At 33.4% G+C, this 90,514-nt stretch carries 80 protein-coding genes; 41 read left to right on the top strand and 39 right to left on the bottom strand.

Going from position 1 to position 90,514, the window contains the following annotated elements; translation table 11 throughout:
- Positions 1 to 2,637, bottom strand: a 2,637-nt coding sequence (locus tag FLACOL7796_RS09410) for a TonB-dependent receptor (RefSeq protein WP_173970544.1), incomplete at its 3' end; no start/stop codon positions are given.
- A 395-nt stretch (positions 2,638 to 3,032) separates the two neighbouring features.
- Positions 3,033 to 4,028: an NAD(P)H-dependent glycerol-3-phosphate dehydrogenase gene (locus FLACOL7796_RS09405; RefSeq protein ID WP_173970543.1), complete on the bottom strand. Its 996-nt coding sequence runs from the start codon at positions 4,026 to 4,028 to the stop codon at positions 3,033 to 3,035.
- 172 nt (positions 4,029 to 4,200) lie between these two features.
- On the opposite strand from FLACOL7796_RS09405, the gene FLACOL7796_RS09400 reads away from it, so the two are divergent.
- A complete protein-coding gene (locus tag FLACOL7796_RS09400; protein WP_173970542.1) occupies positions 4,201 to 6,690 on the top strand; it encodes a toxin-antitoxin system YwqK family antitoxin in 2,490 nt (829 codons plus the stop codon).
- A gap of 257 nt (positions 6,691 to 6,947) precedes the next feature.
- Here FLACOL7796_RS09400 and FLACOL7796_RS09395 read toward each other — a convergent pair whose 3' ends face one another.
- Together FLACOL7796_RS09395 and FLACOL7796_RS09390 are read right to left on the bottom strand one after the other, a co-directional pair.
- Positions 6,948 to 8,105: an iron-containing alcohol dehydrogenase gene (locus FLACOL7796_RS09395; RefSeq protein WP_173970541.1), complete on the bottom strand. Its 1,158-nt coding sequence runs from the start codon at positions 8,103 to 8,105 to the stop codon at positions 6,948 to 6,950.
- A 160-nt stretch (positions 8,106 to 8,265) separates the two neighbouring features.
- Positions 8,266 to 9,030 (bottom strand): type 1 glutamine amidotransferase domain-containing protein, encoded by a 765-nt coding sequence (locus tag FLACOL7796_RS09390; protein ID WP_173970540.1) that lies wholly within the window; start codon positions 9,028 to 9,030, stop codon positions 8,266 to 8,268.
- 85 nt (positions 9,031 to 9,115) lie between these two features.
- Between FLACOL7796_RS09390 and FLACOL7796_RS09385 the strand changes: the two genes are divergently transcribed.
- From FLACOL7796_RS09385 to FLACOL7796_RS09310, 15 genes are all read left to right on the top strand, one after another.
- Positions 9,116 to 10,021 (top strand): LysR family transcriptional regulator, encoded by a 906-nt coding sequence (locus FLACOL7796_RS09385; RefSeq protein WP_173970539.1) that lies wholly within the window; start codon positions 9,116 to 9,118, stop codon positions 10,019 to 10,021.
- A 68-nt stretch (positions 10,022 to 10,089) separates the two neighbouring features.
- Complete coding sequence (locus FLACOL7796_RS09380) at positions 10,090 to 10,461, top strand: PKD domain-containing protein (RefSeq protein ID WP_173970538.1); 372 nt, start codon at positions 10,090 to 10,092, stop codon at positions 10,459 to 10,461.
- A 112-nt stretch (positions 10,462 to 10,573) separates the two neighbouring features.
- The gene (locus tag FLACOL7796_RS09375) at positions 10,574 to 11,266 is read left to right on the top strand and encodes an NUDIX hydrolase (protein WP_173970537.1); all 693 of its coding nucleotides are present in this window, start codon (positions 10,574 to 10,576) and stop codon (positions 11,264 to 11,266) included.
- Between the two features lie 74 nt (positions 11,267 to 11,340).
- Positions 11,341 to 12,168 carry a ribose-phosphate diphosphokinase gene (gene prs / locus FLACOL7796_RS09370; protein ID WP_173970536.1) on the top strand — a complete coding sequence of 276 codons (828 nt, stop codon included), beginning with the start codon at positions 11,341 to 11,343 and terminating at the stop codon, positions 12,166 to 12,168.
- The gene (locus FLACOL7796_RS09365; protein ID WP_173970535.1) at positions 12,165 to 12,983 is read left to right on the top strand and encodes a TIGR02452 family protein; all 819 of its coding nucleotides are present in this window, start codon (positions 12,165 to 12,167) and stop codon (positions 12,981 to 12,983) included. Before prs ends, FLACOL7796_RS09365 begins: the two co-directional genes overlap by 4 nt.
- A 75-nt stretch (positions 12,984 to 13,058) precedes the next feature.
- On the top strand, positions 13,059 to 13,394 hold the full coding sequence (locus tag FLACOL7796_RS09360; protein WP_173970534.1) for a hypothetical protein: 336 nt from the start codon (positions 13,059 to 13,061) through the stop codon (positions 13,392 to 13,394).
- 2 nt (positions 13,395 to 13,396) lie between these two features.
- Positions 13,397 to 14,257, top strand: coding sequence for an NUDIX hydrolase (locus FLACOL7796_RS09355; protein ID WP_173970533.1), 861 nt, complete (start codon positions 13,397 to 13,399; stop codon positions 14,255 to 14,257).
- A gap of 198 nt (positions 14,258 to 14,455) precedes the next feature.
- Positions 14,456 to 15,535, top strand: coding sequence for an adenylosuccinate synthetase (locus FLACOL7796_RS09350; RefSeq protein ID WP_173970532.1), 1,080 nt, complete (start codon positions 14,456 to 14,458; stop codon positions 15,533 to 15,535).
- A 12-nt stretch (positions 15,536 to 15,547) separates the two neighbouring features.
- On the top strand, positions 15,548 to 16,075 hold the full coding sequence (locus FLACOL7796_RS09345; RefSeq protein ID WP_173970531.1) for an NADAR family protein: 528 nt from the start codon (positions 15,548 to 15,550) through the stop codon (positions 16,073 to 16,075).
- 5 nt (positions 16,076 to 16,080) lie between these two features.
- On the top strand, positions 16,081 to 17,538 hold the full coding sequence (locus FLACOL7796_RS09335) for an O-acetyl-ADP-ribose deacetylase (protein WP_317168336.1): 1,458 nt from the start codon (positions 16,081 to 16,083) through the stop codon (positions 17,536 to 17,538).
- Positions 17,539 to 17,542: 4 nt separating this feature from the next.
- Positions 17,543 to 18,091 (top strand): RNA 2'-phosphotransferase, encoded by a 549-nt coding sequence (locus tag FLACOL7796_RS09330; protein WP_173970530.1) that lies wholly within the window; start codon positions 17,543 to 17,545, stop codon positions 18,089 to 18,091.
- Between the two features lie 39 nt (positions 18,092 to 18,130).
- Entirely contained in the window at positions 18,131 to 18,970 is an 840-nt protein-coding gene (locus FLACOL7796_RS09325) for an ADP-ribosylglycohydrolase family protein (RefSeq protein ID WP_173970529.1), read from the top strand.
- Between the two features lie 15 nt (positions 18,971 to 18,985).
- Positions 18,986 to 19,546, top strand: coding sequence for a 2OG-Fe(II) oxygenase (locus FLACOL7796_RS09320; protein WP_173970528.1), 561 nt, complete (start codon positions 18,986 to 18,988; stop codon positions 19,544 to 19,546).
- 3 nt (positions 19,547 to 19,549) lie between these two features.
- Positions 19,550 to 20,281 (top strand): metallophosphoesterase family protein, encoded by a 732-nt coding sequence (locus FLACOL7796_RS09315; RefSeq protein ID WP_173970527.1) that lies wholly within the window; start codon positions 19,550 to 19,552, stop codon positions 20,279 to 20,281.
- Between the two features lie 141 nt (positions 20,282 to 20,422).
- A complete protein-coding gene (locus FLACOL7796_RS09310; RefSeq protein ID WP_173970526.1) occupies positions 20,423 to 21,892 on the top strand; it encodes a nicotinate phosphoribosyltransferase in 1,470 nt (489 codons plus the stop codon).
- A gap of 260 nt (positions 21,893 to 22,152) precedes the next feature.
- Here FLACOL7796_RS09310 and nadD read toward each other — a convergent pair whose 3' ends face one another.
- From nadD to FLACOL7796_RS09285, 5 genes are all read right to left on the bottom strand, one after another.
- On the bottom strand, positions 22,153 to 22,758 hold the full coding sequence (gene nadD / locus FLACOL7796_RS09305; RefSeq protein ID WP_173970525.1) for a nicotinate (nicotinamide) nucleotide adenylyltransferase: 606 nt from the start codon (positions 22,756 to 22,758) through the stop codon (positions 22,153 to 22,155).
- 68 nt (positions 22,759 to 22,826) lie between these two features.
- Positions 22,827 to 23,249 (bottom strand): DoxX family protein, encoded by a 423-nt coding sequence (locus tag FLACOL7796_RS09300; RefSeq protein ID WP_173970524.1) that lies wholly within the window; start codon positions 23,247 to 23,249, stop codon positions 22,827 to 22,829.
- A gap of 74 nt (positions 23,250 to 23,323) precedes the next feature.
- A complete protein-coding gene (gene gmk, locus FLACOL7796_RS09295; RefSeq protein WP_173970523.1) occupies positions 23,324 to 23,899 on the bottom strand; it encodes a guanylate kinase in 576 nt (191 codons plus the stop codon).
- A 95-nt stretch (positions 23,900 to 23,994) separates the two neighbouring features.
- Complete coding sequence (locus tag FLACOL7796_RS09290) at positions 23,995 to 24,855, bottom strand: YicC/YloC family endoribonuclease (protein ID WP_065448735.1); 861 nt, start codon at positions 24,853 to 24,855, stop codon at positions 23,995 to 23,997.
- Between the two features lie 398 nt (positions 24,856 to 25,253).
- On the bottom strand, positions 25,254 to 25,607 hold the full coding sequence (locus tag FLACOL7796_RS09285) for an arsenate reductase family protein (protein ID WP_173970522.1): 354 nt from the start codon (positions 25,605 to 25,607) through the stop codon (positions 25,254 to 25,256).
- A 78-nt stretch (positions 25,608 to 25,685) separates the two neighbouring features.
- On the opposite strand from FLACOL7796_RS09285, the gene FLACOL7796_RS09280 reads away from it, so the two are divergent.
- On the top strand, positions 25,686 to 26,141 hold the full coding sequence (locus FLACOL7796_RS09280; protein ID WP_173970521.1) for a DinB family protein: 456 nt from the start codon (positions 25,686 to 25,688) through the stop codon (positions 26,139 to 26,141).
- A gap of 40 nt (positions 26,142 to 26,181) precedes the next feature.
- Here the strand turns inward: FLACOL7796_RS09280 and FLACOL7796_RS09275 are convergent, their stop codons facing one another.
- The 14 genes from FLACOL7796_RS09275 to uvrC form a co-directional block, all read right to left on the bottom strand.
- Entirely contained in the window at positions 26,182 to 26,679 is a 498-nt protein-coding gene (locus FLACOL7796_RS09275) for a septal ring lytic transglycosylase RlpA family protein (protein ID WP_173970520.1), read from the bottom strand.
- Between the two features lie 88 nt (positions 26,680 to 26,767).
- Positions 26,768 to 27,190 carry a hypothetical protein gene (locus tag FLACOL7796_RS09270; protein WP_173970519.1) on the bottom strand — a complete coding sequence of 141 codons (423 nt, stop codon included), beginning with the start codon at positions 27,188 to 27,190 and terminating at the stop codon, positions 26,768 to 26,770.
- 105 nt (positions 27,191 to 27,295) lie between these two features.
- Positions 27,296 to 30,142: a TonB-dependent receptor gene (locus tag FLACOL7796_RS09265; RefSeq protein ID WP_173970518.1), complete on the bottom strand. Its 2,847-nt coding sequence runs from the start codon at positions 30,140 to 30,142 to the stop codon at positions 27,296 to 27,298.
- Positions 30,143 to 30,461: 319 nt separating this feature from the next.
- Positions 30,462 to 32,105, bottom strand: a complete 1,644-nt coding sequence (gene pgi / locus FLACOL7796_RS09260) for a glucose-6-phosphate isomerase (RefSeq protein ID WP_173970517.1) — start codon at positions 32,103 to 32,105, stop codon at positions 30,462 to 30,464.
- Between the two features lie 130 nt (positions 32,106 to 32,235).
- Positions 32,236 to 32,985, bottom strand: coding sequence for a hypothetical protein (locus FLACOL7796_RS09255; RefSeq protein ID WP_173970516.1), 750 nt, complete (start codon positions 32,983 to 32,985; stop codon positions 32,236 to 32,238).
- A gap of 32 nt (positions 32,986 to 33,017) precedes the next feature.
- Positions 33,018 to 33,638 carry a hypothetical protein gene (locus tag FLACOL7796_RS09250; protein WP_173970515.1) on the bottom strand — a complete coding sequence of 207 codons (621 nt, stop codon included), beginning with the start codon at positions 33,636 to 33,638 and terminating at the stop codon, positions 33,018 to 33,020.
- 16 nt (positions 33,639 to 33,654) lie between these two features.
- Positions 33,655 to 34,260: an SMI1/KNR4 family protein gene (locus FLACOL7796_RS09245; protein WP_173970514.1), complete on the bottom strand. Its 606-nt coding sequence runs from the start codon at positions 34,258 to 34,260 to the stop codon at positions 33,655 to 33,657.
- Between the two features lie 59 nt (positions 34,261 to 34,319).
- On the bottom strand, positions 34,320 to 35,540 hold the full coding sequence (locus FLACOL7796_RS09240; RefSeq protein ID WP_173970513.1) for a peptidoglycan DD-metalloendopeptidase family protein: 1,221 nt from the start codon (positions 35,538 to 35,540) through the stop codon (positions 34,320 to 34,322).
- Between the two features lie 22 nt (positions 35,541 to 35,562).
- Entirely contained in the window at positions 35,563 to 36,504 is a 942-nt protein-coding gene (locus FLACOL7796_RS09235) for a tryptophan 2,3-dioxygenase family protein (RefSeq protein WP_173970512.1), read from the bottom strand.
- A complete protein-coding gene (locus FLACOL7796_RS09230) occupies positions 36,504 to 37,274 on the bottom strand; it encodes a DUF3108 domain-containing protein (RefSeq protein ID WP_173970511.1) in 771 nt (256 codons plus the stop codon). The genes FLACOL7796_RS09235 and FLACOL7796_RS09230 overlap by 1 nt, the downstream gene beginning before the upstream one ends.
- A gap of 299 nt (positions 37,275 to 37,573) precedes the next feature.
- A complete protein-coding gene (gene hppD / locus FLACOL7796_RS09225) occupies positions 37,574 to 38,734 on the bottom strand; it encodes a 4-hydroxyphenylpyruvate dioxygenase (protein WP_173970510.1) in 1,161 nt (386 codons plus the stop codon).
- Positions 38,735 to 38,905: 171 nt separating this feature from the next.
- The gene (locus FLACOL7796_RS09220) at positions 38,906 to 40,063 is read right to left on the bottom strand and encodes a homogentisate 1,2-dioxygenase (protein ID WP_173970509.1); all 1,158 of its coding nucleotides are present in this window, start codon (positions 40,061 to 40,063) and stop codon (positions 38,906 to 38,908) included.
- A 308-nt stretch (positions 40,064 to 40,371) separates the two neighbouring features.
- Positions 40,372 to 42,741, bottom strand: coding sequence for a patatin-like phospholipase family protein (locus FLACOL7796_RS09215; protein WP_173970508.1), 2,370 nt, complete (start codon positions 42,739 to 42,741; stop codon positions 40,372 to 40,374).
- 9 nt (positions 42,742 to 42,750) lie between these two features.
- On the bottom strand, positions 42,751 to 44,544 hold the full coding sequence (uvrC, locus tag FLACOL7796_RS09210) for an excinuclease ABC subunit UvrC (protein WP_173970507.1): 1,794 nt from the start codon (positions 44,542 to 44,544) through the stop codon (positions 42,751 to 42,753).
- Positions 44,545 to 44,687: 143 nt separating this feature from the next.
- Between uvrC and FLACOL7796_RS09205 the strand changes: the two genes are divergently transcribed.
- Both FLACOL7796_RS09205 and FLACOL7796_RS09200 read left to right on the top strand, forming a co-directional pair.
- The gene (locus FLACOL7796_RS09205) at positions 44,688 to 45,668 is read left to right on the top strand and encodes a succinylglutamate desuccinylase/aspartoacylase family protein (protein WP_173970506.1); all 981 of its coding nucleotides are present in this window, start codon (positions 44,688 to 44,690) and stop codon (positions 45,666 to 45,668) included.
- On the top strand, positions 45,655 to 46,224 hold the full coding sequence (locus FLACOL7796_RS09200; RefSeq protein ID WP_173970505.1) for a 5-formyltetrahydrofolate cyclo-ligase: 570 nt from the start codon (positions 45,655 to 45,657) through the stop codon (positions 46,222 to 46,224). The genes FLACOL7796_RS09205 and FLACOL7796_RS09200 overlap by 14 nt, the downstream gene beginning before the upstream one ends.
- 171 nt (positions 46,225 to 46,395) lie before the next feature.
- On the opposite strand, the gene FLACOL7796_RS09195 is transcribed toward FLACOL7796_RS09200, so the two are convergent.
- The 8 genes from FLACOL7796_RS09195 to FLACOL7796_RS09160 all read right to left on the bottom strand — a co-directional run bounded on the left by FLACOL7796_RS09195 (position 46,396) and on the right by FLACOL7796_RS09160 (position 55,799).
- Positions 46,396 to 47,145: a tetratricopeptide repeat protein gene (locus FLACOL7796_RS09195; protein ID WP_173970504.1), complete on the bottom strand. Its 750-nt coding sequence runs from the start codon at positions 47,143 to 47,145 to the stop codon at positions 46,396 to 46,398.
- Between the two features lie 139 nt (positions 47,146 to 47,284).
- On the bottom strand, positions 47,285 to 49,048 hold the full coding sequence (locus FLACOL7796_RS09190; RefSeq protein ID WP_173970503.1) for a BatD family protein: 1,764 nt from the start codon (positions 49,046 to 49,048) through the stop codon (positions 47,285 to 47,287).
- Between the two features lie 101 nt (positions 49,049 to 49,149).
- Positions 49,150 to 49,920 carry a tetratricopeptide repeat protein gene (locus FLACOL7796_RS09185; protein ID WP_173970502.1) on the bottom strand — a complete coding sequence of 257 codons (771 nt, stop codon included), beginning with the start codon at positions 49,918 to 49,920 and terminating at the stop codon, positions 49,150 to 49,152.
- Positions 49,921 to 49,965: 45 nt separating this feature from the next.
- The gene (locus FLACOL7796_RS09180; protein WP_173970501.1) at positions 49,966 to 51,000 is read right to left on the bottom strand and encodes a vWA domain-containing protein; all 1,035 of its coding nucleotides are present in this window, start codon (positions 50,998 to 51,000) and stop codon (positions 49,966 to 49,968) included.
- 73 nt (positions 51,001 to 51,073) lie between these two features.
- Positions 51,074 to 52,075, bottom strand: a complete 1,002-nt coding sequence (locus FLACOL7796_RS09175) for a vWA domain-containing protein (RefSeq protein WP_173970500.1) — start codon at positions 52,073 to 52,075, stop codon at positions 51,074 to 51,076.
- Positions 52,075 to 53,709 (bottom strand): hypothetical protein, encoded by a 1,635-nt coding sequence (locus tag FLACOL7796_RS09170; protein WP_173970499.1) that lies wholly within the window; start codon positions 53,707 to 53,709, stop codon positions 52,075 to 52,077. The genes FLACOL7796_RS09175 and FLACOL7796_RS09170 overlap by 1 nt, the downstream gene beginning before the upstream one ends.
- Before the next feature lie 141 nt (positions 53,710 to 53,850).
- Positions 53,851 to 54,714: a DUF58 domain-containing protein gene (locus FLACOL7796_RS09165; RefSeq protein WP_173970498.1), complete on the bottom strand. Its 864-nt coding sequence runs from the start codon at positions 54,712 to 54,714 to the stop codon at positions 53,851 to 53,853.
- Positions 54,715 to 54,794: 80 nt separating this feature from the next.
- Positions 54,795 to 55,799: an AAA family ATPase gene (locus FLACOL7796_RS09160; RefSeq protein WP_056248441.1), complete on the bottom strand. Its 1,005-nt coding sequence runs from the start codon at positions 55,797 to 55,799 to the stop codon at positions 54,795 to 54,797.
- A 223-nt stretch (positions 55,800 to 56,022) separates the two neighbouring features.
- Between FLACOL7796_RS09160 and FLACOL7796_RS09155 the strand changes: the two genes are divergently transcribed.
- The 4 genes from FLACOL7796_RS09155 (at position 56,023) to FLACOL7796_RS09140 (ending at position 59,558) form a co-directional block, all read left to right on the top strand.
- Positions 56,023 to 56,895 (top strand): aldo/keto reductase, encoded by an 873-nt coding sequence (locus tag FLACOL7796_RS09155; protein ID WP_173970497.1) that lies wholly within the window; start codon positions 56,023 to 56,025, stop codon positions 56,893 to 56,895.
- A 15-nt stretch (positions 56,896 to 56,910) separates the two neighbouring features.
- Positions 56,911 to 57,417, top strand: a complete 507-nt coding sequence (locus tag FLACOL7796_RS09150; protein WP_173970496.1) for a GNAT family N-acetyltransferase — start codon at positions 56,911 to 56,913, stop codon at positions 57,415 to 57,417.
- Between the two features lie 103 nt (positions 57,418 to 57,520).
- On the top strand, positions 57,521 to 58,273 hold the full coding sequence (locus FLACOL7796_RS09145) for an SDR family NAD(P)-dependent oxidoreductase (RefSeq protein ID WP_173970495.1): 753 nt from the start codon (positions 57,521 to 57,523) through the stop codon (positions 58,271 to 58,273).
- 133 nt (positions 58,274 to 58,406) lie between these two features.
- The gene (locus tag FLACOL7796_RS09140) at positions 58,407 to 59,558 is read left to right on the top strand and encodes an ATP-binding protein (protein WP_173970494.1); all 1,152 of its coding nucleotides are present in this window, start codon (positions 58,407 to 58,409) and stop codon (positions 59,556 to 59,558) included.
- A gap of 96 nt (positions 59,559 to 59,654) precedes the next feature.
- Here the strand turns inward: FLACOL7796_RS09140 and FLACOL7796_RS09135 are convergent, their stop codons facing one another.
- The 3 genes from FLACOL7796_RS09135 to FLACOL7796_RS09125 form a co-directional block, all read right to left on the bottom strand.
- On the bottom strand, positions 59,655 to 59,963 hold the full coding sequence (locus FLACOL7796_RS09135) for a hypothetical protein (RefSeq protein WP_173970493.1): 309 nt from the start codon (positions 59,961 to 59,963) through the stop codon (positions 59,655 to 59,657).
- 10 nt (positions 59,964 to 59,973) lie between these two features.
- Positions 59,974 to 60,450 (bottom strand): DUF6932 family protein, encoded by a 477-nt coding sequence (locus FLACOL7796_RS09130; protein ID WP_173970492.1) that lies wholly within the window; start codon positions 60,448 to 60,450, stop codon positions 59,974 to 59,976.
- A gap of 94 nt (positions 60,451 to 60,544) precedes the next feature.
- Positions 60,545 to 61,288 carry a DUF3298 and DUF4163 domain-containing protein gene (locus FLACOL7796_RS09125; protein WP_173970491.1) on the bottom strand — a complete coding sequence of 248 codons (744 nt, stop codon included), beginning with the start codon at positions 61,286 to 61,288 and terminating at the stop codon, positions 60,545 to 60,547.
- Between the two features lie 105 nt (positions 61,289 to 61,393).
- On the opposite strand from FLACOL7796_RS09125, the gene FLACOL7796_RS09120 reads away from it, so the two are divergent.
- Positions 61,394 to 62,536, top strand: a complete 1,143-nt coding sequence (locus tag FLACOL7796_RS09120; protein ID WP_173970490.1) for a cystathionine gamma-synthase — start codon at positions 61,394 to 61,396, stop codon at positions 62,534 to 62,536.
- Positions 62,537 to 62,622: 86 nt separating this feature from the next.
- Here the strand turns inward: FLACOL7796_RS09120 and FLACOL7796_RS09115 are convergent, their stop codons facing one another.
- Entirely contained in the window at positions 62,623 to 63,417 is a 795-nt protein-coding gene (locus FLACOL7796_RS09115) for a THC0290_0291 family protein (protein WP_173970489.1), read from the bottom strand.
- A 326-nt stretch (positions 63,418 to 63,743) separates the two neighbouring features.
- On the opposite strand from FLACOL7796_RS09115, the gene gdhA reads away from it, so the two are divergent.
- From gdhA to FLACOL7796_RS09080, 7 genes are all read left to right on the top strand, one after another.
- A complete protein-coding gene (gene gdhA, locus FLACOL7796_RS09110; protein WP_173970488.1) occupies positions 63,744 to 65,087 on the top strand; it encodes an NADP-specific glutamate dehydrogenase in 1,344 nt (447 codons plus the stop codon).
- 131 nt (positions 65,088 to 65,218) lie between these two features.
- Entirely contained in the window at positions 65,219 to 67,501 is a 2,283-nt protein-coding gene (porZ, locus tag FLACOL7796_RS09105; RefSeq protein ID WP_173970487.1) for a type IX secretion system anionic LPS delivery protein PorZ, read from the top strand.
- A 75-nt stretch (positions 67,502 to 67,576) separates the two neighbouring features.
- Positions 67,577 to 68,290, top strand: a complete 714-nt coding sequence (recO, locus tag FLACOL7796_RS09100; protein ID WP_173970486.1) for a DNA repair protein RecO — start codon at positions 67,577 to 67,579, stop codon at positions 68,288 to 68,290.
- 132 nt (positions 68,291 to 68,422) lie between these two features.
- Complete coding sequence (locus FLACOL7796_RS09095) at positions 68,423 to 70,513, top strand: outer membrane protein assembly factor BamB family protein (protein ID WP_232067339.1); 2,091 nt, start codon at positions 68,423 to 68,425, stop codon at positions 70,511 to 70,513.
- Positions 70,506 to 72,266 (top strand): Atg14 domain-containing protein, encoded by a 1,761-nt coding sequence (locus FLACOL7796_RS09090; protein ID WP_232067338.1) that lies wholly within the window; start codon positions 70,506 to 70,508, stop codon positions 72,264 to 72,266. The genes FLACOL7796_RS09095 and FLACOL7796_RS09090 overlap by 8 nt, the downstream gene beginning before the upstream one ends.
- A gap of 204 nt (positions 72,267 to 72,470) precedes the next feature.
- A complete protein-coding gene (ileS, locus tag FLACOL7796_RS09085) occupies positions 72,471 to 75,872 on the top strand; it encodes an isoleucine--tRNA ligase (protein ID WP_173970484.1) in 3,402 nt (1,133 codons plus the stop codon).
- A 7-nt stretch (positions 75,873 to 75,879) separates the two neighbouring features.
- Positions 75,880 to 76,260 (top strand): TraR/DksA family transcriptional regulator, encoded by a 381-nt coding sequence (locus FLACOL7796_RS09080; protein WP_007807070.1) that lies wholly within the window; start codon positions 75,880 to 75,882, stop codon positions 76,258 to 76,260.
- 246 nt (positions 76,261 to 76,506) lie between these two features.
- Here the strand turns inward: FLACOL7796_RS09080 and FLACOL7796_RS09075 are convergent, their stop codons facing one another.
- Both FLACOL7796_RS09075 and FLACOL7796_RS09070 read right to left on the bottom strand, forming a co-directional pair.
- Positions 76,507 to 76,887, bottom strand: coding sequence for a hypothetical protein (locus tag FLACOL7796_RS09075; RefSeq protein ID WP_173970483.1), 381 nt, complete (start codon positions 76,885 to 76,887; stop codon positions 76,507 to 76,509).
- Positions 76,888 to 76,920: 33 nt separating this feature from the next.
- Complete coding sequence (locus FLACOL7796_RS09070; protein ID WP_173970482.1) at positions 76,921 to 77,277, bottom strand: roadblock/LC7 domain-containing protein; 357 nt, start codon at positions 77,275 to 77,277, stop codon at positions 76,921 to 76,923.
- Positions 77,278 to 77,454: 177 nt separating this feature from the next.
- Here FLACOL7796_RS09070 and FLACOL7796_RS09065 point away from each other — a divergent pair, with 177 nt between their 5' ends.
- The 8 genes from FLACOL7796_RS09065 (at position 77,455) to FLACOL7796_RS09030 (ending at position 88,375) form a co-directional block, all read left to right on the top strand.
- Positions 77,455 to 77,679 (top strand): hypothetical protein, encoded by a 225-nt coding sequence (locus FLACOL7796_RS09065; RefSeq protein WP_173970481.1) that lies wholly within the window; start codon positions 77,455 to 77,457, stop codon positions 77,677 to 77,679.
- Between the two features lie 124 nt (positions 77,680 to 77,803).
- Positions 77,804 to 78,403: a lipoprotein signal peptidase gene (locus tag FLACOL7796_RS09060; RefSeq protein ID WP_173970480.1), complete on the top strand. Its 600-nt coding sequence runs from the start codon at positions 77,804 to 77,806 to the stop codon at positions 78,401 to 78,403.
- 164 nt (positions 78,404 to 78,567) lie between these two features.
- A complete protein-coding gene (locus tag FLACOL7796_RS09055) occupies positions 78,568 to 81,726 on the top strand; it encodes a UvrD-helicase domain-containing protein (protein ID WP_173970479.1) in 3,159 nt (1,052 codons plus the stop codon).
- 81 nt (positions 81,727 to 81,807) lie between these two features.
- Positions 81,808 to 83,001, top strand: coding sequence for a glycine C-acetyltransferase (kbl, locus tag FLACOL7796_RS09050; protein WP_173970478.1), 1,194 nt, complete (start codon positions 81,808 to 81,810; stop codon positions 82,999 to 83,001).
- A 113-nt stretch (positions 83,002 to 83,114) separates the two neighbouring features.
- Positions 83,115 to 84,578 carry an OmpA family protein gene (locus FLACOL7796_RS09045; protein WP_173970477.1) on the top strand — a complete coding sequence of 488 codons (1,464 nt, stop codon included), beginning with the start codon at positions 83,115 to 83,117 and terminating at the stop codon, positions 84,576 to 84,578.
- 63 nt (positions 84,579 to 84,641) lie between these two features.
- The gene (locus FLACOL7796_RS09040) at positions 84,642 to 87,407 is read left to right on the top strand and encodes a PD-(D/E)XK nuclease family protein (protein ID WP_173970476.1); all 2,766 of its coding nucleotides are present in this window, start codon (positions 84,642 to 84,644) and stop codon (positions 87,405 to 87,407) included.
- Positions 87,408 to 87,455: 48 nt separating this feature from the next.
- Entirely contained in the window at positions 87,456 to 87,704 is a 249-nt protein-coding gene (locus FLACOL7796_RS09035; protein WP_173970475.1) for a hypothetical protein, read from the top strand.
- Complete coding sequence (locus tag FLACOL7796_RS09030) at positions 87,701 to 88,375, top strand: ATP-binding cassette domain-containing protein (RefSeq protein WP_173970474.1); 675 nt, start codon at positions 87,701 to 87,703, stop codon at positions 88,373 to 88,375. Before FLACOL7796_RS09035 ends, FLACOL7796_RS09030 begins: the two co-directional genes overlap by 4 nt.
- 7 nt (positions 88,376 to 88,382) lie before the next feature.
- Here FLACOL7796_RS09030 and FLACOL7796_RS09025 read toward each other — a convergent pair whose 3' ends face one another.
- On the bottom strand, positions 88,383 to 88,532 hold the full coding sequence (locus FLACOL7796_RS09025) for a hypothetical protein (protein ID WP_173970473.1): 150 nt from the start codon (positions 88,530 to 88,532) through the stop codon (positions 88,383 to 88,385).
- A gap of 282 nt (positions 88,533 to 88,814) precedes the next feature.
- Between FLACOL7796_RS09025 and FLACOL7796_RS09020 the strand changes: the two genes are divergently transcribed.
- Both FLACOL7796_RS09020 and FLACOL7796_RS09015 read left to right on the top strand, forming a co-directional pair.
- Positions 88,815 to 89,135 (top strand): roadblock/LC7 domain-containing protein, encoded by a 321-nt coding sequence (locus FLACOL7796_RS09020; protein ID WP_173970545.1) that lies wholly within the window; start codon positions 88,815 to 88,817, stop codon positions 89,133 to 89,135.
- Positions 89,136 to 89,153: 18 nt separating this feature from the next.
- On the top strand, positions 89,154 to 89,528 hold the full coding sequence (locus FLACOL7796_RS09015; protein WP_173970472.1) for a hypothetical protein: 375 nt from the start codon (positions 89,154 to 89,156) through the stop codon (positions 89,526 to 89,528).
- Positions 89,529 to 89,605: 77 nt separating this feature from the next.
- On the opposite strand, the gene FLACOL7796_RS09010 is transcribed toward FLACOL7796_RS09015, so the two are convergent.
- The gene (locus tag FLACOL7796_RS09010; RefSeq protein WP_173970471.1) at positions 89,606 to 90,382 is read right to left on the bottom strand and encodes an alpha/beta fold hydrolase; all 777 of its coding nucleotides are present in this window, start codon (positions 90,380 to 90,382) and stop codon (positions 89,606 to 89,608) included.
- Between the last annotated feature and the right edge of the window lie 132 nt (positions 90,383 to 90,514).

The following is a 90,514-nucleotide window of genomic DNA, read 5'->3' as shown; positions in this document are numbered from 1 at the left end:
AGTGGCAATTTTTGATAAAATTTTATTGTCATAATCATCATAATAATAGGGTTTAAGATTTAAAAAGTTAGTTGCATATAATGAAGCACTGAAACCATTTAAAAAATCTTTTGAAACTCTTAAATGAAGGTTATGAAGTATGTTTGGTATCTTAGATTGAGTTTCGTTTCTTACTTTAATCAAATGCCCATATTTTTGAATATTAGTCCTGTCTTCAACAGGAATTTCGTGATAAACAAGTTCTGAGTCTAAATATCCATTAGGATAATTACTAGTTTGGGTTTTAGTATTCTGTAATAAAATATGTTCCGTTCTCAAGGAAATAAGTAATCCAACAGCAGGTATATGATAATTAAAATTAAAGCTAGTTGTGAAGCTATCCATTATACCATCTTGTGGATTGTAAACTCCGTATCTTTCAGCAGAAGTAAGACTTGCAGAAGATTCGTATTCTTTAACATCTGAAAAATCTTTTGTATGCGTGTATGAAGCATTCATGCTTACATCCAAATTAAGAGATTTAATTTTTTTGAAATTTATGGTAGTTTCTATACCAGTATCTTCTGAACTACGGTCGTTTGTCAGACTGTTATTCATGTAGTAAAATTTTTCAGTGCCAACAATGTTGTAGTTTGGAATTTCTGTACCGGTTACAATGATTTCGGCTTTTGGAATTACTCTATAGACAGGGACTTTTTGACCAGAAAAACCATTATAAAGCTTATTATAATATCCGGTTAAATTAACGGAGGCAAAAGGTAATTTTATATCTAATCCCGCTTCTGTTCGATATGCTTTACTTGGCTTTAGGTTTAAATTGTCTCCCGGAGTTATGATAGTTTGAATCCAGGCTTTTTGATAAACACCCGGATAAGTATAAATACCACTACCAATTAATTTATCGATATAACGATCTCCGGTGTATAGTTGGTTTAAAGACGGAGCTTTTGATGAAAGGCCTAATCCTGCACGTAATCTAAATGTTTCATTAAGTGTATAAGATGAATTTACACGGGGCTGTAATGAAATATTTCCCATTTGATTATCAAATCGTACTCCTAAATCAAGATTTAATATTCGTTCGTCTTTAAATTTTTTAAATATTCTGTCTTCGAAATAAGTAGAAATTTGATATTCTGTTTTTGAGTTAGTAAAGCTATAGTCTCTAAAACCAATGGTGCTGTTTCCTTCTCTCGAAAGAGTATAAAAATTCAACATTTCCTGGGTAGCATTTTTTCGTCCTTCACCTCTGTTTACGCTTGTTCTGTGCGAAACTCCAAGAACCAGACTGTGAATCCAATTCGATTTATTTGTTAGTGTTTTTGTAGTTTCAAGAGTAAAAAATGTTGAAATAGGAATACCTTCTACTGTACTTACACTAGTATATTGTGATGGAACAATAATGGCCTCATGTATTCCTTCTTCTTGAGTATCAGTTGCTGCAGAAGGTGAAGTATTCATCCATTTATCTCTTCTGGAAAATTGTCGGTCATAGCTAAGACTTGCATTTACATTAATTCCGTCAACCCATAAGTTTTTGGGTTTCCACATTAAATTATTTGAAATAGAAAAACCTTTTTTTTCGTTTTTTATGACTTGAGCGCTGATATCATCCGGATCACTTTTAGAGTTATCAAGATTCATTCGAAATGAAGTATTTACCGTGTTTTTTATAGTAGCATCATTATTCTTATATTGCCAGGATATGTTTCCGTTTATTCTTTCATAATTCAAAATATTGTCTCTCGGATCAGCTTTAGAATCGAGATAATTAATTCCAAAATTCATCGAATTATTTAAATTGAATTTTACTCCTTTTGTCAAATTAAGTTCAGATGTCGCATCTCTGATGGATGCAGAAACCCGGTAAGGACTATTTCCTACCTTTGTTGTTATTAAAACAAGCCCCGAAGTTAAATCACCATACTTTGCAGAAGGAATTCCCTGAATAACTTTTATTTCTTCAATATTATTAGTAGATATTTCTCTTAAATCAACTCCTCTATTTGTATTCGTAAAAGTGTTTCCTTTTATACCAAAATCATCTGCAAGACCTGAATTTGGATTTAAGGCCTGCATGTTTTCGTTGTTAGAAATAGGAATGTCATTCATTACAAATGAAGTTCCAAAAGCCTTATTTGCGTTAGAAGCTGACAATTTTGAGGCGGTACGAAAAACTATATTCTTGAATTCATTTAAATTAAAATCCGTGGTAGTTTGTCCCGGAAGCTGCTTCAAAACATCGTCTAGCGAAAAAGCCTGTACATTATTAATTGCATTTGTACCTAAAGTAAGTTCAGAATATTTTCTTTCTTTATTGGCGGTAACCACAACTTCTTTAAGGCGAAGTGTGTTATCTTCTAAAAAAACTGTAATAAAATTTTCGTTGTTTTTTAAAGCAATGTTAGACTCCATTTTTCCCAATATAGAAAAGTTTAGTACTATATCTTCAAGATAAGGAATTGTAATTTGAAAGGCTCCGTCTTTATCTGAAATACTCCAGTTATCAGATTTTGTATCTCGTATAAAAACGCCTGATAAAGCTGTTGAATTTTCTTTGTCTACAATCTTACCTGTAATTACTCTTTGAGAGAAAACAGAACTCGAAATTAAAAGAAGAAATAAAATAGAACGCATTGTTTTTAATTAGAATCAATAAAAATAATAGCGCAAATGTATCAATAATTCTTTGTGAACCAATGAAAAATAGGGGAGTTTGAAATTGTGAGTGTACCAATTTGTGAGAAAAAGATAAGCTTTAAGTTTTTAAAAACTTGCTCTATGTTGTTGATAATCAGTAAAGGGTTGTTTTGACCATTTTGTAAGAGTAAAGCATTTACTTTTTTTTAACAAGATGTACGTTTGATGTATTCTGAAGCAGAACATTTCTTGTTAATTCGTTTGGTTTTTTTTTGCTTCAGCTTAAAATTTTTAAGAATTGGATATAAAAAAAGAGCCAGAAAATTTTAAATTTCCTGACTCTTTATATAAGTTTTAAGACTTCGATTGAAAACTGTACTTCGAATAAAAGCTTAATCCAAAGATTCTGTTAGTTTTTTAAACACCGTTTTAGCATCTTTTCCTTCGTATAATATAGCGTAAACAGCATCGATAATTGGTGTTTTTGCTCCGTAACCCTGATTAAGTTTATAAGCACTTTTAGTCGCATAATAACCTTCTGCAACCATACTCATCTCCATCATGGCACTTTTTACGGTATAACCTTTTCCAATCATATTTCCGAACATTCTGTTTCTGGAGAATACAGAATATCCCGTAACCAATAAATCGCCTAAATAAGCCGAATCATTGATGTTACGTTTCATTTTGTGTACTTTTTTGATGAATTTTTTCATTTCGCGAATTCCGTTACTCATCATAACTGATTGAAAGTTATCTCCGTAACCTAAACCGTGTGCAATTCCGGCTGCGATTGCATAAATGTTTTTAAGCATTGCAGCATATTCAGTACCAATAATATCATCAGAAATTTTGGCTTTGATATAATTTCCAGACAATGTTGTAGCTACAACTTTGGCTTTAGCCGGATCTCCACAAGCAATTGTCAAGTACGAAAGTCTTTCTAATGCAACCTCTTCAGCGTGACAAGGACCTGTAATAACACCAATGTTATAATACGGAATGTCGTATTGAATATGAAAGTGTTCTCCAACAATTAAACTCGTCTCGGGAACAATTCCTTTAATTGCCGAAAAGATAATTTTATCAGACAAAGAAACCGTTAAATGTTTTAATTCAGCATCTAAGAACGCAGACGGAATAGCAAAAATTACATAATCTGCATATTCGACGGCTTCGTTTATATTGTTGGTTAATTTAAGTTTTGCAGTATCAAATTCAACCGAACTTAAATAATTTGGATTGTGTTTGTATTTCTGAATGTGCTCGATCGCAGCATCATTACGCATGTACCAGGCAATTTCTGAAAGATTCACGCATAACATTTTTGCAATTGCCGTAGCCCAGCTTCCTCCTCCAATTACTGCAAATTTTAGATTTTCGCTCATTTTTTTAATAATTTAAAACAAAAGTACTTAATAATGCAGTAATATCACAAAATCTGATTTAAGAAATTTATAAACGGTTGGTAAGACGAGTTGAATTTTACGCAGTATTTTTTATCTTTAAAAAACTAAATGAATTCAAAAAGCCTTACATTCGGTGAAATTTCTTTCAAATATGACTACTAAAATTTTCAACATTATTTTGATTTTAACAACCAGTTTTTCTTTTTCGCAAAACGCAGATCGTATTTATTATGATAAAGACTGGAAAGAAACAACCAAAGAAAATGCTTCTTTTTACAGAATCATACCATCCAAAAAAATAGGTAATCTGTTTTTAATGCAGGATTTCTATAGTAATAATACACCGCAGTTTCAAGGTTATGCTTTACAAAGCGACGAGAATAGTTATGTGGGAGATATTGTTTGGTATGACGAAAATGGTTTTGATACAGCGGTTTATCAATATTATAATAATACAGATGTTCCTGTTTTGACCTATTATTATCCTAATGGAAAAAAACGCAAAACGATTGAATATAAAAAAGGGAGGAAAAGCGGATTTTCGATTGTTTATCATCAGGACGGAACGGTTTTAATGAAAGGAAAATACCTTGATGGAAAACCGGTTGAAGGAGATTTTGAGGAAGTTAGAAACTGGGATGATTACCGCAACAACAAGTCAGAAGAAGAAACGTATAAGGAACAGACCGAAGTTATGATTGAAACGGCACCGGTAATGGTTGAAGATTATCAGTCCGGAACTCCAAAAAAGGTTATAAAGAATCTGGTGAAGAAAAAAATATTCTGGATCAATTCAAAACAATTGGCACAGGAAATCTGGTATGATATTGAATATGGCCAAATGCATCCTTTTAAACAGGTCAATTATGATAAAACGGGAAAAGTGCTGCAAACCATTAATCAAAATGATTTTGAACAATATGGCAGTGATATTTCAAACGGTACTTTTTACGATTATTACCTTCAAAATAAATTTGCAGTTGGCCTTAAGTCAAAAACGACTTATAAGCAAAGGATAAAATCAGGCGAAGAAATTAGATACTTTCCTAACGGTAAAATTCAGGAACTTACTAAATATTTAAATGGTGAAAAAGTGGGAGATGAAATCGTTTATGACAAAAATGAAACTTTAGTGATAAAGCGAGTGTATAAAAACGGAGCGCCTTTTGAGGGAAATTTTGATGAAAACTTCTCAGGAAGTTTATTGGTTAATGCCAACTATGTAAAAGGTGTAATAGATGGCGAGGCAATTGCTAAAAAACAAGAAAATGATAGTATTGTTGCTAAGGGCATTTACAAAAATGGAAAACCCTATAACGGAACATTTATTATAGAAAGCGGAAAAGATCGTCATGAGTTGATTCATGTTATAGACTTTAAGAAAAACGGATTGCAAAAAGTATTTAGTTATAATATCGATAATGTTCTTGAAACTTATACTTGTGTAAATGATGTAAAAAATGGTGAAACTGTTTTTTATGAAAATGGAGAAGTTACAGGGAAACTGGAATATAAAAACGACTTACCTTTTGAGGGTAAATTAGTAGAAGCTGAAAACGCCACAATTTATAAAAATGGTGCAATTGCTGAAGAAATTTTTTATAGAAGTAAATACGAAAGAACCGATGAAAATAATATTTTAAGATCGAAATATTATACAAACGGAAAACTGACCAAAATAGTCAATCGCTCCTTTACTATTGCAGATAAAGTTCAGGATTCTTATGAAGGAATTTATAAAGATGAAAAACCTTATTCAGGATATTTCGCTACAGATTTTCACGAGTTTAATCATGTCAATTATTATGAAAATGGAAGTATCAAATATCAATATTCTAATGATTATCTGGAGAATCTGGAGAAATACCAACATCCGTATTACGATATAAAATCGACTTATAAAGACGGAAAGATAGTAGATGGCGTAGAATACATAAAATTAGATCGTCAGTTTATTTCGAAATATTGGAAAAATGGAACTTTACAAAGTTTTGATGTAGATCTTTTTGCAATGCATTATTTTAACCGTTTTCATTTTGAATTGAAAAATAATGGTATTGAGATTACTGAATTAAAAAAGGAACAAAAAGGCAGAATTACAATCGAGAAAAACGGCAATAAATATACGAGTCAATTGATTATTGATGATAAAGTAGTAATGTCAAGTACATCTATTGACTTAGAAAACGAGATGCCGGAACAAACGGGAAGTATCGTATATTATGAATCGAACCAGATAATCAAAGCTAAAATTTTAAACTCTAATGAAACAGATGATGAAGGCCGAAGAGCATCAGAGATGTTTTATGCAATATTTGCGTCAACAGCTAATAGTGCGAAAACAATCGAAGAAAACTTCAATTCAATAGCACAGGATTTTTCGATAAGCAAAAATATTGAAGCCATGTTTGGCAAAGGAGATAATGCAGATGTACTGACAGGATTACGATTTAATGAATCTAAAAAGCCGGAAATTGGAATTCTGTTATTAAAAAATAACAATAAGTCATATAATCTAAAATCATTTTTCGATGGAAAAGTGGTGGAGGAAAAGAAGAATATTGATATAAAAAATATCAGGGAAGAAGTTAAAAAAATGAATGCTATTCTTGAAAAAAAAATGAACGAAAACTTTAAATAAACGGTTTCAAACAACCAGAAATGAAGATTAGAAAAAAATAAAAAATTATTTTTAATTATACACAATAAAAATAAAACTGCTACGTTGTAACTACTTGTAAATTAGAATTTAATGAGTTTAGCAAAAATTGAGTTAGTTAGTTTTGTTTTAGTATTGTAAAAAGGCGTTCCTGAAAAATTCAAGAACGCCTTTTTTTTAGTTTTCAGTTTACCGTCACAGTTTTCAGTTTCAACTGTGACTAAATACTGCGACTGTGACTAATAACTAAGTTCAACAATCGATTTTACTTTATCTAAAGTAATTAGTTGTTTTTCTCCTAAACCTTTCCAGCCTCTTTTGTCAAAACGATTCACAATAAAGTCTGCGGTTTTGCTATAATCTTCAATGTATTGCGAAAGTTTAGTGTCCATTCCCATTGTATGGAAGAACTCAACTGTTTTATTGATCGCCTCTTTAGCCACTTCATCTTCAGAACCTTCAAGATTAAAGATTCTTCGGCCGTATTGCGCTAATTTTTGTTTTTTGGTATCAAACATCACATTGTATAAACTTGGGCCAATAATAGCTAAAGTTCTGGCGTGATCGATTCCGTACAAAGCCGTTAATTCGTGACCAATCATGTGCGTTGCCCAGTCAGACGGAACACCTTTTTGAATCAATCCGTTTAATGCCATCGTACAGCTCCACATAAAATTAGAAGCCAAAGCATAATCCGTTGGGTTTTCGACCACTTTTGGACCAACTTCAATTAAAGTTTGCAGAATTCCTTCAGCAATTCGGTCTTGCAAATAACCTTCATGAGGATACGTTAAATATTGTTCCATCACGTGAGTATACGCATCTACAACACCATTTTGCAATTGTCTTTTAGGTAAAGAGGCAATAACAGTTGGATCGCAAATAGAAAATTGAGGAAACATTGCACTTCCGCCAAAAGCCAGTTTTTCCTGAGTTTCTGTAATCGTAACCACAGCTCCCGAGTTCATCTCACTTCCTGTTGCAGGCAAAGTCAAAACAGTACCAAAAGGCATTGCATTTTCTTTAATCAACAAACGTTTTTGCAAAATATCAATCGGATTTCCGTCAAAGTTAACAGCTGCCGAAATAAATTTCACACCATCAATCACAGATCCGCCACCAACAGCCAGAATAAAAGTAATTTTCTCCTTTTTAATCACTTCAACTGCTTTCATCAACGTTTCAAAATGCGGATTTGGCTCAATTCCGCCAAATTCTACAATATCAAAACCTTTTAAATTTTTGATTACCTGTTCGTGAATTCCATTATTAAAAATACTTCCGCCACCATAAGCTAAAAGAATTTTAGCATCTTTAGGAACCAAAGTTGATAGTTTTTCAATTTGTCCTTTTCCGAAAATTAAATTCGTAGGATTATATAATTCGAAGTTTAGCATTTTTTTTATAGTTTCTGAGATGCTAAGTTGCTAAGGTTCTAAGTTTTTGATCCTGGCAACTTAATATCTTTTTATTAATATTTATTGTGATACTAAGTTTTTAAGTTTTCTTTAAAGATATTCCAATCTTAATAACTTAGAACCTTAGCAACTTAGCCCCTTATTTAGTCAATTTTTCCAATAATTTTGCTGCTACCAATTTAGACGAAGCCGGGTTTTGTCCTGTAATCAAAAGTCCGTCTTCAACAGAATAGGGTGCCCAGTTTGGACCTTTTGAGAATTTTGCTCCATTTTGAGTCAAAGCATCTTCTAATAAAAACGGAACCACTTTAGTTAAACCAACTGCTTCCTCTTCTTCATTAGTAAAACCGGTTACTTTTTTACCTTTTACTAAAAATTCACCATTTACTTTCACGTTTTTCAAAACTGCCGGAGCATGACAAACAAAAGCTACCGGTTTTTTATGCGTATAGAAAGATTCTATTAAAGCAATTGAATTTTTATCTTCAACTAAATCCCAAAGAGGTCCGTGACCACCAGGATAGAAAACGGCATCGTAATCTTTTTGGTTAATGGTCGAAAGTTTGTGCGTGTGTTTTAATTTTTCCTGTAAAACTTTATCAGCGTCAAAACGTTTTGTGTCTTCGGTCGCAGATGCGGGATCAGCACTTTTTGGATCAATTGGTGGCTGACCTCCAAGCGGACTTGCAATCGTAATTTCTACTCCCTGGTCTAATAATTCGTAATAAGGTGCAGCAAATTCTTCTGACCAAAATCCTGTTTTCTCTCCCGTATTGCCCAGTTTATCGTTACTGGTCACAACAAATAATACTTTTTTCATACTTTTTTTATTTGTTTTTTGAGCTATAGCTGTTGAGCCAAAAGCTGTTAAGGTTATAATCGCGAGTAATGCTATTCTTTTCATAAGTTTAAATTTTTGTCAAATTTACTGCTTAAGTGATATTTGTAAAAATAAAATAAACTATGTTTGTTATAAATAAATTTATGTCATGGTAAATCTCGAATGGTACAGAACATTTAAAGCGGTTTATAAAAACGGAAATTTTTCTATCGCTGCAAAAGAGTTGTTTATGAGTCAGCCTGCAGTTAGCCAGCAAATCTCAATGCTGGAAGCTCATGTGGGAAACAAATTGTTTAACCGAAAGTCAAAAGGCGTAGAACCAACGGAATACGCTAAGTTACTGAATAATTTGATAATAGATGCGCTGGACAGACTCGAAAGTGTCGAAGCTGGTTTTCGTGCCAAAGCAGAAGATGCCAATCGGTTAATTTCTGTTGGAATTTCAAAACATCTTTTTAATTGTATAGGCGATCTTTTAATTGCTAAGTTTGATTTAATCGATTTTACCTTTGCAGAAAATGATGAACTTTTTGCCTTAGTCGATGCTAAAAAATTGGATTTTGCTATTACCACAAAAAGGTTTGATACTTTTGATACCACGTATGAAATTGTTGGGAAAATTAAGCTCATACTGGTAGCGCCAACAAGTTTAGACATAACCGAATTTCGCCAAAAATTAAAAGCAGACAATTATACCGAAATAGAACAATGGCTTAACAGTCAAAAATGGTACAGTCATGATGCCAGAATTCCGCACATAAAATTGTTCTGGTTACATGCCTTTAATAAAAAAAGACCTTCGATGGTTCCTAATTATATTATTCCTTCAGAATCGGATATGTTGAGGCTTTTATCTAAAAATGAAGGCGTGGCCGTAACCTGGAATTGTAATGCCAGAAATTATATTAAAGAAAACAAACTCCAGTTAGTATGGAATAGTTTTCATGTTCCGGAAGAGTTTGTGTATTTATTAGCCCCTAAAAACAGTAATTTGAATTCGTTTTTTGAAATTATTTCTAAAGAACTAAAGTTATTTTTTGGTAACAGATTATGATTGAAATCATTGTGTTTTGATTTTTAAAAGAATAATTTTGATATACAAACCACTAAAGATTTCTAAAGATGAAAAAGATTGCAACAATTTTAATACTAACAGCGGTGTTCTTTGCATCCAATTCTTGCAGTAAGAGTGATGATGAAGCAATAGTAGATTGTTTTGGAGATTCGATCCTGACCGAATTAAAACATTCGGCAGATGGAACCAATTCTAAGATTATTAATTACTCTATACAGTACAGCGGAAGTAATACTGTAACTTCTGTAAAATGGACTTTTGGCGACGGAACTCCGGCGCAAACCGTAAATAGTGCTACGGGAGCTGTAGCGCATACCTACGCTGCAGGCGGAACATTTGAGGTAAAAGCTGATGTTACGGTTTCTAAATCTGGAGGAAGCTGTACCGTTAGCCCAAAGAAAAGTATAACGGTGAATTAAAAAAACAAAATAAAAGTATATTGATGAGAGTCAATTTTATAATGTATTGCTACGGTAATACATTATAAAATTGGCTCTCATTCGTTATATTTGTTTGATATGATTTAGGATTATGGAAAATTTACAGAATATAAGAGTTGCCGTTGATGCCATTGTTTTTGGATATAAAAATAATGATTTGTACGCGTTATTGATTGAGCAGCAGTTTGGTACTTCAGAAAAATATTGGGCTCTGCCGGGCGGTTTAGTTAAAAATGATGAATCGCTGAGCGATGCGGTGATACGCGAATTGCACGAAGAAACAAACGTGCAGCTTACTTTTATGGAGCAGTTGTACACTTTTGGCGATGATATATACAGAGATTCCAGAAACCGTGTTATTTCTGTGGCGTATTATGCTTTGGTCGATGCTTCGAATCTCGAAATTAAAGCCGATACTGATGCCGAGAAAGTGCAATGGTTTAAAATAGATGCAATTCCGTCTTTAGCATTCGATCACAATTTAATACTTGAAACCGCTATAAAAAGACTAAAAGCAAAACTAACTTACGAGCCTATTGGTTTCGATTTGCTTCCGGATGAATTCCTGTTTTCGGATCTTGAAAATCTTTATTGTACTATTTTAGAAAAGGAAATAGACCGAAGAAATTTCAGAAAAAAAATCCTCAGTTATGGCTTTTTAGACCAAACAGAACATTTTTCTCCAATAAAAAGCGGTCGTCCGGCAAAACTTTTTAAGTTTAATAAATTGAAGTACAATGAATTAATAGAAAAAGGCTTTCACTTCGAAATAAAGTTTGCGTAATTTTTACACAAAATAAATTGTTTATTTAAAATTTAATTCTACATTTGCGTATAATTAACGCAAAATATAAAACTATGATACTTAACCTAGACCCAAAATTCACTCCTGTAACTACTCAGGAAGAAATCAAATTTCAAAGTTTTACATTTTCAGGAGGAGAACCTCACATTAAAATCAATCCTGATTTTGATCATAATGAAAAAGTAACCATCACACATCGATTAAATTCATTCAACGATTTAGGTTTATTGTGTATCACGGTAGATGCTTTACGCAGAATGGATGTGAAAATAATCGACTTGTTTATTCCGTATTTCCCGGCAGCGAGACAAGATCGTGTGATGATCAAAGGAGAATCTCTATCTGTAAAAGTATATGCTGATATTATAAACGGACTTCAATTAAATAAAGTTTTTGTTTTTGATGCACATTCTGAAGTTACTCCGGCATTGGTAAACAACTGCGAAGTCATTCCAAATCATACTTTTATTCAACAAGTTTTAAAAGTAATTGGAGACAACGTAAAATTAATTTCTCCGGATGGTGGTGCTTTGAAAAAAATCTACAAAGTTTCTGAATTTTTAGGCGGAATTGATGTAGTAGAATGCAGCAAAAGCCGTGATGTAAAAACAGGAAAACTATCTGGTTTTAAAGTTTATGAAGACGATCTAAACGGCATGGATTGTTTAATTGTGGATGATATTTGCGATGGAGGAGGAACTTTCGTAGGATTAGCCGAAGAGTTAAAAAAGAAAAATGCCGGAAAATTATACTTAGCCGTAAGTCACGGAATCTTCAACAAAGGGTTTGAAGTTTTAGATTGCTTTGACAAAATATTTACTACGAATTCTTTTAAAGATTTTGATGATGAAAGGGTTGAGGTTGTAAAATTAGAATTATGAATAAAAATTATAGAGTAGAAATAGCAAATAAAACCTTAGAAACCGCAAAAAATGGTTTTTATGAATATAAAGGAAAAGAGATTGTAGTCGAAAAAGAACTTAAAGAATCTATAGAAAATACGTTTACAATTGCACCAAAAGATTGGGAGGCAATTTTAAAAAATCCAATTGAAAATAAGTTTGAAACAGAAATTGTGACAAAAAACTGTTCGACAATTGAAGCGATTGTACAGGAGAAAGACGGCAAAATTTGCGTGTTGAATTTTGCTTCTGCAAAAAATCCGGGCGGTGGATTTTTAGGAGGCGCTTCTGCTCAGGAAGAAAGTCTGGCCAGGTCTTCAAACCTTTATGAAACGCAAATCAAAGACAAAACGATGTACGATTTTAATAGAAATCAGTCTTCGTTTTTATATTCAGATTACATGATTTATAGTCCGAATGTTTTGTTTTGGAACGATGATGATGGAAATTATTTTGAGAAACCATTTGCTGCAGACATCATTACGGCACCAGCACCAAACAAAGGCGCGATGCTGCAACATAACAGGAAAGAAGAAATTGCTGCAACAGAAGAGGTTTTGAAAAACAGAATGGATAAAGTTTTAGCAATTGCCGTAAAGCAAAAAAGCGACACCATTATTTTGGGAGCCTGGGGTTGTGGAGTTTTTAGAAATGAACCCAAAGATGTAGCGCATTTATTCAAAGAAATTATCAAAGAAAAATACGAGGGAGCTTTTAAAAAGATAGTCTTTGCAATTTTTGACAATTCTGAAAAAAAATCAAATTTTAAGCATTTTGAAAATGCCTTTAATTAGTTTAAAGTTTCAGGTTCTGTACATCAACTAAAACCTGAAACAAAAAAATACTATTAACAATAAACCATAAAAACCATGAGTGATGATTTAAAACCAAGATTCATTGAGTCTTTAAAAAGAAACAATGATCAGATTAGAGAAGACAGAGCCAAAACAATTGGTGAGGATTCTGAGTTAATTTACAGACGCCGAGTTGAAGATATTGAACTAAAAATAAAAAGATTAGAAAGAGAACAAGAAGGACTTATCGATATTAGTCCGCTCGATAAAAACAGTTTGACTTTTGCTGATTTTCAACCCGAAGCATTTGTGCAAAGAGATATGGAATTGTCATTGACCCTCAGGAATTTAAACATTCAGTTTGAAGTGACAAAAAAGAGATTCGAATATTTATTTGGTAAAACATTTTAGTTATGGGAGGTACAAGATATGACTTAGGCGCTCGTTCAAGCAGAGCAAAAGATGCAGGTTACGGATTTAAATCTGCAAGCGAAATATTCGTGCAAAACCAGATAGGATTAGCACATGAATCTATGAATCCAAACGGTGTTACGTTTAGAGAAGCCAGAGATTCTGAAGTTCACCCTAATACAGTTCCAATTATTTTAGGATTGGATGTTACAGGAAGTATGGGACATATTCCGCATGAATTAATCAAAGAAGGACTTCCAAAATTAATGGGAGGGATTATTCAGGGCGGCGTTCCGGATCCGGCACTTTTGTTTTTAGGAATCGGAGATCATGAATGCGATAGATTTCCGCTTCAGGCAGGACAATTTGAGTCTGGCGATGAAGAATTGGATATGTGGTTAACCAGAACGTATATTGAAGGCGGGGGTGGAGGAAATGCAGGTGAAAGTTATTTATTAGCCTGGTATTTTGCCGCTTTTCATACCAAAACTGATGCTTTCGAAAAAAGAGGTCAAAAAGGATTGTTGTTTACCGTGGGTGATGAACCTGGATTAAAAACACTTCCGGCTTCAGCAGTTAAAGAAATTATGGGTTCAGGGCAACACACTTTTACGCATCGCGAATTATTGATAGAAGCTCAAAGATATTATGAAGTGTATCATATTAGCGTGAAATACTCAGATGCAGCAAGTCATGCAGATACAGAATGGAAAGAATTGTTGGGGCAAAATTGTATATCAATACTTGATCACAAAGAAATCCCGAATATCATTACAAAGATTATTTGCGACAAACATAAAGGTTCAGGATTGAGTTTAGGAACCACTCCGCTTGACGGATTAGATAATATACAAATGCTATAAAGTTTTGGGACTCTGGGAGATTAAACATCAACCTTTTTCTCAGCAAAAGTAAATTTGCTCGCAAAGTCGCAGAGACGCAAAGATTTGAATAAAAAAGGTTAAGTTTTAAAGAGTTGATGATTTAAGATTACTTAAAGATATCGTATTAATATGCTTTAAAAAAACTTTGCGACTTCGCGAGATAATAATAATAACAGAATGAAAACAGCACAAATAGTTATAGGTTTAGGATTTGGTGATGAAGGAAAAGGAATTACAACAGATTTTCTGGCGAAGCAAAATCCTGAATCTATAGTTATTCGGTTTTCAGGAGGACAGCAAGCAGCACATACCGTAATGATTGGTGATAAAAAGCACGTTCATTCGAGTTTTGCCAGCGGAGCGCTTCGGGGTTTGCCTTCTTATTATAGCGAATATTGCACAATTCATCCTGTTTTTTTATTTAATGAAAAAGTAGAATTAGAGGAAAAAGGCGGAAATACAACACTTCATATTCATCCTTTGGCCAAAATTACAACACCATTTGATGTTTGGCAAAACCGAAACAATGTTCGAAACTTAGATCACGGAACTTGTGGCAAAGGAGTTGGAGCCACAATGAAACGCAATGAAGGCCAGTACAAATTATTCGCGATAGATTTGATTGCGCCAAAGCAAATGTTGGTAGCCAAACTAGAAAAGATCGCGTATTATTATGGTTTTCTAAACGAAAGTGAAATCAACGAAGAAGTAAATCATTTTCTTGAAGTTGTTGATCAAATAAAATGGAATATCAGCGATTACAGCTTTTTAGAAAAGTATGAGAATCTTATTTTCGAAGGAAGCCAGGGAATTTTACTCGACATGGATCACGGTGTTTTCCCGAATGTAACGTACGCCAATACAACATCAAAAAATGCGTACGAAATCTGTCAAAAATTACAAATCGAAAATATCGAAATGTATTATGTAACCAGAAGTTATGCAACCCGACACGGAAGTGGCTGGATGAGTAACGAAAGAGAATTACAATTAAAAAATAACGAAGAAGAAACCTGTGTTTACAACGACTTTCAGAAGGAATTGCGAACAGGCGATTTAGATTATGATCTTTTAAATTATAGTTTAAAGTTGGACGCAGCTTATAGCTTAAACGCAAAAAGAAATCTGGTCGTAACTTGTATGGATCAGATTGAAGTGGATTTTGAGTTTGAAAAACTAACAACCGAGTTTACCAATATCTACGGATCATTTTCACCCGATTCTAAAGATTTTAAACCGTTAACTTCTTTGTTTTAATAAATAGAAAAAATGAAATACAATATAGAAAATATAGCCCCTGAAAGTAAGTTTTTATTTTTCTGGGGACACCAACCCAATAAAGACGGAAGTATCTCTAAAACCTGTTTCAGCCAATGGTGGTTAAGTTCTTTTGAAGTAGATAAAGTAACTTATAAAACCGCCGAACACTGGATGATGGCCAAAAAAGCCGAATTGTTTAAAGATGATGAAATCTTACCGAGAATCCTTCAGGCAAAATCCCCTGCCGAAGCCAAAAAGTTAGGAAGAGAAGTAAAGAATTATAATGAAACCCTTTGGTTAGCCGCCAGATATGAAATTGTAAAAGAAGGGAATTATCATAAATTCAGTCAGAATCCTGAGCTAAAAACTTTTTTACTAAATACAAACGACAGAATTATTGTAGAAGCTAGTCCGGTCGATGCGATTTGGGGAATTGGTATGGCTGGTGATCACAAAGATGTTTTGAATCCTGCAAAATGGAAAGGCTTGAATTTATTAGGATTTGCTTTGATGGAAGTTAGGGATGATTTAAAATAATTTGAATGATGGAAATAGAAATCATTAAGGCTGATATAACCGAAATTCAAGTTGATGCAATTGTAAACGCAGCGAATACGTCTTTGCTTGGAGGAGGAGGAGTTGATGGTGCAATTCATAGAAAAGGAGGAAAAGCTATTTTAGATGATTGTGTTAAAATTCGAAATAAGCAAGGCGGTTGTAAAGTTGGAGATGCCGTGATTACAACCGCTGGAAATTTACCAGCAAAATATGTAATTCATACCGTTGGTCCGGTTTGGAATGATGGTAAAAATTTTGAAGAGGAATTGTTGAAATGCTGTTATTTAAGTGTATTGGAATTAGCGGTTGAAAATAATATCAAAACGATTGCTTTCCCTAATATAAGTACAGGCATATATAAATTCCCTAAAGAATTAGCCGCAGAAATTGCAATTAATATGATTTCTATTTCTGAGCACAGAGAGCAATTCGAAAAAATCATTTTTGTTTGTTTTGATGATGAAAATTTCAAAATTTATAATGATATAATAGAAAGTGATTTTGAATATAAAGTTAAATCCGCTTTGTTTGGTTTGGCAGTTGGAGATGCTTTGGGTGTTCCGGTTGAGTTTTATTCAAGATCCCATTTAAAAGAAAATCCTGTTTCTGAAATGATTGGTTTTGGAACTCATTATCAACCCGCAGGAACTTGGAGCGATGATAGTTCTTTAGCTTTTTGTTTAGCCGAAAGTTTATGCAAAGGATATGATTTATCAGACATTGCCAGAAATTTTGTAAAATGGTATAGTACAGAATTATGGACTCCACACGGTAAAGTTTTTGATATTGGAATCGCAACAAGAAATGCAATTCATAACATCGCAAAAGGACATGAACCGGAATTATGTGGAGGTTTTGAAGAAAAAGATAACGGTAATGGCTCTTTGATGCGAATTTTACCTTTAGTTTTTTATCTTCAAAATGAAAAAGATATCGAAGTTGTTTATAAAAAATTAAAAGCAGTTTCGTCTATAACTCATGCTCATTTTCGTTCAGTATTTGCTTGTTTTGTCTACGTTGTTTTTTGTTTAGAAATTTTAAAAGGCACTGATAAAGTAGAAGCGTATAAAAATATGCAAAAGATTGTTTCTGACTTTTTAAGTGATAAGCAATTTAATCCTTCTGAAATTCAGTTGTTTGATAGGATTTTGAAAAATAATATAGCAGATTATCCTGAAAATGAAATTCATTCGTCAGGTTATGTTTTACATAGTTTAGAAGCTAGTTTTTGGTGTTTTTTAAATTGGAACTCCTATGAAGGAACTGTTTTAAAAGCAGTGAATTTGGGTGGAGATACTGATACGACTGGAGCAATTACTGGAGGTTTGGCGGGTATGTATTATGGTGTTGACAATATTCCTGATAAATGGATATCAGCAATAGCAAGAAAAAATGATATTAATGATTTGTGCGAACAATTATCATTAAAGTTAAAAAATTAAAACAATGAATGAAAATATAGCAAAAACAGTGAGTAAATTTCTAAGCTTAGTGCTTCGACATTCTCCAGAAAAAATAGGATTAAAACTAGACGAAAATGGCTGGGCAGATGTAGATGAATTAATTTTAAAATGTTCTAAAAAAGGACAGAAACTAGATGCTGTTCTTTTAGATTACGTCGTAGAAAACAATGATAAAAAACGTTTTGCGTATAACGAGGATAAAACTAAAATACGTGCAAGTCAGGGACATTCCATTTCGGTTGAATTGAATCTGGCCGAAACAGAACCTTTAGAATATTTGTATCACGGAACCGTTGGAAAGTTTATGGATAACATTCAGAAAGAAGGTTTGAAAAAAATGAGCCGTCAGCACGTACATCTTTCAAAAGATAAAGAAACCGCGACAAAAGTAGGAAGCAGACGCGGTGTTCCAGAAATTTTAACCGTTAGAAGCGGTGCCATGCACAGAGACGGATTTAAATTTTATTTGTCTGAAAACAATGTTTGGCTTACAGATGAGGTTCCGGCGAAATATATCGAATTTAAATCATAAAGTTATAAGTATTTCAAATTAACAAACAAAAGACTAATTATGATACTAGAAGCAGCAATAGGCGATGCATACGGTGCAGGTTTTGAATTTCGTGATTTAGATTTTATTACTCAAAATAACAATTTAACTGAGTATCATAAACACGGACTATACACGGAGATTTATAAAAGATATACAGATGATACTCAAATGGCAATCGCAATTTCAGAATTGCTATTAGAAGATGATAACTGGAACGAGATTAAAGTCGCAGATAAATTTGTAGAAGTTTTTCACAGGGATAAAAGAAGAGGATATTCAGATCGGGTTTATAATGCTTTAGATGCCAGTAAAAATGGATCTGATTTTATTAAAATAATTGATAACGGGAGTAACGGAAACGGTTCTGCAATGCGAGCGTATTCTATTGGTTATCTAAAAAACATAGAGCAATTGATGGAGTTTTGCGAAATTCAGGCAAAGACTTCTCATCATACAATCGAAGGGATTAGTTGTGCGAAACGTATCGCTTTGGCAGTTCATTATTTTAAATACAATTTAGGAGATGGATCGACTTTGATTGCATTTTTGAATGAAACGCTGAAGGAAAATGAAACTTACAAGATTACTTCTCCAATTGATATGCACGGATATCCAACCACACAATCTGTTATTAAAATAGTTTCTGAAGCCACTTCTATGAGCGATTGCCTGAAAACAAGTATAGGTTATGGCGGAGATACAGATACTGTTGCGGCTTTATGTATGGCGATTTTAAGTCATAAGGAAAATTGTGATAAAACGTTGCCTTTGTTTTTGTATGAAGGTTTAGAGAATGATAAATTCGGGAAAGATTTTCTGATAAAATTAGATACAGCTCTGGATAATAAGTTTAATTAATTCAAATGTATAATTATGCTAAACATTATTAATGATACACTGGAAATTTATACGATCGACAATTTTCTTACTGTTGATGAATGTAATGAATTAATAGAGAAAAGTGAACAAATTGGCTTCGAAGAAGCTGGAGTAAATGTTGACGGAGCACAGAAAATGATGAAAATGGTACGTAATAATGAACGTATCATGTATCAAGACGCTGACTATGCCTCTTTTTTATGGCAAAAATTGCAGCCTCATGTTAAGTCTGAAGTCGGAAACAGTTTTGCCATTGGATTAAATGAAATGTTCAGATTTTACAAGTATAATCCGGGTCAACGTTTTAAAATGCACCGTGACGGAAGTTATAAACGCAGTGAATCTGAATATAGTTATTACACATTCCTCATTTATTTAAATGATAGTTATGAAGGTGGAGAAACAAAATTTGCTTCGGGTGAAATTATTATGCCCAAAACCGGAACAGCGCTTATTTTTGAACATAGCCAACGTCATGAAGGAGCAGCTTTGATTTCAGGAATAAAGTATGTTTTAAGAAGTGATATTATGTACAAACTAAAAGGTGAAATTTAATTGATGAAAAGATCATTAGTTTTTGGAGACATTCACGGCGGATTAAAAGCATTAATTCAGTTGTTAGAAAGAATTGATTATTCAGAAAGTGACAGATTTATTTTTCTTGGAGATTATGTCGACGGTTGGAGCGAATCAAAACAATTAATTGATTTTCTTATTGATTTATCCCAAAAACAGGAATGTATTTTTATAAAAGGAAATCATGATGCCTGGTGTCAGGAATGGCTGGAAAATGATGTTATAAATGATATTTGGTTTTTACACGGAGGAAAATCGACAATAGAAAGTTATGCTGATATTGAATTTTTGGAAAAAGAAAAGCATCGTCAATTTTTCAATGATATGAAAGATTACTATGTAGACGAAAATAACAATTTGTTTATTCATGCCGGTTTTTCCTCGATGCACGGTCCGGAGAAAGAACATTATAAAACGAATTATTCCTGGGACAGAACTTTATGGGAAATGGCTTTAACGATGGATAAAAGAATCCGGAAAGATTCGCTTTCGTACCCAAAAAGATTATTGCTTTTTAATGAAATTTACATTGGCCATACACCAACGCTTCATTATAATGTTGAAATTCCAATGCAGGGCTGTAATGTGTGGAATATTGATACCGGAGCAGGTTTTTACGGTAAGTTAACTTGTATTGATGTCGAAACAAAAGCATTTTGGCAAAGTGATGTGGTGCAATCTTTTTATCCGGAAGAAAAAGGAAGAAATAAATAAGCCAAGATATATTTTAGATAAGTAAATTAGCCTGCCGAAACTTTTTAAGAGTTTCGATAAAATAGATGGAGTTAGGAAATTTAAAACCGATTTCAGAATTCTGATACGATGTATAAAAGTTAAAAAATAATTTAAAAAAATATGAACCCACTACTATTAACCGACGGTTACAAAGTTGACCACAGAAGACAATACCCTGACAAAACAACATTAGTATATTCTAACTGGACACCAAGAAAATCAAGAATCGAAGGTCTTGATGAAGTAGTCTTTTTTGGATTACAATACTTTATCAAGAAATATATCATTCATGATTTTGATGCCTATTTTTTCAAACAGCCAAAAGAAGAAGTGGTAAAAAAATACGCTCGTCGAATCAATAATTATTTAGGCGAAAACCAAGTTGGTACAAAGCATATCGAAGATCTGCACGATTTAGGATATATCCCAATGGTTTTTAAAGCATTACCAGAAGGAGCAAGCGTGCCGTTGAGAGTACCAATGTTTACCATGTACAATACCATTCCTGAATTTTTCTGGTTAACGAATTATTTCGAAACCTTACTTTCTGCTGTGGTTTGGTTGCCTTGTAACTCGGCTACAATCGCCAAAGAATACAGAAAAGTATTAGACAAATACGCTGATGAAACTTCATCTGTTCCTGAGTTTGTAGATTGGCAGGCGCATGATTTCTCTATGAGAGGAATGGGCGGAATCGAAGCGGCGATAACTTCTGCAGCAGGACATTTATTAAGTTTTACAGGATCTGATACAATTCCGGTTATTGACTTTTTCGAAGAATATTATAATGCCAATTCTGATACTGAATTAATCGCAGGTTCAGTTGCTGCAACAGAGCATTCTGTGATGTGTATGGGAACTACCGAAGGCGAATGTGAAACGTTTAAAAGATTAGTGACAGAAGTTTATCCAAGAGGAATTGTCTCTATCGTTTCTGATACCTGGGATTTATGGAAAGTTCTAACCGATTATTTACCACGTCTAAAAGAAGATATTGTTGCCAGAGAAGGTAAAGTCGTGATCCGCCCTGATAGTGGCGATCCGGTGGATATTATCTGCGGAAATCCAAACGGAAAAACAGAACAGGAAAAGAAAGGTGTAATTGAGTTGCTTTGGGATGTTTTTGGAGGTACAACTAATGCAAAAGGATATAAAGAGCTTATACCTCAAATTGGGGCTATTTACGGCGATAGTATTACAGTTGCAAGAGCAACTCAAATTTGTGAACGATTAAAAGAAAAAGGATTTGCTTCTACAAACGTTGTTTTAGGAATTGGTTCTTTTACATATCAATACAATACCAGAGATACTTTTGGCTTTGCTATGAAAGCAACTTACGGAGAAGTGGATGGCGAAGGAAGAGCTATTTTTAAAGATCCGATTACAGATGACGGAACTAAAAAATCGGCTAAAGGATTAATGAAAATCGATTTAATCGACGGTGTATATCATTTAACCGATAATGTTTCTTGGGACGAAGAAAAACAAGGTGAATTGAAAGAAGTTTTCAGAGATGGAAAACTTTTAGTAGATCAGTCTTTAAGTGATATTAGATCACGAGTTAAGAGTGATATTAATGTTGAAGCATAAAACAAGAAGCCTGAATGTAAATTCAGGCTTTTTTGCGTAATCATATTCCGTAGGAATATCTCGTTGGTAGAAAAATATGTTGTTTTTCGATGTGTCCCGTAGGGACACTTGTTTTAATGGAATAACAAATTGGCCAATATCAAACGTTCCGATGGAACGTATAATTCGTAATTCATATTTAATTCTACCGGGCAGACATTCCTAACGGAATGATTTTTTGAAAACAAATAGCCTCCAGTTTTTGCTGGAGGCTATTTGTTTTATTTCTTATAAAAATTATTATGATCAATATATTCCCAAACTTTTGGAGGTAATAAAGGCTGAATATTTTTTCCTTCCTTAATGCTTTTTCGAATAAATGTTGCGGAAATCTCTACAACCGGAGCATCAATAATATGAATATTAGGATGCGATTTCAAAGCATTCGGCTGTTCTTCTTCGAGAAGATTAACGGTTGTTTTGTCTTCGAGTCTTGGATAAACATAAATTTCATAATGTTCTAAAAGTACCTCGTAGTTTTTCCATTTATGAAGCGTCTTCAGGTTGTCTTCGCCCATAATTAATGAAAAGTCATGAGTTGGGTACTTTTCATGCAAATGAACCAAAGTATTTACCGTATAATTAGGCTGAGGTAATTTGAATTCAATATCTGACGGCTTAATTTTTGGATAATCTTTTGTTGCCAAATGCACCATTTCCAAACGTTGATGATCGTCTAATAAGGTAGATTTTTTCTTTAACGGATTATGAGGCGTTACCACCATCCAAATCTGATCTAAATCGGCAAACTCTGCCATATGATTGGCAATAATTAAGTGGCCAACATGAATGGGATTATAAGTTCCGAAATAAAGGCCTATCTTCATAAAAGAGGTTTTTTCATAATTCAAATCGTAATTAATACATTCAAATTAATCTGTGGTATTAAAATAACTTAGTAACGATTCTTTTTTGAAATCAAATAATCAATAGAGAATTTACCACTTCCGGTCACCAAAAGAAGTACATAAAACAGTAAATATAAAATTCCCATTTCTTTTACATCCATTGGGTCAGCACCATGAATAACAAATACCGCAACCAGCATTGTAATTATTAATGGCAATGTAGCCAATCTTGTCGCTAAACCAATAAAAAGAAAGAACGAACATAAAACTTCTGCAAAAACCGCAAGAGTCAAAGACGCTGTTTTTCCTACTCCAAGTGGGTCAGGAAATTGAATGTCACCTCCGGCAATAAGCATATTCAGTTTAGATAGTCCGTGAGAAATCATTAATGTTGCGATCGATATTCTAATCACAAGAATAATGATGCTCAGATAATTTTCGTTTCTTTTTATTTCAAATAAATTAATCATAATACAGATATTAATAGCGGTTACATCAAAACTAACGGCTGTTTTTCTAAAAAAGTATTGATTTTATGAAGTTTCTAGTCTTTATTTACAAAAGCTTTTACCAATTGATATGCTTCTTCTTTAGCAGTATCAAGGTCGTAATTTTTGATGATCGTATCAAACTGAGGCGCAGTTGCCAATTCTACAGAAGCTTTTGCAATTCGCATATTGATCTTGTCGTCACTCTCTGTAGAACGCTCTTTTAGTCTGCGTTTCAATTCATCTACGCTTGGAGGTTTTACAAAGACAGCCAAAGTCTGCTCCGGAAATTTATGCTTAATACGCAATCCACCGGCAACATCAATATCAAAAATCACATTTTTACCTAAAGCCCAAATACGCTCAATTTCGGCTTTCAAAGTACCATAAAAATTATCGCGATATACTTCTTCCCATTCCAGGAAATCTTCGGCTTTAATGTGTTTTTTAAATTCTTCCAACGAAATAAAATAATAATCTTTTCCGTGTTCTTCTTCTCCGCGTGGGTCGCGTGAAGCCGCCGAGATCGAAAATTCTAAATTTAAATCTTCTTTCCCTAGTAAATGTTTTACTATAGTTGTTTTTCCTGATCCCGAAGGTGCTGAGAAAACAATTAATTTTCCTTTGTTCATTAATATATGCTTTAGGCTTTAAGCATTACGCTTTAAACTTTAATTTGATGCTTTTATTTCTGCTTATAGCCTATAGCTTAAAGCATATTGCTTTTTTAAAGCACATTCAAAACCTGTTCTTTAATCTTTTCCAATTCATCCTTCATCATCACCACCAACTTCTGCATTTGAGCGTGATTCGATTTAGAACCCATTGTATTGATCTCACGACCCATTTCCTGAGTAATAAAACCTAATTTACGACCATTTGCTTCAGTTCCCTTTATAGTTTCTAAGAAATAATCTAAATGATTCGTCAAGCGAACTTTTTCCTCAGTAATATCCAGTTTCTCTAAATAATAAATCAATTCCTGTTCGAAACGATTTTCATCAACATTCACTTTCAATTCAGATATTGCCGTTTGCAAACGATCTTTAATAGCCTGAACACGTTCCGGATCAAGAGCCAAGGCATCGTTCATATATTGGCGAATATTTCCAATTCTCAAGTTAAATTCTTTTTCAAGAGATTCACCTTCGTCTTTTCTAAAAGTTAAGATGTTTTGAAGCGCTTCCTCAATTATAACCTGAATTTGTTCCCAATCGTTTTCATCGATTTCCTCGCGTTCCGTTTTTAGCGTATCAGGCATACGAACGGCCATTTTCATTAATTCAGTTTCATCAGCACCAGGATAAACTTCTCTAAGCTGTGCGATATAGTTTTTTACAACAGGAACATTTACTTTAGTCGAAGTTTGTTCAGAAGTACTTTCAATGTAAATCCCAAAATCAATTTTTCCTCTTTCAAGTTTTGTAGAAATCTGAGTCCTTAAACCTAATTCCATTTCGCGATAAAGCGACGGCATTCTTACGTTCAGATCCAAACCTTTACTATTTAAAGATTTTACTTCAACGGTAATTTTTTTTGTAGGCAATTGCAAAGAAGCTTTGCCAAACCCTGTCATAGATTGTATCATATAATTGAGTATAAAGGCGCAAAGATAAATAAAACTTTGCAGTCTTGGGTTGTAAATAACTAATCTGTTAAAACCGTTATTAGATTAAGATTTTTTCGCCACGAATTTCACGAATTTGCACCAATTATTTGTTGAGCTTAAAATTTGCCACAGATTAAAAAGATTCTCACAGATTGATAAAATCTATAAAATCATTTTAATCTGTAGTAAAAGAAAAACACTGAATTCCCAATAATTAAATTCGCGGCTAACTTTTTTATAACCAGAATTTTAATTTGGGCGTTGCCTCCGGCCCGGGCTATTCACTCCCAATCTTTTTTTGAGCAGAAAAAGCTCAAAAAAAGGATTTTCGCTTCTATCCCTAACGCAAACCCGGATTCATTACAACTTTAAGCTTCTTATTTTTCTAAAGCTTTCTGAACCTGCAAGGTTACAGGTTGTGTATTGCCAATATAAATCTTTTCATCAATAATAAAAACCGGACGACTGATGAATGTATAATGTTCTAAAATGTATTTTTTATAATCCGCCTCAGTCAAAGACTTATTTTTTAAATCCATCGATTTGTACAATTGCGCTTTTTTGCTAAACAAAGCCTCGTAGCTTCCGGCAAGTTTGTACATTTCTTCAAGTTCAGCTTCGGTAATAGGATTTTGTTTAATGTCATGAAAAACCAAATCATTATCCTTTGGCAAACTTTTAATAATTTTTCGACACGTGTCGCAAGAAGCTAAATAGTATATTTTATTCATGATTTTTAAATTTAAGAGACTACAAAGAAAATTCATTTAAAACTGAAAAATGCCTAATTTTAGAAAAAAAATAAAATTATGAATTCAGTTTTTGAAGTACAGAGAACCATTAGAGAAATTCTCTTAAAGGTTTTAGACCATCATTCATTAGAACAATTAAATAAAATTCCACAAGGATTCAGTAATAATCTCATTTGGAATATTGCGCATTGTGTTTCCTCGCAACAGGTTTTAATCTATAAATTATCAGGTTTACCAACCATGGCCTCAGATGAGTTTATAGCAAAATACAAAAAAGGAACCAAGCCAGAAGGTGATGTTTCGCAAGCCGAAGTTGACGAAATCAGAACCTTACTTTCTACAACTTTACACCAAACCCAGCAAGATTTTGCCAATAATATATTTGTAAATTATCACGAGTATACAACAAGTCTGGGTTATACCCTCAAAAATATAGATGGAGCATTAGACTTTAATAATTATCACGAAGGAATTCACACCGGAATCATCATGAGCATTAGAAAGTTTGTTTAAAAAGAAAATCCCGTTTCGAAATTTCGAAACGGGATTTTTTTTATTCTACTATAGTTTCAATTGTTACTTTCATAGCACCGCTTCCTTTGTTTTTGGTGATTTCCATAAAAGCTCTTTTCGATAAATCAAGTTCTCTTGTTCTCACAAACGGACCACGATCTGTAACTTTCACTATGACAAATTTTCCGTTTGCTTCATTTGTTACTTTTATTCTTGTACCAAATGGGAGTTTTTTGTGCGCTGCGGTATATTTACTATTGCTAAATCGGGCGCCGCTTGCTGTTTTCTTTCCGTTAAAACGGTCAGCGTAGTAAGAAGCGTGTGCATTCTTTTTATAGGGTTTTAACTTTAAACCTTTATCAGTAAAAACAGAATCGGTTGGTATCGCAAGTATATCCGGTCTTACAGCTTTTACTGTATCCTGGGAGGTTTTAGATTTTTGTTCTGTTGCTGGTTTTGTTTGACTTATGACATAAGTAAAACAACTTAAAAAAGTTATTGTAAGGCTGGTAAGTATAATGTTTTTTTTACTTCTCATGGGTTATTTTTTTTCAGACTTGGGGAGTTTGTACAAATAATATGCCGAGATAAAAAAAGCCCTATAATTTTAGGGCTTTAATTGGTTTTTAGAACCAAAGGTTCCACGGAATTCTGCTTAAAATAAGCAATAATCCTAATCCGTAATAAATAGCAAAAGTTTTAAACTTAGCTTCGCTATTGATTAATTTTTTATGTTTAGACCATCCAATAGTGATCAAAATGATAGCGATAATATTGATTAACGGGTGTTCTAGTGAAGTTAATCTTAGTTCTGCATTAGACATTTGTCCAAAAGCTGCTTTTCCTAGCGGAGAAACAAAATAAAGTATTATTCCGATCAATAATTGCGTGTGAGTTCCAATTAAAGCAAACAATGCAATTTTACGATCCTTAGCTGTAAAATCCTTCTTAGAAGTTACTCCAATAATGGCATTTACAACGGCAATTAATAAAAGCAATAGTGCTAAATAAGCCCAGCCAGAATGGAATTTTTGTAGAAAATGGTACATAAATTAATTTTTTTGTTAAAACAAATATAGCAAAAAAGGCATAAAAAAAACGGCATTAGACTAAAAGTCAATGCCGTTTTTTGGTATTTATTTAGATTCTAAATATTAGAAATCGTAACGTAGTGTAAAGTTCCATGTTCTTCCAAATCCGAAGAATACAGTGTTCACGTTAGCAACTCCATTATAAAGCATTCCGTTAGAAGCATAAGTTCCTTTTGAACCTGGTAATGCTGGACTAGTTGTAGGAAGATTATCATCAGCAAAGATGTTAGTTCTTGCCTCAGCAATGTAAATTTTATCAAAAACGTTGTTTACGTTTAATCTGAAGTTTACAGATTTGTCTTTGTTTTTACCAGTTAACATTTTATATGAGAAACCAGCATCCATTAAACCGTAAGAAGGTAATTCTAAAGCTCCTTTGTTTGTTGCAGATGTAAAGTTTACCGGGTTTAATCCAGCATATAATTTGTCATTAAAGTTGTAGTTAGCATCTACAGTTACTCTTGTAAGAACTTCGTAAGAAGCTCCTAAAGATGCAGTCATTTGAGCGGCATCACCTACTTTTACTTTATCCATGTATACAGTAGCTGCAGTGTATCCTACAACTGGTGTGTTGTCTGATTGATTGTAAGCATTTACAGTAGCATTTCCTTTGTATTCCCAAATTCCGTAAGAGAACATACCTGTAATTTTTAATCTTTCAGTAATGTTTGAACTACCTTCAAATTCAATTCCAGAGTGAACTTCGTTAAGTCCTACGAATTCTGTATAAGTTGAGTTTGCAGGAATAGTTGGTGTTGCAGTAAGTGGATTACCTCTTAAGTATCTGTCATTCCAGGTAGTGTTGTAAAGGTTTACTGTAGCGTTAAAGAATTTAGAACGGAAACCGTATCCAGCTTCAAATCCAGTGATTTTCTCGTTAGTAAGGTTAGGGTTTACTGTAGATCTGTTGTTTGGATAAACTGAGTTAAAGAACGGTTGTCTTGAGTAGTATCCAGCATTAGCGTAAACATTGTGTTTCTCGTTGATGTTGTAGTTAGCTCCACCTTTTACGTTTCCACCAGTGATGTTTTTGTAAGGAGTAGAAGATAACGGATCTGTTGTTTTGTATACAAAGTTATCTTCTCTTTTGTAACCTTGTTGAGATATAGCTCCCTGAACGAAAGCTGTTAAATTATCTTTAGCGTACTCTAATTGAGTAAATACACCGTACCATTTTACATTACCAGTACTGTTGAAAGAAATTTTCTCATAGTCTGTCTTTTTGAAAACATTCCATTGAACATCTGTATCGTAAGTTGTAGTCAAATGTCTACCTACTGGTTTTTGATCAGCGATAAAATTATCATAATACTCATTTCCACCTAATAGGTTATTTAAAACTGTATAGTGGTATCCTTTGTAAGTTCTTCCGTCAAAACCAAAATCTAAAGTTAATGTATTAGATAATTTTTTGTTTAAGTTGATTACTGCACCAAACCAGTCATGAGAGTTGATAGATGAAGTTTGAGAGATACCAGAAGTATTAACGTTAGTTTGTGGGTTATAATCCACAATATTTGAACTTGTATTAAAGTAAGAGCTGTTTTGGTAAACTCCACCAATTTGTTGTCTTTGGCTAAGTCCAGGGAAACCTGCAATAGCTACTGGTGTACCAGAGTTGTAAGCTACGATTTTATCGTAATCTACTAAACCATCAGGTCTTCTAAAAGCTACAACATCGCTGTATGCTTTTCCTTTAATTCCTCCACTTGCGCTAGCTCCTGCACCACGTCCCATAGAAGCATAAAGAACAGAAGAAAGTTTTGTTGTTTCGTTGATTTTATAATCCCAGTTGAAAGATGCAACAGGTTTGTGGTAGTAATTTTTTCTGATGTTGTATTCTTCACCATTCAAATATCCGTTATCAGCATTGTATCTGATGTTTGGCTCGCCATTACGTCCGTATTGTTGGTAAGTAGCAATTGTAGATATTGTAGATCTTTGGTTGTGCCATTGTGGCGCACCTGTTACAGTAAGTTGGAAATCATGTTTTCCGCTTTTGTTGCTGTATCCTAAAGCAACATAATAGTTAGAACCTTCAAATTGAGTTCCGTCAACATAACCATCTCCCATTGTTTGAGATAACAAGATAGAAGCAGATAGGCCATTGTCTAATTTTCCAGTGTTGTATGAACCTTGGATTTTAAAGTTTCTTCCATTTCCAAAACCTGAAGCGAAAGATCCACCTTCTTTTTTGTCAGAAGATTTTGTCACAATGTTAATTGTTCCCCCAACAGATGGAGTAGCAAGTTTAGAAGCTCCTAAACCTCTTTGAACCTGCATTGCAGATGTTACATCAGATAAACCTGCCCAGTTACTCCAGTAAACAGAACCGTTTTCCATGTCGTTAACCGGCATACCGTTAATCATAACAGCGATGTTATTTTGGTTGAATCCACGGATGTTGATTCTTGAATCTCCAAAACCACCACCTGATTTAGTAACATAAACTGAAGGAGTGTTTCTTAAGATCTCTGGAAATTCCTGAGTTCCTAATTTTTCCTGAATTTCAGCAGCTTTAATTGTAGAAACTGCTACAGGAGTTTTTCTGTCCTTTGCAATATCGACAACTGAACTTTTTACAACAATCTCACTTAATTCGTTAGAATTAGAAGTTAAAACGATTGTTCCTAAGTTAGTTGATCCTCCAGAAACTGAAAATTTAACAGTTTTGTTTTCGTAACCTAAAAAAGAAATAACGATTTCTCCTGTACTAGTTGTTGCATTCAAGGTAAATTTACCGTCAAAATCTGTAGAAGTTGCAGTCGTAGATCCTTTGATCACTACGTTTGCTCCCGGTAATGACCCAACTCCGTCGGTAATCATACCTGTAATTTTTCCTTGAGAAAATGCGGTTGAAACTATCATGAACAATAGTCCAGTGAGTAACCAATTTTTCATTGTCTTCATTTGTTATTAGTTTATTGTTTTTGGCAAAATTATAACAATTAAATCAGATAGTGTTATCAAAATGTTAAGAAAAATAAGTTTTATCTAATCTGTTGAGCATTAAAATGATTTTTTCTTTTTTCATTAAAGAAAATAACGTTTTTTTGATTTTTTGGGATAGTATTTTGTTAAAATCGTAATGATTTGCATAGTCTTGTAGTGCTAAACTTGCAATAATCAGCGTTTTAGGGGTATTTCGAGTGGTATTTATACGAAAAAACGCCTTAATTTTTCTTAAATTAAGGCGTTTCAGTTTGTTGTGAATTTTTTATTTAGCTTCTTATTTGTTCTTCAAAAAATGATTTAACAAAAATGAAGTCGAACTGTCGTGATTTTTTACCGTCTTAGTGTTAATTTCATCCAAAATAGAATTCGCTAACTGTTTTCCTAATTCTACTCCCCATTGATCAAAACTAAAAATATTCCAGATAACCCCCTGAACAAAAATCTTGTGCTCGTATAAAGCGATCAAAGATCCTAAGCTTTTTGGTGTCAATTTTTGAATTAAAATGGTGTTGGTTGGTTTGTTTCCTGTAAAAACTTTAAAAGGCAATAAATAAGATGCTTTTTCTGGAGCTAAACCTTGCTTGTCAAATTCTGCCTGAACTTGTGCTGCAGTTTTTCCGTTTAATAAAGCTTCTGTCTGAGCAAAAAAGTTAGACATCAATTTATCATGATGATCTTCGTTTCCGTATAATGGTTTTACGAATCCAATAAAATCAGTAGGAATTAATTTTGTTCCCTGGTGAATTAATTGAAAAAAGGCGTGTTGCGAATTCGTTCCCGGTTCTCCCCAGATAATAGTTCCGGTTTGATAGTTTACAGGTTTTCCGTCACGGCCAACACTTTTACCATTACTTTCCATAGTCGCTTGCTGTAAATATGGAGCTAGTTTTGATAAATATTGTGTGTACGGAATCAAAGCTTCGCTTTCAGCTCCAAAGAAATTATTGTACCAAACACTTAACAAAGCAAGAATTACCGGAATGTTTTCGTCGAATTCTGTCGATTTAAAATGTTCGTCCATTTCGTTTGCACCTTTCAATAAATCATTATAATTATCGAAACCAATTGCTAAACTAATGCTTAATCCAACGGCACTCCATAAAGAGAATCTTCCTCCAACCCAGTCCCACATCGGGAAAACATTGTCAGGATTAATTCCGAATTCAGTTACTTTTTGAATATTTGTCGAAACTGCCACAAAGTGTTTTGCAATATCTTCCTGAGTTGCCGATTTTAAGAACCATTCTTTAATCGTTTCAGAATTTGATAAAGTTTCCTGAGTAGTAAAAGTTTTAGAAACAATTAAAAATAATGTTGTTTCAGGATTTAATTTTTTAATTACTTCGTTTACGTGATCGCCATCTACATTAGATACAAAATGAAGATTTAAATGATTTTTGTAAAATTGTAATGCTTCAACCGCCATAACCGGACCAAGATCAGAACCTCCAATACCAATATTTACAACATCAGTAAAAGCTTTTCCGGTATATCCTTTTCTTTCTCCCGAAATTACTTCGTGGCTGAATTTTTTGATTTTGTTTTTTACTTCGTAAACTTCCGGAATTACATTTTCTCCGTCAACTTTTATTACTGCTGATTCCGGTGCGCGTAATGCGGTATGCAAAACAGCACGGTTTTCTGTCTGGTTGATTATTTCTCCACCAAAGTATTGAGAGATTGCTTCTTTTAATCCAATCGAATTGGCCAATTCTAATAAAAGAGAAACAGTTTCCTGACTAATATTGTTTTTAGAATAATCAACTAAAAAGTCATTCCATTGTAAATTGAATTTTTCAACACGAGCATTGTCTTGTTGAAATAATTCTTGTATCGTAGTTTCGTGAATTGCGTTATAGTGGTTTTGCAGATTTTTCCACGCTTCAGTCCCGGTTGGGTTTGTTGTGTTTAAAGCCATTTTTTTTGTTTAATTGAGAATGTGGTTATAAACAACAAAAATACTGAAATTAGTTTTAATAGGGTATCGGTTCACAATTATATAGCAAATAGTTACGAAAACGATTTATGAAAGCAGGTGAAGTAAAATGTTATATTTTTATTTTTTCCCAGGATGCAATTATTTTCCCTTTTGCGTCGATATCACTGATTTCGTAATATTCAAGATTATTTTTTGATGTTTTTTTAAAGAGTTTTTTAAAATCTCTTTCAATAAGGTATTTGTCATTTAAAACGAAAGAGAAAGATTTGATTTCTTTCCAGGAATTATTTTTTAAGCTGTATATCGTAATTGCTTTATATCGGCTTGCGCAAGAGGAGTAATATTGTGCAATTTCGCTTTTTCCATCTTCATTGATATCTCCTATGTTTATAATGCTGGAAGGATGGCAACAATTTGAGTCAGTAGTAATTCGCGAAATTGAATTGTCTGTAAAATAATAAGAATCGCCTTCTTCGCAATAATTCAGCGCATGTAAAACAAAAACAGAATCTTCTTTTTTGTCTCCGTTTATATCTCCTAAATTGTGAAAGCCTTCATTATAAAATTCATCAAACATTTTTCTTTTCAGCCTGATTGGATAGCAGTTCTTTTTTTTAGCTTCCAGCTCGTATTTTGAAATGTCTACTTTGAATTTACCTTTTAAAACAGAATCATTAATGAAATCTATATCATTTGATAAAACGGAATCTTTTGAAGTGGCTTTTTTTATTGATTCTAACTGTTGGTCAAAAGAAAGTTTTGCAGAAGTATTGGGTTTTGAAGTTACTTTTTTTGCTTCAGTTCTTTTTTGACAAGATATGATGCTAAAAAGAAGAATTAAAAAGAGTATGTTTTTCATTTCCTGTTTTAGTTTTTTTTGAATAAAAATTTTTACCAAATCTTCCACCACGGCTTTTTGTTAACTTCTATTGTCTTTTTGGCAATATCAATGTCTATTCTTTTTAATGGTTCAGCTTTAATTTTAGAATCATCGAAAAATAGTTTACCATTTTCGTCTATTCCAATAAGAGATTTAGTTCTTTCTTTCCACTTTTCGGTTTGTAACTCCGGAACTAAAGGTAAGTTGATTTTGTCTGCGAATTTTTTTCTCGCTTTCTCAATAATCTCTTCTTCTAAGTTTGAAGATGAATTTTTAAGAAGTGTTAGCGAATTGTCAGGAATGTTTAAAAGAAAAACTTGTGTTTTGTTTCCAATTTTTTGAATGTCCAATACTTTAAAGTAGGCAATCGAATCTAAAAGAAAATGACCATTTTTTGCTGAGTCAGGATTGAATTTCGATAAATCCTTAGGATGTGCACTTGCAATTAAATATCTCAAATTGCCAGAAAGTCCACCGCCCATTGAACTCATGTCAGTAAAACCTTTTTCCTGAATTATTTGGCCAATTTTATAATTTGAAATTAAAGCGTCAGAAGCATTTGTGTCTCTGTAAAATAGTTTTAAACCTGAAAAAGTTTCATTATAAATTGCTTTAAGACGGGCGTTTTTCATGTTTTAGAATTAATTTTTAATAATGCCATTTTCTAACTATGTCTTTTCCAAATAAATCTTCTGCGATTTCCTCAGTCCATTTTTCAACTAATTCTTGTTCAATATCGCCGAAAAGATCAGTTTGGGCAAAAATCAAACAGCCTTTAATATAGTCGTTCATATTGTTAAACATTTTTGTTATGAAAGGTCTTGTATCGTGATCGTAATAGTAAATTTCTTTTGTTTCGCTATGAAAACAGAACATATTGCCATTTCCTAAACAGTCACTAAATGAAATCAAATATGGTAGTGAGATTTTATCTTCATCTGTGAATTCTGGACCATAGGAATCGTCTTCGTTCCAAAGTTCTTTGATCCACATTATATCGTCAAAATTTTGCAATTCTTCACCAATGTCAGCAATCCCAAAAGTATTGTAAAATAACTTTAACTCTTTTGGAAGAGTTGTCCCTAGTCGTTTTTCTAAATTTTCTATTTCTTCTATTGAAATTGGTTCTGTTAATTCATTACTCCAATTCTCAGCCAGAGATTCTATAATTAGTCTTGATTTTTCTTTCCATTCACTATTACCTATTTTGTCAAAAGGAATAATAATGTCTTCTTTATTGTTTACGTTTATCATGAATACTTATTTTAGTGTAATATTTTTAAAAAAATTTACGCAAAAATAAAGAATTATTCTTACAAATTACCAATACTATCCAATTCTCTTTTCAAAGGTTCGATTTGTTTCATGAAACGGGTTCTGCTATTTCCTGTAAGAGATTCTCCGGTTGGTAAATTAAGTCGAAGCGCATCGACCTGAACTCCGTTTTTCCAGAAACGATAACAAACGTGAGGTCCGGTTGCTAATCCTGTACTTCCTACCAATCCTATGGTTTGTCCTTGTGTAACACGTTGTCCTCGTTTTACTAAAATTCGTGACATGTGTAAGTATTGAGTAGAGTAGGTTCCGTTGTGTTTTACTTTTACAAAGTTTCCGTTTCCTGCTGTATATCCTGTTGCTTCTACAACTCCGGATGCGGTTGTAGAAATTGGTGTTCCGGTTGGAGCAGCATAATCAGTTCCTTTGTGTGCTTTCCAGGTATGTTGTACCGGATGAAATCTGTTTGCAGTAAATCTTGAAGTGATTCGGCTAAATTTAATCGGAGTTTTTAAGAAGAAGTTTTTCAGCGTTCTTCCCTGATCATCATAATATTCTACTTTTCCTGAAGTAGTATCTTGTTCAAACGGAAAGGCGTAGATGATTTTTCCTTTATATTCAAAAAATGCAGCTTCAAGATCTTCTACTCCGTCATATGTTTTGCCATTTATAAAACGTTCCGTGAAGATTAATCCGTAGCGATCTCCTTTTTTAAGTTTAAAGAAGTCAATAGACCATGAAAATACTTTGGTAATTCTGCTGGCAAGAGCTGTTTCTACACTTTCGTTTCCTAAAGTTTCAGATAACGAACTTTTTAAAACGCCACCAATAATTTTACGTTTAAGTGTTACCGGTTTTATTTTTTTATAAGCTTTGGCAATACTATCGCGAAAATCGACTACATAATAAGTCAAAGCATCGGGTTGATAAATAAAAACCTGTAGTTTGTTTGTTTTATTTTTTGATCGAAGAATAGTGTAAGGTTTGTGGTATCGAATTGATCTTACATTAAAAGAATCTTTTATTTGTTCTACTACATCGTAAACTTTTTTATCGCCAATATTTTGACGTTGAATGATCGATCCAAAAGAATCTCCTTTTTTTATAGTGTCTTGAAGAACATTAAAATCGGCGTAATTAAAACCAAATTCGACTTTCTTAGTTTTTGGTTTTGTAACTTTAATTTCAACTTTTTCAGCGGTTTTATTACATGAAATTACTGAAAATAATAGGATTATAATTACGAGTGCTTTTTTCAAACTTATTTATTTTTTTTGGAAATTAAACTGTGGTTTCAGTTCCCCAATTAGACAATTCTTCTTCGGTCCACAATTTAGGAAAAAAGATGCGTCTTTGGTATTTTGGATGCATATATTTTTGCCAGTCACTTCCTCCTGTGGCTTCACCATTGCCTTTTCCGCTTTCTAAAATATATTTACGAGCGGTATTCAAATGCTGCATAACCCAAGTGATATTCACAGTTTTATCATAATGACGCATAGCATCAATTAATTCGTGATTTTGTTGATCATCAATAGGAAGTTGAGTAAATTTTTGCCAAATATTTTTGTCTTTAAAAGTCGTTATTTGTTTAAGAAATTGATCCTTATACTTGTTTTCAAATTCTTTAAGCAAGTATGATTTTTCTCCGGTATGATAATCTTTTCCGGCAGCCTGCCAGTACAAATGTTCGAAACTGGTTTCTAAATCGGTGTTTTCATCAAAGTTTGCTTTATATCTGCGATCTGTTAAATTGATAACATCAGTCGAAGCAAATTCAATCAATCTGTATTGCGCGCTTTGAAAACCACTTGCAGGAGTTAATGTATTTCTGAATTTCATGTATTGATCCACGTCCATTCCGTTTTCCATGATGCTGAAAGAATTCGTCAGCATGTCAAAATAACGGGTGATTCTGGATAATCTTTCACTAAAAAAATCGACCTGAATGTTTTGTGTATCGGCAATTTGATCAATTTCCCACAAAATCATTTTAAAAATTAACTCGTTTACCTGATGATACATGATAAAAACCATTTCGTCAGGAAGTGTGGTGCGTTGTATTTGTAAATTCAAAAGAGCATCAGTCTGAATGTAATCCCAATAAGTAATTGGTTTTGACCAAAGCAATCCTTCTAACTGAACTTCAGTTTTTTGATTTATAGCTTGGAATTTTAAGTCAATTTCTTTTAGAATTGATTCAGAATTATCTGTGGTATTCATTATTTTTTTACTTTAAATGGATTTTTTAATCCTTTATATTCGTCGAGATCCGCTTTTAGTGATCCAACGGCAAGTTCTGCTTTTATTCTAATCGGAACTTTGTTGTTGTCGTCTGTTATCCAGAGTGTTACGCTCTCTTTTTCTTTAAAAACCCTTCCGGTTTGTACTAAAGGTTTAAAAATCATTGTAGAAACGGTTCCAAATTTAGTTGTAATATCTTGACGACCTACATATTTTAACTTAAATTTTGTGATTTCATCATCAAAAAACATGTCAATTGTTATGGCTTCGCCCGGTTTTAGTTTGTCAATGCTGGGATGATTTCTCAGGTAATAAAAAGAGGAAATGATATCCTGTACATTATCAGTTAAAACAATTGTTTTTTCGGTTTTGCGTTTATAATCTTTAACCAAAATCCTGTTTTCGCTTGGGTTAAAAAAACCTTCCTGATTTTTTGTGTAACCTCCTTCGTCGATTTTTCTAATATAGCGATACGGCTCTCCGGTTTGTTTGTCGAAATAACTTTCGTATAAATCTTCGACCTTAAAGAAAAACTTTGACATTCCTGTTGTATAACCTTTACCCACAGCATGAAACACTTTTTTATTGTTTATTGTGGCGTCTTTTACTTCAAGTGTGGCGTAACCTGCATTTATAATTCCGTAGTGAATGCGGAATTTAAAGTATTCTCCAGTATCAAAAGCGTCTTCCTTTTGAGTATCGAAACTAAGTGTCGTGAGAATTAATATGATGAGGATGAATTTTTTCATAGTACAATTTTTACATTTCATTATAAAGATAAAGAAATGCAAATTCTATTCCAAATGTACCAAAACAAAAAAACTCAGTCAAGGAATGACTGAGTTTTTATGCTATTAACTAACCAAAAAACTATAAATTATGAAATTTATATCAATTCAGAAGGAAACCACCCCTTCTTGATTTGCGAGTGCAAAGATATGTAGAAAATTCAAAAAAGAAATAACAAAAGGCAAGTTTAACATAACATTTGCATAAAAACCATCGTTTTACCGAGAATTATACTGTATAATGCAATAATATTACGATTTTATAATGTTCCTCTCAATTCTTGTTCTCTTTCAATCGACTCAAAAAGGGCTTTAAAGTTCCCTGCGCCAAATCCTTTTGCTCCCATTCGTTGAATAATTTCGAAAAAAAGCGTTGGTCTGTCTTGAACTGGCTTCGTAAAAATTTGTAATAGGTAACCATCTTCGTCGGCATCTACCATAATGGCTAACTTTTCTATTTCGTTTATATCTTCTTTCATCATATCCATATGAACGCCCAATCTTTCAGGAATTGCTTGGTAATAGGTATGAGGAGGAGCAGATAAAAATTCAACTCCACGCGCTTTTAGTTGTGATACTGTTTTAATGATATCATCTGTTGCAATGGCAATGTGCTGAATTCCGGGTCCACCGTAAAAATCAAGATATTCTTCAATTTGCGATTTTTTCTTTCCTTCGGCTGGTTCATTAATAGGGAATTTAATTCTTCCGTTTCCGTTAGACATTACTTTACTCATCAATGCAGAGTATTCTGTGGTAATTTGTTTGTCATCAAATGATAGGAAATTTACAAATCCCATTACTTCTTCGTAGAATTTTACCCACGTATTCATTTCGTTCCAGCCCACATTTCCCACCATGTGGTCGATGTATTTTAAACCTGTTGGTTCAGGATTGTAATCTGATTTCCATTCTTTGTAACCAGGTAAGAAAACACCGTTATAGTTTTTTCTTTCTACAAAAATATGTACTGTTTCTCCGTAAGTATAAATTCCTGAACGAACTACTTCTCCAAATTCATCGCTTTCTACGGTTGGTTCCATAAATGAGCGAGCGCCACGTTTCATGGTTTCTTCGTAAGCGCTTCTGGCATCTTCAACCCAAAGAGCAGCAACTTTTACACCATCTCCATGTTTTTTTAGATGTTCATGAATTGGTGAATCTTGCGTTAATGGTGTTGTTAAAACAATTCTGATTTTATCTTGTTTCAAAACATAAGATGCTCTGTCTTTTACTCCGGTTTCTAATCCTGCATAAGCCAATGACTGATATCCGAAAGCGGTTTTATAATAATGTGCAGATTGTTTTGCATTCCCTACGTAGAACTCTACATAATCTGTTCCTAATAACGGAAGGAAATCTTGTGCTCCCTCGAAGATTTTTTCTAATCCGTATTCTACTGATTTTACTTCTTTTGACATGATGTTTATTTGTTTAATCGGTAAATCGTTTATTTGGTTTGCCGAAATGTTGTTTTAAGATTTTTGTTTAACCGCAAAGTGCGCAAAGGCAAATCGCAAGGTTCGCTAAGTTTTCATTGCGATCTTTGCGTAAAATCCTTGCGAACTTTGCGGTTAGATCGAAAGTGAAATTTATTCGCACCAAGATTTGTAATACTGACCATCGTCCAATCCCATCGCTTCTTCCGTAACCATTAAAGGTCTGAAAGTATCAACCATAACGGCTAATTCGTGGGTTTCTTTATGACCAATACTACGTTCCATTGCGCCTGGTGCGGGACCATGGGGAATTCCTTTTGGGTGTAAAGTGATATGTCCCTGCTCGATATTATTACGACTCATAAAATCACCATCAACATAATATAGTACTTCGTCAGAATCTATATTGCTATGATTGTATGGCGCCGGAATTGCTTTCGGGTGATAATCGTAAAGTCTCGGGCAGAAGGAACAAACGACAAAAGTGGCCGTTTCAAATGTTTGGTGTACCGGAGGCGGTTGGTGAACTCGTCCGGTTATAGGTTCGAAATTGTGAATTGAAAATCCGTATGGGAAATTATATCCGTCCCAGCCCACAACGTCAAAAGGATGTGTGGCATAGACAACTTCGTGAATCATGCCTTCTTTTTTGATTTTAATTAAAAAATCACCTTTTTCGTCATGTGTTTCCAATTCGTTTGGCAAAATAAAATCGCGTTCGCAAAATGGCGAATGTTCTAAATGCTGACCTGATTGGTTTTTATAACGTTTTGGAGTGTAAAAAGGGGAGTAAGATTCTACGTAAAAAAGTCTGTTTTCTGTGGTTTCGAAATCGATTTGGTAAATAATACCTCTTGGAATAATAAGATAATCTCCATATTCAAACGGAATATTCCCAAGCATGGTTCTTAATTTTCCTTTTCCTTTATGGATGAAAAGCATTTCATCAGCATCGGCATTTTTGTAGAAATAATTTCGAAGTGATTCTTTTGGAGCTGCCAAACCAATAATGCAGTCTTTGTTGACTAACATTGCTTTGCGGCTGTCCAGAAAATCGTTTTCTGGTTTCAATTCGAAACCTTTAAAAAGTAATGATTTTATATTTTTTCCGATTGCAATTTTTGGTTCAACCGAATAAGAGTTTAAAATTTCTTTAACCTGTGTTGGTCTGTGAACATGATAAGATAATGACGAATGTCCGTGAAAACCTTCGGTACCAAATAATTGTTCGTAGTAAAAACCTCCGTTAGGTTTTTCGAATTGGGTGTGTCTTTTTTGAGGAAAGTCTCCGAGTTTATGATATAATGGCATGGCTTTTCTATTAGATAATTTGTAAATTAGATAATTCGAAAAATTTGAATTGTTTGAACAGATAATTAGCTCAATGTTGCCACTGACTAATTATCTCAATTCGGTAGTTTTACTCAGGATTTCTCTTGATAAGGAATTGAAGATACTCTAATAAACCTGTCCATTTTGTTTTCATTATAACAAATGTCGTAATTTTTATTGATTTAAATTATATATTGTATCAATTATTAACGCTAAAAAAACATTAAAAATATTTTTATCGTAAATTTCTTAGCTCTTTATTAGGGTGATGTTTTTATTGATTAGTATTAGAAATGGAATCCGATACTAAACCAGGTAAAGCTTTTTGACATTTGAGGAGACCAAGATTGTTTGATTTCGATTGGGCCAATAATGGTTTCTAGTCCGTAACCTACGGCATATCCGGAATATTTAGGCATTGAAACCCAGTCGACACTTGTGAAAATATCGTCGCCTAAGTTGGCAAAATTGGCAGAAAGGTTAACGTGGTTCTTTTTTAGGATTTCATAATCTAAAGTAATGTCGGCTTTTAAGAAACTGTTTCCGGCGATACTTAAAAAGTCGTATCCGTAAAAGTAATTGAAGTTGTTGATTTTGCTGTACCCGTAACCTCCTAATATAAAATCAAAGAACGGAACGCTGTCGCTGCCAATATTAAATCCGGCATCTGCTCCAATTTTTATTGTGGCTTTTCTGAATAGGGTTCTTGCAATGGCAATTTCGGCTTTTGCAATAGAGAAAGGCTGGAATTGTTTGGTGTAATCTGATGATGCTAAATAAGTTTGTAAATCTCCGGAGAAATATAAACCAGTGTGAGGGAAATATTTATTATCAAACGAATCGTATTTTAAATATCCAAAAAGGCTGAAATAATTACTTTTCTCGATAATATTTTCTGTGTTAGAAAGTGTTGGCGAGTTTATTTTAAGGTATTTATATTCTAGACCTCCGCCCATTAAAAACTTTTGTACAAAGATGGTTTGAAAATAAGCCTGATTGGTAAGATCTAAAAAATCAACATTGATTAAATTTAGGGCTTGATTTTCTGCGAAAAGGCTACTGATGCTTGTTGTTACATTTCGATTGAATTGATTTAATCTTGATCGAAAGCCAAAGCTTATGTTGAAACCATTTTCGACATAATAATTTAAATCGTATCTGAAATTATCACCAAGAATGATGTCAAGCGATGTTATATCATTTTTTAGAAATGTTTTTTTATGGGTAAGATTCAGTAAAATAGCACTTTTGTAAAGTCCGTCGTAGTGAAGCCCAAGTTTAAGGAATGTTTGTGTTGGATTTTCTTTTAAAACCAAATCAAGATCGTCTTTTGTGCCGTCTGGTTGCAGGCAATAAGAAATGGTGCTAAAGTTTTGGGTCGCATTTAAATTATTGATTCCTGTTTTAAGATCATCATAGGTTATGGTGCTTCCGGGTTTGAAACGTAATTTTCCGCGAATGTATTCTCTGGTATAATTGTCTAATCTGTCACTGTTTATTTTTTCGATTTCGAGGGTGTCAGTAGCAATTTTTAGTTTTGGTTTTTTGTAAAAATTGTCTTCATTGACTAATGTTTTGATTTTTTCGTAAACGGCAAAAGCTGCTTCTTCACCTTTTCTGATAATTTCTTCACCTTTATCAAATGAAATTACGCCATAATCACGAATGTCGGGTTTGATGTAAACATCAGTGTTTTTTATTTTGCTTTTCATCTTATCGATAGATTGCAAATTTGTGATCTGAACCAATATTCGGGTCGCGTTTTTCAGGTTTTTTCGTTTCATTAAATCATCCTGAACGTCGACACCAATAATAATGTCAGCGCCAAGATTGCGAACTTCTTGTATAGGATAATTATTGACTACACCACCATCGACTAATAAATTGCCATCGATTTCTACGGGAGTAAATAGCGACGGGAATGCGGCACTTGCCATCATGGCCTGAACTAAGTTTCCTTTGTTTAGTAAAACTTCTTCGCCGGTTTCGATATTGGTACCAATACAAAGAAACGGTGTTGGAAGTTTATTGAAGTCGCGTACATGACGTACGTTGCGGGTAAGACTGCTTAATAAATTGTAATTGTACATTCCTTTTGAGAGTGCCTCAGGAATTCCGACTCTAAAATTACTGAAGGGTAAAACTATGGCGTATAATTCGTCATTTTTTTTGCCGTAAAAGTTTTTTGAAGAACGCGGAATGTAGTCGTTAATCAATTCGTCGAAATTGGTTCTTTTGAAAATCGAGTCAATTTGAGAAGCGTTGTAACCGGAAGCGTAAAGTCCGCCAATGATCGATCCCATACTGGTTCCACCAATATAGTCGATTTTGATTCCAGCCTCTTCTAAAACTTTCAACACTCCGATATGGGCAAATCCTTTTGCACCACCACCACTTAATACCAAACCAATTTTTGGTCTTTTGACTTCGTCTTGTTTTGCGTTTTCGCTATTTTCTTGTGAAAAGGAATTTTGTGTATTGAAAAATAAAAGTGTGAAAAGCACCAACTGCACGCCCCAGATGGAAATGAAAAACTGCGAGAGACAAAACGATATTTTTTCTTGTAAAAAAAGAGCGACTTTAGAAGCTCCTTTTTTTGCAATAGAAAAAAATCGTTTTGACCGAGTATTTGAAATGGACAGCTGGATTGGGCGCATAAAAAATAACTAGTTGGTTTTGTAAAAGTCGACAATTTTTTTGGCTTTTGATACTCCTATGACGTCAGATATTTCTTTTTCGGTTGCGAGTTTCAATCTTTTAACACTTTTGAAATGTTGTATTAATGTTAGCATGGTTTTTTCGCCAATGCCGGGAATGCTTTCTACTGATGAATTTAATGCTGCTTTGCTACGTTTGTCACGATGAAATGTGATCCCGAATCTATGGGCCTCGTTTCGTAATTGCTGAATTACTTTTAAGGTTTCGGATTTTTTATCTAGATATAATGGGATAGAATCTCCGGGATAAAATAATTCTTCGAGACGTTTTGCGATCCCGATTATGGCAATTTTACCTCTTAATTCTAATGCATCTATACTTTTTAAGGCGGCAGAAAGTTGTCCTTTTCCACCATCTATAATGATAAGTTGTGGCAAAGGTTGGTTTTCGTCTAATAATCTTTTGTAGCGGCGATAGACAATTTCGGTCATCGAGGCGAAATCGTCGGGACCTTCGACAGTTTTTACATTAAAATGTCGGTAATCTTTTTTGCTGGCTTTTCCGTCTTTAAAAACTACGCAGGCCGCAACAGGATTTGTTCCCTGAATATTCGAGTTATCAAAACATTCTATGTGGCGCGGCTCGACGTGAAGGCGTAAATCTTTTTGCATTTGCGCCATGATGCGATTGGTGTGTCGATCAGGATCTACAATTTGCAATTGTTTTAGTTGTTCGATTCTGTAAAACTTGGCGTTACGAATGGATAAATCTAATATTTGCTTTTTATCGCCAAGCTGCGGAACGGTTGTTTTGATGTTTTCGCCCAAATCGATTTCGAACGGAACAATGATTTCTTTTGATAGTAACTGAAAACGTTCACGAAGTTCGATAATCGCCAATTCTAATAATTCTTCGTCGGTTTCGTCCAGTTTTTTCTTCATTTCTAAAGTATGTGAACGAATGATCGATCCGTGCGAAATTTGAAGAAAGTTTACATAAGCGGCACTTTCGTCAGACACGATTGAAAATACATCGATATTGGTAATCTTTGGGTTTACAATGGTAGATCGCGATTGGTAATTTTCGAGAACTTCTATTTTTTCTTTGATTTTCTGAGCTTCTTCAAAACGTAAATCTTGTGCGTATTGATTCATTAATCGCTTAAAATCTTTCATACTTTCTTTAAAATTCCCTTTCAGGATTTCGCGGATCGCATCGACTTGTCTTTGGTATTCTTCGAGCGGTTCTAAACCTTCGCACGGACCTTTGCAATTGCCAATATGGTATTCGAGACAAACTTTGAATTTGCCTGAATCGATATTCGATTTGCTTAAATCAAAATTGCAGGTTCTGAGCGGATACAATTCTTTGATTAATTCCAAAATCGTATGTACGGTTTTGAAACTCGTGTAAGGCCCAAAATATTCTGAGCCGTCTTTGACCATTCGTCTGGTCGAAAATATTCTCGAAAAAGGTTCTCTTTTAATACAAATCCAAGGATAACTTTTATCATCACGAAGCAATACATTGTATCGTGGCTGTAGGGTTTTTATTAAATTGTTTTCTAATAAAAGAGCATCGGTTTCGGTAGGGACAACGATGTGCTTTATGGTTACAATTTTCTTGACCAATACATTTGTCTTGGCCGTATCGTGAATTTTATTGAAGTAGGAGGAAACCCTTTTTTTTAAATTTTTGGCTTTTCCAACATATAAGATCTTTCCCTCTTTATCGTAATACTGATACACACCAGGATTGTCCGGTAAAGTTTGAATTTGAAGATCTAAAGACGGTTTTTGCATTCTGTTTTGTTTCTGAAGTATCTGTTAAGCTTTTTTTCAGAATCTAAAATCATTTAGATTCTGAAAAAAAGCTTAATACTGATTTAGTTTCAAATTTACGAAATCAAAAGAATAATTTCTATATTTAGATTTTATAATTCTACATGAAAAATAGTAAACCCTTGGTTATTTTTGGCGAATCGATTTTGCCGGGAGAAAACAAAACAATAAACGTTGAAATTGCGAGGTTGCACACGACCACAAAACTAAATATTCCGGTTATTGTACGTCGATCAAAGATTGAAGGTCCGGTAGTTTTATTTTCGGCCGGAATTCATGGTGACGAAATAAATGGTGTCGAAATTGTTCGCCAGATTATTAGTAAAAAGATTAATCGTCCGGCGAAAGGAACGATTATTTGTATCCCGATTATCAATATGTATGGTTTTGTAAATAAATCGCGTGAGTTTCCTGACGGGCGTGACTTAAACCGTGTTTTTCCGGGAAGTAAAAAGGGCTCTCTGGCCAGTAGGTTTGCGTATCATATTGTTGCCGAAGTTTTACCCATTATTGATTATGCTGTCGATTTTCATGCGGGTGGCGCGAGTAGATTTAATGCTCCGCAAATAAGAATTACCGAAAATAATCCTGAATTGAAGATTCTGGCAGATGTTTTTAATGCGCCGTTTACCCTATATTCTAAAAACATTAATGGTTCTTTTAGAAATACCTGCGAAAAAGCAAATATAAAAATGTTGCTTTTTGAAGGCGGAAAATCATTAGATATTAATAATGTTATTGCCAATGAAGGGGTAATGGGAGTGAAGCGTTTATTGCATTATCTCAATATGCTTGATGCGAAACAAGTGGTTGAATATGCAAAAGAACCTTCGATTTATATTAAATATTCGGTTTGGCTGCGCGCGAAATGTTCTGGTTTGCTGCACGATTATAATTTGATTGGAAAATTTGTAACGAAAGGAACAATTTTGGCGATCATTACAGATCCGTTTGGTAAATTTGAACAGAAAGTAAAAGCGCCACATGACGGTTTTGTCATTAACGCGAATCATTCGCCTATCGTTTATGAAGGCGATGCGATTTATCATATGTCTAAAAACAGCCCTTCAAATGTCGACGAATAAAAAAGAATTACGCTTACACTACAAAAACCTCCGTGCAGCAATTACTCTTGATGATCTTGAAGAAAAGAGTTTGGCTATAGCCAATAATCTAATTCAGTTGCTCATTTGGGATAAAACATATTATCATGTTTTTTTACCGATTGAAGAACAAAAAGAGGTAAATACAGAATATATTTTGCATTTGCTTTCCGGAAAAGATAAAGAAATCGTGGTTTCGAAAAGCGATTTTGAAACACGCGGAATGACGCATTTTTTATTGACGGACAATACTAAAATTAAAAAAAACGAATACAATATTCCTGAACCTGTAAATGGTTTACCGGTTCCGTCAGAAACTATTGAGGTGGTTTTTGTGCCGCTTTTAGCTTTTGATCTTTCAGGAAATCGGGTAGGTTACGGAAAAGGTTTCTATGATAAATTTTTATCCGAATGTAAACCGGAAACCATAAAAATTGGGCTTTCGTTCTTTGAAGCCGAAAACCAGATTGAAGATGTTTTTGAATCTGATGTGAGGTTGGATTATTGTGTTACGCCTGAGAAGGTTTATAATTTCTAGGTTCTAAACCATATAAGTGATATAAGATAATTTAAGTTTGGTTGGGTTTGTGATTTAAAATTTCTTATATCAATTATGTGTTTTTAAATCCAAATTGATAAAAAAAATCCCAAACTCCAATTGTTATCAAGTTGGAATTTGGGATTTTTTTTATTTTAGATTTTAAAAGAGTTATTTCACTTCTCGAATGGTAGAACCGTCAATCCAGCCTTCGGTTCCGTCTGTTAGTTCGATTTTTTTCCATTGTCCTATGGTTTCAATAACGTAAACTTTTGCGCCTTCATGTAATAATATTATAGCTGCGCCTGCTTTTTGCGGCTCGCTGCGAACTTCGCTTAATTCAGCAAAAACAATCGCCGGACGATCATTATTAAAATGAGTTTTTTCTGTTATTGCTGCAGAAACGGTCACCAATAAAGCTACTAACAAAATAAACATTCCTATAAAATATAGTCTTTTTGAAAGCGTAAGTTGAGAGAAATAATATCCAATAAAACTCAATAGAAACACAAATGAAATTACAATAGAAATCTTTGCCCAGGTATTGTAATCAAAAATTCCGGTAAAGTTCTGAATCAGTTTTGCAAAACCTACTTTCGGGATTTCCTTGATCTCGTCGATTGTTAGTTTTTTAGCAAATTTTAAATTGTTTAAAACGTCGGGATCATGAGGTTTTAAAACCAATGCTTTTTCGTAGTTATAAATAGAAGGCGCTACTTTGTTGAGCTTGTAATAGGCATTTCCTAAGTTAAAGTATAACTCTGCAGAATGCTGTTTGTCTTCTTTAACAATACTTTCGTAAGCATCAACAGCTTGTTGGTATTGTCCCTTTTGGTACAAGGCATTTCCTTTTTCAAAGCTGCTTTGAGCAAAGAAAACCTGAGTGATTAATAAAAAAAGATATACTACTATGTTTTTCATTTTATTTGTTTTAAACCTAACGGTTCCGAAGCTTCGGGATAAAACCTGTTAGGTTTGTTTTTTCTTTTTGAACTTAAATTAAACGCAGACGAAACTAAATTTCTTAGCTCCCGATAACTCTCGGGATTGCGGTTAAATACTAAACAATTTGTTTTTCTAATGCCGAAATAATTAAAACAGCCTTGTCGAAATCCTGCTGAATCGAAGCGCTTGATGCTGGTGCATAACGGGCAATTTCGCAGTTTTCTGTCAGGTCAATAAAACTTTGAACAGATTCCGGATTGGCATTTCTTGACAATAATAATTCGCTAATATTATCCTTGCTCATTTCTGATGTTTCGATATGTAGTTTCGCTTTAAGGAAATTGTGCATCGCTTTTTCTAAGGCAATATAAAATGCTTCTTTATTGTTTAATTGTTTTTTAGCCTGAGATAAATATTTCTTAGCCAATTTGTTGTTCATTCTAATGCGGTTTCCTGTTACGTCACCGTCAATAGCCTCTTTTCTTTTCTTAGCCAAAACAATGATTGGTATGATTACGAAAGGAGCGAACAATAAAAGATAATACAAATTAGAACCGTAAAAATCATTTTTAGCGATTGAGACTAAAGTTGTTTTTGATTTTATGTATTTGAACTGATCTGTTTTTGCAATGACATTTTTAGAGGCATTTGCTGTTGCACTTGCTTCTGCCTGCATTGGTCCGTCTAATACATCGACCATAATTTCTTGTGAGGTGATGGTTTTATAAGAACCGGTATTCAAATCAAAATAAGAAAACTGCATTGGTTTGATCGCATATTTTCCTTTGTATTGTGGTACAATAGAATACTTATCGGTAATTTTTCCTGACATTCCTGAAAGAGAAGTTGTTACTTGCTCATCATGAACAGGATCATACATTTCTAATGCATTAGGAACAACCGGTTTTGGTAAAGTAAACAATTTCATGTTTCCATTTCCTGAAGCGCTCACAATTAAATCCAGACTTTCTCCACTTTTCAATGTTGTTTTAGATGGCGTAACTGTAAAATTAAATTTACCTACAGCACCGCTAAAGCCTTCTGGTTTGCTTGCTTCTGGTAATGCTTTTACATTAATAGTTTTCGCTCCTGCCGAAACTACTCTGTTATCAACTGTCAGAATCATTTGCCCATACATATCACGACGATTTGAAGGCAATTCTACACCAATATCCAGCGAAAGCGGTTCAATTGTTAATCTTCCTGATTTTTGTGGATATAAGATGGTTTTTTTCAGGATTACATAATAGCATCTTTGTCCCTGAAAAGTTCCTTCTGCGATAGACAGTTGCTTGATCTCTATATTCTGATTCCAGAAATCATTGTATTTAGGTTTAGCCAATTCTTTAAAACCGGTAACGTTAATATTGTTAAAATATAATTTATAAACAACCGTAATAGGCTCATTTAGATATGGATTTGTTTTCGAAATCTCGGCTACAAGATTTATGGTTTCATTCGGAATTCCTTGCTGACCTTGTGGTCTGCTATTGTCATAAGGATCTCTTTCCTGAGCAACGGCATTTGTTACTACAATTTTTATAGGCTGTGTTTTATAAATTTGCCCATTGTATTCTATAGCGGCTTGTTTGATAGAAAATGTCCCTTTTTGATTGGGCTGTAAAATATAAGAATATATTTTCTGAAAAGAGCTTCTACCATTTACCCAAGACTGGCTTACTTGCTGGCTTGGTCCGCCTACAATTCTAAATCCCTCAAATGAAGGCTGGTCGAAGTTATCTCCGTCAACATTCATGATGAAGTCAATGCGTAATCTTTCGTTCACTCCAAGCGTGTTTTTGCTTACTCTGGCCTCAAATTGAACTTGAGCCATAAGCCCTTGAAAAGTGAATAGTAATAGAATTAAATATCTTTTCATTAATTGTTTTTCAGTGTTTTTTATATTAACTGTTTAATCGCTAATTTATTTAATCGGGTTTACAATTAAACAAATTAACGATTACACAAATAAACCAAATTTTACCAGTCTTTCTCTGTTTTTTTAGGGTTTCCTTTTACTTTCTGAGCGTTTACTTTATCTTGAATTTTCTTTTCTTCGTTGTTTACGGCATCTAATAAATTTTGAACTCGGTCTTTAGAAATTCCGCCTGGCTGTGGTTTTGGTTCTCCTTTATTGTCAGACTTGTCGTCTTTCTTCGGATCATCTTTACCATCTTTTTTGTCTTTATCTTTATCGCCTTTGTCGTCCTTTTTATCTTTGTCCTTATCCTTGTCTTTATCCTTGTCCTTGTCTTTATCTTTGTTTTTATCCTTGTCTTTGTCTTTATCCTTATTCTTGTCTTTGTTTTTATCGTTTTTAGGCGGATTTTCTTTTAGCTTTTGTTTCGCATAAGCATAATTATAACGCGTTTCCTCGTCTGTTGGGTCGTTACGTAAGGCTTCTTTATAAGCTTCTACAGCCTGAGCATAATCTTTCTCTTTCATCAAAACATTTCCTAAATTGTGAAATGCTTTATGTTTTTCAGGTCTTGTTTTAGCGTTCTTTATCGCTTTCGCGTAAGCGAATTTAGCTTCAGAAACCTGATTTTGTCTGTAGATAGTATTTCCTAAGTTATAAGGAGCAGTAGCACGTTTTGGAAATTTTGATTCTGAAATTCTGTAATTTGCTTCAGCATCAACAAATTTATTCTGCTTATATTCTTCATTGGCATCAGGCAATGTCTTGTCTTTCTCTTGAGCCGAAACAGCTAAAGAAAATGTTAGTAAAATATAAAGAAGTAAATTTTTCATTCTAATTTTTTTAATTTTTTGTTCCGAATTTTTAATGGAGAACAATTATTTCTTTTCGTTAAATAAATTCAACTCTTTTATCCAGTTTGTTTTTCTTTCTAAAAGGAAAATGTCTACAAACAATAATAAGAAGGCAAAGCCAATGAACCATTGATATTGCGATTGAAAATCGGCCATTTGGGTCGCTTCAAATTCAGTTTTCTGAATGTTGTTTAGCGCATTTTTTATGTATTCTAAAACTTCTTTAGTACTTCCGCCATATACATAACCGCCTTTTGTCGCTTTTGCAATGGTTTTTAAGCCTTCCTGATTTAGTTTTGTAATAACCGTTTGTCCGTTTTGATCTTTTTGATAGTTTTTAACTACACCATTTTCTTTTAACGGAATTGTACCTCCTTTTTCAGTTCCAACTCCAATGGTGATAATTTTCATTCCCATTTTATTGGCTTCTTCGGCTGCTGCCGAAGCTCCTTCAGAATGATCTTCTCCATCAGAAATTAAAATCAACAATTTGCTGGTTTTGCTTTTTTCATCAAAATAAGTCGATGATAATCTAATTGCTTCATCAAGTGAAGTTCCTTGCGACGAAACCATATCCGGAGTCATACTTTGCAGGAACATTTTGGCAACACTATAATCAGATGTGATAGGCAAAACCGGGAAAGCACTTCCTGCATAGGCTACGATTCCAATTCTGTCACTTCCTAAATTATTGATGATTTGCGAAACCAATTGTTTACTTTTCTCTAAACGACTTGGCGCCACATCTTCGGCCAGCATACTTTTAGAAACGTCGACCGCAAAAACGATATCAATTCCTTCACGTTTTACGGTTTCCATTTTAGTTCCAATCTTCGGATTTACTAAACCGATGATCAGGCAAGCCAAAGCCAAAAGTATTACGGATATTTTTAAAACCGGTTTAAAAACAGATCTTTCCGGACTCAGTCTTTTTACCATTTCAAGGTCACCAAATTCGCGCTGTTTTTTTCTTTTCCAATACATATTGAAAAGGAAAATACACACCACAATTGGGAGTAATAATAAAAAGTATAAATATTTTTTTTCGTCTAATTCCATTTTTAGTTCTAGTTTTCAGTTTTCAGTGGCAGTTTTCAGTGGGTGACTGATAACTGTGACTGAGACTAAAATATTATATAAAGCTTCTGTAAACCGTATTTCTTAAACCTACTTCTAACAATAATAAAAAGGCTGCCAGTAAAACAAAACCTCTGTATTTTTCGTCATAATCATAGAATTTTAATTCCTGGATTTCAGTAGTTTCTAATTTATTAATCGCGTTGTATATTTCGGCTAATCGATCATTGCTTGTTGCTCTAAAATAAGTTCCATCGGTTTTACGGGCAAGGTTTTTCATTAACTGTTCGTCGATTTCAACTTTTTGCATTTTATATAAAAAGCCTCCGTTTGGTGCATAAGCATAAGGAGATTCCGCCATTCCGTTGGTACCAATACCAATAGTGTATACTTTTATTCCGTATTGTTTTGCAATGTCTGATGCTGTTTCAGGTTCGATAAAACCGGCATTGTTAACACCATCTGTCATTAAAATAATTACACGGCTTTTGGCTTTACTATCTTTTAAACGGTTTACGGCAGTTGCTAATCCCATTCCAATTCCGGTTCCGTCTTGTAAAACCGTATCGTACTTAATGCTTTTTATGGCTTCAAGAATAATTGCTTTATCGCTTGTAACCGGTGTTTTTGTATAAGCTTCAGAGGCGTATAAAACCAATCCAACTCTGTCATTAGGTCTTTCTCCAACAAAATCTGCGGCAACTCTTTTTAAAGCTTCCATACGGTTTGGCTTTAAATCTTTTGCCAGCATACTTCCCGAAACGTCTATTGCAAGAACAATATCAATTCCTTTTGTTGTTTTAGTCTGACTGCTAATGTCTACGGTTCTTGGTCTTGCCAGGGCTATAATTAAAGAGCTTAATCCTAAAATTCTAAAAACATATAAAGCAGGTTTTAATTTCGTTAACAACGATTCGCTGTTTTTAAAACCCTGAGTAGAACTCATTTTTAAAGTTGCCGATTGCTGGTTGCGTTTCCAGTAAAACCAAGCGATTGCAATTGGAATTAATAGAAACAACCAAAAAAATTCTGGATTTAAAAAAGTTATCTTTCCCATTAGTTGCTCGCTTTTCTAAGTTCAACAGAATTTAAAATTCTAGTTGTAATATCATTGGCGTATGTGTCACCTTCTTCGTGTAAAATCATAATTTGTTGTAATCCCTGATCTTGTTTAAACAGTAAAAGTTCATAGTAAGCCTTTGTACTGGTTTTGTCGGCCGGATTAAATACAGTCATTGTACCATATCCTTTTAGCCCCTGAATGCCTGCACTCGTCTGGAAATCTTCTTGTTTTACAATAATATTTTGTCCGCCCTGGGCTTCGATAACTTTTAGAGTTCCTTCTAATGCTTTTGCTAGATCTATATCTGTAGGGTTTTTGAACTTACTGGTTGAAACAGTTACGTAAAAATTACCCACCATGCTTCCGTAAGTAAAAAGTTGCATCTCCTTAATTAACGCCATAGTTTCTTTAGGCAATACTTTTTGAGTATCTACACGTTTTAAAACCTTTGGAGTTTCTATTACTACACCAGGACTTCCGTACTCACTTTTTACCCATTCGCTTTCTAGTAATTCTTTAGACGGATGTCCGATCAGATTATCTTTTACATAAGTAAAACCTTTAGTAACAATAAAGAATGCTGTGGTCGCAATTAATAAAAATAAAACGGTTCCTGCAGCGATGGCAATACGTTTGTTGCGTTTTTTTAATAACTGAAGTTTGATTTGCTTTTGTTTTTGCGCTTCGTTCAGTAATTGATCTTCTTCTTCAGCCGGAACTTCAGTCGGGATTGCATTATCAAGCGTTAATATTACTTTCTGAATTTTATTTCTATCATCGGTAATTTCAAAATCAAGCGGTTTAGATTTAGCGAATTTTACTAAATCGGCCTGACGTAAAACGCGCTCCAGATTTTCGACAGTTTCCGGAGTTAATGTCATTTTCTTTTTGGTAGAAGCAGTTCTTATCGCCTGAATCAATTCAGAAGTGGTACTTTCCATTGCCGGAATATGAATGGCTTCTTCAATATAATTACGGGCAATATCAGTAAGTTCACTGTAGTATTCTTTGATTTCACCTTTTTGAACCAATTCTTTTTGCTCCAGATTGTTCAGTAAGCTTGTTGCTTTTTCTATAGGAGTTTTATAAACTTCTTCTTCAATCTTTTTCTGTTGGCGTTTTTTAACAAACCGATAAACAAAAGCTCCAATTCCTAAAATAATGATTAGACCTAAAACATATTTCCACCAATCACCAATTCCGTTATCAACAGGAGTGATGTCTTTGATGTCGTACATTTTTTGCTGTAAAGTGTCCACTTTTACATTGGCTACTTCAACACGGATAGAATCGGTTAAGAATGGTTTTTTGTCAATTAAAATTTTAATACTCGGGATTGTGTATTTTCCGGAATCAAATTGCGTTAAACCATATTTTTTGATCAATTCGTAAGTGTCATTTTTCTTTACGGTATCAATTGGGTAGGATTGAATTACTTCAAGTGGACCAATATTTTTTAGTTTAGGAAAAACAACCTTAGATTTTGAACTGACAACCGTTTTAAGTGTTAACTTAAATTCGGCTCCAATTTTGTTTTTTGTAGTATCAATGCTTGTCTCTACTTGTTTTTGCTGGGCAAAAATAGATGAGGAAAGTAAAAATAAAAATATGTAAAACTTTAATTTCATTTGATTTTTGATTTCAGATCTTATTCTAAAATGAATGTTTTAATTATGGCACGCGGATGGCACAGATTTAAACAGATTTTTTTATTTGGATATTTATATTTTAAAATCTAATATTCTAACAATCTAAGAAGTCCAAAAATATTAGCGTGATTTGAAATATCCTAATAATTTAGTTACGTAATTTTCATCAACTCTTGTGTTTACAACTCCTGCGCCTGATTTACTAAAAATATCTTTGAAATAGTTAACCCTTTCCTGATAGTGTTTTTCGTAATTCATTCGCACTGTTTTTGAGCCTGTATCTACCAATTGAATTTTCCCTGTTTCGGCATCAAGCATAGGAACCATTCCTAAATTTGGAATTTTTTCTTCACGAATATCGTAAACTCTAACGCCTGTAATATCGTGTTTTTTAGAAGCAATCTTTAAAGTTTGCTCATAATTCTCAGACATAAAATCAGAAATTACGAAAACAATTGTTTTCTTTTTCTGGGTTCCTGACAAAAATTTTAGAGCAGCTCCAACATCTGTTTTTTGACTTTTGGGTTCAAATTCGATCAACTCACGAATGATTCGTAATACATGCGAACGACCTTTTTTTGGCGGAATATACAATTCTACATTATCAGAAAATAATATTAAACCAATTTTGTCATTATTTTGTGTAGCCGAAAAAGCCATCGTTGCTGCAATTTCAGTCACGATGTCTTTCTTGAATTGACTTTTTGAACCAAAACCCTCTGAACCTGAAATATCAACCATTAAAACCATGGTTAATTCGCGTTCTTCTTCAAAAACTTTTACGTGGGCTTCGTTATAGCGTGCAGTTACATTCCAATCGATGTTACGAATGTCATCGCCATATTGGTATTGACGTACTTCACTAAAAGTCATCCCTCGTCCTTTAAATGAAGAGTGATATTCTCCCGAAAAGATATGATTGCTCAGTCTTTTGGTTTTGATTTCTATTTTCCGTACTTTTTTTAAAAGCTCTTTTGTATCCATTTCTTTAGTTTTCAGTCGCAGTTTTCAGTCGCAGTTTACTTAATAAGTTGGTCACTGTGACTGAAAACTGAAAACTATTTTTAAGGTACTTCAATCTCGTTTACGATTTTGTTGATAATGTCTACAGAAGTAATGTTTTCGGCTTCAGCCTCATACGTTATTCCAACTCTGTGACGTAGAACATCATGTACAACTGCACGAACATCTTCTGGAATTACATATCCACGACGTTTGATAAAAGCGTAACATTTTGCTGCATTAGCTAAATTGATACTTCCACGTGGTGATGCTCCAAAACTAATAAGAGGTTTTAAGTCTGCAAGTTTGTACTTCTCTGGATAACGAGTAGCAAATATGATATCTAAGATATATTTTTCGATTTTTTCGTCCATGTAAACTTCACGAACCGCTTCTTGCGCACGTAAAATTTGCTCGACAGAAACTACGGCATTTACTTTTTCGTAAGTTCCTTTTAAGTTTTGACGAATTACAAAACGCTCTTCATCAATTTTTGGGTAGTCAATTACAGTTTTTAGCATAAAACGATCGACTTGTGCTTCCGGAAGTTGGTATGTTCCTTCTTGCTCAACCGGGTTTTGTGTTGCTAATACTAAAAACGGACGATCTAGTTTGAAAGTCGTGTCGCCAATTGTTACTTGTTTTTCCTGCATCGCCTCCAAAAGTGCTGACTGAACCTTAGCTGGAGCACGGTTAATCTCATCGGCAAGGACGAAATTAGCGAAGATTGGCCCTTTTTTAATAGAAAATTCGTTTGCTTTGATGTTATAAATCATCGTTCCAACGACATCGGCAGGTAATAAGTCAGGTGTAAACTGAATACGACTGAACGAACCTTGTACTGCTTGCGACAAAGTATTGATGGCTAAAGTTTTTGCCAATCCCGGAACACCTTCAAGCAAAATATGCCCTTGTCCCAGAAGTCCAATTAGTAAACGCTCGACCATATGTTTCTGGCCCACAATAACTTTGTTCATTTCCATTGTAAGAAGGTCTATAAAAGCACTTTCTCTTTCAATTTTTTCATTTATCGCTCTAATGTCTAAAGTCGTTGTATTTTCTTCCATATAAATATTTTTAAAACCTTTTTAAAACGGTGATTTCTATGCGTAGCTTTTGAGAGTGCAAATTGAATATTTTTTGAGAAGTAAGATGTTAAAGAATGGTTAAAACTTCGACCAATGACCTAATTTTAAGGACTAATTGTGAATCTATTTTTATATTTTTAAGAACTTTGATGATTATGCTTCAGAAAAGCATATTTATTACCAAAAATAACGCAATGAAACCATGAGTAAAACAGCATTATCGCCTATAATTTCGGGCACTATGAATTGGGGAGTTTGGGATAAAAACCTTACAACTAAAGAAATGGAAAACCTGATACAACTATGTATCGAAAACAAAATTACAACTTTTGATCACGCAGACATTTACGGATCTTATACCACAGAAGCTGATTTTGGAAAAGCATTTCACAACAGCAAAATCTCGAGAGAGAAATTACAATTAATTACCAAATGCGGAATTCAGATGATCGCCGAAAGCCGCCCAAACAAAATCAAACATTATGATTACTCCAAGGATTATATTGTTTGGTCAGTTGAAGAATCATTAAAAAAACTAAAAACAGATTATGTTGATGTTTTTTTATTGCACAGACCAAGCCCGTTAATGCAGGCAGACGAAATTGCAGAAGCGGTAGAGAAATTAAAAGCAGAAGGAAAAATTATTGATTTTGGACTTTCGAATTTTACAAGTTCTCAAACTGAATTAATCCGTCAGAAAACAGAAATAAGCTATAATCAGGTACAATTTTCTGCAACGAATTTTGAACCAATGGTTGACGGAAGTTTTGATTATATGCAAACACACGGAATTCGCCCATTGTCATGGAATCCTCTTGGAACTGTTTTTAGAGAAGACACTAAAAAAACACGTCGTTTGAAAAAATTATTGGCAGATTTAGTGCAGAAATATGGTTTTGGTTCGGATACACTTTTATTGGCCTGGATTTTAAAACATCCTTCAGCAGTTATTCCAATTGCGGGAACTGTAAATATTGCCAGAATTCAAGCGTTGATGAAAGCTGTTGAATTAGAAATGGACAAAGAAGACTGGTTTGCAATCTGGACAGAAAGCAGAGGCGAAGAAGTTGCTTAAACCTTTCAGTATAGAATGATACGATTAGAAAAATTCGATACAGCGTTTTATCCGCAATTGATTGATAGTATAAAAGATGCTCGTGAATTGATGCAATTTGCAGGACCGGAATTTACCTTTCCTTTGACCGAAAAACAGATTGAAAAATCACTTTCGGATGAAAACAGAATTGCCTTTAGAGTGGTAAATGTTTCTAATGATTCGACTATCGGACATTGTGAAATTTGTTTTAAAGACAGTTTTGCTAATCTGGGAAGAATTCTGATTATGGATGAAACGCTTCGCGGAAAAGGAATCGGGAAACAAATAGTGACTTTGCTTCTGGAATTTATTCTTGAAAATAGCAAGCAGAGAAATGTTGAGCTTAATGTTTTTGATTTTAATATAAGCGCCATCAAATGCTACGAAAAGATTGGTTTTGTTATTAATCCGGATAAAAAATTTGTTCGGGAAATGGATGATGAAACCTGGATTGCTCTAAACATGAAGTTGAATTTGAACAATTGGATCAGGAATAATTGAAAAAAATATTTTTTTGCCGCAGATCAAAAAGATTCCAATAGGTTATAAAATCATTTTAATCCATTTAATCTGTGGCAAATATTTTTTAAAAAATAAATAAAGAATGAAAAAAACAGTTTTAATTACTGGAGCCACAAGCGGAATTGGTAAAGCAACCGCTCAAATCATGGCTAAAAATAACTATAAAGTGGTGCTTTGCGGAAGACGTAAAGATCGTTTAGCTGAGCTTGAAAAAGAACTTTCGGCTTTTACAGAAGTACATTCTTTGTCATTTGATGTTAGGGATAAAAAAGATGTGCTGGAAAGCATCAATTCTTTACCGGCTGAATTTTCGGATATTGATGTGTTGATCAACAATGCTGGAAATGCACATGGTTTAGATCCCATTCAAACCGGAGATTTAGATGATTGGGATGCTATGATCGATATCAATGTAAAAGGACTTTTATATGTTTCGAAAGCTGTGATTCCTAAAATGACCGCTAAGAATTCAGGTCATATTATTAATATTGGTTCAACAGCAGCAAAAGAAGTTTATCCTAACGGAAATGTATATTGCGGAACAAAACATGCCGTAGATGCCATTACAGCAGGAATGCGAATTGATCTGAATCCGTTTAGTATTAGAGTAGGAGCAATTCACCCCGGAATGGTCGCGACTGAGTTTAGCGAAGTGCGTTTTAAAGGTGATGTAGAAAGAGCTTCTAATGTTTACAAAGGTTTCGATCCGTTGCAGGCAGAAGATATCGCTGATATTATTCATTTTGTGGTTTCAAGACCGTATCATGTAAACATTGCCGATTTAGTGGTGATGAGTACCGCTCAGGCATCATCTACGATAGTCAAAAGGGACTAACTTAGATTTTTAGACTAACTTAGACTTCTTAGATTTGAAGTTTATGTAATCCAATTAATCTAAGAAGTTAAAGATTCAAAAGTTCGATAGTCGAAGAAGTCTAAAATTCTAACAATCTAAGAAGTCTAAAAAAATGATTAATAAGCGCCTTTTAATAAAAAATCTACTTGCTCATAACGACGAGAGCAGTTTTTATGATAAAAAAAGGCAATTGAATTTGCATTCGCGCGAAGGAAAAGGAAAGTTTCTGAAACATATTTGCGCATTATCAAATTCAAATCCAACCAATAATTCTTATATCGTGGTGGGCGTCGAAGATCATGATAATGAAATTGTTGGGGATGATTTCTTTGATGATAGCCGAATTCAGAATTTGGTGAATGCCTTTCTGGAAAATCCTCCTAAAATTCAATATGAAAATGTACCGTTTCCGAATCTTCCAAAAGATAAAGTGGTAGGATTGGTGACCATTAAACCCAAAAGTAAAGTATCTTATTTCAAAAAAGGAATTCATACCACTCCAGCCAATAGTGTTTTTATTAGACGTGGTAGTAATTCGGTTCCGGTTGAAGGTGAAATCGAAAAGAATTACCAGAATACTGAAACCGTTATTGGAATCGAAAATAGTTCCCGAAACAGTATTCAATATACGCTTGACGGAGTAATTGATTTTATGAATTTCAGGCACAAAGACATGTCGCCTAAATATCATGTTTTTAAAGAATTATTTGTGATTTGCTGGGCAGGAGTTCCTCATAAATCACGTGATAAAACATTTTTATCCCGCGTAGATATCGAATTGATCAACGAGCAAATTAAGCTTTTTTACTCGGCTCAGGATGTGGTTACAATTGTTTTTGATGACGATAGTTTTACCATAACCGAATATGTTCCACTAGGATTAAATGATAAAACAAGCTATTATCCGTTAGAGCAGCAAACGATTCATTTTTTTGATAATGGATATTACAAAATCGACCGCGAAATGTTGTTTCAGCCGCCTGAGTTTAATCGCAAAATGTTATACCATATTTATAATGCAAATATGGCGTTGCTTCAAAAATTACAAAAAGGAATCGCTTTATCAGATCGCGAATTAAAAGATCTTGAAAATCTTCCTTCGACTTTTATGATTTGTTATTTGAATGGTTTTGATGAGGCAAAACAAAAACTTATCGATGCTAAATTGCTTTTAAAACCTTTTGGAAATATCTATTTATCGTTTAAAGAAGCGTTACGAGTTCTTCGAAAAATGAAGTACGATTTTCAGGAAGGATCCAAGTAAGGTACAAAGGTTCAAAGTAACAAAGCGACAAAGGTTTTTGTAGAGATGCACAGCTGTGCGTATAACGCAAAGTTTTCAGCTTCAGTTGGAGATTTACTAAGCGTAATTTTCAATAAATACGTCTTCAATCTTTTTTAAGTTATCATTTTCCTCAAATTGTAAATGTCTCATTTCGTCATTGTAGAATTTCTCTATAAAAAGTTTAATGATATACATAACTTCTGTTCTGTTATCGCTATTCGTCAAAAGTTCTTTTACTAAATAATTACTTAGTTTTAATTTTTGATTTTTATATTGGCTTGACATTAAATCAGAATCTGAGTCTTTATGTAAGGCAAGCATCTTATCAACCTTATCGATTTCTTCTATAAGGTCTAGAATATGATATAACTTATTATCTTTCATTGATTGTGAATTAAAAATTTATTTCCAAAAAGCCTTTTGATAACCTATTTCCTCTAATTCTTCTTGTTTTTGTAAATCGATCCAGCCAGTACGCTTTATCACTTATATATCTAAAATTATTATTATGATTTTCAGGATAAACCTCAATAATATAAGCGTCAACACCGTAAATGATTTCTGAATTGGGATATTTAAAGTTGTCTAAATCTGAGCCTAATTGCGAAACAATGTTGTGATCTAAAAACGTAACTAAATCAATATCTCCTGGATTGTTCTTTTTGGTTACATAAGATCCGTTAATCCATTGATGTAATTTGTCTAAATTACATACTTTTTTGAAATCTTCATTATATTTAACATAAGCTTCAAAAATTTCCTTTCTTTTTATAGAAGGGATTTTTAGTACAAACTCATTTTCTAACTCTTGAATTGTTGAATTGATTTTATTATCAGGAACTAATAATCCTGAATGGTTAAAGGTTAACATAAAAGTAAATTTAGAATAAAAACCAAATATACTAAAATGTACGAAAAAGATTATTTTTTAAAATAATCAATTTTAGTAAAAATATTTAAAACGCCTATTGATATTTCAAATACTGACTCACTTTTTCATACGGAAACAAAAGCTCTTTTGGTCCATCGGCATACGAAGCGGCTTCATAAGAGTTGTAATATAAAAGCAAACCTTCTTTGGTATAAAAGACATTTTGAGGCAGCTGAAATTTATCATTTTCGAACATTAAACCTGTTGCGTTAATATTCAGTTTTTCAGGGATTTTGTATTTAGCTCTGAATTCTTTTTCGGCGAAAGCCTTAAACTCTTTTTCGTTTTTAAAGATTTCATCGGTAAAAATGGTTTTTCCGGTTTGAGGATGAAACAATAAAGAGCGAACTCCCTGATAACCATGTGCGCCTCCGGTAAAAGTATAATGGTCAATTTTTATATTAATAATCTGATCAGATTCAAACTCGACGTTGCCTTTTATTTTTCCTTCCCAGCCAAAAGTTTCGGTAGGAAATTTTTTGTGCATTTCTTCAAAAGAAGTAATAAAGGAAGTAACTAAAGATTTGTAATCATTCGCTTTTGAAGGATCTTCTTCAAAATAAACAATTTCTTTTATAACCGAAAAAACTTTTTTATTAATGCTGTCTGCTACAATAGGAATATTTTTGGCAATTGGAACGTCGATCGTAATTTTTGGACAATCTTTTTTGCAAGGAATAGTAGATTCTTTTTCAAATGTCTCATTTTCAAATGAAAGTTCTTTGTTGCAACTAGTGAGAGCTAAAGCCAAAAAGACTATAAAAATGTAATGTTTCATATCAAAAAGTGTTAATTATATACAAAGGTAAGAAGTTGTGTCAGGATTAAAATAAATTTAACGGTAAATTTGTACCACGTTTAAGCATTTAAAATTTGTAACTATATGAAATTCAATACTAAAGTAATACATGGTGGTCAGCATCATGATCCAAGTACAGGAGCTGTTATGCCGCCGGTGTATCAAACTTCAACATTTATACAAACAAGTCCGGGAAAACCTTTAGCGGATTACGAGTATAGCAGAGCGTCGAACCCAACTCGTACGGCTTTAGAAAATGCTTTGGCAAGTATAGAAAATGGTACTCGCGGATTGGCTTTTTCATCTGGTTTAGCAGCGACAGATTGTGTTTTAAGATCGTTTAAAGCAGGTGACGAAATCATTGCAATGGATGATTTGTATGGAGGAACGTATAGAATGTTCTCTAGAATTTATAAAGATTCAGGAATTAAGTTTCACTTTGTTGATATGACTGATATCGAAAAATTGAAATCGTTAATCAACGAAAATACAAAACTGATTTGGGTTGAGACACCAACAAATCCGTTAATGAAATTGGCTGATATTGCAGAAGTAGCAAAAATTACCAAAGCACACAATATTTTATTTGCTGTAGATAATACTTTTGCAACGCCATATTTACAAAAACCTCTTGATTTAGGAGTTGATATTGTAATGCACTCGGCTACAAAATATTTAGGCGGACATTCTGATGTTATTGCAGGAGCTTTGATCGTAAAAGATGAAGCTTTAGGAGAGCAATTACACTTTCAACAATTTGCAACCGGAGGAACACTGGGGCCAATGGATAGTTTTTTGGTTTTAAGAGGAATCAAAACACTTTCGTTAAGAGTGCAGAGACATTGCGAAAACGGAGAAAAAGTGGTTGAATTTTTAAGAAATCATCCTAAAATTGATACAGTTTATTATCCGGGTTTAAAAAGCCATCCGTTTCATGAAATTGCTAAAAAGCAAATGAAAGCTTTTGGCGGAATGGTTTCGTTTACTTTTAAATCAGGTAAAAAAGAAGATTCTATTGCGTTTTTAGAAAAGCTAAAAGTTTTTACTCTGGCAGAATCTTTAGGTGGAGTTGAGTCATTGGCCAATCACCCGGCTTTAATGACGCATGCTTCTATTCCGGCAGATAAAAGAGCTGAAGTTGGTATTACCGACGATTTAGTTCGATTGAGTGTTGGTATCGAAGATGCTGAAGATTTAATTGCAGATATCGAGCAAGCTTTAGCATAACAGAATAAAATTCTAAAATAAAATAAATCCCAAATTCCAATCGTAATGATTATGGAATTTGGGATTTTATATTTTTAAGGATTTCTTTAAAATTCTAAGTAATAAATGTATCCTGCATTGAACCAAACTTGCGAATCGTTTGATTTATTTTCTTTATAAAGATCTTTATTAGGATTTAAACCATCAACCCAGTCAGAGGCGTACCCCTGATAACGAACCTCAAACATTAAATCGCTCATTGTCGTTAGTTTATAATGTACACCAACACCTGCTGTTCCGGATAAAACTAATCCATTTTCGTTAGAAAAACCAAATTGGCGACCATCAGAAGGAGTTAAGTATTTAGGATACGTTGTGAGAGGAAGTCCTAATGCACCTAATCTTGACTCGACTTTGGTTTTGTAATAACTCACCTGAAAACCTAAACTTATATACGGGCTAAAGCTACCAATTGTATTTTCGAAATCGTGAATTTTCATAAAAGGAGAAAATTCTAATTGAGCTCCAAGATTTACTAACGTAGAAGTGCCGTGCATTGCTCTAAGATGGCGTACAAGATTTTTCTTTTTTTCGTTATCAACCCATTCTCCAAAATGTTCCAGTTTGGTTTGGTTAAAAGAAAGTTCAGATCTTACTTTAAAATGTTCTGTAAAAAAACTTTCTCTGTTGTTATTGGCAGAAAAATTTATGAAGTGAACAATCCCAATTCCAAAACCTGTATTTCCAATATTTGTGTCAAAATTATTTCTTTGACCAAAATCAGATTGGAAAGAGGAAGGTCCGAATATTATTCCTACTTCTTGAGCTAGGCTCGATTGTGCATTTGCAATTGTAGGTATTCCGAATAAGGCGAATAGCGTGATTATTATAGGTTTGAGCATGTTTTTGGGCTTTCAAATCATGGCAAATATATAAAAAACCTTGTCTAAACAAAATATATAAATAGTTGTATTAAAAATTTAGTAACAAAAAGCTTAAATAACTAACTTTAAGTGTGATGATTTCGCGCAAAATCAATAGTGTAAAATCTTATTTTTCGGATTGTTTAGAAATAACACAATTTTGCTTCAAAAACGAAAAATATTAACAAACCATGATTGTTTTGCCTTATCTTTGCGCGTCATTACGAAAACGTTTTCTTGAAACGTGTTTTTTAATATTATTGACTTGAAATTTATAAACTATTTATTGAATAATTTATTTAAAAATGGAACAAAAAATAAATGAATTTATGGCTCTTGTTGAGTCTAAAAATCCAAACGAGCCAGAATTTCTTCAGGCGGTTAGAGAATTTGCAGAAACGGTAATTCCGTTTATCGCAGAAAGAAAAAAATACGATGGAAAAAATTTACTTCTAAGAATCGCTGAACCGGAAAGATCTATAATATTTAGAGTTCCGTGGGTTGACGATAAAGGAGAAATAATTGTAAACAGAGGATTCAGAATTCAGATGAACTCTGCAATCGGACCTTACAAAGGTGGAATCAGATTTCACCATACAGTAAATTTATCTGTTTTAAAATTCCTTGCTTTCGAACAAGTATTTAAAAACAGTTTGACAACATTGCCAATGGGTGGTGGAAAAGGAGGATCTGATTTTGATCCTGAAGGAAAATCGGATGGAGAAATTATGCGTTTCTGCCAATCATTTATGACCGAATTATGTCGTCATATTGGTCCGGATCTTGACGTTCCTGCAGGAGATATTGGTGTTGGAGCCAGAGAAATTGGATATTTATTTGGTCAATACAAAAGAATCAGAAATGAATTTACCGGAGTTTTAACCGGAAAAGGACTTGCTTACGGTGGTTCATTAATCAGACCAGAAGCTACTGGTTACGGAGTGGTTTATTTTACAGACCAAATGCTTCGTACAATAGGTCATGATTTAAAAGGTAAGAGAGTTGCAATTTCAGGATTTGGAAATGTTGCTTGGGGAGTTGCATTAAAAATAAACGAATTAGGTGGTAAAGTAGTTACTATTTCAGGACCTGATGGATATATTTATGATGAAGAAGGAATCTCTGGTGAAAAAATCGAACATATGGTTGAAATGAGAGCAACCGGAGATAACAGAGCTGAACTTTATACTAAGAAATATCCAAATGCTGTTTTCCATAAAGGAAAAAGCCCTTGGGAAGTAAAAGTTGATATTGCTATTCCATGTGCTACTCAAAATGAGTTAAACGGAGAAGATGCTCAAAAATTAATTGATAATGGTGTTTTATGTGTTACCGAAGCTGCAAATATGCCTTCGACGTTAGAAGCTATTAAATTATTTTTAGATAATAAAGTGCTTTTTGCTCCTGGTAAAGCTGCAAATGCTGGTGGAGTTGCTGCATCTGGATTAGAAATGACGCAAAACTCTATTCGTTTAAACTGGACGAGTGAAGAAGTTGATTTGAGATTGAAAGATATCATGGTTGGAATTCATAACCAATGTAAAAAATACGGTGCCGGAGAAGATGGCTATGTGAACTACGTAAAAGGAGCGAACATTGCAGGATTTGTAAAAGTAGCCGATGCTATGCTTGCTCAGGGTGTAGTATAAGTTTTAATTACAATGTTAAGATGCCTTCATTTGTCTTTTTAAAAGATGATTGGAGGCATTTTTTATTTCTAAAGAACAAAAATCAAATACTTTCGTTTGTAGTATATTTGTCTATCCGAATATCGTAAGTAATGAAGAGAAGTTTTCTGTATGTTTTGTTTTTGCTGTTGTTTCAATTTAGTTTCGCTCAGAATAAATTGTCATGGCAGAGTTATTTTTCATTTAATGAAATAAAAGATATTTCAGAAGCTCCAACAGCGGTTTTTGCAGCTTCAGAAAATGCATTGTTTTCTAAAAACGCGACTACAAACACCATCAAAACAACTACCACCGTTGATGGACTATCAGGTCAGACAATTTCAGCACTGTATCATAGCGAAGGATTCAAAAAAACTATAATTGGTTACGAAAACGGTTTGATGATTGTGATCAATGAAAAAGATGGCAGCATTTTAAAAGTCGTCGATATTATCAATAAACAATTACCAGCAAACCTTAAAAAAATAAATCATTTTATGGAGCATAACGGTTTAGTTTATGTTTCGTGTGATTTTGGAATTGTACAATTTAACTTAACGACATCACAGTTTGGAGATACTTATTTTATTGGTGACAATGGTGCCGAAATCAGTATAAGACAAACGGCTTATTTCGACGGATTTATTTATGCAGCGACTTCAAACGGAATCAGAAAAGCAAGTAGTACCAATGCCAACCTGATCGATTTTAATCAGTGGAGTGTGGTGAATTCAGGAGATTGGGCAAGTGTAGAAACTTTAGATACAACACTTATCGCTATAAATTCCGGCGGATATATTCATCGTTATAATTCGAATACATTTATTGGATTTTTGCAGCTTCCGCAACCTTCTAAAGATATGCGCGCTGTAAATCATAAATTATTTGTTACAACGCCCAATACCGTTTTTGTTTATACCAATCAAATGGTTTTAAACCGTCAGATTGCCAATACTCAGGTTTTAGACAATACATTAAGTTTTACTTGTGCTACAGCTATTGGCGATTTGCTATGCATCGGAACAAAAGAAAAAGGATTGTTTTCGTCGACATTATCAAATGCTTCAACTTTCGAGAGCAATACGCCGCCCGGACCGGTAAGAAATAATATTTTCTCGCTCGATGTAGCGCCAAATGTACTTTGGACAGTTTACGGAGATTATACATCATCTTATAATCCTTACCCGTTAGACAGTTACGGCATTAGTAAATATGATAGTGCGGGATGGGTTAATTTGCCTTATGAAGATATTCTTGGTGCGAAATCAATGACTCGTATTATTGTAAATCCCAACAATGATAAACAAGTTTATGCTAGTTCATTTTTCTCAGGTTTATTAAAGATTGAGCAGGATGTGCCTACATTTTTATATAATGAAAAAAATAGCGGTTTAGAAAGTATTACAACCGAAGGGCCTAATTATATCGATGTTCGTATTAACGGAACCGCTTTTGATAAATCAGGAAACCTTTGGATTACCAATAGCAGGATTAAAAATGGATTAAAGGTTTTAAAAACCAACGGACAATGGCAAAGTTATTCTACAGCAACCATTCTTGACAATGCTGAACTTGCCAGTTATGCTAATATTGTTATTGATAAAAATAATACAAAGTGGATAGCCACGAATAGAGAAGGCGTAATTGGTTTTAACGAAAGTACCAATACATTCAAAAAAATGAATTTTGGTGTAGATGTCGGAAACTTGCCAACCGGCGATGTTCGGTCTATTGCGGTTGATACTAAAAACCAGTTATGGATTGGTACCATAAAAGGATTAAGGGTTTTGTCGAATGTTGGGAGTTTTCAAACCGAAAGTCAGTTAAAAGCAAACCCAATTATTATTATGGATGATAATCTGGCGCAGGAATTATTATATGAGCAATTTATAAATGTGATTGTTGTAGATGGTGCTAATGATAAATGGATTGGAACCGGAGATTCTGGAGTTTTTATGGTATCGCCAAACGGTCAGGAAACTAAATATCATTTTACCATTAATAATTCGCCTTTGCCAAGTAATGTAATTAATGATATTAAAATTAATAGCGCAACCGGTGAGGTCTTTTTTGCGACAGATAAAGGTATGGTTTCCTTTAAAGGAATCGCAACCGAGGCAAATGAAGATTTAAATAATGCATATGTATATCCTAATCCCGTTCGTCCTAATTATTCAGGAACAGTAAAAGTGGCAGGATTAATTGATAAAGCCAATATAAAAATCACCGACATCGAAGGTAATTTAGTATACGAAACCACTTCGACAGGAGGAACGATAGAATGGGATACCACCGCTTTCGGACGCTATAAAGTTGCTTCCGGAGTATATATGATTTTTATCTCGGCACAAGATGGCGGAGAAACTAAAGTTAAAAAAGTAATGATAATAAGGTAGTTTTTTAGTCTTAGTCTCAGTCTCAGTTTTCTAAAATCTAAAATCTAAGAAGTCTAACAATCTAACAATCTAATTTTGCTGGTCAAAACCAAAGCCATAGTAATCTCATCATTAAAATTTCAGGAAAAAAGTCTGATCGTAAAATGCTTTACGCTTTCAAACGGCCTGAAGTCTTATTTTGTGCGCGATGCTTTTTCGAGTCGAAAAGCCAGTCAAAAGATTGCTTACTTTCAGCCTTTGTCGATTCTTGAGATCGAAGCGGTGCATAAAAACAAAGGGACTTTAGAAAATTTTAAAGAAATAAAAAGCGCAGTTCCTTTTCAGAGCATTCATACAGATATCATAAAAAGCACTATGGTCATGTTTTTGTCTGAGATGCTGCATTATTCTATTCAGGAAGAAGAAAAAAACGAATCGCTTTTTTTGTTTTTAGAAACCGCCTTAACTTGGCTCGATCATCATGACGAAATTTCTAATTTTCACTTGATTTTACTTTTAGAAATTACAAAGTATTTAGGTTTTTATCCTGATGTGTCAGATATCGATTTGCCCTACTTCGAAATGAACGATGGTGTGTTTACTCCTTTTCATGGTATGAGCGCTCTTACAGAACATGAAACCAACCTCTTTAAAAAACTAATTGATCTAAAGTTTGATAATACTCAAAAAGTTTTTCATGTCATTGAAAGACAGGTTTTATTGAAGATTCTGATCGATTATTACAGCTTCCATTTAGACGGTTTTAAAAAGCCAAAATCACTTGATATTCTGAAAGAAATTTTTTCTTAAACTGAATGCTATTTTTATATATTTGCGCAGTGAATTTTTATTAAAATTATCTTAATTATTATTTTAATAAGTGAATTCATTACCAAAAACCCCAGTATAATTATTAATTTTTTTTAACGAAAAAAAGCTATTATGAAGAAAATTACTTTTTCGATTATTTTGGTTTGTTTAGTTGCTTTTTCGGCAACTGCTCAAAGAAAATACGACGAAATTATTACCACAGAGAACAGTGTAAAAGACATGGTTCAAAATGAAATAACAGGAATTGTTGTTTTTAAAGAAGGAGGAACTGTAAAAGGTTTAGATCCTGAGACTAAAAAAATTGTTTGGACATTAACAAAAGATGATTTTGGATCAACTTCGGCAGGTGATATCCTGACTGATCCTGATTTTGGAAAACTTTTTAAAGAAAAAAGTGATTTATCAAGCGTTCCTGGAAGCCCTTATGTAGAGGCTTACATCAATAGTAAATATATTATCATCAATACAGATAGTGGTAAAGTAGTTTACAATTCTTCAAAAGAATCTTTCTGGGTAATGCAGTCAGATTTTATTCCTGAAACAGATGAGTATTTGCTTACGCTGAAAAAAGACGGTGATATGGCAATTGCTTTATTAGACATGAAAACAGGAGAATTAAAATGGAATACTACTGTAGATAAAGCAAAATCATTATTCAGTTTCTCATTAAAAGAATCTTCAAATACAAATAAAGCTACGGTACACGGATCAGTAATTTATTATTTATTGTACGGAAAACTATATTCATTCGACAGAAATTCAGGAAAATTAAACTGGAAAGCTGAAGAAGATTATTCAAGATTCTTTTTAACTCAAAATGATAAAAATATTGTAGTTGTAAACAGTAAAGGTTTATTTGCAGCTAAAGAATATTTGAATGTTTTGAATACAGAAAACGGAAAAAGTATCTGGAAAGAATCTATTAAAACAAAACGTGTTGTTTACTTAGAAGATTGGGGAACAAAATTATTAATTGCTCATTATAGTGGTTTTAACTTTTTTGACCTAAATACAGGAGAAAAAATCTGGAAAAAAGATGCTCGTGGAGATGGTTTGAAAAGAGTAATTCCAATCGATCAGGATTTCTTATATGTTGCAGAAAATGAAATGATGCTTATTAACAAAGACGGAGAAAAGGTTTGGAAAAAATTCATTGAAATTTCTGATGATAAAGAAGATCCAATTTACTATTTAGGAAAAGTGGGTGAAAAAGTAATGTACCTTACAGGAACTTATGGAAACATGGTTGATTACAAAACAGGAGTTAAACTTTGGAAACGTAATATTAAGTTTGAAAAAGATCGTCCGGTTTTACCAACTTACGACGAAGCTACAAACTCTTACTTAGTATATAATGACGAGAAATTGTACAAATTTGATCCAAGCATTAGCGACAAGCCAGAGCCATTTGCTAAAGTAAATATCAAAAAAGAGAAAGAATTGAACAGTATCGAATTATTTCCTTGGGGAGTTGTGCTTTCAGGACCGCTTGAAGTAATGGGAGTTAACATGGATGGTACAGTTAAATATCACCTTACTTATTCACAGCCTGGAGAAGGAACAAGACGTCTTCTAAAAAGTGCTGCAATTGCTGGAAGTATTGGTTTAGGAGTTGGTTCTGCAGTAAGTTCAGTAAAAGGTGCTGATATCACTATGACATATCGTGATTCTGACGGTAACATGAGAACCGCAGTTGCAAAAGGAGATCAGACAAATAAGGATCAGGCAAAAGCTTATGCAGCAGGGTCAGTAGCTCTTGGTATTGTAGCAGCTAAATTTAACTCTCGTTTTAATGCAATGAAACAAAACAGAGACTTCTCTTATATTTTTGCAAAAGCAGATTCTGGAGAAAAAATTCTTGTAAAAGTGAGTAAAGTTGATGGAGTTGAGGTTGATAAAATCATTTTCAACAACAATAAACCAGTTTATGAAGTAGATCCTGCGACACAAAATATTTTTTATGTGTCTGATAAATCTATTCAAATTAAAAACCCAAAGCCATCAGAATTTATTTCTGGTGGCTTTTTTTTTGCCTATGAAAAAAACATTACTCTTAATTGCTTTGCTTGTAATTGGTTCAATTCAGGCACAAGAAAAAATAAGTTCGAAGAAAAAGAAATTTTATATTCCGGTTATTCAATATTCAGAATTTCCTATTCTCGACAACGTGCTGACACAGACCACTTTTTATCAAATGGATAAATCTTTGCAGGAAGAAGAATCGAATTTAAAAAAGCACTTTTTTGAGATTAAAGGATATATAAAAGATCCGGAAAACGGGAAGCTTAAAATTTACTTGACTTTTGCCTTGCCCAGGTATACAGATACGCAAGTAGATAGTACTTTTAATAAGAAAGAAAATAAATGGACTTATGGTACACATTCTAATTACATCACGAATGTAAAACTAGATGTTAAGTATGGTGATAAAATAATACTGACTAAGGATTTTGGAGGTTCAGAATCCTATTCAATAACTGTAGGGAATAGTTTAGGAGCGATGAAACTTGCAGCTTCAGATCAGGATAAGAAAGTAAGAGCAGCAGTAAAAGATTCAGATTACAGCGATGTGGGACTTGGGTTTGATAATGTTATTTTCAAAACAGCTATCAGAATCCAGGACTTTTTAAATTATAAATTTGGATATTCAACGGGCGAATCAAAAGAAAGGTTTGAATTCGTAACCTCAAAAGGACATTCAGAATACAATCAAATGTTGGCTTTTGAAAAAGAAATTACTGCTCAGATGGAGAAAGTAACTCTAGAAAAAGGGTTAGATGAGAAGTTGCTGGCGCCGCATTTGCAATATCTGGAAAGTTTGTTGGTTAAATATCCGCTTTCGCCTGCTAACGAATATATCCGATTTATTGTTACAAATAATTTAGCCGAAACATATTTACTGCTCGAAAATAAAGAAAAAGCATTGCTATATGCTAATTTGCTTATCGAAAACGATAAACTGGATTCTCGAGGATCATCAATTATAGATAGGGTAAATAGAGGGAATTTTGTTGAGAAAAAAATAAGAAGCCATACCAATCGTTTTGCTGAGCTTAAAAAGCTGGGACTTAAAATTGCCGAAGAAAAAGAAGAAAAGAGATTGGCTTTTTTTGAAAAAATACAACTTCAAGATGCTGAATGGGAAGTAGAGAAATCGAATCGTGAAGCGCATTTAGAAAAATCAAAAATGCAACGATACAATATGCTTGATTCTATACCTTATCAGCTTAATGCAAATTTGCTTGCTAAAGTAATAGATAACTTAGGAGGAAGTCAGGCTTTGAAGAAAGTCGAAAAAACACATTTGTTTTCTAAACTTTCTATAGAAGGGAATAAGATACCTCAAACAGAAGAAAAATGGGCAACAAATACCAATTATCTTCTTAGAAAGAAAATGCCGGAAAGCTATTATGAAATTGTGAACGGAGCCGAAGCTTGGAGTCATGACGATCGCGAAAGTGGTGTAAATGCAAAATGGGCAAAACTCACTTCGTACGATTATAGCAATTTGTCTAAAAATGTCGACTTAATCAATTTTCTAACCGATTTAAAGCTTGATTTATGGAATAATTTTGAGCTTTTGCCAGATGAAATGTATGAAGGCAGATTGTGTTATCATTTAAATTATTTTGAAAAAACGTTGAGTTCAGGTAACAGAACAATTCCTAAAACAGATTATCATGTTTTTATTGATAAAGAAAATTATAATATAGTTTCGACGGAGAAAACAGAATTTGATAACGGAAATAAAAGCTTTTTCGAAAGAAAACTTTTTGGAGATTATCGACCTGTTGCGACATTAAATTCCGGAAAAATTCCGCATAAGATTAATTACGAAATCGAAGATTTTAATGGAGAAACCCTTTATCAGGAAATCCGTGAAAAAGTAGAAATAAATCCTGTATTTGGTAATAGAATTTTTATGAAAGAAGTTTATTTCGGAGGATTTAAATAGTCTTTTACTTTATTAAAGAAGTAGTATTAGAATTGATTGGTTTCTGGTTTTTTCGACTCGATTTTTTGAGTTCAGAACCGGAAACTAATCAATTCTTTTGTTTTTGTATCTATAATCTCAACAAAAGTTTGTGAAATTTCAAGAAAGTGGCGGTCAATAATCCAAAATTCCTTACTTTCGCACCTCGTTTAAGAAAAGGATAAAATGAGCACAAAATTTACTGAATACAAAGGACTTGACTTGCCAACAGTAGCGTCAGAAGTACTTGATTTTTGGAAGAAAGAAAATATATTTGAAAAGAGTGTAACTACTCGCGAAGGAGCAGAGCCTTTCGTATTTTTTGAAGGTCCGCCTTCAGCAAATGGTTTACCGGGAATTCACCACGTGATGGCACGTGCGATTAAAGATATTTTTTGCAGATATAAAACTCAAAAAGGTTTTCAGGTAAAAAGAAAAGCCGGTTGGGATACTCACGGTTTACCTGTAGAATTAGGTACTGAGAAAGAACTTGGAATTACAAAAGAAGATATTGGTAAAACAATTTCTATCGAAGAATATAACGAAGCGTGTAAAAAAACCGTAATGCGTTATACTGACGTATGGAATGATTTGACCGAAAAAATGGGATATTGGGTAGATATGGAAGATCCGTATGTTACTTACAAACCAAAATATATGGAGTCTGTTTGGTGGCTTTTGAAACAAATCTATGATAAAGGTTTGTTGTACAAAGGATATACAATTCAGCCTTATTCTCCAAAAGCAGGAACAGGATTATCTTCTCACGAGGTAAACCAGCCTGGAGCTTACAGAGATGTTACAGATACTACGATTGTAGCACAATTCAAAACGTTGCCGGAAACGCTACCAAGCTTTTTACAAGGTTTTGGTGATATTCACATCTTGGCATGGACGACAACTCCTTGGACATTGCCATCAAATACAGCTTTGACAGTTGGACCAAAAATCGATTATGTTTTAGTAAAAACATTCAATCAATATACTTTCGAGCCAATTAATGTTGTTCTAGCTAAGAATTTAGTTGGAAAACAATTCGGAAAAGGATTTTTTGCAAGTGAAGATGATGCTGATTTTGATAATGTAAAAGAAGGAGATAAAAAACTTCCGTACAAAATCTTAGTAGAAGCAAAAGGTGCTGATTTAGTAGAAATTCGTTACGAACAATTATTGCCTTACGTATTACCATATCAAAATGCTGAAAATGCATTTAGAGTTATCGCCGGAGATTTCGTTACTACAGAGGATGGAACAGGAGTTGTACATACCGCTCCAACTTTTGGTGCTGATGATGCTAAAGTAGCAAAAGAAGCAAAACCGGAAGTACCGCCAATGTTGGTTCTTGACGAAAGCGGAACAGCAGTTCCTTTAGTAGATCTACAAGGAAAATTCACTTCACACTTAGGTGAATTGGCTGGTAAATACGTGAAAAACGAATATTACGATGCGGGACAAGCTCCAGAACGTTCTGTAGATGTTGAGATCGCTATTCGATTAAAAGAAGAAAATAAAGCCTTTAAGGTTGAAAAATACGTACATAGTTATCCACACAGTTGGAGAACTGATGAGCCGTTATTATATTATCCGCTAGACTCTTGGTTCATTAAAGTAACCGATGTAAAAGATAGAATGTTCGACCTGAACGAAACTATCAATTGGAAGCCTAAGTCTACTGGTGAAGGACGTTTTGGAAATTGGTTGAAAAATGCCAACGACTGGAACTTATCTCGTTCTAGATATTGGGGTATTCCGTTGCCAATTTGGAGAACTGAAGACAAAAAAGAAGAAGTTCTTATTGGTTCTGTAGAAGAATTGTACAATGCGATCGAAAAATCTATCGAAGCAGGTTTTCAAAAAGAAAATCCGTTCAAAGGTTTTGAAATCGGGAATATGGCTGAATCAAATTATGATTTAATCGATTTACACAAAAATGTGGTGGATCAGATTACGTTAGTTTCGGCTTCAGGACAGCCAATGAAACGCGAAAGCGATTTAATTGATGTTTGGTTCGATTCAGGAGCGATGCCTTATGCGCAATGGCATTATCCTTTTGAGAATAAAGATAAAATAGACGAGAATAAAGATTTTCCTGCGAACTTTATCGCCGAAGGTGTCGATCAGACTCGTGGATGGTTTTATACCCTGCACGCTATTGGAACTTTGGTTTTTGATAAAATAGCCTATAAAAACGTAGTTTCGAATGGTTTGGTTTTAGATAAAGAAGGAATCAAAATGTCTAAAAGTAAAGGGAACACTATAGATCCTTTTAAAACTATCGAAGAATATGGTCCTGATGCCACACGTTGGTACATGATTATGAATGCAAATCCTTGGGATAACTTAAAATTTGATCTTGAAGGAATTGCTGAGGTTCGTCGTAAATTCTTCGGAACTTTATATAACACCTATTCATTCTTCTCGTTATATGCGAATATCGATGGATTTAAACATGAAGAAGCTGAAATTCCGTTAAACGAAAGACCGGAAATCGATCAATGGATTATGTCTGAATTACATTCTTTAATAAAATTTGTTGACGAATGCTACGAAGATTACGAACCAACAAAAGCGGCGAGAGCTATTTCTGATTTCGTTCAGGAAAACTTAAGTAATTGGTACGTTCGTTTATGTCGTCGTCGTTTCTGGAAAGGTGAATATGCTCATGATAAAATTGCAGCTTACCAAACGCTTTATACTTGTCTGTTAACGATCAGTAAATTAAGCGCTCCAATCGCTCCTTTTTTCATGGATAAATTGTACCGAGATTTAACAAGTTCAACAGGATCTGAGCAATATAGCAGTGTTCACTTGGCTAAATTCCCGGAATTTGTCGAAAACTTTGTTAATAAAACGTTAGAAAGCAAAATGCAGAAGGCGCAAACCATCTCATCTTTGGTTTTATCGCTTCGTAAAAAGGAAATGATAAAAGTGCGTCAACCTTTGCAAAAGGTAATGATTCCGGTACTTGACGAAAATCAAAGAGCTGAAATCCTGGCTATTTCAGAGCTTGTAAAAGCGGAGGTAAACGTTAAAGAAATCCTGCTTTTAGATGACGATTCAGATATCCTGGTAAAACAAATTAAGCCTAATTTTAAAGCGTTAGGACCACGTTTTGGTAAATATATGGGATTGATTTCCAAAGAGATACAATCTTTTTCTGCAGATCAGATCAATCAGTTAGACAAGAAAGGGACATTAGATATTGTTATTGCTGGAAATAATGTAACTTTATCATTAGAAGATGTCGAAATAACATCTCAGGATATCGAAGGTTGGTTGGTTGCTAATTCAAACGGAATAACAGTTGCGCTTGATATTACAATCTCTGAAGAATTAAAAAACGAAGGTATCGCAAGAGAGTTAGTAAACAGAATTCAAAATATCCGTAAAGATTCCGGATTTGAAGTTACCGATAAAATTAAAGTTCAAATAAAACGAAACGGTATTTTAGAAGAAGCAATTCTAAAAAATATAGACTATATTAAGTCTGAGACATTAACAGATGAATTGGTTTTTGTGGATAGTTTAGAAAACGGCACAGAAATTGAATTTGATGATATAAAAACAATGATATTAATTTCAAAATAAATATAAAATGATAGATGAAATTACAAGATACTCTGACGCTGATTTAGCGGAGTTCAAAGAAATAATCCAAAATAAAATACAAAAAGCACAAGCCGATCTGGATTTAATAAAAAGTGCTTACATGAATGATTTGAATAACGGAACAGATGATACTTCTCCAACTTTTAAAGCATTTGAAGAAGGAAGCGAAACAATGTCTAAAGAAGCAAACTCACAGTTAGCTATCAGACAGGAAAAGTTTATACGCGACCTAAAAAACGCATTATTCCGTGTAGAAAATAAAACTTACGGTATTTGTAAAGTAACAGGTAAATTAATTGGCAAAGAAAGGCTTAAAATCGTTCCTCATGCAACAATGAGTATCGAAGCGAAGAACTTGCAACGATAATAAATATCAAATGAAATAAGCGCTCCTTTTAGGGGCGTTTTTTTTGTTTAATGTTTTGTGGTAATCTGTTTAGAGTGGTTCTAAATCTTTTGAAAGAATTTGATTATAATTAGAAAAGAAGAGCTAAAATTATAAGTCAATTTTTTGTAAGAAGGAAAAAGTGTTCGATTTGGGGCAACGAAAAGTTTTTTTTAATTAGAACTATCTTGATTGAGGATAGTTCTAATTAAAAAATAAAACTAAAAACTAAGCTAAGTTTTTCTCTAACTCTAATTTGTGTTTTCTTAAAATAGCTCTGGTCATTCCTAAATTTGCTTTGCTTGAATCTGCAGCAAGATAGATCATGAACTTTTTGTTTGGAGAAATATCGATAATGTGAATTTGATTCGAAAGTGTAATCAAAATATCTTCGATGTCCTGGTTTAAATTTAAAGCTTTTACTGCGCTTAATTTTGCTTTTACAACTTCAAGGTTATAAGCCGCTGCAAGTTCAGGATCAAATGCCGGATCAATTGTTAGGTTTCCAAAGCTTAATCCTGATTCAATTTCTGTTACAGCTACTGCAATAAAGCCGTTTACGTTAGTTTTCATTTCAGTTAAAAAAACGTTTAAAAAGTCATTACTCATAGTTTAGGGTTGTTTTTGGGTTAATAGATTTATTTATTTTAATAGGGAATTTTTACTTAATTCTGTGGCTACTTCATCAGTTGAACGCATTAGTAAACCAAGATTACTTCCATCTTTCGAAAATGCAAGTATAAAATTTGTGCCGCTTATTTTGTTTCCAATAACAACACCTTCAGAAGTTTTTAAGAAAAGTTGTTTTAGCGCGCCTTTGTCTAAATCAATTAAGAATTTTTCGCTCATTGATAAGATTGCAGCGCTCATTGCGGCAACACTATCAGCGTAATCTATATGTAATGATGTGATTAATTTTCCCTTTCCGTTTATTATTAATGCAGCAGAAGATTTTGTAGTAACTAAGAAGTCGTTGAGAGTAGAAGTTATTTCAGTCATATTTGTAAGATTTAGGGGAATTGTTAAAATTAATTCATTTTGATGTCTATTGGTGAGGATTTTTGCTTTTCGATCTAAACAAGTGTTAATTTTTACTAACAAATATAAATTAAATTATGTATCATTGTAATACCAAATCATTAATATTTTATTTATTTAACATAAAAAACTTACACAATGGCTAAAGTATTGAAATTCAAAGATGTAAACTCTGACGTTGAGCACAGAATGAAAGAATTTGAGAAAATTCGAATTAAATTTAAAGCTGATGTAAAAAAGGCCGAAGCTAAAAAAGCAACTGCCGGAAAAGAAGGGAAAGGCCTTCTTAAATCTATTTCTGAATTTTTTGCCGATACACCTAAGACACCAAAGGCTCCCGCCCAGCCAAATACTAAAAAATAAACCCTCTATAACAAGAAAAAATAATCTGGCATACATCAATCTTTGTGCTGGAAAAGAATTAACGCTCCTTTGTGAGCGTTTTTTTTGATTAAATTGTTATTTTTGCCCATCAAAATTTAATAAAATGTCATTACCAAAAGCGTATTTCCTTATATTCTTAGTTTTAATTGTAGATCAGCTTTCAAAAATATACGTAAAAACAAACTTTGTTTTAGGTGAAGAAGTTATGGTTTTTGATTGGTTTAGAATTCATTTTATAGAAAATGAAGGAATGGCCTGGGGAACAAAAATACCAGGGCAATACGGAAAATTAATTTTGACTGTTTTTAGAATTTTTGCCGTTTTCGGAATTGCGTATTGGTTGTCGGATTCGATCAAGAGACGTCATTCTAATTATTTGATTGTGGCAATTGCATTAATTTTTGCAGGTGCTGCCGGAAATATCATAGATTCTATTTTTTATGGAATTATTTTTGACGACAGTCATGGTAATCTTGCAACATTATTCTCGCCGGAACCTTACGGAACATGGTTTCATGGTTTGGTAGTAGATATGTTTTATTTTCCTCTTTGGAGAGGTACTTTGCCAGCCTGGTTCCCGGTTTGGGGAGGCGAAGAAGTTTCTTTCTTTAATGCTATTTTTAATGTTGCCGATATGGCAATTTCTACAGGTGTTGGGATTTTATTGTTTTTTAATAAAAGAGCATTCCCTAAAACTGCATAATATTTCAAGAATTTCAAACGAGTAAAATTCCGAATTCCAATATTCTATGCGATAAAAAGCATCAAGCATTGGAATTTGGAATTTTTGTTTTTTAGAATTCGAAAATCTTACATTATTGGGGTTTAATATTAATTGTGCTATTTTTACATTATAAAACTAAAGTTATGCAAAGTCCGTCCTTTTCCCTTTATGATGCCTCTGCAGGTTCAGGAAAGACCTATACTTTGGTGAAAGAATATCTTAAAATTATTCTTTCTTCTCCTAAAAATGATGCTTATCGAAATATTCTTGCCATAACTTTTACCAACAAAGCGGTTCATGAAATGAAAAGCCGTATTGTGGGAAGTTTGTCTGAGTTTACAAAAGATGAGCCTTCTGCGAAAGCATCAGATTTAATGGAAGATTTGTCTCGGGATACGGAGCTTTCAATAATTAAAATCAAAACAAAATCGCAAAATATCATCAAGCATCTTATTCATAATTATGCTGCCTTTGATATTTCTACAATCGATAAGTTTACGCATAAAGTGATTCGTGCTTTTGCGCATGATCTTAATTTGCCAATGACTTTTGAGGTTACTTTGGATACTGAAAATTTATTGACAGAAGCTGTCGATGCTATTATTGCTCAAGCTGGGCAAGACGAAACGCTAACTAAATTGCTGATCGATTTTACGATGGAAAAAACCGACGATGATAAAAGTTGGGATATCTCTCGTGAAATTTTAGATACAGGAAGATTGGTTTTGAATGAGAATAATAGAAATGAAATTTCTCATTTTCAGGATAAGTCTATTGAAGAGTTTGTAGTCATAAAAAAGAAAATGCTGGCGCTTTGCAAAGAGCTGGAATCTCAAAATGAAGGTTTTGCTACAGAAGCACTTGCTTTGATCGATAAAAATGGAATTGATCTGAAATCTTTTTCTCGAGGAACTTTTCCGAACCATTTAGAAAGTATTCGGGACGGAAAATTCAATCCGCGAAATAAAACGTTTCATGAATTTGATGATATCGCGATTAATAAAACCGCCAAAGACAAAGCTTTAATAGAAAATATTATTCCGGAGTTGCTTCAGATTCTGGAGAAGATTTATAAAAATTTCGAAAAAAGAGATTTCTATAAAGCCTTTCTAAAAAATATAACACCGCTTTCTCTTTTAAATACGGTGAGTAATGAGTTGGCGAAAATCCAGTCAGAACAAAATATTCTATCTATTTCTGAGTTTAATGCGATCATTCATCGTGAAATTCAAAATCAGCCAGCGCCCTTTATTTATGAGCGTATTGGTGAACGTTACCGTCATTTTTTTATTGATGAGTTTCAGGATACTTCAGAGATGCAATGGCAAAATCTGATTCCGCTAATTGATAATTCACTTTCAGGTTTAGATGATTTAGGAAATAAAGGAACGTTGATGATCGTGGGAGATCCTAAACAATCGATTTATCGTTGGAGAGGTGGTAAAGCAGAACAATTTATAGAATTAAGTAAAGGTTTAAATCCTTTTAATAATCCTGAAAAAGTAATAAAACATTTAGATACAAATTATAGAAGTTATAGCGAAGTAATTGATTTTAATAATGCCTTTTTTAAACTGATTTCTACTGAATTTTCAAATGAAGATTATAAAAACTTATATGAAAATCATAGTTTTCAAAACTCAAATTCAAAAAAAGGTGGTTATGTCAATATTTCTTTTCTTCCAATAATTGAAAAATCAGATTTTGCAGATGATGAAGATGTAGTCGAAAAATCAGATTTATATGTTTTGGCCACATTAAATACAATTCAGAAAGTAGTTCGTGAAGGTTTTGAATATAATGATATTGTTATTCTGACTCGAAAAAGGGATCAGGGAATTGCAATTGCTAATTATCTGACAGAGCAAAATATTCCGCTTTTGTCTTCAGAAACTTTAATGATTCAGAATGCTACTGAAGTTCGTCTCATTGTTCATTTATTGAAATATTTAAACAATAGTGCTGATCTTGAGTCAAAAGCTAATTTTCTGCATTTTTTAGCTTCGAACAAGGAACTTCAAATGCCAGTTCATGATTTCATTGCTCAGGGAATGGCTCATAAGTTAGAAGTTGATTTCGAAAAATGGCTTTTAACTTTTGATGTTGCTTTGTCTTTTGAAAATATTCGAAAAAAATCACTTTATGAAGCGGTAGAAATTATCATTTCGAAATTTGTACCTTTTTCGGAAGGAAATGCGTACGTGCAATTTTTTCTGGATATCGTTTTAGAACGTGATATAAGAAATCAGGCCGGAATTGCAGATTTTCTTAGTTATTGGGATAAAAATGCAGGAAGATTTAGTATTCCTTCTCCCGAAGGAATCAATGCGGTGAGAATTATGACTATTCATAAATCGAAAGGTTTGGAATTTCCTGTGGTGATTATGCCTTTTGCGGAAGAAGATTATAATCGAAAGCCAAAAGATAAATTATGGCTGGATACGGATGATTCCGGATTAGATATTCCAAAAGCATTAATTGATAATAGCAGCGCGGTTGAAGGTTTTGGTGAAAGTGCATCGGCTGTTTTTAATTTAAAAAAACAAGAAGAATTACTAGATAATATCAATGTTTTGTACGTAGCGTTAACTCGTGCCGAAGAACAATTATATGTAATTTCGCAATCTTTAAAAGAAAGAAAAGATGGTGAATTTCCGAGTAATATGGCATCTTTTTTTATTAAATATCTAATAAATAAAGGAGTTTATGATCCGGAAAAATTAGAATACGAATTTGGAAATAAAGCCAAACTTTCGAAAGCGACAGAATTAATAGATTTGGTAAAAACAATTCCAGTCGTTTTAGATGTCCTGAATCCTAAAAACATCAAAATAGCCCAGCGAGAATCCTTAATGTGGGGGACACATCAACAAGAAGCAATTGCTTACGGAAATATTGTTCATGAGATTTTAGCTTTTATTAAAGATAAATCAGACGTTGATTTAGCTATTACAAAAGCGCTCGAAAATGGTCTGATTACAATTGATCAGGTAGATATGGTTTTGAAATCGCTTCGCGAAATTGTAAATCATCCTGAATTAAGTGTTTGTTTTGATGGTAATTATAGTATTTTGAATGAGCAAACAATCGTTCAGAAAGAGGGAAGGATATTAAAGCCGGACAGAATTGTTTTGACTCCAAATAAAGAAGCTTATCTTTTAGATTATAAAACCGGAGCGATAAACTCAAAATACACGCAACAAATTCAGGAATATCAGGATGCTATTGAAGATTTAGGATACAAAGTGTTAAAAAAGGCTTTGGTGTATATAGGAACAGAAATCGATGTAGTAAATTTGTGAAGAAATTAATCAGATGTTAAAGAGATATTTAGGTCTTAACAGGTTTAAGTTGTTAATTTTTAACGTTTTAAATAAATAAAAATGTACGGTAAAATAAAAGAACATTTGCAAAGTGAGTTGCAAACTATTGAAGAAAACGGAATTTTTAAAAAAGAACGAATTATTACTTCTGCTCAGGATGCAGAAATTACAATTTCGACAGGAGAAAAAGTTTTGAATTTTTGTGCCAACAACTATTTAGGACTTTCATCACATCCTGAAGTAGTGCAAGCTGCAAAAGATGCTATGGATACTCACGGTTTCGGAATGTCGTCAGTTCGTTTTATTTGCGGAACACAGGATATTCATAAAACATTAGAGCAAAAAATTGCTGATTTTTATGGTACAGAAGATACAATTCTTTATGCCGCTGCTTTTGATGCAAATGGTGGGGTTTTTGAGCCTTTATTAGGAGAAAACGACGCGATTATTTCTGATAGTTTAAATCATGCTTCTATTATTGACGGAGTTCGTTTGTGTAAAGCAGCACGATACCGTTACGAAAATAGCAACATGGAAGATTTAGAACAGCAACTTATTAAAGCTAATGAAGCCGGAGCTCGTTTTAAATTAATTGTTACTGATGGAGTTTTCTCTATGGATGGTCTTGTGGCGCCTTTAGATAAAATTTGCGATCTGGCAGATAAATACGATGCAATGGTAATGGTTGATGAGTGTCATGCTGCAGGATTTATAGGAGCTACCGGTAAAGGTACGCTTGAAGCAAAAGGTGTTATGGGTAGAGTTGATATCATCACCGGAACTCTTGGTAAAGCACTTGGAGGAGCAATGGGAGGTTATACAACTGCCAAAAAAGAAATAATAGAATTGTTACGTCAGCGTTCACGTCCATATTTATTTTCAAATTCATTGGCACCAGCTATTGTTGGAGCTTCTATAAAGGTTTTTGAATTACTAAAAAAAGATACTTCTTTGCGTGATAAATTGGAGTGGAATACAAGCTATTTTAAAGACGGAATGAAAAAAGCTGGTTTTGATATCATTGATGGAGATTCTGCAATCGTTCCTGTGATGCTATATGATGCGAAATTATCCCAAACAATGGCCAATGAGCTTTTGAAACAGGGGATTTATGTAATAGGATTCTTCTTTCCTGTTGTGCCAAAGGAAAAAGCCAGAATTAGGGTTCAATTATCTGCTGCACATAGCAAAGACCACTTAGATAGGGCGATAGAGGCCTTTATAGTTGTCGGAAAAATGTTAAAAGTTATATAATTTCCACATACGGAAATTTTTGTAGGTTTTTTTTAACATTTCATTTTGTATTTAAAAAATTTGGTGTTACTTTTGCTTGTAATTAACTAAATTGTAATTAAAAAAAATTAAGTATGAAACATCTTAACAAACTTTTAGTTGCTGTGATGATGGTGATGGGTTTAAGTTCTCACGCACAAGACAGTAACAATCCATGGGCTATCTCTTTTGGAGTTAATGCCGTTGACACTAGAACCAGTTCTGGTGCAGGGAGTGGTTTCTTTGATCAACACTTTTCTCAGCCTTTCGCTGTAAAAGACAACTGGAATATTCTTCCTTCTTTATCTTACATTGGTGTGTCTAGATATGTAGGTAGTGGTTTCTCTGTTGGTTTACAAGGATCTGTAAACAAAATTGATAAATATGTTACTTTCGATCCAAGCAATCCTGCTCACGATAATAGAGGTAATGTTGTAAGTAATCCTGGTGATTTAATGTACTACGGAATTGATGCTACTATTAAATATAGCTTCCAGGAATTAATTAAATCTAAAGTAATCGATCCTTCGTTATCTGTTGGTGGAGGTTATACTTTCTTTGGCGATAGCAGTTATGGAACTGTTAATCCAGGTGCTGGATTAACTTTCTGGTTTACAGATGCTATTGGTCTTGAGCTTGCTACAAGATACAAATGGTCAGTTAGTGGTGATAGACAAGATGCTTCTGGAACTCCAGATGCTCCATCTCACTTTCAACATACTGCTGGTCTAGTTTTCAAATTCGGAGGTAAAGATACTGACGGAGACGGAATCTACGATAAAGATGATGCTTGTCCAGATGTTGCTGGTTTAAAACAATTCAACGGATGTCCTGATACTGACGGAGATGGAATCGTTGACGCTAGTGATGCTTGTCCAACTGAATTTGGTTTAGCTGCATTAAACGGATGTCCTGATAGAGACGGAGACGGAATCGCTGATAAAGATGATGCTTGTCCAGATACTCCAGGATTGAAACAATTCAACGGATGTCCTGATACTGACGGAGATGGTGTTCCAGACAAAGATGACAAATGTCCTACAGTTGCTGGTCCTAAAGAAAATGGTGGTTGTCCTTTCTTAGACGCTGACAAAGATGGTGTTGCTGATAAAGATGATGATTGTCCTACAGTTTACGGTCCTGCTTCTAACAGAGGTTGTCCTGAAGTAACTACTGAAGCTTTAGAAGATCTTAAAGTTCAAGCTAGAGCGGTATACTTTAACTCAGGAAAAGCTACTTTCAAAACTGGTGACAAAGAAACTCCAGCTAGATTAGATGCTATTAAAGAAATCCTTAAAAACTATCCAAACGCGAAATTCTCTATTGAAGGACACACAGATAGTACAGGTTCTGCAAAAATCAATGACAAACTTTCTCAAGATAGAGCAAACGCTGTTATGAATGCATTAATCGAAAGAGGTGTTAATCCAGAAAACTTAGTTGCTAAAGGATTTGGATCTTCTCAACCAGTTGCAAGTAACAAAACTGCTGCAGGTAAAGCACAAAACAGAAGAACAGAAATTAGACACATTGGTTCTAAATACCAAGGTAAAATCTAATTTACTTTCTAAATAAATACTAAAAGCCATTCTTAATTGAATGGCTTTTTTTATTTTTATCAAATGATAAATACTTCTTTTCTCGGAAAAATTGCAGCCGTTATAATTCAGGATTATTCGGATAAACTTACTGAAACTACTATTGTTTTGCCAAACAAAAGGGCTAAGGTTTTTTTGATTGAAGCTTTGAAAAATGAAACTAGCAAAACTATTCTTTCTCCGGAAATTATTAGTATCGAAGACTTTGTACAAGATGTAGCATCTATTCGATCTATAGATTCGATCGAGCTTTTGTTCGAGTTTTATGAAGTTTATCTTTCTGTAACAGAAAAACAACATCAGCAATCATTTGAACTATTTGCTAATTGGGCGAAAACACTTTTGCAGGATTTTAATGAAATCGATCGCTACTTATTAGATCCAGCTCATGTTTTATCCTATTTGAATGATATCGAAGACATCAAAAAATGGGGAATTGAGGTTGAAAATAAAACCAAGCTTCTGGAAAATTATATTGATTTCTGGAAACTTTTGCCTTTATACTATGATTCATTATACAATCACTTACTGAATAAATCAATCGGGTATCAGGGTTTGATTTATAGAGAAGCTGTAAATAATCTAAATCACTTTTCGAATACAATTTCAAACAGAAATTATATTTTCGCCGGTTTTAATGCTTTAAATGCTGCCGAAGAAAAAATTGTACAACATCTATTAGCATTAGATCAGGCTAAAATTTATTGGGATGTAGATCAAACCTTTCTTAATGATCCGTATCACGATGCAGGACTTTTTGTGCGTCGCTTTAAAGAAAACTGGAAACATTATAAATCAAATATCTTTGAATGGATTGTAGATGATTTTTCTCAATCTAAGAATATTCAGGTAATAGGAACTCCTAAAACAATTGGGCAGGCAAAATTAGCAGGGAGTATTGTAGAAAATATAATCAATGAAAACCCTGAAACTTCATTGGATAAAGTTGCTATTGTACTTGGTGAGGAAAATTTATTAATGCCGGTTTTATATTCATTGCCTTCGTCTGTTGGAAGTTTGAATATTACAATGGGATATTCAGGAAAAAATAATCCGTCGCAAATATTGATTGCAAAATTATTTAAAATGCATACCAATGCACTTTCCAGAAAAGGTGATAGTTATGTTTTTTATTATAAAGATGTGCTTGATATTTTAACCCATCCTTTGGTGGAGCCTTATGCAAACTCAGGCAATTTGGTTAGAATAATCAAAGAGAATAATTATACTTTTATTACCCATAGCCGAATTATTGAACTTAACTCCTATCCGTCGCAATTGTTTAAATTGTTGTTTCAGAAATGGGAAAATGGATCAATTGCAGTTCTGGAGAATGTATCGGCACTTTTACTTTTAATCAAAGAAAATTTTAGTAATGATAATGAAGAGGAAAAGATTGCAAAAGCGTTTGTGTTTGCGGTTTTTAAAGTCATTAATAAATTGATTAATTATTATTCTCAACATCATCATATCGACAATATAGATACTTTGCATGCTATTTATAAACAAATTATTGATGTAGCCGAAGTATCGTTTGAAGGTGAGCCTTTGCGTGGTTTGCAAATCATGGGAGTATTGGAAAGTCGTGTTTTGGATTTTGATACCGTGATTGTAACTTCTATGAATGAAGGAAAGTTTCCTGCCGGAAAATCTCAGAATTCATTTATTCCTTATGATGTTAAAAGAGAATTAGGGTTGCCAACTTTTAAAGAAAAAGATGCTATTTATACCTATCACTTTTATCACTTACTGCAAAGAGCCAAAAATATCTATCTAATTTATAATACGGAAAATGATGGTTTAGATGCCGGAGAACGAAGCCGTTTTATAACACAATTAGAAGTCGAAAAGCAATCGAAACACAATCTAACATTTGATATTTATAATCCTGTTTTGCCAACATCAGCATATCAGCCAATGATCGTAGATAAATCTGATGCGGTGATGGAACGTTTAAAGGAAATAGCAACGGCTGGTTTTTCACCTTCGGCATTGACGAGTTATATTCGAAATCCGATTGAATTTTATTTTCAAAAAATACTTCGTATTCGTGAAGTAGAAGAGGTAGAGGAAAATATCGCGCTGAATACATTAGGAACGATAATTCACGAAACATTAAAAGCATTGTATGATCCTTTTGTGGAGAAATTTATTTCGGAAGGAGATATCGAAAATTGTTTTAAATTACTGGATGATGAAGTTCTCAGACAATTTAAAGTAGTTTATAAAGAAGGCGAGATTAAAAAAGGGCGTAATCTTTTGGCTTTTGAAGTGGCGAAACGAAACGTTTCTAATTTTCTGAAAATGGAATTAGAAGCTGTCAAAAACGGAGACGCAATAAAAATCATAGCTTTAGAAAAAACATACGAACGCCAATTAAACCATCCTAAATTGCCATTTCCGGTTTTAATAAAAGGAAATGTCGATAGAATTGAGTTGCGTAACGGTAAAATCAGAATCATCGATTATAAGACCGGTAAAGTCGAAAAAACGAATGTTGTATTGAAGTCCTGGAACGGATTAACACAAGAGCTTAAAAACGATAAAATCATTCAGGTTTTGGCTTATGCGTTTATGTTCGAAAATGAAGCTGCTGGTTTGCCTATCGAAGTAGGAATTATTTCTTTTAAAAATCTAAAATCAGGATTTCTTCCTTTTGGGTTTAAAGAAGAAAAGGAGTTGGATATGGTAGTTTCAAACGAGATTTTGAAGAATTATATAGAAGAAATCGTGATTTTGCTTACGGAGATCTTTAATGTTAATATTCCTTTTGAGGAAAAAATCTTATAAAGTATCAGAAAGCTAAGTAATATATTCGAATTTTTTAAAACCACTTTAGTGATCAACTTAACTGTTTGTGCTATTGCTGTTGTATTGGGCGGGTTTGATTATTTTTTTATAATGTTTCTGAGTTTCGGTTTTTTGATGAGCATTGGTTTTAAGGAATTGTATAGAAGAAATGATTATTTGTTTTATTCGAATAACGGAATTTCAAAAATCTGGCTTTTAATTATGAGTTATCTGATGACTTTTGGTACTACAATTTTAATGGGCTTGATTGTCTTTTTAATAAAGAAAATATTTTGAAAAAACATATTTTAGAAGTCGACGGAATTCAAAAGAAATACAATGACAGAGTAATTCTATCAGATGTTTATTTAAAATGCGAAACCTCGCAGATTATTGGTTTGTTAGGAAGAAATGGTTCCGGAAAATCAACTTTATTAAAAATAATAATCGGGTTACTATCGGCTCCAAACAAATGTATCCGTATCGATTCGGTTTCAAAAAATAACGAAAATAATGTATTCAACGATATTAGTTATTTGTCGCAGGAACAATTTATTCCAAATCATTTGTCTGTAAAAAAGGCAATTCTATTATCGATCGATAAACAAAAAATAAAATTTTTCTGCGAAGATGAGTTTATTCAGGCTATTTTGGGTAAAAGAATAGGTCACTTGTCTGGTGGAGAACTGCGATATCTCGAAATAAAAATAGTCCTTTTTAACTCTTCAAAGTTTGTTTTACTCGATGAACCTTATAACGGATTGTCGCCAATAATGGTAGATGTAGTCAATGAATTGATTAAAAAAAATTCAGAAAAAAAGGGAATTGTGATTACCGATCACAATTATAAAAATGTAATCAAAATTTCGACTCAGGTTGTTTTGATTAAAGATGGTAAAACGCATTACATCAGGAATAATGCAGAATTGGTTGAGAAAGGTTATTTGGTAGATTTGGAGCTTTTGTAGGGGGCTTTTAGCTAAAAATCTTTTTAAAGAATCCTTTTTTTGCGCGTTCCTGCAAATCAGGATTATTTATGCTTCCGTTTTCAAAACGAAATCTTCTAAATTTCATCAATTTTACATTTAAGTCAAAACGTAGTTCGTCAACAGTTTTTGTTTCCATAATTTTTTTTGCAAATCTATGAAAAACTTCGAGTAAATCTCGTTTGTTACAAGCGTTGGAATAACATTTAAGATATCTGAATTATAATGTTGCTTTTCCAGACAAATATTCTTTTTTTGTTAACGTTTTTTGAAAAGTTTATTTTAAAATTTAAGAAACACTATGGTATAATTAAAAGTAGTTCAAATGGTTAGGTGTGCCTTTTTTTTAACAAGTGTTTATCGGACAATTCTGTTTATTAAAATATCTTTGAACTTCTTAAAAAATGAAATAAATAAGAATATGATTGATTTAAACACACTCGTACAAGAAACAGGAGCCGAATCCGGATTAACTTTTAACATAGATGGTATCTTACTCGAATCGGTTAATTTAGAGTATGACGGCAACGTCGCGGCAATGATTGGAATGATATTAAAGATGTGTTTAGAAATGTCTGAAGATGTAAATAACGGGGATCTTAAACAAGTCATGATTAAGAACAAAGAAGGTATTGTGGTAGCCAACAAAGACGAATACGATAACTGTGTTGCGCTGCTTTCTAAAGATATAAGTAAGATGGGACTTTTGCTTCGCAAGATGGATACCGTTTTCAATAATTAATTTAAATACAATTAAAACATGTCAGATTTTTTACAGAATTTCCAAAACGATTTAAAAGAAAATATTAACGGATTTATTGCTGTTTCAGTAACCGAGGTTGAAACAGGAATGTCTTACTGTTCTCTTTCTTTGAATCCAAATTTTGACCCGGAATTAGCATCTGCTTATAATTTAGAAGTTGTAAAAGCAAAGTTAAATGCTATTAAAGCTTTAGGATTAGATCAAAAAATCAATGATATCTTAATAACACTTACAGATCAAATACATATTATAGATGTTTCTGAAGATGGAAAATATTTTATTTATTTAGCAGTTGATTCAACAAAAGCGAATCTTGGATTAACAAGAGCAACTTTGGCTAAATTTAAAAAAGACATTATATCAAAATTATAAGTTTGCCCCCAATAATGAGAAAAAGGCTGTTCAAAATTTTTGAGCAGCCTTTTTTGGTTTTATAAAGTTGATTACAATTATTCGAAAAAATCCAATAAAACAGTTTTCAGTTCTTCTTTATTTTCAATCTGGCTCATATGTCCGTCTTCAAAAGAAACCAGTTTTGTGTTTGTATTTTCGATTTGAGTACTATTTTCTTCGTAGTTTAAAACAGGATCTTTTTTACCTAAAATCAATAAAGTGGGAAATAGATTTTGTTTTAAAAGTGATTCTCTGTCTTTCCTGACTTTCATTCCTTCCAGCGAAGCAACAATTCCTTGCAAAGGTGTTTTTAGTGCCTGAACTTTTGCTTTTTCTATTTCATCAGCCAATCTTGTTCTGTTGTTTTCACTGAACAAATTACCAATCGCAAGACTTACAAAGTTTACATAATTTTGTTTTACCGCTTTGATGGCGCGATTTCGATTTATTTTTTTCTCGTGACTATCAGCTTTTGATGTCGAATTTAATAAAACCAGTTTATTGATGTTCTTTGGGAATAATTCGGCGAAAGCCAAACCAACATAACCACCCATAGAATGCCCAAGAACTGTCGCTTTTTCAATTTTTAAATGTTGTAAAACTTCCTGAACTACATTGGCATTTTCCTCCATAGAATGAACATATCCCAAAGAATCAGATTCGCCGTGACCTAATAAATCAATCGTGATAACGCGGTATTTATCAGAGAAGAACGTAACATAATCTTTCCACATTTTTTTGTTTTCTAAAAAGCCGTGAAGCAATACAATTGTAGTTCCGTCACCTGAATCAGTATACGAGATCTTGGTATTTTTATATGATAGAGTTTTCAAAATGATGTTTTAAGTTTAAAATACAAAGATAAGAAATGACAAAACCATATAAGTTATATAAGTTCATTTGAGTTAAAAATAGTAGTTATCGCGTTCAACTTTATTCTGATATTCAAACCATATATGTTATAT

The sequence above is a fragment of the Flavobacterium bizetiae genome (assembly GCF_902804475.1).
GTDB lineage: Bacteria > Bacteroidota > Bacteroidia > Flavobacteriales > Flavobacteriaceae > Flavobacterium > Flavobacterium bizetiae.
The sequence above is the reverse complement of the archived record's forward strand: the minus strand, read 5'-3'. Positions and strand labels throughout refer to the sequence as shown.

Coding starts and splice junctions, on each gene's coding strand:
- FLACOL7796_RS09405 (WP_173970543.1), bottom strand. CDS start 4,028: ATGAGCGAAAATCTAAAATTTGCAGTAATTGGAGGAGGAAGCTGGGCT.
- FLACOL7796_RS09400 (WP_173970542.1), top strand. CDS start 4,201: ATGACTACTAAAATTTTCAACATTATTTTGATTTTAACAACCAGTTTT.
- FLACOL7796_RS09395 (WP_173970541.1), bottom strand. CDS start 8,105: ATGCTAAACTTCGAATTATATAATCCTACGAATTTAATTTTCGGAAAA.
- FLACOL7796_RS09390 (WP_173970540.1), bottom strand. CDS start 9,030: ATGAAAAGAATAGCATTACTCGCGATTATAACCTTAACAGCTTTTGGC.
- FLACOL7796_RS09385 (WP_173970539.1), top strand. CDS start 9,116: ATGGTAAATCTCGAATGGTACAGAACATTTAAAGCGGTTTATAAAAAC.
- FLACOL7796_RS09380 (WP_173970538.1), top strand. CDS start 10,090: ATGAAAAAGATTGCAACAATTTTAATACTAACAGCGGTGTTCTTTGCA.
- FLACOL7796_RS09375 (WP_173970537.1), top strand. CDS start 10,574: ATGGAAAATTTACAGAATATAAGAGTTGCCGTTGATGCCATTGTTTTT.
- prs (WP_173970536.1), top strand. CDS start 11,341: ATGATACTTAACCTAGACCCAAAATTCACTCCTGTAACTACTCAGGAA.
- FLACOL7796_RS09365 (WP_173970535.1), top strand. CDS start 12,165: ATGAATAAAAATTATAGAGTAGAAATAGCAAATAAAACCTTAGAAACC.
- FLACOL7796_RS09360 (WP_173970534.1), top strand. CDS start 13,059: ATGAGTGATGATTTAAAACCAAGATTCATTGAGTCTTTAAAAAGAAAC.
- FLACOL7796_RS09355 (WP_173970533.1), top strand. CDS start 13,397: ATGGGAGGTACAAGATATGACTTAGGCGCTCGTTCAAGCAGAGCAAAA.
- FLACOL7796_RS09350 (WP_173970532.1), top strand. CDS start 14,456: ATGAAAACAGCACAAATAGTTATAGGTTTAGGATTTGGTGATGAAGGA.
- FLACOL7796_RS09345 (WP_173970531.1), top strand. CDS start 15,548: ATGAAATACAATATAGAAAATATAGCCCCTGAAAGTAAGTTTTTATTT.
- FLACOL7796_RS09335 (WP_317168336.1), top strand. CDS start 16,081: ATGATGGAAATAGAAATCATTAAGGCTGATATAACCGAAATTCAAGTT.
- FLACOL7796_RS09330 (WP_173970530.1), top strand. CDS start 17,543: ATGAATGAAAATATAGCAAAAACAGTGAGTAAATTTCTAAGCTTAGTG.
- FLACOL7796_RS09325 (WP_173970529.1), top strand. CDS start 18,131: ATGATACTAGAAGCAGCAATAGGCGATGCATACGGTGCAGGTTTTGAA.
- FLACOL7796_RS09320 (WP_173970528.1), top strand. CDS start 18,986: ATGCTAAACATTATTAATGATACACTGGAAATTTATACGATCGACAAT.
- FLACOL7796_RS09315 (WP_173970527.1), top strand. CDS start 19,550: ATGAAAAGATCATTAGTTTTTGGAGACATTCACGGCGGATTAAAAGCA.
- FLACOL7796_RS09310 (WP_173970526.1), top strand. CDS start 20,423: ATGAACCCACTACTATTAACCGACGGTTACAAAGTTGACCACAGAAGA.
- nadD (WP_173970525.1), bottom strand. CDS start 22,758: ATGAAGATAGGCCTTTATTTCGGAACTTATAATCCCATTCATGTTGGC.
- FLACOL7796_RS09300 (WP_173970524.1), bottom strand. CDS start 23,249: ATGATTAATTTATTTGAAATAAAAAGAAACGAAAATTATCTGAGCATC.
- gmk (WP_173970523.1), bottom strand. CDS start 23,899: ATGAACAAAGGAAAATTAATTGTTTTCTCAGCACCTTCGGGATCAGGA.
- FLACOL7796_RS09290 (WP_065448735.1), bottom strand. CDS start 24,855: ATGATACAATCTATGACAGGGTTTGGCAAAGCTTCTTTGCAATTGCCT.
- FLACOL7796_RS09285 (WP_173970522.1), bottom strand. CDS start 25,607: ATGAATAAAATATACTATTTAGCTTCTTGCGACACGTGTCGAAAAATT.
- FLACOL7796_RS09280 (WP_173970521.1), top strand. CDS start 25,686: ATGAATTCAGTTTTTGAAGTACAGAGAACCATTAGAGAAATTCTCTTA.
- FLACOL7796_RS09275 (WP_173970520.1), bottom strand. CDS start 26,679: ATGAGAAGTAAAAAAAACATTATACTTACCAGCCTTACAATAACTTTT.
- FLACOL7796_RS09270 (WP_173970519.1), bottom strand. CDS start 27,190: ATGTACCATTTTCTACAAAAATTCCATTCTGGCTGGGCTTATTTAGCA.
- FLACOL7796_RS09265 (WP_173970518.1), bottom strand. CDS start 30,142: ATGAAGACAATGAAAAATTGGTTACTCACTGGACTATTGTTCATGATA.
- pgi (WP_173970517.1), bottom strand. CDS start 32,105: ATGGCTTTAAACACAACAAACCCAACCGGGACTGAAGCGTGGAAAAAT.
- FLACOL7796_RS09255 (WP_173970516.1), bottom strand. CDS start 32,985: ATGAAAAACATACTCTTTTTAATTCTTCTTTTTAGCATCATATCTTGT.
- FLACOL7796_RS09250 (WP_173970515.1), bottom strand. CDS start 33,638: ATGAAAAACGCCCGTCTTAAAGCAATTTATAATGAAACTTTTTCAGGT.
- FLACOL7796_RS09245 (WP_173970514.1), bottom strand. CDS start 34,260: ATGATAAACGTAAACAATAAAGAAGACATTATTATTCCTTTTGACAAA.
- FLACOL7796_RS09235 (WP_173970512.1), bottom strand. CDS start 36,504: ATGAATACCACAGATAATTCTGAATCAATTCTAAAAGAAATTGACTTA.
- FLACOL7796_RS09230 (WP_173970511.1), bottom strand. CDS start 37,274: ATGAAAAAATTCATCCTCATCATATTAATTCTCACGACACTTAGTTTC.
- hppD (WP_173970510.1), bottom strand. CDS start 38,734: ATGTCAAAAGAAGTAAAATCAGTAGAATACGGATTAGAAAAAATCTTC.
- FLACOL7796_RS09220 (WP_173970509.1), bottom strand. CDS start 40,063: ATGCCATTATATCATAAACTCGGAGACTTTCCTCAAAAAAGACACACC.
- FLACOL7796_RS09215 (WP_173970508.1), bottom strand. CDS start 42,741: ATGCGCCCAATCCAGCTGTCCATTTCAAATACTCGGTCAAAACGATTT.
- uvrC (WP_173970507.1), bottom strand. CDS start 44,544: ATGCAAAAACCGTCTTTAGATCTTCAAATTCAAACTTTACCGGACAAT.
- FLACOL7796_RS09205 (WP_173970506.1), top strand. CDS start 44,688: ATGAAAAATAGTAAACCCTTGGTTATTTTTGGCGAATCGATTTTGCCG.
- FLACOL7796_RS09200 (WP_173970505.1), top strand. CDS start 45,655: ATGTCGACGAATAAAAAAGAATTACGCTTACACTACAAAAACCTCCGT.
- FLACOL7796_RS09195 (WP_173970504.1), bottom strand. CDS start 47,145: ATGAAAAACATAGTAGTATATCTTTTTTTATTAATCACTCAGGTTTTC.
- FLACOL7796_RS09190 (WP_173970503.1), bottom strand. CDS start 49,048: ATGAAAAGATATTTAATTCTATTACTATTCACTTTTCAAGGGCTTATG.
- FLACOL7796_RS09185 (WP_173970502.1), bottom strand. CDS start 49,920: ATGAAAAATTTACTTCTTTATATTTTACTAACATTTTCTTTAGCTGTT.
- FLACOL7796_RS09180 (WP_173970501.1), bottom strand. CDS start 51,000: ATGGAATTAGACGAAAAAAAATATTTATACTTTTTATTATTACTCCCA.
- FLACOL7796_RS09175 (WP_173970500.1), bottom strand. CDS start 52,075: ATGGGAAAGATAACTTTTTTAAATCCAGAATTTTTTTGGTTGTTTCTA.
- FLACOL7796_RS09170 (WP_173970499.1), bottom strand. CDS start 53,709: ATGAAATTAAAGTTTTACATATTTTTATTTTTACTTTCCTCATCTATT.
- FLACOL7796_RS09165 (WP_173970498.1), bottom strand. CDS start 54,714: ATGGATACAAAAGAGCTTTTAAAAAAAGTACGGAAAATAGAAATCAAA.
- FLACOL7796_RS09160 (WP_056248441.1), bottom strand. CDS start 55,799: ATGGAAGAAAATACAACGACTTTAGACATTAGAGCGATAAATGAAAAA.
- FLACOL7796_RS09155 (WP_173970497.1), top strand. CDS start 56,023: ATGAGTAAAACAGCATTATCGCCTATAATTTCGGGCACTATGAATTGG.
- FLACOL7796_RS09150 (WP_173970496.1), top strand. CDS start 56,911: ATGATACGATTAGAAAAATTCGATACAGCGTTTTATCCGCAATTGATT.
- FLACOL7796_RS09145 (WP_173970495.1), top strand. CDS start 57,521: ATGAAAAAAACAGTTTTAATTACTGGAGCCACAAGCGGAATTGGTAAA.
- FLACOL7796_RS09140 (WP_173970494.1), top strand. CDS start 58,407: ATGATTAATAAGCGCCTTTTAATAAAAAATCTACTTGCTCATAACGAC.
- FLACOL7796_RS09135 (WP_173970493.1), bottom strand. CDS start 59,963: ATGAAAGATAATAAGTTATATCATATTCTAGACCTTATAGAAGAAATC.
- FLACOL7796_RS09130 (WP_173970492.1), bottom strand. CDS start 60,450: ATGTTAACCTTTAACCATTCAGGATTATTAGTTCCTGATAATAAAATC.
- FLACOL7796_RS09125 (WP_173970491.1), bottom strand. CDS start 61,288: ATGAAACATTACATTTTTATAGTCTTTTTGGCTTTAGCTCTCACTAGT.
- FLACOL7796_RS09120 (WP_173970490.1), top strand. CDS start 61,394: ATGAAATTCAATACTAAAGTAATACATGGTGGTCAGCATCATGATCCA.
- FLACOL7796_RS09115 (WP_173970489.1), bottom strand. CDS start 63,417: ATGCTCAAACCTATAATAATCACGCTATTCGCCTTATTCGGAATACCT.
- gdhA (WP_173970488.1), top strand. CDS start 63,744: ATGGAACAAAAAATAAATGAATTTATGGCTCTTGTTGAGTCTAAAAAT.
- porZ (WP_173970487.1), top strand. CDS start 65,219: ATGAAGAGAAGTTTTCTGTATGTTTTGTTTTTGCTGTTGTTTCAATTT.
- FLACOL7796_RS09095 (WP_232067339.1), top strand. CDS start 68,423: ATGAAGAAAATTACTTTTTCGATTATTTTGGTTTGTTTAGTTGCTTTT.
- FLACOL7796_RS09090 (WP_232067338.1), top strand. CDS start 70,506: ATGGATAAATCTTTGCAGGAAGAAGAATCGAATTTAAAAAAGCACTTT.
- ileS (WP_173970484.1), top strand. CDS start 72,471: ATGAGCACAAAATTTACTGAATACAAAGGACTTGACTTGCCAACAGTA.
- FLACOL7796_RS09080 (WP_007807070.1), top strand. CDS start 75,880: ATGATAGATGAAATTACAAGATACTCTGACGCTGATTTAGCGGAGTTC.
- FLACOL7796_RS09075 (WP_173970483.1), bottom strand. CDS start 76,887: ATGAGTAATGACTTTTTAAACGTTTTTTTAACTGAAATGAAAACTAAC.
- FLACOL7796_RS09070 (WP_173970482.1), bottom strand. CDS start 77,277: ATGACTGAAATAACTTCTACTCTCAACGACTTCTTAGTTACTACAAAA.
- FLACOL7796_RS09065 (WP_173970481.1), top strand. CDS start 77,455: ATGGCTAAAGTATTGAAATTCAAAGATGTAAACTCTGACGTTGAGCAC.
- FLACOL7796_RS09060 (WP_173970480.1), top strand. CDS start 77,804: ATGTCATTACCAAAAGCGTATTTCCTTATATTCTTAGTTTTAATTGTA.
- FLACOL7796_RS09055 (WP_173970479.1), top strand. CDS start 78,568: ATGCAAAGTCCGTCCTTTTCCCTTTATGATGCCTCTGCAGGTTCAGGA.
- kbl (WP_173970478.1), top strand. CDS start 81,808: ATGTACGGTAAAATAAAAGAACATTTGCAAAGTGAGTTGCAAACTATT.
- FLACOL7796_RS09045 (WP_173970477.1), top strand. CDS start 83,115: ATGAAACATCTTAACAAACTTTTAGTTGCTGTGATGATGGTGATGGGT.
- FLACOL7796_RS09040 (WP_173970476.1), top strand. CDS start 84,642: ATGATAAATACTTCTTTTCTCGGAAAAATTGCAGCCGTTATAATTCAG.
- FLACOL7796_RS09025 (WP_173970473.1), bottom strand. CDS start 88,532: ATGGAAACAAAAACTGTTGACGAACTACGTTTTGACTTAAATGTAAAA.
- FLACOL7796_RS09020 (WP_173970545.1), top strand. CDS start 88,815: ATGATTGATTTAAACACACTCGTACAAGAAACAGGAGCCGAATCCGGA.
- FLACOL7796_RS09015 (WP_173970472.1), top strand. CDS start 89,154: ATGTCAGATTTTTTACAGAATTTCCAAAACGATTTAAAAGAAAATATT.